Annotated in this window: 103 protein-coding genes and 1 tRNA gene (1 of these 104 running past the window's edge); 33 read left to right on the top strand and 71 right to left on the bottom strand. The window is 63.9% G+C overall.

Annotated elements, in window-relative coordinates; all coding sequences use genetic code 11:
- Nucleotides 1-77: the final stretch of an SDR family NAD(P)-dependent oxidoreductase gene (locus EPO50_RS10320; RefSeq protein WP_296343603.1), read on the top strand. Its footprint begins 655 nt before the window's first position; the window shows 77 of its 732 coding nt (coding positions 656-732); its start codon lies beyond the left edge, outside the window; its stop codon occupies nt 75-77.
- A gap of 135 nt (nt 78-212) precedes the next feature.
- Entirely contained in the window at nt 213-344 is a 132-nt protein-coding gene (locus EPO50_RS10315; protein ID WP_296343602.1) for a hypothetical protein, read from the top strand.
- 34 nt (nt 345-378) lie between these two features.
- On the opposite strand, the gene EPO50_RS10310 is transcribed toward EPO50_RS10315, so the two are convergent.
- From EPO50_RS10310 to EPO50_RS10280, 7 genes are all read right to left on the bottom strand, one after another.
- Nucleotides 379-1,236, bottom strand: coding sequence for a DUF6671 family protein (locus EPO50_RS10310; protein WP_296343600.1), 858 nt, complete (start codon nt 1,234-1,236; stop codon nt 379-381).
- Nucleotides 1,237-1,263: 27 nt separating this feature from the next.
- On the bottom strand, nt 1,264-2,457 hold the full coding sequence (locus EPO50_RS10305; RefSeq protein ID WP_296343598.1) for a M20 aminoacylase family protein: 1,194 nt from the start codon (nt 2,455-2,457) through the stop codon (nt 1,264-1,266).
- Nucleotides 2,458-2,564: 107 nt separating this feature from the next.
- Complete coding sequence (locus EPO50_RS10300; RefSeq protein ID WP_296343596.1) at nt 2,565-3,593, bottom strand: ABC transporter ATP-binding protein; 1,029 nt, start codon at nt 3,591-3,593, stop codon at nt 2,565-2,567.
- Complete coding sequence (locus EPO50_RS10295) at nt 3,586-4,608, bottom strand: ABC transporter ATP-binding protein (RefSeq protein ID WP_296343594.1); 1,023 nt, start codon at nt 4,606-4,608, stop codon at nt 3,586-3,588. Before EPO50_RS10295 ends, EPO50_RS10300 begins: the two co-directional genes overlap by 8 nt.
- A 13-nt stretch (nt 4,609-4,621) precedes the next feature.
- A complete protein-coding gene (locus EPO50_RS10290) occupies nt 4,622-5,557 on the bottom strand; it encodes an ABC transporter permease (RefSeq protein ID WP_296343592.1) in 936 nt (311 codons plus the stop codon).
- 1 nt (nt 5,558) lies between these two features.
- A complete protein-coding gene (locus tag EPO50_RS10285; protein ID WP_296343590.1) occupies nt 5,559-6,548 on the bottom strand; it encodes an ABC transporter permease in 990 nt (329 codons plus the stop codon).
- A 155-nt stretch (nt 6,549-6,703) separates the two neighbouring features.
- A complete protein-coding gene (locus tag EPO50_RS10280; RefSeq protein WP_296343589.1) occupies nt 6,704-8,320 on the bottom strand; it encodes an ABC transporter substrate-binding protein in 1,617 nt (538 codons plus the stop codon).
- A 203-nt stretch (nt 8,321-8,523) separates the two neighbouring features.
- Here EPO50_RS10280 and EPO50_RS10275 point away from each other — a divergent pair, with 203 nt between their 5' ends.
- From EPO50_RS10275 to hemA, 4 genes are all read left to right on the top strand, one after another.
- A complete protein-coding gene (locus tag EPO50_RS10275; protein WP_296343587.1) occupies nt 8,524-9,936 on the top strand; it encodes an aspartate aminotransferase family protein in 1,413 nt (470 codons plus the stop codon).
- Nucleotides 9,937-9,982: 46 nt separating this feature from the next.
- Entirely contained in the window at nt 9,983-10,285 is a 303-nt protein-coding gene (locus tag EPO50_RS10270) for a hypothetical protein (protein ID WP_296343585.1), read from the top strand.
- Nucleotides 10,276-10,599, top strand: coding sequence for a hypothetical protein (locus EPO50_RS10265; RefSeq protein ID WP_296343583.1), 324 nt, complete (start codon nt 10,276-10,278; stop codon nt 10,597-10,599). Before EPO50_RS10270 ends, EPO50_RS10265 begins: the two co-directional genes overlap by 10 nt.
- Before the next feature lie 88 nt (nt 10,600-10,687).
- Nucleotides 10,688-11,911: a 5-aminolevulinate synthase gene (gene hemA, locus EPO50_RS10260; protein ID WP_296343581.1), complete on the top strand. Its 1,224-nt coding sequence runs from the start codon at nt 10,688-10,690 to the stop codon at nt 11,909-11,911.
- Between the two features lie 3 nt (nt 11,912-11,914).
- On the opposite strand, the gene EPO50_RS10255 is transcribed toward hemA, so the two are convergent.
- Nucleotides 11,915-13,156: an MFS transporter gene (locus EPO50_RS10255; RefSeq protein ID WP_296343579.1), complete on the bottom strand. Its 1,242-nt coding sequence runs from the start codon at nt 13,154-13,156 to the stop codon at nt 11,915-11,917.
- A 95-nt stretch (nt 13,157-13,251) separates the two neighbouring features.
- Here EPO50_RS10255 and EPO50_RS10250 point away from each other — a divergent pair, with 95 nt between their 5' ends.
- Nucleotides 13,252-13,635, top strand: coding sequence for a hypothetical protein (locus EPO50_RS10250; protein ID WP_296343577.1), 384 nt, complete (start codon nt 13,252-13,254; stop codon nt 13,633-13,635).
- 26 nt (nt 13,636-13,661) lie between these two features.
- Here EPO50_RS10250 and EPO50_RS10245 read toward each other — a convergent pair whose 3' ends face one another.
- The 7 genes from EPO50_RS10245 to gor form a co-directional block, all read right to left on the bottom strand.
- Complete coding sequence (locus EPO50_RS10245; protein WP_296343575.1) at nt 13,662-16,067, bottom strand: TonB-dependent receptor; 2,406 nt, start codon at nt 16,065-16,067, stop codon at nt 13,662-13,664.
- 95 nt (nt 16,068-16,162) lie between these two features.
- Nucleotides 16,163-17,125 (bottom strand): FecR family protein, encoded by a 963-nt coding sequence (locus tag EPO50_RS10240; RefSeq protein ID WP_296343574.1) that lies wholly within the window; start codon nt 17,123-17,125, stop codon nt 16,163-16,165.
- Nucleotides 17,126-17,193: 68 nt separating this feature from the next.
- Nucleotides 17,194-17,679 (bottom strand): sigma-70 family RNA polymerase sigma factor, encoded by a 486-nt coding sequence (locus EPO50_RS10235; protein ID WP_296344193.1) that lies wholly within the window; start codon nt 17,677-17,679, stop codon nt 17,194-17,196.
- 110 nt (nt 17,680-17,789) lie between these two features.
- Complete coding sequence (locus tag EPO50_RS10230) at nt 17,790-18,419, bottom strand: glutathione S-transferase N-terminal domain-containing protein (protein ID WP_296343572.1); 630 nt, start codon at nt 18,417-18,419, stop codon at nt 17,790-17,792.
- A gap of 16 nt (nt 18,420-18,435) precedes the next feature.
- Nucleotides 18,436-19,587 carry a hypothetical protein gene (locus tag EPO50_RS10225; RefSeq protein WP_296343570.1) on the bottom strand — a complete coding sequence of 384 codons (1,152 nt, stop codon included), beginning with the start codon at nt 19,585-19,587 and terminating at the stop codon, nt 18,436-18,438.
- A 40-nt stretch (nt 19,588-19,627) separates the two neighbouring features.
- Entirely contained in the window at nt 19,628-21,064 is a 1,437-nt protein-coding gene (locus EPO50_RS10220; RefSeq protein WP_296343568.1) for a class II 3-deoxy-7-phosphoheptulonate synthase, read from the bottom strand.
- A 106-nt stretch (nt 21,065-21,170) separates the two neighbouring features.
- The gene (gor, locus tag EPO50_RS10215) at nt 21,171-22,565 is read right to left on the bottom strand and encodes a glutathione-disulfide reductase (protein ID WP_296343566.1); all 1,395 of its coding nucleotides are present in this window, start codon (nt 22,563-22,565) and stop codon (nt 21,171-21,173) included.
- Nucleotides 22,566-22,705: 140 nt separating this feature from the next.
- On the opposite strand from gor, the gene EPO50_RS10210 reads away from it, so the two are divergent.
- Nucleotides 22,706-23,137: an EF-hand domain-containing protein gene (locus EPO50_RS10210; RefSeq protein WP_296343564.1), complete on the top strand. Its 432-nt coding sequence runs from the start codon at nt 22,706-22,708 to the stop codon at nt 23,135-23,137.
- 55 nt (nt 23,138-23,192) lie between these two features.
- Here EPO50_RS10210 and EPO50_RS10205 read toward each other — a convergent pair whose 3' ends face one another.
- Together EPO50_RS10205 and EPO50_RS10200 are read right to left on the bottom strand one after the other, a co-directional pair.
- A complete protein-coding gene (locus EPO50_RS10205; protein WP_296343562.1) occupies nt 23,193-24,413 on the bottom strand; it encodes an ABC transporter substrate-binding protein in 1,221 nt (406 codons plus the stop codon).
- A gap of 186 nt (nt 24,414-24,599) precedes the next feature.
- Nucleotides 24,600-25,817 (bottom strand): ABC transporter substrate-binding protein, encoded by a 1,218-nt coding sequence (locus EPO50_RS10200; protein WP_296344191.1) that lies wholly within the window; start codon nt 25,815-25,817, stop codon nt 24,600-24,602.
- Nucleotides 25,818-25,983: 166 nt separating this feature from the next.
- Here EPO50_RS10200 and EPO50_RS10195 point away from each other — a divergent pair, with 166 nt between their 5' ends.
- On the top strand, nt 25,984-26,691 hold the full coding sequence (locus tag EPO50_RS10195) for a glutathione S-transferase N-terminal domain-containing protein (protein WP_296343560.1): 708 nt from the start codon (nt 25,984-25,986) through the stop codon (nt 26,689-26,691).
- Here the strand turns inward: EPO50_RS10195 and EPO50_RS10190 are convergent.
- The 6 genes from EPO50_RS10190 to EPO50_RS10165 form a co-directional block, all read right to left on the bottom strand.
- Nucleotides 26,688-27,905, bottom strand: a complete 1,218-nt coding sequence (locus EPO50_RS10190) for an ABC transporter substrate-binding protein (protein WP_296343558.1) — start codon at nt 27,903-27,905, stop codon at nt 26,688-26,690. The two genes, EPO50_RS10195 and EPO50_RS10190, sit on opposite strands and share 4 nt — an antisense overlap.
- Before the next feature lie 106 nt (nt 27,906-28,011).
- Entirely contained in the window at nt 28,012-29,232 is a 1,221-nt protein-coding gene (locus tag EPO50_RS10185) for an ABC transporter substrate-binding protein (RefSeq protein WP_296343556.1), read from the bottom strand.
- 136 nt (nt 29,233-29,368) lie between these two features.
- On the bottom strand, nt 29,369-30,373 hold the full coding sequence (locus tag EPO50_RS10180) for a branched-chain amino acid ABC transporter permease (RefSeq protein ID WP_296343554.1): 1,005 nt from the start codon (nt 30,371-30,373) through the stop codon (nt 29,369-29,371).
- Between the two features lie 3 nt (nt 30,374-30,376).
- Nucleotides 30,377-31,282, bottom strand: coding sequence for a branched-chain amino acid ABC transporter permease (locus EPO50_RS10175; RefSeq protein ID WP_296343551.1), 906 nt, complete (start codon nt 31,280-31,282; stop codon nt 30,377-30,379).
- A 10-nt stretch (nt 31,283-31,292) separates the two neighbouring features.
- Nucleotides 31,293-32,006 carry an ABC transporter ATP-binding protein gene (locus tag EPO50_RS10170; RefSeq protein ID WP_296343549.1) on the bottom strand — a complete coding sequence of 238 codons (714 nt, stop codon included), beginning with the start codon at nt 32,004-32,006 and terminating at the stop codon, nt 31,293-31,295.
- Nucleotides 32,007-32,795: an ABC transporter ATP-binding protein gene (locus EPO50_RS10165; protein ID WP_296343547.1), complete on the bottom strand. Its 789-nt coding sequence runs from the start codon at nt 32,793-32,795 to the stop codon at nt 32,007-32,009. It lies immediately after the preceding gene.
- Nucleotides 32,796-33,056: 261 nt separating this feature from the next.
- Here EPO50_RS10165 and EPO50_RS10160 point away from each other — a divergent pair, with 261 nt between their 5' ends.
- Nucleotides 33,057-34,163 (top strand): EF-hand domain-containing protein, encoded by a 1,107-nt coding sequence (locus tag EPO50_RS10160; RefSeq protein WP_296343544.1) that lies wholly within the window; start codon nt 33,057-33,059, stop codon nt 34,161-34,163.
- A gap of 48 nt (nt 34,164-34,211) precedes the next feature.
- Here EPO50_RS10160 and glmS read toward each other — a convergent pair whose 3' ends face one another.
- Nucleotides 34,212-36,035, bottom strand: coding sequence for a glutamine--fructose-6-phosphate transaminase (isomerizing) (glmS, locus tag EPO50_RS10155; RefSeq protein WP_296343542.1), 1,824 nt, complete (start codon nt 36,033-36,035; stop codon nt 34,212-34,214).
- A 26-nt stretch (nt 36,036-36,061) separates the two neighbouring features.
- Complete coding sequence (gene glmU, locus EPO50_RS10150) at nt 36,062-37,420, bottom strand: bifunctional UDP-N-acetylglucosamine diphosphorylase/glucosamine-1-phosphate N-acetyltransferase GlmU (protein ID WP_296343540.1); 1,359 nt, start codon at nt 37,418-37,420, stop codon at nt 36,062-36,064.
- Between the two features lie 60 nt (nt 37,421-37,480).
- Here glmU and EPO50_RS10145 point away from each other — a divergent pair, with 60 nt between their 5' ends.
- On the top strand, nt 37,481-38,188 hold the full coding sequence (locus tag EPO50_RS10145; RefSeq protein ID WP_296343538.1) for an HAD-IA family hydrolase: 708 nt from the start codon (nt 37,481-37,483) through the stop codon (nt 38,186-38,188).
- 36 nt (nt 38,189-38,224) lie between these two features.
- Nucleotides 38,225-38,299: transfer RNA gene (locus EPO50_RS10140), tRNA-Val, on the top strand.
- Nucleotides 38,300-38,566: 267 nt separating this feature from the next.
- Here the strand turns inward: EPO50_RS10140 and EPO50_RS10135 are convergent.
- The 5 genes from EPO50_RS10135 to EPO50_RS10115 all read right to left on the bottom strand — a co-directional run bounded on the left by EPO50_RS10135 (nt 38,567) and on the right by EPO50_RS10115 (nt 42,759).
- Nucleotides 38,567-39,004 carry a hypothetical protein gene (locus EPO50_RS10135; RefSeq protein WP_296343536.1) on the bottom strand — a complete coding sequence of 146 codons (438 nt, stop codon included), beginning with the start codon at nt 39,002-39,004 and terminating at the stop codon, nt 38,567-38,569.
- A gap of 20 nt (nt 39,005-39,024) precedes the next feature.
- The gene (gene ppk2, locus EPO50_RS10130; RefSeq protein ID WP_296343534.1) at nt 39,025-39,822 is read right to left on the bottom strand and encodes a polyphosphate kinase 2; all 798 of its coding nucleotides are present in this window, start codon (nt 39,820-39,822) and stop codon (nt 39,025-39,027) included.
- A 153-nt stretch (nt 39,823-39,975) separates the two neighbouring features.
- Nucleotides 39,976-40,755, bottom strand: coding sequence for a Crp/Fnr family transcriptional regulator (locus tag EPO50_RS10125; RefSeq protein ID WP_296343532.1), 780 nt, complete (start codon nt 40,753-40,755; stop codon nt 39,976-39,978).
- Nucleotides 40,756-40,916: 161 nt separating this feature from the next.
- On the bottom strand, nt 40,917-42,011 hold the full coding sequence (cax, locus tag EPO50_RS10120) for a calcium/proton exchanger (RefSeq protein WP_296343531.1): 1,095 nt from the start codon (nt 42,009-42,011) through the stop codon (nt 40,917-40,919).
- Between the two features lie 106 nt (nt 42,012-42,117).
- On the bottom strand, nt 42,118-42,759 hold the full coding sequence (locus EPO50_RS10115) for a hypothetical protein (protein ID WP_296343529.1): 642 nt from the start codon (nt 42,757-42,759) through the stop codon (nt 42,118-42,120).
- A gap of 169 nt (nt 42,760-42,928) precedes the next feature.
- Between EPO50_RS10115 and EPO50_RS10110 the strand changes: the two genes are divergently transcribed.
- From EPO50_RS10110 to EPO50_RS10065, 10 genes are all read left to right on the top strand, one after another.
- Entirely contained in the window at nt 42,929-43,381 is a 453-nt protein-coding gene (locus EPO50_RS10110; protein WP_296343527.1) for a hypothetical protein, read from the top strand.
- A gap of 20 nt (nt 43,382-43,401) precedes the next feature.
- Nucleotides 43,402-44,517, top strand: coding sequence for an efflux RND transporter periplasmic adaptor subunit (locus EPO50_RS10105; protein ID WP_296343526.1), 1,116 nt, complete (start codon nt 43,402-43,404; stop codon nt 44,515-44,517).
- Between the two features lie 4 nt (nt 44,518-44,521).
- Nucleotides 44,522-47,668: an efflux RND transporter permease subunit gene (locus tag EPO50_RS10100; protein WP_296343524.1), complete on the top strand. Its 3,147-nt coding sequence runs from the start codon at nt 44,522-44,524 to the stop codon at nt 47,666-47,668.
- Between the two features lie 16 nt (nt 47,669-47,684).
- A complete protein-coding gene (locus EPO50_RS10095) occupies nt 47,685-48,011 on the top strand; it encodes a potassium channel family protein (RefSeq protein ID WP_296343523.1) in 327 nt (108 codons plus the stop codon).
- Between the two features lie 154 nt (nt 48,012-48,165).
- Nucleotides 48,166-50,331: a DUF3141 domain-containing protein gene (locus EPO50_RS10090; RefSeq protein ID WP_296343521.1), complete on the top strand. Its 2,166-nt coding sequence runs from the start codon at nt 48,166-48,168 to the stop codon at nt 50,329-50,331.
- Between the two features lies 1 nt (nt 50,332).
- The gene (locus tag EPO50_RS10085; RefSeq protein ID WP_296343519.1) at nt 50,333-51,292 is read left to right on the top strand and encodes a phosphate acetyltransferase; all 960 of its coding nucleotides are present in this window, start codon (nt 50,333-50,335) and stop codon (nt 51,290-51,292) included.
- A gap of 7 nt (nt 51,293-51,299) precedes the next feature.
- On the top strand, nt 51,300-52,079 hold the full coding sequence (gene fabI, locus EPO50_RS10080) for an enoyl-ACP reductase FabI (RefSeq protein ID WP_296343517.1): 780 nt from the start codon (nt 51,300-51,302) through the stop codon (nt 52,077-52,079).
- Nucleotides 51,982-53,265, top strand: a complete 1,284-nt coding sequence (locus EPO50_RS10075) for an acetate/propionate family kinase (RefSeq protein WP_367268038.1) — start codon at nt 51,982-51,984, stop codon at nt 53,263-53,265. The genes fabI and EPO50_RS10075 overlap by 98 nt, the downstream gene beginning before the upstream one ends.
- A 72-nt stretch (nt 53,266-53,337) precedes the next feature.
- Nucleotides 53,338-53,559 (top strand): glycine zipper domain-containing protein, encoded by a 222-nt coding sequence (locus EPO50_RS10070; RefSeq protein ID WP_296343513.1) that lies wholly within the window; start codon nt 53,338-53,340, stop codon nt 53,557-53,559.
- Nucleotides 53,560-53,778: 219 nt separating this feature from the next.
- Nucleotides 53,779-54,831 carry a 2OG-Fe(II) oxygenase gene (locus tag EPO50_RS10065; RefSeq protein WP_296343511.1) on the top strand — a complete coding sequence of 351 codons (1,053 nt, stop codon included), beginning with the start codon at nt 53,779-53,781 and terminating at the stop codon, nt 54,829-54,831.
- Between the two features lie 112 nt (nt 54,832-54,943).
- On the opposite strand, the gene EPO50_RS10060 is transcribed toward EPO50_RS10065, so the two are convergent.
- The 5 genes from EPO50_RS10060 to EPO50_RS10040 all read right to left on the bottom strand — a co-directional run bounded on the left by EPO50_RS10060 (nt 54,944) and on the right by EPO50_RS10040 (nt 60,557).
- Complete coding sequence (locus EPO50_RS10060) at nt 54,944-55,819, bottom strand: TauD/TfdA family dioxygenase (protein WP_296343510.1); 876 nt, start codon at nt 55,817-55,819, stop codon at nt 54,944-54,946.
- A 129-nt stretch (nt 55,820-55,948) separates the two neighbouring features.
- Nucleotides 55,949-56,965: a TauD/TfdA family dioxygenase gene (locus EPO50_RS10055; RefSeq protein ID WP_296343508.1), complete on the bottom strand. Its 1,017-nt coding sequence runs from the start codon at nt 56,963-56,965 to the stop codon at nt 55,949-55,951.
- A complete protein-coding gene (locus EPO50_RS10050) occupies nt 56,962-58,488 on the bottom strand; it encodes a M81 family metallopeptidase (protein ID WP_296343506.1) in 1,527 nt (508 codons plus the stop codon). Before EPO50_RS10050 ends, EPO50_RS10055 begins: the two co-directional genes overlap by 4 nt.
- A gap of 27 nt (nt 58,489-58,515) precedes the next feature.
- Nucleotides 58,516-59,064, bottom strand: coding sequence for a carboxymuconolactone decarboxylase family protein (locus EPO50_RS10045; protein WP_296343504.1), 549 nt, complete (start codon nt 59,062-59,064; stop codon nt 58,516-58,518).
- 101 nt (nt 59,065-59,165) lie between these two features.
- On the bottom strand, nt 59,166-60,557 hold the full coding sequence (locus tag EPO50_RS10040; protein WP_296343501.1) for a M20 family metallopeptidase: 1,392 nt from the start codon (nt 60,555-60,557) through the stop codon (nt 59,166-59,168).
- Nucleotides 60,558-60,612: 55 nt separating this feature from the next.
- On the opposite strand from EPO50_RS10040, the gene EPO50_RS10035 reads away from it, so the two are divergent.
- Nucleotides 60,613-61,758: an iron-containing alcohol dehydrogenase gene (locus EPO50_RS10035; RefSeq protein WP_296343499.1), complete on the top strand. Its 1,146-nt coding sequence runs from the start codon at nt 60,613-60,615 to the stop codon at nt 61,756-61,758.
- A 136-nt stretch (nt 61,759-61,894) separates the two neighbouring features.
- Here EPO50_RS10035 and EPO50_RS10030 read toward each other — a convergent pair whose 3' ends face one another.
- The 5 genes from EPO50_RS10030 to prpF form a co-directional block, all read right to left on the bottom strand.
- Entirely contained in the window at nt 61,895-62,506 is a 612-nt protein-coding gene (locus tag EPO50_RS10030) for a LysE family translocator (RefSeq protein WP_296343497.1), read from the bottom strand.
- 422 nt (nt 62,507-62,928) lie between these two features.
- The gene (gene speB, locus EPO50_RS10025; protein WP_296343495.1) at nt 62,929-63,903 is read right to left on the bottom strand and encodes an agmatinase; all 975 of its coding nucleotides are present in this window, start codon (nt 63,901-63,903) and stop codon (nt 62,929-62,931) included.
- Nucleotides 63,904-63,923: 20 nt separating this feature from the next.
- Nucleotides 63,924-65,258, bottom strand: a complete 1,335-nt coding sequence (locus EPO50_RS10020; RefSeq protein ID WP_296343493.1) for an aminotransferase class III-fold pyridoxal phosphate-dependent enzyme — start codon at nt 65,256-65,258, stop codon at nt 63,924-63,926.
- Between the two features lie 31 nt (nt 65,259-65,289).
- A complete protein-coding gene (locus EPO50_RS10015) occupies nt 65,290-66,432 on the bottom strand; it encodes an FAD-binding oxidoreductase (RefSeq protein WP_296343491.1) in 1,143 nt (380 codons plus the stop codon).
- Between the two features lie 42 nt (nt 66,433-66,474).
- Nucleotides 66,475-67,641 carry a 2-methylaconitate cis-trans isomerase PrpF gene (gene prpF, locus EPO50_RS10010; RefSeq protein WP_296343489.1) on the bottom strand — a complete coding sequence of 389 codons (1,167 nt, stop codon included), beginning with the start codon at nt 67,639-67,641 and terminating at the stop codon, nt 66,475-66,477.
- Between the two features lie 29 nt (nt 67,642-67,670).
- Here prpF and EPO50_RS10005 point away from each other — a divergent pair, with 29 nt between their 5' ends.
- On the top strand, nt 67,671-69,587 hold the full coding sequence (locus EPO50_RS10005; RefSeq protein WP_296343487.1) for a C1 family peptidase: 1,917 nt from the start codon (nt 67,671-67,673) through the stop codon (nt 69,585-69,587).
- Nucleotides 69,588-69,589: 2 nt separating this feature from the next.
- On the opposite strand, the gene EPO50_RS10000 is transcribed toward EPO50_RS10005, so the two are convergent.
- The 4 genes from EPO50_RS10000 to EPO50_RS09985 form a co-directional block, all read right to left on the bottom strand.
- Complete coding sequence (locus tag EPO50_RS10000; RefSeq protein ID WP_296343485.1) at nt 69,590-71,278, bottom strand: putative 2-aminoethylphosphonate ABC transporter permease subunit; 1,689 nt, start codon at nt 71,276-71,278, stop codon at nt 69,590-69,592.
- Nucleotides 71,275-72,342, bottom strand: coding sequence for a putative 2-aminoethylphosphonate ABC transporter ATP-binding protein (locus EPO50_RS09995; protein ID WP_296343484.1), 1,068 nt, complete (start codon nt 72,340-72,342; stop codon nt 71,275-71,277). The genes EPO50_RS10000 and EPO50_RS09995 overlap by 4 nt, the downstream gene beginning before the upstream one ends.
- Nucleotides 72,343-72,352: 10 nt before the next feature.
- Entirely contained in the window at nt 72,353-73,399 is a 1,047-nt protein-coding gene (locus EPO50_RS09990; RefSeq protein WP_296343482.1) for a putative 2-aminoethylphosphonate ABC transporter substrate-binding protein, read from the bottom strand.
- Nucleotides 73,400-73,581: 182 nt separating this feature from the next.
- Complete coding sequence (locus tag EPO50_RS09985; protein WP_296343481.1) at nt 73,582-74,064, bottom strand: MarR family transcriptional regulator; 483 nt, start codon at nt 74,062-74,064, stop codon at nt 73,582-73,584.
- A gap of 50 nt (nt 74,065-74,114) precedes the next feature.
- On the opposite strand from EPO50_RS09985, the gene EPO50_RS09980 reads away from it, so the two are divergent.
- A complete protein-coding gene (locus EPO50_RS09980; RefSeq protein ID WP_296343479.1) occupies nt 74,115-74,573 on the top strand; it encodes an ester cyclase in 459 nt (152 codons plus the stop codon).
- 10 nt (nt 74,574-74,583) lie between these two features.
- Here EPO50_RS09980 and EPO50_RS09975 read toward each other — a convergent pair whose 3' ends face one another.
- Entirely contained in the window at nt 74,584-75,399 is an 816-nt protein-coding gene (locus EPO50_RS09975; protein WP_296343478.1) for an oxaloacetate decarboxylase, read from the bottom strand.
- 33 nt (nt 75,400-75,432) lie between these two features.
- Between EPO50_RS09975 and EPO50_RS09970 the strand changes: the two genes are divergently transcribed.
- Nucleotides 75,433-76,212 (top strand): hydratase, encoded by a 780-nt coding sequence (locus EPO50_RS09970; RefSeq protein ID WP_296343476.1) that lies wholly within the window; start codon nt 75,433-75,435, stop codon nt 76,210-76,212.
- A gap of 18 nt (nt 76,213-76,230) precedes the next feature.
- Here the strand turns inward: EPO50_RS09970 and EPO50_RS09965 are convergent, their stop codons facing one another.
- Genes EPO50_RS09965 through EPO50_RS09955 form a run of 3 tightly spaced genes read right to left on the bottom strand, consistent with a single transcriptional unit; the run spans nt 76,231 to nt 79,991 of the window.
- The gene (locus tag EPO50_RS09965; RefSeq protein WP_296343474.1) at nt 76,231-77,721 is read right to left on the bottom strand and encodes an NAD(P)/FAD-dependent oxidoreductase; all 1,491 of its coding nucleotides are present in this window, start codon (nt 77,719-77,721) and stop codon (nt 76,231-76,233) included.
- A gap of 52 nt (nt 77,722-77,773) precedes the next feature.
- Nucleotides 77,774-78,988 carry an MFS transporter gene (locus EPO50_RS09960; RefSeq protein WP_296343473.1) on the bottom strand — a complete coding sequence of 405 codons (1,215 nt, stop codon included), beginning with the start codon at nt 78,986-78,988 and terminating at the stop codon, nt 77,774-77,776.
- Nucleotides 78,989-78,998: 10 nt separating this feature from the next.
- Nucleotides 78,999-79,991, bottom strand: coding sequence for a tripartite tricarboxylate transporter substrate binding protein (locus EPO50_RS09955; protein ID WP_296343472.1), 993 nt, complete (start codon nt 79,989-79,991; stop codon nt 78,999-79,001).
- Between the two features lie 95 nt (nt 79,992-80,086).
- On the opposite strand from EPO50_RS09955, the gene EPO50_RS09950 reads away from it, so the two are divergent.
- Nucleotides 80,087-80,464: a rhodanese-like domain-containing protein gene (locus EPO50_RS09950; RefSeq protein ID WP_296343471.1), complete on the top strand. Its 378-nt coding sequence runs from the start codon at nt 80,087-80,089 to the stop codon at nt 80,462-80,464.
- 48 nt (nt 80,465-80,512) lie between these two features.
- Here the strand turns inward: EPO50_RS09950 and EPO50_RS09945 are convergent, their stop codons facing one another.
- The 5 genes from EPO50_RS09945 to EPO50_RS09925 form a co-directional block, all read right to left on the bottom strand.
- Entirely contained in the window at nt 80,513-81,337 is an 825-nt protein-coding gene (locus EPO50_RS09945; RefSeq protein ID WP_296343469.1) for an oxaloacetate decarboxylase, read from the bottom strand.
- A 23-nt stretch (nt 81,338-81,360) separates the two neighbouring features.
- A complete protein-coding gene (locus EPO50_RS09940) occupies nt 81,361-81,720 on the bottom strand; it encodes a GFA family protein (protein ID WP_296343467.1) in 360 nt (119 codons plus the stop codon).
- A 100-nt stretch (nt 81,721-81,820) separates the two neighbouring features.
- Nucleotides 81,821-83,275: a phosphonoacetaldehyde dehydrogenase gene (gene phnY / locus EPO50_RS09935; RefSeq protein ID WP_296343466.1), complete on the bottom strand. Its 1,455-nt coding sequence runs from the start codon at nt 83,273-83,275 to the stop codon at nt 81,821-81,823.
- 10 nt (nt 83,276-83,285) lie between these two features.
- The gene (gene phnA / locus EPO50_RS09930) at nt 83,286-84,551 is read right to left on the bottom strand and encodes a phosphonoacetate hydrolase (protein ID WP_296343465.1); all 1,266 of its coding nucleotides are present in this window, start codon (nt 84,549-84,551) and stop codon (nt 83,286-83,288) included.
- Nucleotides 84,552-84,563: 12 nt separating this feature from the next.
- On the bottom strand, nt 84,564-85,715 hold the full coding sequence (locus EPO50_RS09925; protein ID WP_296343463.1) for a 2-aminoethylphosphonate--pyruvate transaminase: 1,152 nt from the start codon (nt 85,713-85,715) through the stop codon (nt 84,564-84,566).
- A gap of 49 nt (nt 85,716-85,764) precedes the next feature.
- Here EPO50_RS09925 and EPO50_RS09920 point away from each other — a divergent pair, with 49 nt between their 5' ends.
- Together EPO50_RS09920 and EPO50_RS09915 are read left to right on the top strand one after the other, a co-directional pair.
- On the top strand, nt 85,765-86,655 hold the full coding sequence (locus tag EPO50_RS09920) for a LysR substrate-binding domain-containing protein (RefSeq protein ID WP_296343461.1): 891 nt from the start codon (nt 85,765-85,767) through the stop codon (nt 86,653-86,655).
- 55 nt (nt 86,656-86,710) lie between these two features.
- Entirely contained in the window at nt 86,711-88,393 is a 1,683-nt protein-coding gene (locus EPO50_RS09915; protein WP_296343460.1) for a Na/Pi cotransporter family protein, read from the top strand.
- On the opposite strand, the gene EPO50_RS09910 is transcribed toward EPO50_RS09915, so the two are convergent.
- From EPO50_RS09910 to EPO50_RS09875, 8 genes are all read right to left on the bottom strand, one after another.
- Nucleotides 88,360-90,813 (bottom strand): FAD-dependent oxidoreductase, encoded by a 2,454-nt coding sequence (locus tag EPO50_RS09910; protein ID WP_296343459.1) that lies wholly within the window; start codon nt 90,811-90,813, stop codon nt 88,360-88,362. The genes EPO50_RS09915 and EPO50_RS09910 overlap by 34 nt on opposite strands.
- Nucleotides 90,813-91,973, bottom strand: a complete 1,161-nt coding sequence (locus EPO50_RS09905; protein WP_296343457.1) for an iron-containing alcohol dehydrogenase — start codon at nt 91,971-91,973, stop codon at nt 90,813-90,815. The genes EPO50_RS09910 and EPO50_RS09905 overlap by 1 nt, the downstream gene beginning before the upstream one ends.
- A complete protein-coding gene (locus EPO50_RS09900; protein ID WP_296343455.1) occupies nt 91,973-93,337 on the bottom strand; it encodes a glutamine synthetase in 1,365 nt (454 codons plus the stop codon). The genes EPO50_RS09905 and EPO50_RS09900 overlap by 1 nt, the downstream gene beginning before the upstream one ends.
- A gap of 46 nt (nt 93,338-93,383) precedes the next feature.
- The gene (locus tag EPO50_RS09895; protein WP_296343453.1) at nt 93,384-94,685 is read right to left on the bottom strand and encodes a TRAP transporter large permease; all 1,302 of its coding nucleotides are present in this window, start codon (nt 94,683-94,685) and stop codon (nt 93,384-93,386) included.
- A gap of 3 nt (nt 94,686-94,688) precedes the next feature.
- A complete protein-coding gene (locus tag EPO50_RS09890) occupies nt 94,689-95,228 on the bottom strand; it encodes a TRAP transporter small permease subunit (protein ID WP_296343452.1) in 540 nt (179 codons plus the stop codon).
- 66 nt (nt 95,229-95,294) lie between these two features.
- Entirely contained in the window at nt 95,295-96,299 is a 1,005-nt protein-coding gene (locus tag EPO50_RS09885; RefSeq protein WP_296343450.1) for a TRAP transporter substrate-binding protein, read from the bottom strand.
- 31 nt (nt 96,300-96,330) lie between these two features.
- Entirely contained in the window at nt 96,331-98,004 is a 1,674-nt protein-coding gene (locus tag EPO50_RS09880) for a hydantoinase B/oxoprolinase family protein (protein ID WP_296343448.1), read from the bottom strand.
- Nucleotides 98,005-98,014: 10 nt separating this feature from the next.
- Complete coding sequence (locus tag EPO50_RS09875) at nt 98,015-100,099, bottom strand: hydantoinase/oxoprolinase family protein (protein WP_296344189.1); 2,085 nt, start codon at nt 100,097-100,099, stop codon at nt 98,015-98,017.
- Nucleotides 100,100-100,187: 88 nt separating this feature from the next.
- On the opposite strand from EPO50_RS09875, the gene EPO50_RS09870 reads away from it, so the two are divergent.
- The 4 genes from EPO50_RS09870 to EPO50_RS09855 are packed head-to-tail and all read left to right on the top strand — an operon-like array spanning nt 100,188 to nt 105,446.
- Nucleotides 100,188-101,372: a cyclic nucleotide-gated ion channel gene (locus tag EPO50_RS09870; RefSeq protein WP_296343446.1), complete on the top strand. Its 1,185-nt coding sequence runs from the start codon at nt 100,188-100,190 to the stop codon at nt 101,370-101,372.
- Complete coding sequence (locus tag EPO50_RS09865) at nt 101,369-103,057, top strand: FAD-dependent oxidoreductase (RefSeq protein WP_296343444.1); 1,689 nt, start codon at nt 101,369-101,371, stop codon at nt 103,055-103,057. The genes EPO50_RS09870 and EPO50_RS09865 overlap by 4 nt, the downstream gene beginning before the upstream one ends.
- 16 nt (nt 103,058-103,073) lie before the next feature.
- Complete coding sequence (locus EPO50_RS09860) at nt 103,074-104,480, top strand: mannose-1-phosphate guanylyltransferase/mannose-6-phosphate isomerase (protein ID WP_296343442.1); 1,407 nt, start codon at nt 103,074-103,076, stop codon at nt 104,478-104,480.
- A gap of 3 nt (nt 104,481-104,483) precedes the next feature.
- Nucleotides 104,484-105,446, top strand: coding sequence for a hypothetical protein (locus EPO50_RS09855; RefSeq protein WP_296343440.1), 963 nt, complete (start codon nt 104,484-104,486; stop codon nt 105,444-105,446).
- A gap of 7 nt (nt 105,447-105,453) precedes the next feature.
- Here EPO50_RS09855 and EPO50_RS09850 read toward each other — a convergent pair whose 3' ends face one another.
- From EPO50_RS09850 to EPO50_RS09805, 10 genes are all read right to left on the bottom strand, one after another.
- Nucleotides 105,454-106,755 carry a glycosyltransferase family 2 protein gene (locus EPO50_RS09850; RefSeq protein WP_296343438.1) on the bottom strand — a complete coding sequence of 434 codons (1,302 nt, stop codon included), beginning with the start codon at nt 106,753-106,755 and terminating at the stop codon, nt 105,454-105,456.
- 7 nt (nt 106,756-106,762) lie between these two features.
- Nucleotides 106,763-108,010 carry a glycosyltransferase family 2 protein gene (locus tag EPO50_RS09845; protein WP_296343436.1) on the bottom strand — a complete coding sequence of 416 codons (1,248 nt, stop codon included), beginning with the start codon at nt 108,008-108,010 and terminating at the stop codon, nt 106,763-106,765.
- A gap of 13 nt (nt 108,011-108,023) precedes the next feature.
- Nucleotides 108,024-108,740, bottom strand: coding sequence for an ABC transporter ATP-binding protein (locus tag EPO50_RS09840; protein ID WP_043283678.1), 717 nt, complete (start codon nt 108,738-108,740; stop codon nt 108,024-108,026).
- 2 nt (nt 108,741-108,742) lie between these two features.
- Entirely contained in the window at nt 108,743-110,020 is a 1,278-nt protein-coding gene (locus EPO50_RS09835) for an ABC transporter permease (RefSeq protein WP_296343432.1), read from the bottom strand.
- The gene (locus EPO50_RS09830; RefSeq protein ID WP_296343430.1) at nt 110,020-111,018 is read right to left on the bottom strand and encodes an efflux RND transporter periplasmic adaptor subunit; all 999 of its coding nucleotides are present in this window, start codon (nt 111,016-111,018) and stop codon (nt 110,020-110,022) included. Before EPO50_RS09830 ends, EPO50_RS09835 begins: the two co-directional genes overlap by 1 nt.
- Nucleotides 111,019-111,058: 40 nt before the next feature.
- The gene (locus EPO50_RS09825) at nt 111,059-112,219 is read right to left on the bottom strand and encodes a polysaccharide biosynthesis/export family protein (RefSeq protein ID WP_296343428.1); all 1,161 of its coding nucleotides are present in this window, start codon (nt 112,217-112,219) and stop codon (nt 111,059-111,061) included.
- An 85-nt stretch (nt 112,220-112,304) separates the two neighbouring features.
- Nucleotides 112,305-112,688, bottom strand: coding sequence for an STAS domain-containing protein (locus EPO50_RS09820; protein ID WP_296343425.1), 384 nt, complete (start codon nt 112,686-112,688; stop codon nt 112,305-112,307).
- Nucleotides 112,685-113,830 carry a glycosyltransferase gene (locus tag EPO50_RS09815; RefSeq protein ID WP_296343422.1) on the bottom strand — a complete coding sequence of 382 codons (1,146 nt, stop codon included), beginning with the start codon at nt 113,828-113,830 and terminating at the stop codon, nt 112,685-112,687. Before EPO50_RS09815 ends, EPO50_RS09820 begins: the two co-directional genes overlap by 4 nt.
- 6 nt (nt 113,831-113,836) lie before the next feature.
- Complete coding sequence (locus EPO50_RS09810; RefSeq protein WP_296343420.1) at nt 113,837-114,649, bottom strand: ABC transporter ATP-binding protein; 813 nt, start codon at nt 114,647-114,649, stop codon at nt 113,837-113,839.
- Nucleotides 114,627-115,343 (bottom strand): ABC transporter permease (locus EPO50_RS09805; protein ID WP_296343418.1); only part of this gene is annotated, 717 nt, incomplete at its 5' end. The genes EPO50_RS09810 and EPO50_RS09805, both read right to left, overlap by 23 nt.

Genomic DNA, 115,343 nt, shown 5'->3' with positions numbered 1-115,343 from the left:
TGTGGCTCGCCTCCCCGGCCTGCAGCTTTTCGACGGGCGCCACCTTCGACATCTCCGGCGGCCGCGCCACGTTCTAAGGTTCTCCGGAAGGGTGCCCAGAAGCTTGCCGCCAAGGTCACGCTTTGGATTCAACTTTTAGGCTGGTTGCACTTGCCCACTGCCATCTCGCAGCGGCAAGCTTGTCCCGTTTCCGTCGCTGGAGGGGACACCCGATGGACAACCATAGCGGATACGACGACCGCACGCCCGACGTGGCAGCTCAGGTCATGCTGATAGCATTCGTTGGCATATGGGGGTACCTGACTTGTTCGGCCATCCTGCAGTTCACAGTGCTGACCCAGTGACAGCGCATTCCGCTGTGATGGAGCAGCGCTAGGGCTATCGGCAGGCCTTGCAGGAAAGCTTTGGCGCGGTCGTGCGCCCGTCCTTGCGGGGTCGCGCCTCGGCGTGACCACAGACGGAGCAGCCGTCGATCTCGAAGTCGATCCAATGAGTCGGTGCGCTGCAGGCCTCGCAGGGCAAGCCGCGGCGCGACTGGATGGAGCCAAAGCCCGGCACCTTGCACTTGGGGCAGAGCCGCTGCAGGCGCTTGGCAAGTTTCCACGATAGTGCCCGCAGCACCTGCATCCGCGTCGGATTGCGATGCGCCCGCATGTCGGCGAGAAGCACCGCAAGACCATCGGTGGAGCGGCGCGCCTCGCGATCCATCGCTGCCAGCACATCGGCTTCTGTCTCGAGGCCCTTGATCGGATGGTCCATGTCGCTGGAGCAGATCACGAACACGCCGTAACGCGGGAAGCCCATCGCTTTCAGGATGCCCGGAACCGCCGGGTCACCTGCCGGGAATCGCTGCAGCCGCCAGTTGGTCCGGTGGGTAGCCAGGGTCTCGACAAGACGAAGCCCGCGTTTGCGATCGACGAAGGCCATGATCTCGACGCCGCACGACGTCAACGGCACGCGCTCGATCGGTCCGTAGCTGCCCTCGCTCGCCAGGGCGCAATCGACATCCATGGTCTTGAAGACCATCTCGGCCTTGATGGCGCAGGTCTCGACCAACGCATCGGGCCGCGGCACCTCACCCGAGAAGGTGCCGAGCTTGTCGGTGTCGAGATCCGGCGCGACCAAAACCTCGGCGTCCAGCACACGTCGGAAAGCAGGCGCAGCGGCCTGCTCCTTGGCGTGAATGGTGGCGAGGCCGACGCGCGCGCCGGCATAAGGGTGAGCTACAACAGACAAAACGCAGAGCCGGTTGGACGCTAGACGCTACTCCGCAGCCTGTGGCAGCGCCTGGCGGCCAAGCTGCTGTTCGACGAGGGTCGCCCAATAGGACGCGCCGATGGGCAGGATCTCGTCGTTGAAGTCGTACCCCGGATTGTGGACCATGCAGCTTCCGACACCGTCGCCGTTGCCGATCCAGATGTAGCAGCCCGGCTTCTTGAGAAGCATCCAGGCAAAATCCTCGCTGCCCATAGCGGGTGTCGGATTGCGGTTCACGTTCTCCAGGCCGACCAGCGCCGACGCCGCGCTCGCGGCGAACTCCGTCTCCTGCTCGCTGTTGACGGTTGCGGGATAGCGACGCTCGTAGCGCCACTTCGTGACCTCGGCACCGAAGCCCGCCGCGACGTTGCGCGCGATCTTCTCGATATGCTTTTCGATCATGTCCTGCACCGGCTTCTTGAAGGTGCGGACCGTGCCTCGCAGCACGCATTCCTGCGGGATGACGTTCCAGGTATCGCCGGCATGGATCTGCGTCGTCGAGACGACGGCGGTATCCATCGGGTCGACATTGCGGGCCACGATCGACTGCAGCGCCGTCACGATGTGCGAGCCGACAACGACCGGGTCGATACCGTGATGCGGCATGGCGCCGTGGGCGCCGACGCCCTTCACCACCACTTCGAAGATGTCGTAGGCCGCCATCATCGGACCGGGGCGTACGGCAAAGCGGCCGACCGGGATACCCGGGATGTTGTGCATGCCGTAGACACCTTCGACCGGGAACTTCTCGAACAGCCCCTCCTCGACCATGACGCGGCCGCCGCCTTCGTTCTCCTCGGCCGGCTGGAAGATGAAGTAGACCGTGCCGTCGAAGTTCTTGGTCTCGGCGAGATACTTGGCAGCGCCCAGCAGCATGACCGTATGGCCGTCGTGGCCGCAGGCGTGCATCTTGCCGGGGATCGTCGACTTGTGGTCGAACTCGTTGGTCTCGTGCACATCGAGCGCATCCATGTCGGCGCGCAGTCCGATCGCCCGCTTTGAATTGCCAGCGCGCAGCACGCCGACCACACCGGTCTTGGCCAGACCGCGATGCACTTCGAGGCCGAACGACTTCAGCTTCTCGGCAACGACGTCGGCCGTCCGCACTTCCTCGAAAGCCGTCTCGGGGTGGCTATGGATATCGTGGCGCCACGCCGTCATGTCCTTGTGGAACGAGGCAATGCGGTTGATGACCGGCATTTACAATCTCCGAAATGAGTTCGCTGGATCGTAAGCGAGCACGGCAGGGGGTCAAGCTTCCTGGGCATGCGCCCGCGCACACCCCGTCGTGCAAGAAGACGGGAACGTCAATAGGTGCGGTCTTCGACCGCCAACCTGCCCTCTTCGATCGCATGGCAGGCAACCGTACCGCCCTCGATCGGCAGCGCCTGAGGCCGCTCGGCCTTGCAGCGCTCGTTGGCGAAGGGACACCGAGGATGGAAGGTGCAGCCCGACGGCGGATTGATGGGACTGGGCACTTCGCCCGCAACCGGGCTGCGCTGGCGGCCCGTCATGTCGAGGTCAGGAATCGTGTCGAGCAGCATCCGTGTGTAGGGATGCTTGGGCCGGCGGAACAGCGTCTCGGTCGGCGCCACCTCGACCAGGCGGCCGAGGTACATCACGCCCACCCGGGTGGAGATGTGATAGACGACCGCAAGATTGTGCGAGATGAAGAGATAGGTGAGCTGCAGGCGTCGCTGCAGGTCGACCATCAGGTTCAGTATCTGCGCCTGCACCGACACGTCGAGCGCCGAGGTGGGCTCGTCACACACCAGGAACTCCGGCTGGCTCGCGAGCGCGCGGGCGATCGAGATGCGCTGGCGCTGGCCGCCCGAGAACTCGTGCGGATACTTGCGTCCGTCGGCTGGCGTCAGGCGCACCTGGCGCAGAAGATCGCCGACCTGCTTCTCCAAGTCGGCGCGGTCCTTGGACAGGCCGAAGGCGCGGATCGGCTCGGCGATAATGTCGAACACCCGCCAGCGTGGATTGAGGCTGGCATAGGGGTCCTGGAAGATCATCTGCATGCGCCGCTTGAGCGATGCCGTCTCCGCCCGGCTGCGCCGCGACGCCATGTCGTTGCCGTCGAATTCGATACGGCCGCCGGTCGGCGGGAAGAGCCCCACCACCAGCCGCGCGACCGTCGACTTGCCGCAGCCCGACTCGCCCACCAGCGAGAAGGTCTCGCCCTTGGCGATCTCGATATCGATACCGTCGACCGCCTGCACGATCTGCTTCGGTTTGCCTTCGATCGCGCGCACCAGCCAGGGCGGCGACACGTCGAAATAGCGTTTCAGCCCCTCGAGCTGGACGAAATGGTTCTGGCTGCCATCAGGCATCGACCATCTCCTTCGAGACGGGTTGGCCAACCCCGCCGGCATCGTGCCGCCAGCAGGCCGCTCGGCTCGATCCAGCCGTCATCAGCTCCGGCCGTTCGATGAGGCAGCGTGCGCCATGAACGGTACAGCGCGGGTTGAAGGCGCAACCTTTGGGAATCTCGGTGAGGCGCGGCATGGCGCCGTCGATCTGTGTCAGCCGCTCGTGGCGCACGCCGAGGCTCGGGATCGAACCCATCAGCCCCTTGGTGTAGGGGTGCTGCGCGTGCTTCACCACGTCGCGCACCGGACCGATTTCGGCAACGCGGCCGGCATACATCACCGCCACGCGATCGGCGGTCTCGGCGATCACGCCCATATCGTGCGTCACCAGCATCACCGCCGTCTGATGCTCGCGGCAGAGGCGCTTCAGGAGCGCGATGATCTGCGCCTGGATGGAAACGTCGAGCGCTGTCGTCGGCTCGTCAGCCACGATCAGCCGCGGGCCCGCGCACAAGGCGAGGGCAATCACCACCCTCTGGCGCATGCCGCCGGAGAACTGGTGCGGATAGTGATCGATACGCATCTCCGCACCCGGAATGCCAACCTCCTTCAGGAGGTCGATCGCACGGGTTCGGGCGGCGGAGTTGGACAGACCGAGATGCGTCTGGATCGTCTCGATGAGCTGACGGCCTACCGAATAGAGCGGATTGAGGCTGGTCAGTGGATCCTGAAAGATGGCGCCGATGCGGGCGCCGCGGATCTTGCGCATCTCCTCGTAGGGCAGATTGTCGATGCGCCGGCCTTCGAGCCTGATCTCGCCGCCGGCGATGCGGCCCGGCGGTTCAAGCAGGCCGATGATGGCGTTGCCGGTCAGCGACTTGCCCGCCCCTGACTCACCCACCACGCCCAGCACTTCACCCGGCGCGATGTCGAACGACACGTCATCGACGGCCAGAAGAGTGCCGCGGCGCGTCGGGAACTCGACGCGGAGATTGCGGACTTCCAGAAGTGGCGGATTGTTCGATGCGGCGGCCATCTCGCGTCCAACCTCAGCGCAGTTTGGGATTGAGGGCGTCGCGCAGCCAGTCGCCCAGGAGGTTGACCGCGAGCACGAGCGCCGCGAGCGTGACGCCGGGGAACACGGTGATCCACCAGTCGCCCGACTGCAGCACCTCGTTGCCAAGCCGGATCAAGGTGCCGAGCGACGGCTCGGTCGAGGGCAGTCCGACGCCCAGGAACGAGAGCGTCGCCTCGGTGATGATGGCGAGGCCGAGATTGATGGTGGCGATGACGAGGACCGGCCCGGTGACGTTGGGCAGCACGTGACGCACCATGATCACCAGCGGCGACAGGCCGATCACCCTCGCTGCCTGCACATATTCCTTGTTCTTCTCGACCAGTACCGAGCCGCGCACGGTGCGGGCGTACTGGACCCAGAAGGAGAGCCCGATGGCGCCGACGATGACGAACAACGCGATCTCGTCGTGGCGCTGCACCGAGATCACGGTGCGCACGACACCGTCGATCAGCAATGCCACCAGAATGGCCGGAAAGGTGAGCTGCACGTCGGCAATGCGCATGATCACCGCATCGACGGCACCACCGAGATAGCCGCTGAGCAGGCCGAGCGTAATGCCGAGGGTCATGGCGACGACCACCGAGGCAATGCCCACGACCAGGGACAACCGCGTGCCGTACATGATCGACGAAAGGATGTCCCTGCCCTGATCGTCCGTGCCGAGCGGAAAGGTCCAGTCGCCATCGGACGAGATCAGTACCGGCGGCTTCAGCCCGTCGCTGAGGCTCAAGGTTGCCGGATCGAAGGGCGTATGGGGCGCCAGAATCGGGGACAGGAAGGCGATAGCAACGATCAGGATGGTGGCGACAGCAGCAGTCACGGTCAGCGGCGAAGACTTGAAGCTCCACCACACATCGCTGTCGGTCATGCGATGCAGCCAGCCGGCCGGTGCCGATGAGTCCGCCATATCAGTGCCCCGCGGCGCGCGCCGTGCCCTGCGCGCGCAGGCGCGGGTCGACGGCGAAGTAGAGAAGATCGACGGTGAGGTTGATCAGCACGAATAGCAGGCCGATCAGCATCAGATAGGCCGCCATTACCGGGATATCGGAGAACTGAACGGACTGGATGAAGAGCTGCCCCACGCCCGGCCACGCGAACACCGTCTCGGTGACAATGGCGAAGGCGATCAGCGCACCGAGCTGCAGGCCCGTCACGGTGATCACCGGCACCAGCGTGTTCTTCAGCGCGTGGCCGAAGTTGACGGCACGATTGGAAAGGCCGCGGGCGCGCGCGAACTTGATGTAGTCGGTGCGCATCACCTCCAGCATCTCCGAGCGCACCAGACGCATCAGCAGGGTGAGCTGGAACAGGCCGAGCGTGATCGACGGCAGGATCAGCGCCTGCAGGCCCTTCACCGTCAGGAAGTTGGTCGTCCACCAGCCGATCTGCACCGTCTCCCCTCGCCCGAACGACGGCAGCCAGTGGAGCCAGACGGCAAAGACCAGAATCAGCAGGATGCCGATCAGGAAGGTGGGTAAGGAGATGCCGATCAGGGATACGGCCTGGAACAACCGGCTCGACCAGTGATTGGGATAGAGGCCGGTATAGACGCCCATCGGGACGCCCACGAGCAGAGCGAAGAGCGCAGCGCAGAAAGAGAGTTCGAGCGTTGCCGGCATTCGCTCGACGATCATGCTACCGACCGGTTCGGAGGTACGGTAGCTCAGGCCGAACTTGCCCTGCGCGGCATTGGCGATGAAGCGCACGAACTGGACGGGCGGCGAATCATTGAGGCCGAGCTTCTCGCGCAGCGCCTCGCGTTCCTGGGCCGGCGTATCCTGACCGACCATCGCGTTGATCGGATCGCCGACGTAACGAAACAGAGAAAAGGCGACCAGCCCGACCGTCAGCAGCACTGCGATCGATTGCAAGAGTCGTCTCAGAATGAAGGCAAGCATACGTTGTCTTTATTATTAGGCGCCAGCGCCCCTGCGTGTGGGATCACCCCTAGCAGGAATAAGGCCAAAAATGAAGGCGCGCCGGGGGTGTATCCCCAGCGCGACTTCATCCATTCGACGAGATTGCGCTACCCGTGACAGGTGCGCGCTCCCTGCTACTTGATGTTCACGTACCGCAGCGGAAAGCTGTTATCCGCGGGCTGCACGAGATCGATGTTCTTGCGCGACGCCCAGACCAGCGCCTGCTGGTGCAGCGGGACGTAGGCGAAGTCGTCGACGTAGATCTTCGTGGCTTCGCGGATCATGGCGTCGCGCTTGGCCTTGTCGGTCTCCACTTCGACGGCATTCGAGAGTTCGTCGAACTTCTTGCTGGAGTAGCCGCCGGCATTATAGAGGCCCTTCTTGGCCTTCACATCCGGCGTCTGGATGATCTGCTCGAAGACGTTGTGCACGTCGTAGGTGGTCGCCGGCGACCAGCCCAGCATGTAGAAGCTGGTGTTGCTCGGCTTGCCGTCCGCCGTGCTGCGCAGGATCTTGGCGAAGTAGAGATTACGCGTCTGGGCGCGCAGGTTCACCTTCACGCCGATCTTCGCCAGCATCGAGACGACCGCCTGGCAGATCTTCTCGTCGTTGACGTAGCGGTCGTTCGGGCAATCCATGCCGACCTCGAAGCCGTTGGGATAGCCGGCATCGGCCAGCATCTTCTTGGCTTCCTCGGGCTTCAGCAGCGCCGGACGCTTGTCGAGCTCCTTGGTGTAGCCGTTGATGCCCGGCGCCACCATCAGGTTGGTCGGGAACGACTGGCCGCGCATCACGGTACGCTTGATCGCGTCGACGTCGATCGAGCGATGGATCGCCTCACGGACCTTCTTGTCCTTGAACGGGTTCTTGCCCTTGACGTTGGACTCGACCAGCTCGTCGCGCTCCTGGTCGAAGCCCAGGAAGACGATGCGGGTTTCCGGCCCTTCGAGGACCTTGATGTTGGCGTCCTTCTTGAGGTTGTCGGTATCGGCCGGCGGCACCTCGTAGGTCATGTCGATATCGCCCGCCTTCAGCGCGGCGATGCGGGTCGCAGCGTTCGGCACCGGCGTGAAGATCACCTCGGTGAGGTTGTGCTCCGGCTTGTCCCACCAGGTGGGATTGGCGACGAGGATCGTCTTCTCACCCGCACGGCGCTCCTTCAGCATGAAGGGGCCGGTGCCCATGGCATTGCGGGTCGCGAAGTTCTCTTCGTTCTTGATCATGTCGGCCGGCTGGACGGCGTTGTTCTTTTCCGCCCAGGCCTTGGACATGATGCTGATCGACGCCCACTTGTCCGCGAGCAACGGATCGGGAACGCTCGTCGTCACTTCGACGCGATGGTCGTTGATCTTCTTGATCTCCTTCATCGAGGAGAAGTTGCCGTTGACGTTCGAGCCCGGCCCGTTGGCGCGGTTGATCGAGAAGATCACGTCGTCGGCGGTGAACGGCGTACCGTCGCTGAACTTCACGCCTTCGCGCAGGTCGAAGAACCAGCTCGTCGGGCTGGTCTGTCCCCACTTGGTGGCGAGCGCCGGCTCGAGCTTCAGTTCCTTGTTACGGCGGACCAGCGGGTCGTAGATGTTCGCCGTGAAGGTCAGCAGGAAGGTTTCCTGCCGGGCATATGGATCCATCGAGCTGACATCGCCCGAGTTGGCCCATTTGAAGGTCTTGGCGTTGGCCATCGGCGCAAACGCCGCACTCGCGCAGACGAGCGCCGTCAGCGCCACTGTATGTCGCAGATTGAAGTACATCGGAACTTACCCCCTCGGTGATCGCCGCCGCCGCATAAGCAAACCTCCCCGGCCGCCATCCCATGCGTGGACGCATATCTCAGTAACGTTGCACCTGCCGTGAGACCGCGTCAATTGCACAAAAAATTTGCATGTCCAGATAGAGTGAACTTAGGCCTCAGCCGGGCTATCGTGGCCGGATTCACAGTACTAGGGGTACGGCCATGAACGACGTTTCTCGCAGCTTCCGCGGCAATTCCAATGCTTCGCGGGATATCGCACATCACCTGCACCCCTACACGAATTTCAAGAAGCACGAGACGACGGGTCCGCTGACCATCGTGCGCGGCCGCGGCGTCTACGTCATGGACGACGACGGCAAGGAGTACATCGAGGGTATGGCCGGCCTCTGGTCGGCAGCGCTGGGCTTCAGCAACGAGCGGCTGGCGACGGTCGCCTACGAGCAGATGAAGCAGCTGCCTTTCTATCACGCCTTCAACCAGCGCAGTCACGAGCCCGCGATCAACCTCGCGGAGAAGCTGAAGTCGATGGCGCCGGTGCCGATGTCGAAGGTGTTCTTCGCCAACTCCGGCTCCGAAGCCAACGACACCGTCGTGAAGATGGTGTGGTACATGAACAACGCGCTCGGCCGTCCGAAGAAGAAGAAGATCGTCGGCCGCCTCAAGGGCTATCACGGCATCACCGTGGCCTCAGGTAGCCTCACCGGCCTGCCGACCAACCACCGTTCCTTCGACCTGCCGATCCAGGGCATCGTGCACACGAGCTGCCCGCACTACTACCGCTTCGCCAAGGACGGTGAGACCGAGGAGCAGTTCGCGACGCGCTGCGCCGAAGAACTCGAGCAGCTCATCATCAAGGAAGGTGGCGCCGACGAGGTCGCGGCGATGATCGCCGAGCCGGTGATGGGCGCCGGTGGCGTGATCGTCCCGCCCAAGGGCTACTACGAGAAGATCCAGGCGGTCTGCAAGAAGTACGACATGCTGTTCATCGCCGACGAGGTGATCTGCGGCTTCGGTCGTACCGGCAACGTCTGGGGCAGCCAGACGATGAACATCAAGCCGGACATCCTGACCTGCGCCAAGGCGCTTTCCGCGTCGTTCCTGCCGATCTCGGCGGTGATGATCAACGAAGCCGTCTACCAGGCGCTGATGAGCGAGAGCGACAAGATCGGCACCTGGGGCCACGGCTTCACCTACTCAGGTCATCCCGTCGCCGCCGCCGTCGCGCTGGAGGCTCAGAAGATCTACGAGGAGACCGACCTGTTCGGCCACGCCAAGCGCCTGAGCCCGGCCTTCCAGAAGCACGTCCAGTCGTTCGCCGACCACCCGCTGGTTGGTGAGGCGATGAGCGTCGGCATGATGGGCGCGATCGAGATCGTCGCCGACAAGAAGACGAAGGCGTCGTTCGAGATCGGCGCTGTCGGTGCTGCTGGCACCAAGGTCTACAATCATGCCGTCGCGCGCGGCCTGTTCATCCGCAACATGGGCGACCGTGTCGCGATCTGCCCGCCGCTGGTGATCAACGAGACCGAGCTCGCCGACCTGTTCGGCCGCCTGCATCAGGCCTTCGATGAGACGCTGGCCGAGCTCAAGTCGGAAGGCCACTTCAAGGGCTGAGATGGCTTCCGGCCCAGATAACGGCGGAGCGACCTCCGGCGGAACGTTGCTCTCCAGCACGGGCCGCCGCATCCGCACTGGTGTTATCTGGGCCCTCGTCTCTTTTGCCATCGCCGTCGTGCCGATCGTCTACGCGACGATCGGCATGGTGGGCGACAGACCCATCGACACTGCGCTGGGATTTGCCGCTCTGTTTTGGGCGGTCGGACTGCTCTTCGCCCTGTGGGCCGCTATTCCAACCATGCGCCAATGGAGCGAGCTAGCCCCAGAGGTACGCTCACTGGGGATTACACCGCTGCTCTTCATCTGTTTGCCACAGGCAGTGGCCTTGCTCGTTCTTTGGCTGTAGCCGAGCCACCATTCGGGACCGCCCGCCGCATCCGCAACCGCGCGATCTGGGCTGTGGCCCTGTTCGCAGCGTCGATCGCGCCGGGCATCATCGGGCTCGGCATCGCCACAGCGACTGAAGACCAGATCAACACCGCCCAGCCGTTGGCTTTGTTGTTCTGGACCGTGGGACTGCTCTTCGCCTTGTGGGCTGCCGTTCCAACCTTGCGCTATTGGGACCGCCTCCGCGACCAGACGCGCTGGCTGGGAATCCTCCCTCTTCTCTCCGTCTCTCTGCTCCTGAGCGCCGCGTTGCTGGTGCCTCTGTTAGTGTAGTTGCTGCGAGCGATTCGCAACTGGAGGCATTGTCCGCGACTAAAATGTGTCTGCTTTAGAAGCGGCAACACGACTAAAATCGGCCTCGATGGATTACGAGGCATTCTTCACCGGCCATCTCGGACGCCTGCGCGACGAAGGACGATATCGTGTCTTCGCCGAGCTGGAGCGGATCGTGGGCGCCTTCCCGCGGGCGCGTCTACATCGCGAAGGCCAGCCGCCACGCGACGTCACCGTCTGGTGCAGCAACGACTATCTCGCCATGGGCCAGCATCCCGCCGTCGTGGAGGCGATGCAGGCCGCGATTGGCGCCCAGGGATCAGGCGCTGGTGGTACGCGCAACATCTCCGGCACCAACACGCTACACGCCGCGCTCGAGCGCGAGCTGGCCGCCCTCCACAACAAGCAGGCGGCCCTCGTTTTCACCTCGGGCTATGTCGCCAACGAGACGACCCTGCAAACGCTCGGCGCCATGCTGCCCGGCTGTGAGCTCTACTCCGACGCCTTCAACCACGCCTCGATGATCGCGGGCATCCGCCACTCGGGCGCCGTGCGCAAGATCTTCCGCCACAACGACGTACGCCACCTCGAGGAGTTGCTGGCCGCGGCCGATCCCGCGACGCCCAAGATCGTGGCTTTCGAGTCGGTCTACTCGATGGATGGCGACATTTCGCCGATCAACGAGATCTGCGACGTCGCCCATCGCTACGGCGCCCTCACCTATCTCGATGAAGTCCATGCCGTGGGCATGTACGGCGACAGCGGCGGCGGTGTCGCCGAACGCGACGGTGCGCTCGACAAGGTCGATATCGTGCAGGCGACGCTCGCCAAAGCCTTTGGCGTCGTGGGTGGTTACATCGCCTCGACCGAGGCCACGGTCGACTTCGTGCGCTCCTGTGGCTCGGGCTTCATCTTTACGACGTCGCTGCCGCCGGCCATCGCCGCGGCGGCGCTCGCCAGCGTGCGCCTCGTGCGCAACCAACCGGAGTTGCGCGTGCGCCACCAGGAACGCGCCGCGACCCTGAAGCGCCGCCTTGCCGCCGCCGGCCTGCCGGTAATGCCCTCGGTCACGCACATCGTGCCGGTGTTCGTGGGCGACGCTGGGCTCTGCAAGCAGGCAAGCGACCTGCTGATGGAGCGCCATGCGATCTACGTGCAGCCGATCAATTACCCGACGGTGCCGCGCGGCACCGAACGGCTGCGCCTCACCCCGACGCCGTTGCACGGTGACGAGGATATGGCACGGCTGGTCGACGCTCTCCAGGATGTCTGGCAGACGCTGGGCCTCGCCTCGAAGGCAGCAGCGGAGTAGCGACTACTCCACCGTCCGCATCGTCCAGAGGCGCGAGCGGACCAGCACGACACCGATCAGCAGGAGCATGGCCACGGCCGGCAGCAGCATCGCCGTCTTCAGGCCCCACATCGAACAGATCGTTCCCGTCAGGAAAGCGCCGATCGGGCCGCCACCGCTCAAGCCTAGCTGGAAAAGCGACATCAGGCGGGCCCGATGCGTCGCCGGCGCCACGATCTGCACCACCGTACGGCTCTGCGTCATGGTGATGCCGGCGCCGATGCCCCAGACGAAGTTCAGCGCCACGAACACCGGGAACGGCGGCAGCGTCGCCATGGCGAACAGCACCCCTGCCCCGACCATCACCGCGACGCCGATCAACCGGCCGCGCAAGGTGAAGCGTCGCGCCAGGCCGACCAGCGCCATGCTGGCCACGATGGTCGCCGCCCAGAAGGCCAAGTTGACATAGGAAAGTTCGAGCGCGCCGCCGTGATAGTTGTCGCGCACGACCAGCGGCAGCACGGCCATGAATGGCCCGACATAGAAGACGCCGACGCCGAAGTTCAGCAGGAGCACCGGCCAGATCTGGTCCGACTTGGCCGCCGCCGATACGCCCTCACCGACACTGCGCCAGAAGCCGGCGTGGGCGCCTGGCGGATGCGGGGGTGGATCAGGCAGCTTCCTCACGGCAAGGCAGCCCACCAACACCATGCCAGCATGCAGCAACAGGAGAGGCACGGCGCCGAAGCGGTCGGCTGACGAGGCGAAGCCGATGCCTAGGAGCTGACCGCCGAACTGGAGCGCCGTGGCCAGCGCCACCGCGCGCGGCAACGCCCCTTTCGTCGCGACCACCGGCAGCAACGCATCGCGTGTCGGGATGGCGAACGCGCCGATCGCGCCAGCGGCAATACCGTAGGCGATCAGCAGCGGATAGCTGAGCGCGCCCTGCCCGCCCGACCACAGCAGCGCCGCCAGCGCCAGCGGAGGTGCTGCATAGAGCATGTGATAGAGCAGCAGCAAGCGACGCGGGTTACCGCGGTCGGCGACCAAGCCACCCAGCGGCAGGAACAGCAGCGAGGGCGCCATGACGGCCGCCTGCGCGACACCGACGGCAAAGGCGTCCATGCGCAGCACCACCGCGACCAGCCACGGGAACAGCACCATCTGGATGCCGAGCGGCACGAACCAGGTGCCGAGGCCGGCGAGGTAGACGGGAAAGGCCGAAGAAGCGTCGGGAGAAGGCGGTGGGCTCTTGGCTTGATCCAAGGCAAATCCATCTATATCTTGTAGGCACTTAGTGCACGTTGCTCATTCATTAGTCAAAGGCACATATTTTCGTGTCGACCTTTAATCGTAACACCTTGGTCAAGGTTCTGGAGATCCTGGACAGCAGCCACGCCGAAGAGGCGCTGGCAGCCGCAAAACTTGCTTCGGCCATGGTGCGCGAGGCGGGTCTCACGTGGGATCAGGTGATCGACACGGCGGTGCTTCCCCGCTCGGCTTCCACACCCGCCCTACCGTCGGAACCGCCGCCGCGTGCCGTCAGCGCCGGCCCCTTCGGCTATCGGCGCGAACGTGATCTCTCGCCCCATGAGCAATTCTTCATGGTGCTGCTGAGCCCACGCACACCGGCCGACATCAAGCGCAAACTCAGGAACTGGGAAGCGCGTGTCCTCGACGGCGAGATCACCCCGCAGGAAAGCCAGGACCTGCAGTTCATGTATCAGAGTTTCGTCGTCGGCTGAGCTGCGGGCTTTATCGCCCCGCGCGATCAGAAGTCGAACGAGGTCGAGAGACGGAAGGTCCGCGGTGCCCCCAGGAGCAAGGAGGTCGCACCGCCCCCACCCGCCCAATAGGTCGTGTCGAGAACGTTGTCGACATTGAAGCGGATGGTGATCGGCTTCGCGGTCGGGCTTCTGAAATTGTCGAAGGTGTAGCGCATCCCCAGGTCGAAGCGCGTCCATTCGGGCAGCATGCGCCGCGGATAGGTCGTGTCGATGTACTGGGCGCCGGTGTAAATGGCGCGGCCGGTCAAGGTCAGCCCGGGCACGAACGGAATATCCACTTCGGTGCCGAGATTGAGTTGGACGCCGGGCGTCAGCGGCGCGATCCAGCCATCCGTGAGGCCACCCTGGGTCTTGGCGAGAACGGCGCTCAGGAACATCGCACCACCGACGATGCGCACGCCCTCCGTCGCTTCGCCGAAGAAGTTGAACTCCAGCCCCTGGTTGCGCTGTTCCCCGGCCAAGACTTGCGAGTTGGTGGCGACGTCCGTGATCACGCTCGGCTGGTTGATCTGGAAGACACTCGCAGTCGTGGTCAGCTTGCCCCAGTCGACCTTCACGCCGGCCTCGAATTGCGTCGACTTGTAGGGTGGGAAGATCGTGCCAGCGTTGGTGAAATTGGCCGGGACGACGATGCCCTGCTGCAGGCCCTGGATGAAATTGCCGTAGATCGAGACGTTCTCCCAGGGCTTGAAGACCAGGGCGACGGCAGGCGTCAGCGCGCTTTGGTCGTAGCTGTTGACCACCGCGCCCGAGGCCGCGACGAAGTTGGTGGCCTGCACGCGCTGCAGGCGCGCGCCGACGGTGAGCTGGATGCGCTTCTCGGCGGCGGTCAGCGTATCGGCGATGGCGAAGCTGCTCTGCTCCAGCGACGACACCTTGTTGGATTGAGGTTGCGCGAGATTGGGTCGCGCGATGACGGTGGGATTGTAGATGTTGGAGGCGAAGGGCGTGCCGTTCACGACACCGAGCCCGTCCTCGCGCCGGAACCCGGTCGCTGACAGCGCGAACTCGTGCCCGATCGGGCCGGTCTCGGCACGTCCCCGCAGCCCGACCTCGCCGGTGAGATACTGCGTGTAGACGCTCTGGTTGTAGGGCGACGAGGTAACGTTGCCGTTGAAGTTGGTGACAGTCAGCCGGGCGCCACCGGATAGGGCCGCGCGCCTGTTGTCGTGTGCACCAAAGGCAGCATAGGCCGTGATGCGCTCGGTCAGGTCGAACTCGCCTCTCACGACACCGAACAGGTCCTTGCGCTCGCTGAAGTTCCAGGGCTCGCCCGGGTTCGAGTTGGCCTTGGGAGCCCAAGGAAGTGGGATGCCTGGCGAGAGGCCGAGATATGGCAGGGCGCCGCTGATGTACTGGTACTGGTAACCAAGATCAGCCGACAGACGCACTCGTTCACCGCGATAGTCGAGGCCGAACAGCGCCAACGCCCGCGTGTCGGCCATCCATTCCACCGGCGTCTGGCCACCGCGATAGACGCCGTTGAAACGCACGCCGAACTGCTTGTCCGAACCGAAGCGGCGGCCAATGTCGGCGTGACCGCTAAACTGGCTGTTCGACGTATAGGCGGCCGTCACCTGGGTAAGGTCGTGGTCTGGTGCACGCTTGGGGACGATGTTGACCGTGCCGCCGATTGCCGTCGCCGGCGGCATGCCGTTCACCATGGCACTGGGACCCTTCAGGATCTCGATGCGTTCCGCCAGCTCCGCCATGACCGAGAAAGTCGGCAACATGCCGTAGAGACCGCCATAGGAGAACGTGTCGGCCGGAACGGTGAAGCCGCGGATGTAGACCGTATCGTCGGCGGCCGTGCCGTCGGCGTAGGTCATCCGCGCCGAAGGATCGTCGATCAGTACGTCTCGAACGGTCTGGGCTTGTTGATCCTGCGCCTTCTTGGCCGTGTAGCTCGTCTGGTTGAACGGCGTATCCATGACATCGCGATTGCCGAGCAAGCCGAGCTGACCACCCGTCGCGACCTGGCCGCCTGCGTAAGGGGGCGGGATGTTATCGATCATCGCCTGCTGCGGCACATGTGCGCCCTGCACTTGCACGGGATCGATCTGCAGGACACCCGAGCCCGCTCCCGGCACCCCCGAAACCGTCACGGCATTTGCCGACGTGAACTGGAAGGTCAATCCCGTGCCGGCAAGGAGCTGCCGCAGCGCCTGCTCCGCCGTCATCGCGCCATTGATGCCACTACTGGTCTTGCCGGCGATCGATGCGGTGTCGACCGCGATCTGTGTACCGGATTGCCGACCGAATGCCGTCAAAGCTTGTCCAAGCGATTGCGCGGTGATGTCGAAATTCGATACGCGATCGGACTGCGCCTTCGCTACCGTTCCATTCAGCAATACCACCGCGATCGCGGCAACGAACAAGCCTTTGAACACGAAAGAATCCCCCGGATAGTCCGTGCCGGCGGGTCACGGTAGTCGCTGAGAAGACGGCCGAGGGAAGTTGGATTTAAGGGACGATCGGCAAAATTTTATCGCGCCGAGACGATCAGCAGGTAGGGCGTGATCTCGACGACAGACGCCTGCTGCGTGTGCGCCACCGCCTGCAATGCCTCGACGGGATGACGCAGATCGAAGACTCCCGTGATGCGACGGTCGCCGAGCGAGCGATCACGAAGCACGATGAGGCCAGGATGATGCCGGTCCAGTTCCGCGACGACCTCGCTTAGTGTCGCGCCATCGACGATCAGGCGGCGCTCACGCCACGAAGCGACGTCTTCCGGCGCGATCTCCGACTTCGCGACCTGCCTACCCTCACCGCTCACCCTGAGCCGCTCGCCACGCGTCAGCGTCGCTGCCAGTCGGGTGCCGCGATCGAGCCGGACCTCGACGGTCCCCGATTGCACGCCGACGGTCACGCTATCGTCCGACGAACGCACGTCGAAGGCCGTACCGGTGACGGTCACGCTCACCTCGCCGGCCGTGACGATGAACGGCCGATCCTTTGCCGGCACGACCTCGAAAAACGCCTGGCCAGCCAGCAGCGCAATCTCTCGCCGTCCTGCATCGTATCGGACGGCAATGGCGCTCTCGGCGTCGAGATAGACGATGCTGCCATCATCCAGAGTCAGCGTGCGCAACTCCGCGACGCCTGTCAGGTGGTCGGCCTGCAGACGAAGCTGCAGTGCGGGAAAGAAGTACAGCGCCAGGCAAGCCGCCAAGGCGATACCGGCCAAGGCCATGGCGCGACGCATGCGCCCGGCGCGCTGTGTAGGAATCGCGGAAATCTCCGCAGGGGCAACCGCAGGAAGGCCAGCCGATACGCGCCAGACGCGCTCGACGCTGCGATAGGCCCGGCGATGGGCTTCGTTTGCGGCAAGCCAAGCGTCGACGCCGGCACGCACGGCCGCATCGCCCGGCGACGCCTGCAGTCGCAGCAGCCAGTCCGCAGCCTCCTCGCGCAACAAGTCTCCGTCGTCCGCTGCTGGGTCCACCGATCTCTCTTTTGCCTCACACGAACAGACGGTTTCCGTCGCCGACTTTTAAGGCTCGCTCAAAAAAATCAATGCTCGGAACGATCGAGCCGATGGGCGGCGTGGACGATCGCCTCTTTTACAAGCTGATGGGCACGCACAACGGAAACGCCGAGATGATTTGCAATCTGCTGCAATGTTTGTCCTTCCAACCTGTACATCCGGAAGGCGGTCTGGGTGCGCTCCGGCAGCTCTGCCAGCGCTTCCTGCAGGAGACGCAATTCGTCACGGAACAACAGCACATGCTCGGCCGACGGAGCCTCGTGCGGCACGGCCTCCAGGGTACTTGGGGCCATGGCGTCAGGTCGCTCGGTCGTAGAGCGGCGCGCCCAGTCGAGCGCCAGATTGCGCACGATGCGGTAGAGGTAGCCTACAGGATGAGTGATTTCCTGACTGGCCGCGCTCAGACGAAGGTAGGCCTCCTGGACGACGTCTTCGGCCCCTGCCCGGTCACGAACGATGCCGTTGGCGTAGTTCACCAGGGCTCTGCGATGCTCCAGGTAGAGCGCAAGCATCTGGTCCGCCGGGGCCACGCCGTCCGTCCACTCCCAATATGCGAATGATTCGCAACCGCGTTATAGGCGGTCATGTTTCCGGCAGCAAGCAACTTCATGGTCGACGGTGTTCAGGCCGCCAACAGGACGCTCTGCTCACGCTCCAGGACGCGCTTCACGGCCGGGCGCGCCAGCATGCGATCCTTCCAGGCCGTGTAGTTCTTGAGTTCACCGATGGGGAGGCCGATGCGCTTGCCCCAGCCGTAGAAGACGAGCGCATAGCCGTCGACCACCGAGAAGTCCTCGCCCAGGATCCAGGTCTTGCCGGCCAGCAGCCCGTCGATCTCCTTGAGGTTGGCGTGGAAATTCTCCCGCCCCACCGCCTTCAGGTGATCGAACACGGCTGTATCGGTGGCGAAACGCTCAGGCCGGCCGATATGCGTGAAGTTCGGATGCACGGCGTTAGAGAACCAGGCCATCAGCGAGATCGCCCGCGCCCGCTGGACGGGGTCCTTCGGCATGAGTTGCGGCGCATACTTGGCCGCGACGTAATCGAGGATCGCTGTGTTCTCGACGATCGCGCCCTGGTCCACCACCAGCGCCGGCACGCGGCCACGCGGGTTCACCTTGAGATATTCCGGGGTCTTCTGCTCGCTCTTCGCGAAGCTCAGCGCCTGCGATTCGTAGGCGGTGCCGCTTTCCTCGAGGCCAATGTGCGACGCCGTCGAGCAGGCGCCCGGCGCATAGTAAAGCTTGAGCATACTGATCTCCCGAAAACTAGAGCGGCTTGGTGCTGCCGTTGGGACGGACGCGATGCAGGAATTCGCGGCCGATCTTCACACGCTTCTCGCCGTTGTACTCGACGATGTCGGCGGTCGCGTAGGTCTCGGTCCAGTTGGACGGCAGGAACGAGCCCGTACCCACGACATTGATCGGCGCCTTGGCTTCGGCCATGACGCGGCACTTGGCCGGCCCGAATCCCGAAGAGGCGACAATCTTCACCGCATTGAAGCCCGCGCGGTCGAGCTCGGCGCGCAGATGGAAAATCGCGGCGGCAGAAACGCCCGTGCCAACGAGGTAACGCAGCTCTTCCTCGCTCCTGTAGCCACGGATCGATTCGGGCGAGAAGCGCTCCAGCACGGCATAGGACGACGCCGGGTCCAGCCCCTCGATATAGCGGCCGCCGGTCGTGTCGAGGCGGAACGAGAGCATTCCCTTGGCCGCCAACTCCGGGAAGCGGCGGCAGACATCCAGCGAGTCCGAAACTTCGCGCGCGAAGTAATCGACCAGCACGGTCATCGGCTCATCCGGGAAGGTTTCGGCGAACATCTCGGCCGCCCGCAGGGTCGAACCGGCATAGCCGATCAGCGCATGCGGCATGGTGCCGAGCCCCTGCTCGCGGCCGAAGAAATGCGCGGTCGCGTGCGTGGCATTACCAATGAAGCCGATGGCGCCAACCTTGCGCTTGGCGCGGGCGGACCCGACTGAAGCGGCATAGGCCATCATCTCGGCCATCTCGCGCCCTGCGCAGTGGCGCGCGTCCATGGCAAGGAAGGCGGCCTTCGGCAGGTCGGCGCACATCGTCCAAGCGTTGTAGGCCGCGACACACGACGGCCCCAGCTTCTGTAGGAAGATCGTCTCGAGATCGACGAGATGAAAGAAGGAGCCGGTGATGTACATCATCGGCTCACCGGCGCCGACCCACTTGCCCTCGTTGTAGCGCAGGTCGAGTTCGACCTTGGTGTTGCGCTCCCGGCCTGTCTCCTCCAGCCACTCCAGCGCCAGCCGCGGTGCAAACACCACCGGCCGGCGCATGAAGATGGCGTAGGTCACGCGGGCGTCGCCGAATCGGCCGATCACTTGCTTCGTGCGATTGAAGTAGTGATCGGTATAGCGCTCGATCTCGCCGTTAGTCGGCTGCGTCGTCATAGACTTCCCCCGGCTCGCCTACGCTGCGTTTCTTCTTTGATCAGACGGCGGGGCGTGCCCTGGCGACCGACAGGCGCTCGGCCTTGAGCTGCTCGGCCAACAGGAACGCGAGCTCCAGTGCCTGACTGGCGTTGAGTCTCGGATCACACTGCGTCTCGTAGCGCTCGTTCAGGTTATCGACCGTGATGTCGGTCGAACCGCCGATGCACTCCGTCACTTCCTGGCCGGTCATCTCGAAGTGCACGCCGCCCGGATGCGTTCCCTCGGCGCGGTGCACGGCGAAGAAGGCCTTCACCTCGTTCAGGATGGCATCGAAATGGCGGGTCTTCCTGCCATTCGAAGCGGTAACCGTATTGCCGTGCATGGGATCGCACGACCACACGACGGTGCGCCCTTCGCGCTTCAACGTGCGCACCAGGGCCGGCAGCTTGTCGCCCACCTTGTCGGCGCCCATACGCGCGATGATGACGATACGGCCGGCCTCGTTGCTCGGGTTCAACGCATCGATCAGACGTAGCAGGTCGTCGGTCGGCATCGTCGGCCCGGCCTTGAAGCCGATCGGATTGCGAACGCCACGCATGAATTCGACATGCGCGCCGTCGGGTTGACGCGTGCGATCGCCGATCCACAGCATATGGGCCGAGCAGTCATACCAGTCGCCCGAAGTCGAATCGACGCGGGTCAGCGCCTCCTCGTACTGCAACAGCAGTGCCTCATGGCTGGTGAAGAAGTCGGTCTCGGCGATCTGCGGCGTCGTCGCCGAGGTGAGGCCGCAGGCAGCCATGAAGTTCAAGGTCTCGTCGAGACGCGCCGCGAGATCGTGGTAGCGCTCCGACGACGGCGAGTTGTGCACGAAGTCGAGATTCCAGCGATTGACCTCGTGCAGGTCGGCATAGCCGCCCTGGGCGAAGGCGCGCAGCAGGTTCAAGGTCGCGGCCGACTGGTTATAGGCCTGCACCATGCGCTCCGGGTCGGGCAGGCGTGCGGCGGCCGTGAACTCGAAGCCGTTGACGTTGTCGCCGCGATAGGACGGCAGCTCGACGTCGCCGATCTTCTCGACATTGGACGAGCGCGGCTTGGCGAACTGGCCGGCCATGCGGCCAACCTTCACGACGGGCACGCCGGCGCCATAGGTCAACACGACGGCCATCTGCAGCAGCACGCGGAACGTGTCGCGGATGTTGTTGGCGGTGAAGTCGACAAAGCTCTCGGCACAGTCCCCGCCCTGCAGCAGGAAGGCCTCACCGTTGGCGACCTTGGCCAGCGCGCCCTTGAGCTTGCGCGCCTCACCGGCAAAGACCAGCGGCGGATAGCGGCGCAGACGCGCCTCGGCATTCGCCAGGACGGCGGCATCGGGATAGACCGGCATCTGCAAGGCCGGCCGGCTGCGCCAGCTGGTCAATGACCAGTCGGCGGCGCTCGAACTGCGGGACTGCGCTTTCGCGGCCACCTTGGACGGGCCCTGAATCGCGGTCATCGACTCCTCCTGAACCCGGCGGCCAGGAACAAAGGGGGCCGCTTCGGGGGTGGTGAACCTATACGCGCTGTGGATAAAAGACCAGATGGGCTAGAGAGCCCAAAAATCACTCTGCGGCCGCTCTCTTGGGGGCCGAATCGGCCCGTGCCGTGCGCATGGTGACAAACTCCTCACCTGCCGTGGGGTGAATGCCGACGGTGGCATCGAACTGGGCTTTGGTAGCCCCGGCCTTCACGGCCACGGCCAGGCCCTGGATGAGTTCGGCAGCGTCGTCGCCGACCATATGGACGCCGACGACCTTGTCGGTGGCCGCCTCGACGATCAGCTTCATGAAGGTCCGCTGGTGCCGGCCGGAGATCGTGTACTTCATCGGCCGGAAGGCGGCCGTGTAGACCCGCAGCTCGCCCAGCTGCAGCTTGGCCTGCTCCTCGGTCAGACCGACGTTCGCGAGTTCGGGCTGGCAGAAGACGGCCGACGGCACGTCGCGATGGTCGGGCTTGCGCGGCTTCTTGCCGAACTCGGTGTCGGCGAAGCAGTGGCCTTCCATGATGGCGACGGGCGTCAGGTTGATGCGGTCGGTGACATCGCCCACGGCCCAGATGTTCTCCGCCGTCGTCTTCGACCATTCGTCGACGGCGATGGCGCCGGCCTTGTCGAGCTGTACGCCGACCTTCTCGAGTCCGATGCCCGACGTGTTGGGCGCGCGGCCGGTCGCGTACATCACGCAGTCGGTTTCGAACATGCCGCCATGGGGCGTATGGATCTCGAAGGGGCCGCTCGTCCCGTCCTTGCCCTTCGCCACGATGCGGCCGATCTCCATCTCGGTGCGGAGCCGAATGCCGCTGTCGCCCAACGCCTCATGCACGAAGGTGCGGCATTCTTCATCGAAGCCACGCAGCACCCGATCGCGCCGCAGCACCAGATCGACCTTGGCACCCAGCCCGTTGAAGATGCCCGCGAATTCCACGGCGATGTAGCCGGCGCCGACGATGGTGATGCGCTTGGGGAATTCCTTGAGATGAAACGCCTCGTTCGAGGTGATGGCGTGCTCACGGCCGGGAATGGGCGGGATCACCGGATGACCGCCGGTGGCAATCAGGATCTTGTCAGCGGTGATGGTCTGGTCGCCGACCTGAATCGTGTGGCGATCCATCAGGCGGCCGCGGCCCATGTGCAGCTTCACGCCAGCGCCGTCGAGCAGGCGCAAGTAGACCGCATTCAGGCGGTCCACTTCCTTGTTCACATTGTCACGCAAGGTCGGCCAGGAATGGGTGGGCGCCGGCACCGTCCAGCCGAAGGCCTCGGCGTCCTCGAACTCGTGCGCGAACTTCGATCCGTAGACCAGGAGCTTCTTCGGCACGCAGCCGCGGATCACGCAGGTGCCGCCGACCCGATAATCCTCGCAGATACCGACGCGTGCGCCGTAGCCTGCCGCAATGCGCGAAGCCCGCACGCCGCCCGAACCGGCACCAATGACGAAGAGATCGTAGTCGTAGGCCATGGGATATCCCCAGAGGAGAACAAAACCTCAACGCGGCCACAATTCGGTCGCGGGCCAGACTATATCGGGGCTCAGAAGGCGCGGTAAGGAGACTTGAGATTGTATTGAATGTCTCCGATACAACCTTAAGGATAGGATATATGCCTAAGCTGACCCTGCTCGCTGCAGCCCTCCTCACCCTGGCCGCCCCTGCCCTCGCCCAGCAGCAGCCACGCAACAACGCCAGCGGCGTCATGCGTTACGACACAAACAAGGATGGCGCCGTCGACCGCGAGGAATGGAAGACGAGCCAGGAGGCACGCTTCAAGCGGCTGGATGCCAATGGCGACGGCAAGCTGAGCCAGGACGAACTCTTTGCCCGCACCCCGGCTGCCGGCAACAGCGTCCTGCCAAGCGATCGCCAGGCCAGCCGCCAGTCGAGCTACTTTCAGCGCCTCGACGCAGACAAGGATGGTGTCGTGACCCTCGTGGAGTTTATGGCCCAGGGCGAGAGCAACTTCGTTCGTTGCGATCTCGACAAGAACGGCCGCATCGACACCGCCGAATGCCGCCAGGCGCTGCAGCGCAAGTAAGCCCCTCCGCTCCTGCGCCCAATCATCGGCAGTCAGGAGCGGAGGGAATACTGGATCAGGTGCTTTCGGCGTGCATGACGTCGCCGAACAGGTGCCAGGTCTCGCCCTGGAAGCGCTGAAGCTGGACGGCCTGGATCGGATAGAAGTCTGTCGGGCTCGTGCTGACGGTGATCCCCGGCAGCAGCAGCGGCACCCGGAGCTTCTGGTGATTGGCGGCCTGACGCATGAGGTTCTCACGTGTCAGGTTGTCGCCGCACTTCTTCAGTGTCTCGTGCATCAGGAACGAGACGGCATAGGCAAAGACGTTCGAAGCGTCGGTCAGGTTGCCCTGTGGGTTGGACTTGGCCATCCATGCCCGCCACGTCTTCATCTCGGCGTTGTCGTCCCACTGCTTGTCGGTGGGGTCCATCGCATAGGCAGCGGTGAGGATGCCCTGGCTATTCTCGAAACCTGCCGGCTTCATGGTCGACGCGACCGAAGCCGACACGTTGTTGAGATACTGCGCCGGCTTCCAGCCGATATCAGCCGCCTTGCGGATTGCCTGCGCCGCAAACTTCGGCGTGGCGATATTGAAGAAGACGTTGGCGCCAGAGTCCTTGAGTTGGATTACCTGGCTGTCGACCGTCGGGTCCGTCACCTCGTAGGTGACATGCTTGGACACCTTGTTGGCATCCTTGCCGAGCCCGTCCTTGAAGCCTTCCCAATAGTCCTTGCCGTAATCGTCGTTCTGCATCAGCACGCCGATCTTCGGATCCTTCACATTCGCCAGAATGTGCTTGGCGTAGATCACACCCTCGGTGTGATAGTCGGGCTGGAAGCCCATCGTCCACGGGAACTCCTTGGGCTTGCCCCACTTCGATGCACCGGTGGCGACGAACAGCATCGGCACCTTTTTCTGGTTCATGTATTTGTGGATCGCCGTGTTGGTCGGCGTGCCGAGCGTATTGAAGGTGCAGAGCACTTTCTCCTGCTCGACCAGTTCGCGGATCATCTCGACGGTCTTTGCGGGATTGTAACCGTCGTCGCGGGTGATGAACTTGACCATGCGGCCGTTGATGCCGCCGGCCTCATTCACGCTCTTCCAGTAGGCTTCGATCGTCTTGCCGATCACGCCGTAGGCCGAGGCCGGTCCGCTATAGGGATTGGTGTGACCGATCTTGATCTCTTTGTCGGTCGCTCCCTCGTCGTACTTCTTTTGGGCAAACGCTACGCCTGACGCGGACAGAATAGCGGCGGTTGATGCTCCGCCGATGAAAGTACGCCTATTGGTCTTCAACGTTGCCTCCTTGGTTAAACGCTTCAACTCCCTGACTTGTTCGTTATGCGGAATATCGTCGCGCTAAACCGGAGGCCTGAAAAGTGAAAATATTGCGAGGCGGAGCGCCCGCAGATACTGCATTGCGGAATAAGTAAGGCCGCCGGCGGCTACCGGCGGCCTTTGCTGCCTTCAACGGGAGGAGCGTCAGCTGCTCTCGGCGTGAAGCACCTCGCCGAACAACTCCCAGCTCTCGCCCTTGAAGCGCGCAAGCTGGATCGCCTGGATCGGATAGTAATCCGTCGGGCTGGTGTTGATGGTGATGCCCGGCAACACCATCGGGATGCGCTGGTTCTTGAAGTTCGCAGCCTGGCGCATGACGTTGGCGCGCGTCAGGTCATCGCCGCACTTCTTCAAGGTCTCCTTCATGAGGGAGCTGACGGCGTAGGCGAAGGCGTAGTTCACATCGCCCTGGTCGGCATTGGGCATGTATTTGGTCATCCACGCGCGCCAGGCCTTGATGTCCTCGTGGTCTGCCCACTGCTTGTCAGTCGGGTCCATGATGTAGGATGAGGACAGGATGCCCTGACTGTTCTCGAAACCCGCCGGCTTCATCACCGAAGCGACCGAGACCGAGACATTGGTGAGATAGTGCGCCGGCTTCCAGCCGATGTTGACCATCGCGCGAATCGACTGGGCCGCGAATTTCGGCGTCGAGATATTCAGAAGAACGTTGGCGCCGGAGTCCTTGAGCTGGATGATCTGCGACTCCACGGTCGGGTCCGTCACCTCATAGGTGACGAGCTTCACACCTTTGACAACGTCCTTGCCCAGCCCTTCCTTGATGCCGTCCCAATAGTCCTTGCCGAAATCGTCGTTCTGCATCAGCACGCCGAACTTGGGATCCTTGACGTTCGCCAGCGCATGCTTGGCATAGATCACGCCTTCGGTGCGGTAGTCGGGCTGGAAGCCCATCGACCAGGGGAAGTCCTTCGGATTGCCCCACTTCGTGGCGCCGGTCGACACGTAGAGATGCGGCACCTTCTTCTGGTTCACGTATTTGTGGATCGCCGTATTGGTCGGCGTGCCGAGCGTATTGAAGAGGCACAGCACCTTCTCCTGCTCGACCAGTTCGCGCGTCACCTCGACCGACTTCGCCGGATTGTAACCGTCGTCGCGTGTGACGAAGCGGACCATGCGGCCGTTGATGCCACCGGCATCGTTGACGGCCTTCCAATAGGCCTCGTGTCCTTTGCCGATCACGCCGTACGCCGAGGCAGGCCCGCTATAGGGGCAGAAATGCCCGATCTTGATTTCCTTGTCGTTCGCGCCGTCGTCGTACTTTTTCTGCGCCGACGCCGATGTTGTTCCGGAAAGCAACGCTGCTGTTGAAACGCCACCAATGAAACCACGCCTACTGGTAATCAACGCTTCCTCCTTCATTTGAAATTTATGAAGGAAGCCTCTGCCCAAAAACGTGGCTTGAAAAGAGCCAACACTTTCACAACCTCTGCAATGCTGCGCCACCACGGCCCGATAGCCTCCGCTTAGGGCGTCGACTAATGAGGGACAGTTTTTCACGGAGTTTCTTATGGCCGATCTGTCCGCTTTTCCGATCGCGACGCGCTGGCCGACTGCGCATCCAGATCGCATCCAGCTCTATTCGCTGCCTACACCCAACGGTGTGAAAGTGTCGATCATGCTGGAGGAACTCGGCTTGGCCTACGAGCCGCACCGAATCGACATCATGAAGAACGAGAACCAGACCCCGGAATTTCTTGCGCTCAATCCCAACGGCAAGATTCCGGCAATCATCGATCCCAATGGGCCGGAAGGCCGGCCGATCGCGCTGTTCGAGTCTGGGGCGATCCTGCTCTACCTCGCCGACAAGACCGGCCGTTTCATCCCGGCGACCCAACATGGGCGATGGGAGACGATCCAGTGGGTCTTTTTTCAGATGGCAGCGATCGGCCCGATGTTCGGACAGGTTGGCTTCTTCAACAAATTCGCCGGCAAGGACTTCGCCGACAAGCGCCCGCTCGAGCGCTATGTCGGCGAGTCGAAGCGACTGCTCGACGTGCTCGAAACGCGGCTCGACGGCCGTGAATGGTTGACAGGCAAGGAGTACGGCATCGCCGATATCGCGACGCTCGGCTGGGTGCGTAACCTCATCACCTTCTACGAGGCGCGCGATCTGGTGGCGTTCGATTCGCTGAAGAAGGTGCCAGCCTGGCTGGATCGCTGCCTCGAAAGGCCAGCGGTCCAGCGCGGTCTCACCATTCCCGCGGCACCTCGCTAACCTTCGGCCGACACGATATCGCCGAACAGATACCAGCTCTCGCCCTTGAAGCGGGCGAGCCGCATCGATTGAACGGGGTAGAAATCGGTCGGGCTCGTGTTCACGGTGATACCAGGCAGCAGCAACGGCACGTGCAGCCTCTGGTGGCTGGCGGCCTGACGCATCAGGTTCTCGCGTGTGAGCTCGTCGCCGCACTTCTTCAGCGTCTCGTGCATCACCGACGTGACCGCATAAGCGAAGACGTAGTTGGCGTCTGCCTGGACGGCACCCGGCATCCACCTGCTCATCCAGGCACGCCACGCCTTCATCTCGGGATCGTCGGCCCACTGCGGGTCAGTCGGGTCCTTGAGGTATTGGGCGGTGATGGTGCCCTGTCCGTTCTCCAATCCAGCAGGCTTCATCACCGTCCCCACCGACGCGGAGACGATGTTGAGATAATGTGCGGGCTTCCAGCCGAGATCGGCTGCCTTGCGGATCGCCTGGGCCGCCGCCTTGGGCGTGGTCACGTTGAAGAAGACATTGGCGCCGGAAGCCGCGAGCTGGATCATCTGGCTGTCGACCGTCGGATCGGCGACTTCGTAGGTCACATGCTTCACGACCTTACCTGCCGCATTGGCGCCGAGGCCCTGCCTGAAGCCTTCCCAGTAGTCTTTGCCGTAGTCGTCGTTCTGCATCAGGACGGCGATGCGCGGTTCCTCGACGTTGGCCAGGATATGACGCGCATAGATCGCGCCTTCGGTGTGGTAGTCGGGCTGAAAGCCCATGGTCCAGGGGAACTCCTTGGGCTTGCCCCACTTCGAGGCGGCCGAGGCGACGTAGAGCTGCGGCACCTTCTTCTGATTGAGATATTTGTGGATCGCCGTGTTGCTCGGCGTTCCGAGCGTGTCAAACAGGCAGAACACCCTCTCCTGCTCGACGAGTTGGCGCACCAGTTCAACGGTCTTGGCCGGCGAATAGCCGTCGTCGAGAGAGATGAATCGGATCTTGCGGCCGTTGATGCCGCCGGCCTCGTTGACGCTCTTCCAATAGGCCTCGATGCACTTGCCGATGATGCCGAGAGAAGAAGCCGGGCCACTATACGGGCCGGTGTGGCCGATCTTGATTTCGGTATCGCTGGCGCCGTCATCGTATTTCTTCTGGCCGGCCACTTCTGCGGCCAGAAGCAATGCGGCGGCCGATACACCCGCGCCGCCCACGAAATCACGCCTACGCATACGCTTGTTCCCCAATGTCAAACGGGGCGCGTGCTTGCCTGTGAAATAGGGCAAAAAAGAGAAGGCCGCCTTGCGGCGGCCTTCCCGGCGTGGATATCGGAAAGTCTCAGGACCCTTCGGCCGACATGACGTCGCCGAACAGATCCCAGCTCTCGCCCTTGAAGCGGGCCAGCTGCACCGACTGGATCGGATAGAAATCCGTCGGGCTGGTGTTGATGGTGATGCCCGGCAGAAGCAGCGGCAGCTTGTACTTCTGGAAGTTGGCCGCCTGGCGCATGACGTTCTCGCGCGTCAACTCGTCACCGCACTTCTTCAGGGTCTCGTGCATCAGGCTGGCGACCGCGAAGCCGAACACGTGATTGGCATCGGCCTTGTTGGCGCCCGGCATCCACTTGTCCATCCAGGCGACCCACGCCTTGAAGTCGTCGGTGTTCTCCCACTGCTTGTCGGTCGGGTCCTTGAGATACTGCGCCGTGATGATGCCCTGGCTGTTTTCCAATCCGGCGGGCTTCATCACCGAGCCGACCGACGCCGACACATTGTTGAGATACTGTACCGGCTTCCAACCGATGTCGGCCGCCTTGCGGATCGCCTGCGCGGCCGCCTTGGGCGTGGCGATATTGAAGAAGACGTTGGCGCCGGAGTCCTTGAGCTGGATGATCTGGCTGTCGACCGTGGGATCGGTAACCTCAAAGGTCACGTGCTTGACGACCTTGCCGCTCTCCTTGCCAAGGCCTTCCTTGAAGCCTTCCCAGTAATCCTTGCCGTAATCGTCGTTCTGCATCAGCACGCCGATCTTCGGATCCTTCACATTCGCCAGGATGTGCTTGGCGTAGACAACGCCCTCGGTGTGGTAGTCGGGCTGGAAGCCCATCGTCCACGGGAACTCCTTGGGCTTGCCCCACTTCGATGCACCGGTCGCCACATAGAGCTGCGGCACCTTCTTTTGGTTCATGTACCTGTGGATGGCAGTGTTGTTGGCCGTGCCCAGCGTATTGAAAAGGCACAGCACCTTCTCCTGCTCGACGAGCTGTCGGGTCAGTTCCACGATCTTCGCCGGATTATAGCCGTCGTCGAGCGTCAGGAACTTGATCTTGCGGCCTTTGACGCCGCCGGCATCATTGACGCTCTTCCAATAGGCTTCGAGCGTCTTGCCGATCTGGCCGTAGGAGGAAGCCGGTCCACTATAGGGACCGGTATGGCCGATCTTGATTTCCGTATCGCTCGCGCCGTCGGAATACTTCTTCTGACTGAACGCGGCAGTCGTACCAGAGAACACTGCCAGCGCGGACGCACCGCCTACAAAACCACGTCTACTCGTCTTCACGTTTGGATCCTCCCTTTTCTTCATAGGTAGGGAAGATGTTCGCCTGAAATATTGGCGAATTAAAGAGGCTTTGCTGACGTGCGACTCTTATGCCGTTCGCCACGCGAACGGAGAAGTTGAACAGCGCGCTTTGATTCTACCGGGCGCCCCTGATCTTGCGCCATGCCATGAAAAGACCGCCGGCAATTCCCATCGGCATCAGGTAAATAATGGCGATCAGCAGAACACCGAACACGGTATAGGCCGAGAGGTCGAACGGCAGGCCGAGGTCGTTCTTCACGAACTGCGACAATGCCTGCGCCGAGTTGTCGACCAGCACGTAGAAAATGCCGCCGATCACTGAGCCGGTCAGCGAGCCGATGCCACCCACGACCAGGCCGATCAGGAACTTGATCGACAGGAAGATGTTGAAGCTGTCGGGCGCGACGAAAGCGATGGCCGAGGCCGAGAGCGCACCGGCGATGCCAGTATAGGCCGCGCTGATGCCGAAGGTGACCGTCTTGTAGAGGGCAGTATCGATACCCATCGTATCGGCCGCCATATACTGGTCGCGGATCGCCATCATGGCGCGGCCGCTCCGGCTGTTCAGCATGTTGGCCGCCGCCCAGAAGAGGATGACCATCACGACCAGGCAGAAGTAGTAGAGCCATTGGTCTTCCGACAGCGGCAAGCCGAACGGCACCTCGGGCTTGTTGAGCACGATGCCCTGCACGCCGCCGGTCAAGCCTTCGAGCCACTTGTATTTCAGGATCTGCGGCACCGCCAAAGCGAGCGCAAAGGTCGCCAACGCGAGGTAGTGGCCCTCAAGCTTTAGCGCCGGCAGGCCGAACAGGTAACCCACGATGAAACAGACGATCGCCGCCGCCGGGATCGTCGCCCAATAGGGCACGCTCAATTGATCCATCAGGACGGCGGCGGTGTAAGCGCCCACTGCGTAGAAGGCGCCGTGGCCCAGCGAAAACTGGCCGTTGAATCCCGTCAGCAGGTTCAGCCCCAACACCGCGATCGAGGCAATGATCATGGTGCTGACCAGGAACAGCCGATAGTCCGAGATCGCGTCGGGAAAGATCGGCTTCAGAAGCGGTACGACGAACGCCAAGACGACGATGCCGAGGACCCACTTTTTCGACGTGCTGGCCATGTCTCAGACTCTCTTCACGACGACGCGGCCAAACAGGCCGGCGGGTTTCACGGTCAGCACGAAGATCACGATGATCAGGGCCACGGTGAGTTTTTCGCCGTTGCCGATGATGTAGATGCCGGTCGCCTTCTCGATCTGGTTACCGGCATAGGCCACCATGTTCTCGAGCACGCCCACAATGAAGCCGCCTGCTACGGCGCCGGCCGGGTTCGAGATGCCGCCGACCAGAGCGCTGGCGAAGGCATAGAGCAGGATACCCGCCATCATGTTGGGATCGAGGTAGACGATGTGCGCCACCATGATGCCCGCGACAGCGCCGATCGAAGATGCGAGTCCCCAGCCCAGCGCCAGCATCCAGTCGACGCGCACGCCGACCAGCCGCGCCATCTGAGGGTTTTGCGCGGCCGCCCGCATCGCCAAGCCGAGCGGCGTGTAGCGGAAGAAGACGAACAGGAGGCCCAGCACGACCAGCGTCACCACCACGACGCCCAACTGATGCGGCCCGATCACGCCGGCGATGCCGAAGCTCGATTTCGGGAATGGCGAGGGAAATTCCTTGATCAGGTAGCTCCAGATGGCACCCGCGACCGAATTGAAGATCGCCAGCAGGCCGATGAACACCACGATGATCGACAGCACCGGCGCGTTATGCAGCGGTCGCAGGATCAATCGCTCGATCACCACGCCCATCACGAAGGAGAGCGCCACGGCCACGATGAAGGCCGCCCAGAAGCTCAAGCCCCAGGTCATGAGCTGCCAGCTCAAGTAGGTCGAGAACATCGCCATCTCGCCTTGGGCGAAATTGATGTGGTCCGTCGACACGTAGATCATCACCAACGCCAGAGCGACGCAGGCATAGATGGCGCCGTTGGCCAGGCCCGAGGCAATCTGCTGGAGGAACTGTTCCATGGTCTGCGCCTCAGTAGCCGAGATAGGACTTACGGACGTTCTCGTCGTTCTTCACGACGGCGGACGGACCGGACATCACGACCCGGCCGGTCTCGAGAACGTAGGCGTGGGTGGCGAGGTCCAGAGCCAGGGCGGCATTCTGCTCGACCAGGAGGATGCTCACCTTCTCCTCTTCGTTGATGCGCTTCAGGATGCGGAAAATCTCCTGCACGATCAGCGGTGCCAAGCCGAATGACGGCTCGTCGAGCAGCATCAACCGGGGCTTCAGCATCAGCGCGCGGGCAATCGCCAGCATCTGCTGCTCGCCGCCCGAAAGCGTGCCGGCCTGCTGCTGGATGCGTTCTTTCAGGCGCGGAAAATAGGTGAAGACGCGATCGAGCTCGTCCCTTACACCCTGCTTGTCGCGTCGCGTGTAGGCGGCAATCCGCAAGTTCTCGTCGACCGTGAGCGTGGTGAAGGTGCCGCGGCCCTCGGGCACATGGGCGATCCGCCGGCGCACGATCTCCTCGGTCGCCATCCCGCGGATATTCTTGCCGTCGAAGCGGACGGTGCCGTCGGTACGCACCATGTTGCAGATGGCGCGGAGCGTCGTGGTCTTCCCGGCTCCGTTCGCCCCCAACAACGTCGTGATGCCACCGGTCGGGATTTCGAACCCGACATCGTAGAGAGACTGGGTCTGGCCGTAGAAAGCCTTCAGCCCGCTGACTTCGAGCAGTGCCGCCATTTACGCAGTCCCCAGATAGGCGCGGATCACTTCGGGATCGCGCTGCACTTCCGCCGGCGTGCCGTCGGCGATCTTCTTGCCAAAGTCGATGGCGACCACCTTGTCCGACACCGACATGACAAGGCTCATGTGATGCTCGACCAGCAGCACGGTGACATGCTGGGTTTCGCGCACCCGCTTGATCTGCCCCTTCAACACCTCGATCTCGTCGTGGTTCAGGCCGGCCGCCGGCTCGTCCAACAGCAACAGCTTGGGGCTGGAGGCCAGCGCACGCGCCAGTTCGACACGCTTGCGGATGGGGAAAGGCAGCGGGCCAGCCATTGCATTCGTGAAGGGCACGAGGTCCATGAACTCGATCAGTTCCATGGCTCGCTTGGTGATGCGATCCTCCTCGCCCTTGACCTTGGGCAGGCGCAGCGCGTTCTCGAAGAACGAGGTGGAGCTGACGGAGTGGCAGCCGACCTTCACGTTGTCGAGAACGGTCATCTTGTCGAAGAGAGCCACGTTCTGGAACGTGCGGCCGATGCCGACATGGGGAATGTCATGACGCGGACGCTTGAGGATCGACTGGCCCTCGAACAGTACGTCGCCACCGTTGGGCGTGTAGAGGCGGCTGAGGCAATTGAAGAGCGTCGTCTTGCCCGCGCCATTGGGGCCGATCAGACCGGCGATCTGGCCGGGAAAGACATCGAAGCTGACGCCATCGAGGGCGATGATTCCCCCGAAGCGGACGGAGACGTCACGGACGCTCAAAAGCGCCGAGCCGCGAGATGAGGACGGTGCTGCCATGATTGTGCCGGTTTCGACAGTCGGCACAAACCGTGCGCCAACACGCCGAAATTACCCTTGCCTCCCAAGTACTTGCGACCCTTCTTCGGAGTCATCTCGATGAATTACGATGGCGTATCCCAATGTGGGACGCAACTCAAATGGCATGACGCCATGCTTTGGGCGTGATTGCGCCGCAGGATACCGTCGCTCTGCGGACATTGACAGCGAACGCATTGCAACCGATACGAAACCTCCCCTCCCAAAGCGGGCCTACCGCCGATGCATCGTCTTTTCCGTCCGTCGCTTTTCCTTCTTACTGCCACCTGCCTCGCCGCTCCCGCTGTCGCTCAGCAGACACCGCCGCAGCCGCAGACGCCGCCCACACAAGGGTGGCCTGCGAACAAGCCGCCGGCTGCCGCGACTCCTCCTGCTGCCACTCCTCCAGCGGCAGGCGCTCCGGCGGCACCACCGGCACAGGCTGCAACGCCGCCTGCGATTCCGCTGCCGCATTGGTTTGTTGAGATCGACGTCAACAAGAAGGGCGAAATCACGCGCGCGGACTTTCTGAAGTACCGCATGAAGTCGTTCGAGCAGCTCGACGGTAACAAGGACAACAAGCTGTCGCTCGAGGAGTTCCTCAAGGTCACCGAACCGCCGCTGACTCCCGATGTACCGAACCTACCGCCCCTCGAGGAGCGTAAGGCGCGGGCACGGGCCGAGTTCCAGAACCTCGACACCAACCGCGACGGCTTCGTCGAGCGTGGTGAGGCCGAAGCACTGGTTCACTCCGAGTTCAACAACTACGACACCGATCGCGACAACAAGGTCACCGAGCCGGAGGTTCGCCTGATCGTGCAGCGCTCGCTGCAGCGTGATGCCCAGGAGCGCCAGCAGGCCGAGGCGCGTCGTCGCCAGGGTCTGATGACGCTGAACGAATTCATCGACATGCAGATGCGCTCGGCCGATCAGCTCGACAAGAACAACGACGGCAAGATCAACCAGGCGGAATATCTGGTGATGGCCGGCCCGGCCGATGGCCCGCAGGCCAAGAACCTGCTGCCCTTCGACCTGCGCAAGCAGATCGCGCTGCGCAAGTTCGCCGAGATCGACACCAACAAGGACGGCCAGCTCGACCGCGTCGAGCTCACGGCCTATGCGCTGAAGCAGTTCCTGGAGATCGACGGCAACAAGGACCGCTTCCTGAGCGAAGACGAGTTCAAGAAGGCACAGGACGCCGAAGCTGCCAAGGTTCGCGCGCTCATCCAGACGCTCCAGCCGGCCCAACCGGCACAGCCGCGTCCGGCGCAGCCGCGCGGCGGTCAGCCCGCTCCGGCCCCCGCTCCCGCGCCAGGCCTGGCGCCGGGTCTGCCGCAAGGCACGCGCTAACACTCCTGATCTACAGTCACCTCCCCTGCTCCGCGGGGGAGGTGAAGATCACTCGACCGTGACGCTCTTGGCGAGATTACGGGGCTGGTCGACGTCGGTGCCCTTGGCGACCGCCGTATAGTAGGCCAGCAACTGCACCGGGACCGTGTAGAGGATCGGCGCCACCACGGGGTCTACCGTAGGCAAAGTCACCGCGACCACAGCCTGATTGCCGAGGCGGCCCACGCCTGCCGCATCGCTCAACAGCACCAGCTTGCCGCCGCGCGCCTTGGCCTGCTCGAAGTTCGACGCGGTTTTGTCGAAGATCGAGTCCGTAGGAGCCACCACGACCACCGGCACCGTCTCGTCGATCAGCGCGATCGGACCATGCTTCATCTCGCCGGCCGCATAACCCTCGGCATGGATGTAGGAGATCTCCTTCAGCTTCAGCGCCCCTTCGAGTGCAATCGGGAAGGACGAGCCGCGGCCGAGATAGAGCACGTCGCGCGCCTCGGCGAGGACCGTCTCCGCGACACGCCGATATTCATCTTCCAGGTTCAGGGCCTGGTTGATATGCGCCGGCAGTTCGATCAGCGCCAATGCCAACCGCGCTTCGGTTTCGGCCGAAAGCGTGCCCCGCGCCCGACCGGCAGCGATCGCGAGGCAGAGCAGCACCGTGAGCTGGGTCGTCGTGGCCTTGGTCGAGGCGACGCTGATCTCGGGTCCGGCAAGCGTCGGCAGCACGAGATGCGATTCCCGGGCAATGGCGCTTTCTGGCACGTTCACCACGGAGAGGATCGTCTGCTTATTTGCTTTGGCATACCGGATGGCGGCCAAGGTATCGACGGTCTCGCCCGACTGCGAGACGGCAATGCAGACGCCGCCCTCGGGCAGCGGCGGCTCGCGATAGCGCAGCTCCGAGGCAACCTCGACCTCGACCGGCAGCCTGGCCAGCCCCTCGAACCAGTATTTGGCGACCATGCAGGCATAATAGGCCGTGCCGCAGGCCGTCATGGTGATGCGGCTCACCTTGGTCCAGTCAAACGGCAGGGCCGGCAGGGTGACGGAGCGCGTGGCTGGATCGAGGTAGGTCTGTAGGGTGTCGCCGATCACCGCCGGCTGTTCGTGGATCTCCTTCAGCATGAAGTGGCGATGGTTGCCCTTGCCGATCATCGCCCCAGAGATGCCGCTCTGGCGGATCTCGCGTTTCACTTCCCAACCGCCCTGATAGACGGTGCATCCGTCGGCGCGCAGCACGACCCAGTCGTCGTCCTCGAGGTAGCTGACCTGGCGCGTGAACGGCGCCAACGCCAGCGCGTCGGTGCCGACATACATCTCGCCGTCGCCATAGCCCACCGCCAGCGAGCTGCCGCGGCGGGCACCCATCAGGATGTCGTGGCGGCCGCTGAACAGGATGGCGAGCGCGAAGGCGCCGCGCAGCCGCTCCATGGCCTTGCCCATCGCCTGCTCCGGCGACATCTGCTTCTCGAGATAGGAGGTGATGAGCTGGGCGACGACTTCGGTATCGGTGTCGCTGTCGAAGTGCCGGCCCTCGGCGACGAGTTCACCCTTCAGCTCCTGGAAGTTCTCGATGATCCCGTTGTGCACCACGGCGACGCGGTCGGTGGCGATGGGATGGGCATTGCGCTCCGACGGCTTGCCGTGCGTGGCCCAGCGCGTGTGACCGATGCCGATCGTGCCGGGCAGTGGCTCCGCCGCCAGCCGGGTCTCGAGGTTCACCAGCTTGCCCTCGGCGCGGCGGCGGTCGATGTGGCCGTTCACCAGCGTGGCGACGCCCGCCGAGTCATAACCGCGATATTCGAGCCGCTTCAGCGCGTCGACGAGCAGAGGCGTGACGGGCGCTTTGCCGATGATGCCGATAATGCCGCACATGGGAGGGGATCCGGGCTGAGGGGTGGCTATTTTTTCTTACCGCGTTTGGCCGCCGCCGCGCGGGCCTTGAGTTTCGCACGAAGTGGCGCCGCTCGCCCCTTCTTTGTCACCTGCCGCGCCCGCCCGAAGGCCAGGGCGCCAGCCGGGACATCCTCGGTCACGACGCTGCCGGCCGTCACGTTGGCTCCTTTGCCGATGTGGACCGGCGCCACCAGGGAGCTGTTGGAACCGACAAAGACATCGTCCGCAACCACCGTGCGCCATTTGCCGAAGCCGTCGTAGTTCACGGCGATGGTGCCTGCTCCGATATTGCTCGCGGCACCAATGTCGGCATCGCCTAGGTAGGCCAAGTGATTGGCCTTGGCGCCGCGGCCCATGCGCGTGGCCTTGAGCTCGACGAAGTTGCCGATATGGACATTCTCGGCGACATCGGAGCCCGGTCGGATCCGTGCGAAGGGACCAATGCTGGCGCCACGCCCTATGCGGACACCCTCGATATCGCAGAAGGCCTTGATTTCGACCTCGGCCGCGATCTCGACGCCCGGTCCGAAGCGGACACTGGGACCGATGGTGACGTCGGCAGCAAACCTGGTGTCGGCCGACAGCCAGACAGTGTCAGGATCAATCATGGTGACGCCTGCCACCATTGCAGCGGCTCGTAGGCGCTGCTGGAGGGCGCGTTCGGCGACCGCCAGCTCGGCACGCGAATTGATGCCCTGGAACTCGGCCTCATCGCCCTCGACCGCGATGGCCTTGTGGCCGGCAGCACGGGCCAGGGCGACGGCGTCAGTGAGGTAGAATTCGCGCTTCACGTTGTTGTTCTTGATACCGCCAAGCAGGCCAGCGATCAGGCGGCCGTCGAGGCACATCACGCCGGAATTGCAGAAATCGACGGTCTTCTCGATCTCGTCGGCATCCTTGCTCTCGACAATCTTCTCCAGGATGCCCCGCTGCACGATCAGCCGGCCATAGGGCGAGGGATCGTGGGCGACGAAGCCCAGCACGCCTACGGCCGCGCGCTCTTTGGCGCAGGTAGTGACCAGGCGCTGCAACGACGCCGCAGTCACCAGCGGCGCGTCGCCGAACACCACCAGGACCGGGCCGGTATGACCACGCAGCGCGCCGAGAGCGGCTTTGGCTGCATGGCCGGTGCCCAGTGGCTTCTTCTGCACGACGGTGGGATATGGCGCGAAGGCCGCCGCCACGTCCTTGGCACCGGGCGCGATGACACCCACGATGCGTGTGGGCTTCAGGGCTGCGGCATTGTCCAGCACGTGCTGAATCATCGGCCGGTTGGCCAGCGGATGCAGGACCTTCGGCAAGCTCGACTTCATGCGCGTGCCGGCCCCGGCTGCCAGCACGACCACGGCGATGGACGATTTCATGTTCCGTCGGATGCCATGAGGCTGGCAGCCGGGCAAGGCGGATGTGCTAGAGGTGTTCGCATGGATACCGACATCGACAAGCTCATCGCCACCCGTTTCGACACCGTTCTCTACGACCTCGACGGCACCCTGATCGACAGCGCCAAGGACATGGAAGTGGCCGTCAGCCACGTGCTGTCCGACCACGGCCTGCCGCCGGTTTCGGACGAGGATGTACGGGTGTTCATGGGCCAGGGCAGCAAGGTCACGATGGGCAAGGCCTTCGCCAAGCACGGCAAGGTGCTGGACGAGTCGGCGCTGAGCGCCGTGACGCGCGAATTCGTGCGCTACTACGAAGCCGACCCGGTCAGTCACACCACGGCCTTCGCGGGCGTCTCCGAGGTCGTGGCCCACTTCGCCCGATTGGGACTGAAGCAGGGTGTCTGCACCAACAAGTTCGAGAAGCCTTCGCGCATGATCCTGGAACATTTGAAGCTGATGCCGCCGATCAGCGATGTGGCAGGCGCCGACAGTTTCCCCGTCCGCAAGCCCGATCCGCGGCACATCCTGATGCTGCTCGAACGCATGGGTTGCGATCCGACACGGGCCGTGATGATCGGCGATTCGATCCACGATGCCGAGGCCGCGCGCGGTGCAGGTCTACCGGCCGTGCTGGTGAGCTGGGGTTATACGACCCGTCCGGCCAGCGAACTCGGCGCCGATGCCGTTATCGACCGCTTCGATGCCCTGCCCGCTACACTGGGTAAACTCGCGACAGTGGCCCGTTGACGATTCGGCCGACAGGCCCTATACGCCCCCCTTCCCGGGCGCTTAGCTCAGCGGGAGAGCACACCCTTCACACGGGTGGGGTCGTAGGTTCAATCCCTACAGCGCCCACCATTTCCTTTGGAAATGGACATTTTCCGGACGCTACTTGCGGCGGGCTTCACAGTGATCATCTGGAGGCTCGGTATGCGTCAGGGTATGAGAAATCAGTCGATCTGAAGGCGGCGGTTCAACCGTCGCTCCAGCGCCAGTGCGCGACCTTTGCTTCAAGGAACCATGTGACGCCTGCATCGCCGTCGTGTTCGACGGCGCTGACCTGCGCGTTTGCAAACAGGTGGCTGTTGAGGTGAGCCGACGCATACGTGGCGATTGTCGTACTTTTCAGCCCCAGCTCAGGAAAATACCGATGTCGCCCGGCATGCCCCCCGGATAGTCGATGACCTCGTAGCGTATGTGATAGCCGCGCGGCTGGAGTTGGCGCTTCCAGAACTCGAAGATTTCCCTCGGGATGCCGGTGAGTGTCGTCTCCCATCCGGCTTCGCCCTGGTTGATGGCGCGGCCATTGTCGGAGCAAACCGTATGAGGAAAGCGGAACACCTGTACCGACATGAGGCCGTTTTCGACCGCGCGGTTGATGATGATCGATGCTTTCTCCATCACCTCGTCGTCGCTGAGGCCGGAAGGTTTGCCGAGCCGTTCCAGCAACTCGGCCTTCTCGCGTTCCTCTGCCTCCAGGCGCTTCATCGCCGCGGATGCCTTGGCACCTTCCGCCAGGGCGATCTTCGCTTGCAGTTCCTTTACGCTCAGCAACGTTGACATGGCACGTGTCTCCTTTGTTCTCAGAAGATCTCCTCGACGAAGCGACGGCCCTGTAGCGTGGCCTGGTCGTCGTATCTCCTTTTCTCCGAGCGCTCCGGCAGCTTCACCTTGGCCTTGTCGATGCGCTTGTATGGGATGCGCCCCAGAATGTGCGAAATCGCGTTCAACCGGCCGCGACGCTTGTCGTCAGTGTGCACGACGTGCCACGGAGCGTCGTCCGTGTCGGTACGCTGCAGCATGAGGTCGCGCGCCTCGGAATAGTCGTACCAGCGTTTGTAGGAACCAAGGTCCATGGGGCTCAGCTTCCATTGCCGCACCGGATCGTCGATCCGGGCCATGAAGCGTTTCTCCTGCTCCTTCTGGCCGACTTCCAGCCAGAGCTTCAGCAATCGGATCCCGCTTCCCTGAATGAAGCGCTCAACAATGGGACAGAGTTCCAGGAACCGCTCGTGCTGCTCCTGCGTGCAGAAGCCCATCACCGGCTCGACGCCAGCCCTGTTGTACCAGCTCCGGTCGAAGATCACGATTTCGCCGCCGGCCGGGAAGTGCTGCATGTAGCGCTGGATGTACATCTGCGTCTTGTCCCGATCCGTAGGCGCCGGCAGGGCGACCACACGGAATACACGGGGACTGACGCGTGCCGTCATCGCCTTGATCAGTCCTCCCTTCCCGGCAGCATCGCGCCCTTCGAGCACGATGATGATGCGCTCACCTGTGAGCTTGACCCAGTCCTGGAGATGGCAGAGTTCGACCTGAAGCTTGCCGAGCTGCTTTTCGTAGACCTTGCGCTTCAGCTTTTCCTTGGCCGGCTTGTCCATCGCTGCCCCTCCGATCCGGAAAGCTTATGCACGCGGGGGAGATCGGCCGCGTTCGGTGCTCCGGTCAGTATGCAAGGGCCAGTATGGTTTGTGGCCACGTTTGAGCCTTGATCAAAGTCAAGCGGGACGCCGTTTGGGGGGGGTGTCCTCGCTCTAGCCAACGGCACTCGATCGCGGCTCGCCGCTCACCTTGCCGATCTCACGCAGCATTGCATCGTCGAGGACGATCACCTCATCGCTTTCGATAAGGCCGATGACTGAACGCTTCTTGAGCTTACCGATAGACCGACTGACGGTCTCGACGGTGAGGCCGAGATAGTCGGCGATCTCGCTTCGATTCATGTGCAATAGCAGAGGCCCTCGTTCCGGGTTCACCTGCCGGTGGAGAGAGGCCATCTCCGCAAAAAAATGCGCAACCCGCTCGGTCGAGCGGAGCTTTCCGACGACCAGCATCGCCTCGCCCAGTTGTGACAGCGCGCTCGACAGGGCGCCAGAGAGGGCCGCTGCCAGGTCGGGATTGTCAGCTGCCACGGCATCGAACCTGCGTCGATCGAAGGAGCAGGCCTCGATATCCGTCAGCGCCTGGCCCTCGAAAGCATACCGGCCCGCATCGTCCAGATAGCCAACGCAATCACCGGCCGTCCTCAATGCCACGATCTGTCGACGGCCATCGTCCAAGGTGCGGGAAACTGCGACAAGCCCTTTTCTAATCTTGAAAAAGGTAGAGGCTGGATCGCCCGCGCGGAAAAGTATCTCGTGCCGTTTCCAATGTCGTGTTGTGCCCAATGCCAGGAGCTGCCGTAGTCGCGGCTCGTCCAATGGCTTGCATAAATTTAGCGACCTGCCCGGACAGCGGTCGCAGGGCAGTGGTGTAGAAGATGCCAGTCCGACAAACGCTACGCCCCGAGGCTGGCGGGGGGTCGCTGGAAGCATAAGGCCAATACCCTACGCCTGCCTTCCGCCAGTCGTCACTTACAAACCTGACATGAGCGGCATGGGTCCCCCAGACTTGCCCGTCAAAAGCAACAACCGGGCCAATGCCAAGCGAGCCAACGCCGCCTTCTGCAGCAGCCGCATTCACGGGGGGAACCTCTTCAGGCCGGGATCGCAAATACGGTGACCGCCATGATCACGTACATGGCGAGAAGCTGGACACCGGTGAACCAGGTCGATTTGCCACCGACAATCAGGATCGAGGCGACGAAGGTCGCGGCCATCACCAGGAAAACTTCAACACCGGCGAAGGCGAGGCTGAGTGGCTCGGGTGCAATCCACAGGCTCACCAGCACCAGCAGCGGCGCCACGAACAGTGCGATCTGCGTACTGCTGCCAATCGCGATGCTGACGGCTATCTCCATGCGGTTGCGCATCGCCATCAACACGGCGGTGCTGTGCTCAGCGGCATTACCGACAACGGCCACGACGACGATACCGACGAACAGGCTCGACAGGCCGAGCGCATGCGAGGCCTGTTCGACCGTCTCAACCAAAACCTCGCTCATCCAGACAATCAGGATTGTAACGGCGGCCATCACTCCAACCGCCAGCGAGGTCGACCAGGGAATACCGTGATGTTCAACCTCACCGGCCCCCTCCTCGCCATGGAACAGGTGCGCATGGGTACGGAGGGTGAAGACGATACTGCAGATATAGACCACGAGGAGGATCGCAGACACGACCACACTGAAGGTGATCGAGCGGCTCGCGAGTTCACCAGCATTGGTGACGGCGAAAATCGAGGGCACGAGAATGGCCATTGCTGCGAGCGCCATCATGCCGATCTGCGTGCGTGCGCCGATAGTGGCGAAGCTCTGGACCTTGTGGCGCAGTCCGCCGGCCAGAAAGGCCGCGCCCAGCACCAGGAGCAGATTGCCGATGATCGATCCAGTCAGCGACGCCTTGACGACGTCGAGCATGCCGGCGCGGAGCGCTACGAGGGCGATAATCAGCTCAGCAGCGTTTCCGAGCGTGGCGTTAAGGAAGCCCCCAATACCCTCGCCGGTGCGCGCCGCCAGCTTCTCGGTGGCAACGCCCAGCAGGCCGGCGAGAGGTACGATGGCAAGGCAGGCCAGCGCGAAGACCAGCAGCGGCGAGTCGGGACGCGCGTGATGAGCCCAGGCGGCCACCGGCACCGCGAACAGCAACCATGCAAGAGGTGCCTCGGCCAACACGCTACGCAGCGTCTTCATCGGGCTTCCTCCTTCGGCGACAGAACCGCTCGATTGGACAGCGTCCTGCCCGGCGCACGCCAGAGGTACGAGTTGTCCCTCTGGCGTCGATATCCGGTCGAGTAGCCTAGCGGATGATTGTTACCTTGATCGCTGTCTGCTGGCTGAACACCGTGGTGATCTGGTCACCAGGCTTCAGCGTTGCGAGCGCGGCCCTGCCAGCATCGGTCACGATCTGCGGCATCTGAATGACCTCGCCGCTGTTGGGTGCAGGCTTGTCAGGCTCGCCACCCGAGGCGTTGATCAGGAAAACGACGCTGCCCGCCGTGTCGACCTTGGTGCACATGCCCGACATCTGCCACAGCCGGATCCGCTGCTGCGCACCGGGAATACCCTCGAGCCGTGCTCCCTGCTTCAGCATCGCCTCCGCGCGCGCGGTCACTGCCGGGGTCGTCTTGGCGATCAGGAAGTCGAGATAGTCGTACCATTGCACATCGACTGTCTGGCCGACCCGAAGCGACGCGAAGTTCGTGACGAGGTCCGCCGCCTTCATCTTCACACGACCGAGATCCTCCCAGATGATCGTGAAGCTGCGCGCTTCCGGATGCATGCTGTGGATCGTGCCGCGCTTGAAGTTCTGGTAGCGGTTCGGCACGACGAGATCTTCGCCCTGCGCCAATGCGGGCCTGGCGAGTGTGGACAGGGTGGACGCCCCGAGTGCGGCCCCGCCCAGCAACTTCAGCATCGATCGACGATTACTGTACGACATGACTTCTCCCCCGATACCCCCAGCCGGCGCGGCCGGGTCAACTTTTGTATCGACCGACCGCCAGCAGGGCCTTGAGTAAAATCAAGCATCGCATTTCCAGCCGCGGATAGACTGTGGCTGTGGGGCTTCTGCGCCAGTTCGGCGCGGGCTCTGTCCCGCAGGAGGCCCGATGCGTAGTCTGGTCCTGGCGATGCTGTTGATGATCGCCCATGCGGCGCCCGCGCTGTCTTGGTGGCAGTATGCCCAGTGGGGCATGAGCTCCTCGCAAATTGCTTCCGCCAGTGCCGGCCGAGCGACACCCTGCCGCCCCGATGTGCCTGTTTGTGCCCGCCCGCCCGGCGGTGTGACACCTACGCTGTTCGTCGATGGCATCACGATGGTCGGCGTGCCCGCCTCGGCATCTTTTTCCTTCGACGGCAATGATCAGCTTGTCCAGACCGTCGTCCTCTTTCCGACCTCCGACCTCGCGCTCGTGAGCAGCCTTCTCGATGGCATTCACGGCGCCGCCGTCGAAGGTTCATCACCCAGGACATGGCGCGATTCACGAAGAGGAACGACACTTACGGCAACGCCGGCTGGTCCAGGCGCAATGCTGCTGTATCGGCCGACCGTAGCCCGATGACGAGGACGGAGAGGCTGCACATGAAGGCCCTGGTTCCGACGCTTCTTGCGCTCGTCTGTGGAGGCTTTGTGGTCTGCTGTAGCGCGTTCGCTCAGCAACCGGCCTCCGTGCCGCTGGCTGTTCTCGTGCAACCCGCCGAAGCTCGACCACTGGCCGCGCAACGCGAGTTCATCGGCCGCGCGCAGGCTCTCGACAAGGTCGACCTTCGGGCGCGCGTGCAGGGCTTCCTCGGGGCCCGAAAATTCAAGGACGGTGATCTCGTCAAGCAAGGCGAGTTGCTGTTTGTGATCGAGCCCGAGCCCTATCAGGCAACCGTCGAGCAACGCGAGGGTCAGAAGGCTGCCGCGGAGGGTGCGGTTGCCAATGCCGATGTCCAGTTCAGGCGCGCGCAGGAACTCGCTCGGACCAATGTCGGCACGCAGCAGACGCTCGATCAACGAACCGCGGAGCTTATAGCCGCCAAAGGCGCGCTTACCGAGGCTGATGCAGCACTCAAGGACGCGAAGATCAAACTTTCCTACACTGACGTGCGCTCACCGATCGCCGGCAGAATTGGGCGCGCCAACGTGCCGCCGGGTAACGTCGTGGGGCCGGAGTCCGGCGTACTTGCGACGGTCGTCGCCGAGCAGCCGATGCTGGTGCTCTTCTCCGTGACCCAGCGCGAGCTGCTGGAAGCACGGCGCGGTGGCTCGTCGGGAGAGGCGATGAAAGCCAAGGTTCGGCTCGCAGACGACACTCTTCATCCCGAAGAAGGCACGCTCGACTTCATCGACGTGCAGGTTGACCCCCGGACGGACGGCCAGACTCTTCGGGCCAGCTTCCCCAATACCGATGGCCGGCTGACAGATGGTCAGACTGTCCGAGTCATCCTCGAGGAGAAGCAGGCTGCCAATGTTGTGATGGTGCCGCAATCGGTCGTCGCGTCCGACCAGTCCGGTTATTACCTCTTCGTCGTCGGTCCCGACAACAAGGCAGAGCAGCGACGTATAAAGCTGGGGCCCGAACGGGAGGGGGCGATCGTCGTTGAAGAGGGCCTCAAGGCCGGTGAGAAGGTCATCGTCCAGGGCCAGCAGAGGGTTCGCCCGGGCATGGTGGTCGCGCCGGAGCTGGCTCCGGCCGCCGAGCAGTCGCGCTAGTCCGATGGCCCTCTCCTCGATCTTCATCCGCCGACCGCGATTTGCGTTCGTCATTTCGGCGGTGATCACCATTGCCGGCCTGATCGCCGTGTCGGCTCTGCCGGTTGCACAGTTTCCCGATATCGTGCCGCCCCAGGTGCGGGTCACGACGACCTACCCGGGCGCCTCGGCTGCCGTCGTCGAGGCGACTGTCGCACAGGTGATCGAAGCCGAAGTGAACGGCGTCGAGCGCATGATCTACATGAAGTCGGTGTCGGGAGGTGACGGCAGCTACACGCTGACAGTCAGCTTCGCGGTCGGGTCCGATCCGGACCTCAACACCGTGAACGTGAACAATCGCGTCAACCAGGCCTCTGCCCGCCTCCCACAGGAAGTGAAGCGTAACGGCGTGACGGTGAAGAAGCAGTCATCGGCCCTGCTCCAGCTCGTGGCGGTACACTCGCCCAAGGGCAGCCGAGACGGCCAGTTCCTGTCGAACTACGCCACGATCGAGATGCTGGACATGCTGCGCCGAGTGCCCGGTGTCGGCGACGCGACACTCTTCGGCCCCCTCGACTATGCGATGCGCGCCTGGATTTCACTGGATCGCATGGCCAGCCTCGAAGTTGCGACCGACGACGTCGTGAAGGCGATTCAATCCCAGAACATCCAGGCGGCAGTGGGGCGCGTCGGGGCCGCTCCGCTGGCCGGTCCCGTGGAGCTCGAACTCAACATCACGACCAAGGGCCGACTGTCGACGGTCAAGGAGTACGAGGACATTGTTGTCCGCACCAACTCGCAGGGCACCGTCGTCCGGCTGAAAGACGTGGCGCGGGTCGAACTCGGCGCCAAGTCGAGTGATTCGGTGGGGCGCTACAATGGCAAGCCGGCCGCCGGCATCCAGATCTATCTGCTCCCCGGCGCAAACGCGCTGGCGACCGCCAAGGGGGTTCGCGAGGCGCTGAAGGAGCTCGATCCCCTGCTGCCGAGCGATGTCGCTTACGACGTCATGTACGACACGACGGTCTTCGTCGAAGCCACGATCGAGAGCGTGATCCACACACTTATCGAAGCCTTCATTCTCGTTGGCATTGTCGTCTTCGTGTTCCTCGGCAACTTGCGCGCGACGATCATTCCCATCATCGCGGTTCCGGTCGCCCTCATCGGAACCTTCGCTGTGATGCTCGCACTGGGCTTCTCCGCCAACACGGTCTCCCTGCTCGCACTGGTGCTGGCGATCGGCATCGTGGTCGACGATGCCATCGTGGTGGTCGAGGCCGTGGAACACATACTGGAGACCGAGCCCGACCTCACGCCCGCCGAAGCGACCGAGAAGGCGATGGGGCAGGTAACGGGGCCCATTATCGCCATCACGTTGGTGCTCCTCTCGGTATTCATCCCGACGGCCTTCATCCCGGGCATCACAGGCCAGCTCTACCAGCAGTTTGCCGTAGCGGTTTCCGCCTCCATGGTGATCTCGGCCATCAACGCGCTGTCATTGTCACCGGCGCTCTGCTCGCTCGTGCTCCGCCACCGGAAGAAATCAAAGGGTTTGATTGCCCGACTGCACGGCGGGATTGATGCCAGCCGGAATGGCTATGTCCGGTTGGTCACGCCGCTTGCACGGCGTTCACTGATTGCAGGTTTGCTGGCGTTGGCCTTCATCGCCGGCACTGGCGGCCTCGCACGCATCGTCCCGTCCGGATTCCTCCCGAACGAGGATCAGGGCGCGTTCATGGGGGAGATCCAGCTGCCCGACGCTGCATCGACGAGTCGGACCCTCGCCGTGGTCGAGCAAGTCGAAGGGATCGTGCGCGCAAAGCCATGGCTGCAGAACCTTTTCACGGTGAGTGGTTACAGCATGCTCGACGGTCTGAGCCTGCCCAACCGCGCCTTCTTCGTGGCGGCGATGAAGCCGTTCGACGAGCGCAAGGGTCCAGACATGTCCGTCTTCGCGGCCCTCGCGCAGCTCAACCAGGATTTCCGCCGAATTGCCGCTGCGACGATCATCCCGTTCAACCTGCCTCCCATCATCGGGCTGAGCACATCGGCTGGCTTCGAGTTCCAGCTCGTGAGCCGCACCGGCGCCTCGCCGACCGACATGGCGGCGACTGCGCGCGGCCTCGTGACCGCGGCGCAAAGCGTACCTGAACTTGCGGGTGTCTATACGACCTATGGTGCCGCGAGCCCCCAGATCTATCTCGACCTGGACCGGGAACGGACACAGGTGTTGGGCATCGACATCGCCCAGGTGTTCGACGCGCTGCAAACCGCGATGGGCGGCTACTACGCCAACGATTTCAACCTGTTCGGTCGAACCTGGCAGGTCAAGGTCCAGGCCGAGGCGAGCGATCGCCGCATCGCCCGCGATGTCTATCGCGTACGCATCCGCAATGCCTCGGGCGAACTCATTCCGTTGCGCGCCGTCGCGGAGATCCGCGTTGTAACGGCGCCGTCACAGATCATCCGCTACAATAATCTGCGCTCGGTAACCATCAATGGCGGTCCAGCGCCGGGTTACTCCTCTGGTCAGGCGATGGCTGCCATGGAAGCCCTGGCGAAGACGACGCTTCCGGCCGGCTATGGCTTCCAATGGACGGGCACCGCCTTTCAGGAGAAAGCGGCGTCAGGCCAGACCGGTTTCATTCTGGCGCTCGCCCTCCTGTTTGCTTACCTGTTCCTTGTTGCCCTCTACGAAAGCACCACCATTCCTGTGGCCGCGCTCCTGTCGGTCTCGGCCGGGCTGCTGGGTGCCATGGCGGCGCTCTGGGTGAGTGGGCTCGACAACAATCTTTTCGCCCAGATAGGCATCGTCGTGCTGATTGCGTTGGCGGCCAAGAACGCAATCCTGATCATCGAGTTCGCCATGGCCGAACGCGACAAGGGGGTCGATACCGTGACCGCAGCAACGACAGCGGCAGGATTGCGCTTCCGAGCCGTGATGATGACTTCCTTCGCCTTCATCGTTGGTCTCGTTCCGTTGGTGATCGCGACCGGCGCAGGCGCGGCAACACAGCGAGCGGTTGGCACGGCCGTTTTCGGAGGCATGCTGGCAGCGAGCTTCCTCGGCATCTTCATCATTCCGGGCCTCTATGTCCTGTTCCAGAAAACCCGGGAAACATTGAAGGATGTGCCAAGCCTGTTGAGGTCTCTGCGCCGCAAACCGGGATGACGGAGAGCTGGCACACATGGCCGATCGACCAGCGAATGCCCTGCGCCGAGCTTACTGGCGATCCTTCGTCGAGGGCGTCGGGATCTGCTGGCCCGTGCTGTCCGGATTGCTGATTTTGCAGGCAGCACTCGGTTCAATCATAGGACTCATCGAGGGCTGGGGCATCGGCCAGGGAGTCTACTTCGCGTTCATCACCGGACTGACGGTCGGCTACGGCGACCTCGTCCCCACCGGAATTCTCACGCGTTGTCTCACGGTGTTGATTGGCTTTTGCGGGATCGCGCTAACTGGCATGGTTGCTGCTCTCGCCGTGAAGTCCTTCCAGGCGGTCGCTCGCCACTAGCGCCCATTCCAGCAGGCAACCCGCGTTGGATGTGCAAATCACCTGCGGCGATCGGTTGAGGTTTGAGCAAGATCAAGACGGCCCGAGGCCAGATGGACTACCCTCTCGGCCTTCGGCAACCGCTCAGGCGGCCACGAACGTAGGAGCGTGACGCATGGTCGACACCCCCAAACTCAACTTCCTTCAGGAGTACTGGCTCGACGCATGGCAACGGTCGATCCTGACGCTCGATGCGCTGCGCCAGCGTGGCAACACCTACTTGGAGCAAAGCGCCAAGAACGCGCCGAACGTGCTGAGCTTCCCCTACGAACTGGTGCGTGACGGCCGTAGCCTCCCCCGTCCCGTCAACTACATGCTGGTGCACATTCTGCCCGCCGAAGGCACGGTTATAGATCAAGCCAAGGCGCCGTTCGTCGTCGTCGACCCACGCGCTGGGCACGGACCGGGAATCGGCGGCATGAAAAGCGATAGTGAAATTGGTGTGGCGATGGCCGCGGGCCATCCTTGCTACTTCGTCGGATTCCTGCCGGAACCGATGCCGGGTCAGACAATCGAGGACGTGTGCATAGCCGAAGCCACCTTCCTCGAGGATGTCGCGCGCTTGCATCCCGAGGCCGATAGCAAGCCGGTGATCATCGGCAATTGCCAGGCTGGCTGGCAACTCATGATGACGGCAGCGATACGGCCTGAGCTCTTCGGCCCGATCATGCTCGCGGGCTCGCCATTGTCCTATTGGGCCGGTGTGCGCGGTCGCAATCCAATGCGCTATCTCGGTGGCACACTGGGCGGTACCTGGCTAACGGCATTATCGGGCGACCTCGGCAACGGAATCTTCGATGGCGCCAACCTGGTTGCCAACTTCGAATCCCTGAACCCCGCGAACACCTACTGGGAAAAGCCCTACAACCTCTACTCAAAGGTCGATACCGAGGCGTCGCGCTTCCTCGACTTCGAGACCTGGTGGGGCAATCCTGTGCTGCTCAATGCCGGGGAAATGCAGTGGATCGCCGATAACCTCTTCGTCGGCAACAAGCTCACCGCGGGCGAGATTCACACTTCTGACGGTGTGCGCGTCGATCTACGCAATATCCGCTCGCCGATCATCGTGCTGTGCTCATGGGGCGACAACATCACACCGCCACAACAGGCGCTGGGCTGGATTACCGACCTGTATGCGCATGAGGACGAGATCGTCGCGAACGGCCAGACCATCGTCTACACGCTGCATCAGACCATCGGCCATCTCGGCATCTTCGTTTCCGGCAAGGTCGCCACAAAAGAACATGCCGAGTTCGCCTCTTGCATCGAGATGATCGACCTATTGCCACCCGGCCTCTACGAGGCGGTCATCACCGAAGTCGGCGAAAACATCGCCAATCCCGAGTTGATCCACGGCAAGTACCTCTTCCGGCTAGAGGCCCGCACCCTCGATGCGATCAGGGCACTCGGCGCCAATAGCGAGGAGGACAACCAACGCTTCGCGACCGTCGCGCGCCTCTCCGAAGCCAGTCACGGACTTTACCGAGTGCTCGGCCAGCCCGTCGTCAAATCGATGTCGAGCAGTCAGACTGCTGACCTCATGCGGCAGCTCCATCCCAACCGTGTGCGGTTCGCCGCCTTTTCCGATCGCAATCCCGCGATGCAGCCCGTGAAGGCGCTGGCCGAATCGGTCCGCGCCGACCGCAAACCGGTGTCGGAGAACAATCCGCTTCTCACCATGGAAAAGATGGCTTCGAGCTGGATCACAATGTACTGGGAGAATTACCGACTCGCCCGCGACGCCATGACCGAGGCAGCGTTTCTGGCGAGTTACGGGTCTCCGATACTGCAGGCCATGGTCGGCTTGAATGCGTCTCCGGCGCCTACGCAGCGGCGCATAGAGCGTGATCTTGCTCTCGAAGCAATTGACGCAACCCGGCGCGCGGAGCTCGAGAAGCGCTTCGAGGTCGGCGGGCTCGCCGAAGCCGTGATCCGCTCGATCATGCACGTCCGCCTGCCGGAGCGCTCAGTCGACGAGCGCGGCTTCAGCGTGCTGCAGGCCGTCCGGCGACTGCAGCCGGTCAATCGCCGCCGCACCATGGCAGAGGTTAAGGCGATGTTCCGCGAGCAATACATGCTCTTGCGGCTTGATGAGGAGCGCGCGGTGCGTGCCATTGCCCGCCTTCTGCCTGACGACGGGCAGCTTCGATCCGACGGTTGGAAGATCGTGAGCGACGTGCTTGGCGCCAGCGGCGATCTGTCCGCCGAAGGACATCGCCGATTGCGGCGGATAGAGGGATTGTTCCGCCTGCCCCATGGTCAGACACCAAAGGTCGCCTAGCATGCTCAATTCAGAGGCTGCACCGAAACTTCACGAGAAATACAATCGCCTGATCGCTGTCGCCTCCAAGCATCCGTCGATGGCCACGGCGGTCGCTCACCCTTGTGACGAGGTCTCTCTGGAAAGCGCGGTCGAGGCGGCGCGCCTCGGATTGTTGCGACCGATCCTGGTCGGGCCGTTGGCACGCATGCGCGACGCAGCCGCTCGCGCTGGCCTGGAGATCGGCGGTTTCGAGCTGGTCGAATCGCAACATAGCCACGATTCAGCCGCCAAGGCGGTCGAGCTGGTTAGAGCCGGGCGCGCTGAAGGGCTCATGAAGGGTAGCCTCCACACGGACGAGCTGATGGGCGCCGTGGTGGCACGCGAGACAGGCATCCGTACGGCCCGGCGCATCAGCCACTGCTTCGTGATGGACGTACCCAATCACAGCCAGGCGCTGATCATTTCCGATGCTGCCGTCAACATCGCGCCGACACTGGAGGAAAAGGTCGACATCGTGCAAAACGCAATCGACCTTGCTCATGCCCTCGCGACTGAAGAGGTGCGGGTCGCGATCCTGAGTGCCATGGAGATCGTAAATCCGCGCGTCGCATCCACCATCGAGGCGGCTGCACTGTGCAAGATGGCCGACCGGGGCCAGATCACTGGCGCCATGCTCGATGGCCCGCTGGCGTTGGACAATGCCATCAGTCCAGAGGCTGCCGCCATCAAGCACATCGTCTCGCCCGTCGCCGGAAAGGCAAATGTCCTCATCGTGCCAGACCTCGAAGCCGGCAACATGCTGGCCAAGAGTCTGTCGTTCCTCGCCGGAGCCGATGCCGCCGGCATTGTGCTGGGTGCGCGCGTACCCATCATCCTGACCAGCCGTGCCGATTCGTTACTGACGCGCCTTGCCTCATGTGCGGTCGCCGTGTTGGTGGCCGCCGCCCGTCGCGCGAGCCCGGCTGCCGCCATTGCATGAGGACACCATGAACGATGCCATTCGACCGGTTCTCACCGGACACAAAGCGCTGGTCGTCGGTATCGCCAATGACCAATCGATCGCCTACGGCTGCGCCAAGGCCTTTCGCGAAGCGGGCGCCGAGCTGGCGGTAACATGGCTGAACGACAAGGCCCGGACCTATGTCGAGCCCCTCGCCCAGGAGCTGAATGCCCCCATTACCGGCGCCCTCGATGTCGCCACGCCCGGGCAGCTCGAGGCAGTGTTCGATCAGGTGCGGGCACGCTGGGGCAAGCTCGACATCCTGGTGCACTCGATCGCCTTCGCTCCGCTCGACGATCTGCGCGGCGGGTTGCTGGACTGCTCGGCCGAGGGTTTCACCAGGGCGATGGATGTTTCCTGCCATTCCTTCATCCGCATGGCGCGGCTCGCCGCACCGTTGATGGCTGACGGTGGGACCATGTTTGCCATGAGTTATCTGGGCGCCAATCGCGTGGTGCCGAACTACAACGTCATGGGGCCGGTCAAGGCGGCTCTGGAGGCTTCCTGCCGTTACCTCGCCTACGAGCTCGGGCCACAACGCATCCGCGTGCACGCCATATCCCCCGGCCCTCTCAAAACCCGCGCCGCCTCTGGCCTGAAGGACTTCGAGCTCATGCTGAACGAGGCCGCCCATAGAGCGCCCCTCGGGGAGTTGGTCGACATCATGGATGTGGGCTGGGCTTGCGCCTACCTCGCCACTCCCTTCGCCCATCGCATCACCGGCGGCACCGTCTATGTCGACGGCGGCACGCATATCATCGCCTGAGGATCTGATGACGTCGGGTTGCATAACCGTACTCAATGCCGGCTCCTCCAGCATCAAGTTCGGCCTCTATGAAGAAGGAACCGGCGGAAATCTGCTTTTCCGCGGACAGATCGAACGGATCGGTTCGGCAGCACATCTCAAAGCCACCAATTCCGAGGGCAGGTCGGTCGCCGAACGAAGCTGGCCCAAGGGTGAGCTCGACCATCACGGCGCAACGCTCGAGATCGTGCGACTTGCACGCGAGCTGCTCGCCGGCCGACCAGTGTTGGCAGTCGGCCATCGCGTCGTACATGGAGGAACGGATTTCTCCAGTCCGGTTCGTATCAATTCCGATGTGCTTGCGAAGCTTGCCAAGCTGGTGCCATTGGCCCCGCTGCATCAGCCGCACAACCTCGCGCCGATCGAGGCGATTGCCAAGGCTGCGCCGCAAATTCCCCAAGTCGCCTGCTTCGATACGGCGTTTCACCGGACGCAGCCGGCACTGGCCCAGGAATTTGCGTTGCCGCGAGACCTGACGGCAGCCGGCGTCAGACGATACGGCTTTCACGGCCTGTCGTACGATTATGTCATCTCGCGATTGCAGGAGATTCAGCCGGCGTTGGCGCGGTCGCGCCTGATCGTCGCCCATCTCGGCAATGGCGCGAGCCTATGCGCAGTACATGAAGGCCGTAGCGTCGCCAGTACCATGGGCTTTACAGCCGTCGACGGTCTCATGATGGGCACGCGAACAGGTGCCCTCGATCCGGGCGTGCTGCTGTACCTCATGCAGGAACGCGGCATGGATGCCCAGGCCATAGAGGATTTGTTGTACCGAAAATCCGGCCTGCTCGGCGTCTCGGGCCTGTCATCGGACATGCGCACGTTGCGCCAGTCGGAGACGCCCTCGGCAAAGGCCGCCATCGCGCTCTTCGTCTATCGCATCGTACGTGAAATCGGATCGCTGACGGCCGCGTTGGGCGGCCTCGACGGCCTCGTCTTTACAGCCGGCATCGGCGAGAACGACGCTGCGACAAGATCGGAAGTCGCAGCCGGCTGCGCCTGGCTGGGACTTGCCCTGAATGAAGAAAGCAACGGGCTGGGCGCTGGGCAGATCAGCAGTGACCAGTCTCGGATAGCTGCATGGGTAGTCCCGACGGATGAGGAAAGAGTGATCGCCCGCTATACGAGCGCCTCGCTTTCCAGCTGAGAAATGCAAGAACCACATGCACCCGAGCAATCCAGACTGCTAGGCTAGGACATGCATTACGGGGAGCAGACCATGCGCGCACTGGTACTCTTGCTAGTCATTGGCAGCCTGGCGGGATGTGAGAAGCTGGACAACTTGTCGACCAGCCAGAAGGGCGCGCTGACCGGCGCGGCCCTCGGCACCGGCATCGGCATGGTGGCTGGCGGCTCGTTTGGCGCAGTTGTCGGCGCAGGCCTCATTGGCGGGGCCGCCGGTTACATCACCGGCAGCTATCTCGAGGACAAGAAGCAATGAGCTAGGGCTATCGCTTCGGCATGCTGCAAAGGGCGACCTATCGCTTGTCATCCTGCTGGCTCTTGCCAGTCCTACGGCGACTGGCAGCGAGCAACCCGGACAACCCTTCATACGGGTGGATCGTAGGTTCAATCCCTACAGTGCCCACTATGAGTTCATGGGACTTCGAGGTATTAGCTTCGGGTCCCTAGCCCCTTCCTGCAGTCTGTCGACCCATCCATGACCAACGTCTTGTCGCTGCGCGTCGGAGACCGTCTTCCCGATTTCGTGCTGCCGGGCCTCGACGGCAAGCTGCGCAAATTCATCTGGTCGTTCACCGGCGACCCGGTCGTGCTGCTCGCTGTTGCCGATCTCAAGCTGATCGATGTGGAGCCCTTCGCTTTGCTGCGCAGTGCCTGCACAGCAGCGTCTACACGGCTGGTCGTGGTCGCCGCCAACGAGCCTGCGGGTGCAACCTCATTGTGGAAGAAGCTCGGCGCCGAACCCGAGAATCCCCTCCTCCTGCTCGACCAAAAGGCGCAATTCCTGCCCGCCTTGCTCGCGCAGGGCGGTGCGGTTTCCTTCGGTCAGGGGATGGGGTTGCGCCAACGCGCGATCGTGCTCGACCCCAACCAGCGCGTCGCCAGCACCTTAGACACACGCGTGCTTGCCGCCACCACCGAGACCATCGGCGACCTTGCCGAGTCGGTGCGCGCCAATGCGGGCTCGGGCCTGCTGATCAATACCGCCCTGGCGCCGGTGCTGATCCTGCCCCGCGTCTTCGAACCGGATTTTTGCACGCAGCTCATTCGCCTATGGGGCAAGGGCGACCATAAGGACAGCGGCGTCTCCAGCCGCTACGGCAACGTCAACGTGGAGGAGCTGAAGCGCACCGAAGACTACATGATCGTCGAGCCGATGATGCAGAAGGCCGTGTCGGACCGGTTGGCCTATCGCGTCGGTCCCGAGCTCACCAAGGTCTTCGCCTTCGACCGGCAGTTCACCTTCGACGCCCACGTCGTGCTTTCCTACAGCGCCGAGGGCGAGCATTTCTTCGGCGCCCATCGCGACAATGGCGCGCCGACCACAGCCGATCGCGCCTTCGCCGTGTCGTTGAACCTCAATGACGATTTCGAGGGTGGTGAGCTGGTGTTCCCCGAGTACGCCGGCGTGCGCGTCAGCCCGCCGGCCGGTGCCGCTGCTGTCTTTTCCTGCTCGCTCCTGCACAAGGTCGGTCCGGTGACGCGGGGCCGGCGCTATGTGCTGACGACCTTCTTCCGCCAGAAGCGCTAAGGAAAAGGTCGATAGAAGGACTCGCCGCCTGTTCGTCGCCAGCGCGCTCGTCAACCTGTGTCGAGCGCACCGGGAGCGCCCTGCTCAGTGGCGCTCCGCACGAGGTGGAAGCTTAAGCTGAAGCCGGCAGCGGCAGGTCGAGCGTCGTAGTGCGCCGAAGCTCGCGGCGATGGGTCTTGTCGTCGAACGGCCGCGCGCGATGCATGGTGCATCGATTATCCCAGATCACGAAATCATGCGGCCGCCAGACGTGGCGATAGACGAACTGCGACTGCGTGGCGTGGTCGATCAGGTCACGCAGAAGCAGCCGGCCCTCCGGCACTGGCCAGTCGATGATATGAGCGGCGTGCGAGGCTAGGTAGAGTGCGCGGCGGCCGGAGCCCGGGATGGTGCGCACCAGCGGATGGACGGCCCCCTTCAGTTTGCCCTGCTCGTCCTCGTCGAAGTCGAAGCCGAGGACGTGGCGCGAATAGACGATGGAATGAAAAACGCGCAGCTCTTCAATAGAGGCGCGGGTTTCCTCGTCGAGTGCATCGTAGGCGGCACGCATGTCGGCGAACTCCGTATCGGCGCGCACTGGCGGCACCACCCGAGCCGACAGCATAGAGTAGCGGCCCGGCGGATCGACGAACGACGCATCGGTATGCCACAGGCGGTTCGCGACCGAAGAGGCGCGCATGCGGTTGTTCGCGTCTCGGATCTTGCCGTCCTTATCGACATTAGAGACGTCGGCCAGCGCTTCGTTGCCGAACCGGTTTTTGCCAATGGCTGAGGAGGAAGTACGGGCGTGCAGCGTGCCATCGAAACGTTGGGCGAAGTCGAGCTGCTCTTCGTTGGTGAAATTCTGATCGCGAAATACCAGCACGGCGTACCTGTCCATACCGGCGCGGATCGCCTCCAGCGATTCGCGATCATGGATCCGGCGCAGGTCGATCGCGCCAACTTCGCCGGCGAATATGGACGTCAGCGGCGTGATGGAGACGGTCATGACGGGCTCCTTCCTGGAGGCCGAGTGGATCATCCTGGTCGATAGGCTTGCCGCCCCAACCCGGCCGCGATCCCTTCGCCTATCGAATAACGATCTCGCGCTACTATCTACTACTTGCTCGAAACACCCCTAAGTCGCCGGAATCCAGCTCTTCGCTTCGCCGGCGTAGTGGGCGCCGGGATTGCCGTGGACGGTCGTGCGCCACATCAGACGCCCCTCTTTCTCGCCATCGAACCAGGTCGCGGCATGGATGAGGCAGCGATTGTCCCAGATCAGAACATCGCCCTGCGTCCATGCGTGGGCATAGCAAAAGCGTCGCTCAGTCAGGTGCGCCATGATCTCGTCGAGCAGGGCCGCCCCCGCACCCTGCGGGCCGGGCTCCATGCCGACGAAGGGCCCCTCGAACCAGTCCATCTGGCCCCATTCGCAAAGATAGAGCGCACGCTCGCCGGTCACCGGATGCGTACGCACCACCGGCTGGGGCTGCGAGCGCTCGTGAGGCGCGAAAGCGCGCGGCGGCCGACCAGCGAGCGCCGCCTCTCGTCCGCGACCACTGCCGGGCTGGGCATGCAGGCCCTGGAGCCCGTCGACCTTTGCCTTGAGATGAGAGGGCAGCGCCTCGTAGGCCAGGATGCCGTTGGCGAACAGCGTCTGACCGGTGTCCCGTGTCGCCGGCGTCACGGCATAGAACAGCGAGATGTCGGGCGGCGGGCGGCGATAGCTCTGGTCGGTGTGCCAACCCATACGGTGCGGATACTGCACCGGGATCAGCCCGTCGGCCGCCAGCGGCGGCTCCGGCCGCTTGGGTGGCGCCTTGCTGACCGGCGGCATGTTCGACACCAGCAGGATCTCCGGCACCGATACATGCACCGACTTAAGGTCGGTCAGAGTGTGGCGATAGTCCTCGACCTCCGGCCCGAACAATCGGCTGAAGCGGATGAGCAGATTGGGATCGTCGGCGATATCGTTGAGGCTCTGCACCAACAGCAGCCCCTTGGCCTCGGCCAGCGCCGACGCCAACTCGTCGGGCGCCGCTTCAGCTGCTGCGACGACGGTCGCGGCCGTCTGCCCGCCGTCGCGCAACCGCACCGTGCCGCCGAACGCCGCGCCCGGCAGCGGACCCGTTGTCTCGAACCTGGGACTCATGCACGCGCTCCTGCTCCTGCATAAGGATCGTTCACCCCGTCCAACGGCCAGATCGGCCGGCGCAGCTTGGTGAACTTCAGCCGCGTGATGTCGGGTGAGCAGATGCCGCCCGAATCGACCAGGATCACCTCGCGCGCAATCGGCGCATAGGCGGCGCGGAAATGCTGCACGCTCTTCACCACCACCACGCTCTTGGTACACGGGTCGATGCCCTGGCTCAGGAACACCTGCAGGTCGATCGTCTGGATGCGGTTGGAGATCGTCACCACATCTATGCCGCCGACGCGCAGCACCGCCGTGGGGCCCATCGAGGTGCCGACACCGGCATTCATCGGGCCGTCGTTCTTGAACTCACCGTCCGAGAGCATCTTGACGATGGCCTTGGCCTTGACCGGTCCACCCATCGACGGATCGGTGTGGCCGCCCAGCACGACGTCAATCTCCGCGCCGACGCCCGCCTTGATGGCCTGCTGCACCGTGCCCGGATCGAAGATCGTGCCGAAGGCGACGTTCTCGACCTTGGCGTCGATCAGTGCCTGCAGCACCGGCGTCGTGTCGTTGTAGCCGCCACCGCCCGGATTGTCGGTGCCGTCGGCCACGACCAGCGGCCCCTCTTTGCCCACACCGGCGCGTGCCGCCGCAATGGCATCGGAGATCGGCCGATAATCAGACGAGCTTTCGTCGCGCCGCTTCCAGATCTCGTCGAGGATGGCGGCCGCCACTGCCTTGGCCCGCGCCTCGGCGGCAGGCTCATGGCTCACCGCGATCGACGGGCCCGTATAGGGAATGTCGGCCCAGGTGAAGCCGGCCTGGATGCTGACGACATTGATGCCCGGCTCCTTCTCGAAGGCATCGGCCTTGGCCAGCAGGTCGCGCATCAGGCCAGGCTGCGTCGTGCGGCCATGGTCCGCGCCTTCCAGCATGGCCGGCTGCACCAGCAGGCAACGCGGCTGCTTCTTGCCCTCCAGCGCTTCCTGCACCAGCGCTGCCGCCTGCACCGCGCGCTCATAGCCATCGATATGCGGATAGGTGCGATAGCTCACCAGCGCGTTGGCATTCTTGGCCATCTTCACCGTGGCATTGGCGTGCAGGTCGAGCGTGGCGACCAGCGGCACATCGGGACCAACCACGCCGCGCAGCGCTTCAAGCAGCGCGCCTTCGGCATCGTCCTCGGTCTCCGTCACCATGGCACCGTGCAGCGAGAGGCACACCGCGTCGAGCTTGCCCACTGCTTTCGCCTTCTTCGCCGCGCCCACGATCATGTCGCGGATATGCTCCCAGGTCTCCTTGGTGAGCTTGCCCGATGGCGTCGCGTTGGCGGCACCAGCCCACACTGGTTCCCAGCCGTACTTCTTGGCGGCATCGATATAGCCGCCTACCTCGTTCTTGGTGCCCGTGAAGCGCGGCACCATCGCGTCGCCTTCGATCAGCCAACGCTTGCGGTAATCCTCGAGCGTGGTCGGCAGTTTGCTGAAGGTGTTGGTCTCGTGCATGAACTGCGCGACCAGAACGCGATACGCCATCTCTCGAACTCTCCTATTCCATCCGTATCAGAGCTTTGCCGTTTTCAGCCATTCGGCTTGGCCTTCCTCGCCATCGACACCCATCGATTCGAGGAAGCGGCAGACCATCATGTAATAGCCGATGGTGAGCGTGAGCTCGACCACGGCGCCCGGCGTCAGGAAGGCTTGCACCGCCTTAAGCGCCTTGTCCGAGGCCCGGACGTTACGCACCACATCGTCGGTGTAGCGCAACACGGCCTTCTCGTTGTCGGTGAAGGCCGCTGCCTCGATGGTAGCCTCGCGCAGAGCCGCGATCTTGTCCTCTGTCACGCCGACGTCGCGGCCGATGCGTTCGTGCTGGAACACTTCGTAGGCCGTGCGCGAAAGTCGCCCCACACGAATGATCGCCAGCTCGCGCAGGACCGGATCGAGTTCACAGCGATGCAACAGCGCATTGCCCATGCGCAGAAAACCCTTCGCGCCCTGCTCCGAGTTCGCCAGCATGCGGTAAATGTTCAGCATTGGGTCGAGCTTGCCCAGGAACTCGGCATGCTTGCCGGTGGCGTTCTCGACTTCGTAGTACGGAATACGCGGCATTTGTTCTCCCCATCACGCAGGCGGTGATCATAGCTGTGGTTGGCCGGGCATGCGTCGTCAATACGCAGCGCCCGGGGCGTTGTTGGAGCAATCTTCCAGCCTCACACGCGCCCCGCGGCGCCGAGATCCCAGAACAGTCCCGTCATCAGGCGCAATCCATCGCGCGCCACCGGCGCCAGCAAGTGCTCGTTGGGGGCGTGCTGTGAGCAGGCCGCATAGGAGTGAGGCACCCAGACGGTCGGCATGCCGAGAATGTCGGTGAACACCTCGTTGGGTAGTGAACCGCCGAGATTGGGCAGCATGTTGGGCTTCTGGCCTGCCGTCTTCTCGATCGAGGACGCGGCAAACTTGGCCCAGGGATTCTCAGGGTCCAATCGCGTTGCGTTCATGATGACGTCACGCGCCGGCTCGACTTCGATTTGGCCGAAGCCGTGCTTTTCGAGATGCCGACGCAGGGCAGGAACGATGTCGTGCGGATCTGTGCCGACGACGAAGCGGAGCTGGCAATAAGCGATCGCGCTGGGAGGGATCGCATTCACCGGCCGGTCGGGATTGCCGGTCTTGAAGGCCAGCACTTCGAAGCTGTTCCAGCCAAACACCCGCTCGACCGGCGTCAGCGATTTCTCGCCCCATTCCGGATTGATCTCCGGCGCGCCCTCGCCTGCATCGACATGCGCGTCGGCCAGCGCGGCCCGCACCGAGTTGGTGAGAGTCTTGGGCCGCCATTCCGGCACTTTGATTTGGCCGCGCTCGTCGGTAATGGTGGCCAGCGCATGGGCCAGGATGATACCCGGATTGGCGAGAAGCCCGCCCCAGTTGCCCGAGTGATGCCCGCCCTCGCGCAGGTTGAGCTTGAGATTGAAGTTCATGGTGCCGCGCGTGCCACCGAACACGGTCGGCCGGCGGTGGTCGAGCCGGGGGCCGTCCGAGCCAATCAGCGCATCGGCCTTGAGGGCGGCCTTGTTGGCCTTGCAGAAATCCGCGAGGCCCGGCGAGCCAGTCTCCTCCCCCGTCTCGATCAGGATCGTGGAGTTGAAGCCCAGCGAGCCGCGCTCCTGCAGCACGCAGGCAAGCGCCGCGATATTGATCGTGTGCTGGCCCTTGTTGTCGGCGGTGCCGCGTCCGTAGAGTCGGTCGCCTTCCACGACGATCTTCCATGGCGACAGGCCCGAGCGCCATTGCTCCTCCTGGCCGCGGATCACGTCGCCATGGCCATAGGTCAGCACTGTCGGCTTGGCGGGATCCTCGACCCGGCGGGCAATCAGGAACGGGCCATATTCTGCACGCGGATTGGGCAGGACCGTGCAGTCGTAGCCGAGCTTCTGCAGCGAATCGGTCATCTCGCCGGAGACATATTCCTGCAGCGCCGGCATGGAGTCGGTCTCCTGGCTGGTCGTCGGGATCGCCACCCGCCGCTGCAACTCCTCGAGGAATCCGCCTTCGTCGAAGTATTTCTCTGCGCGGCCGATGGCGCCATCCCGTGTCCCGGTCATGCTTTCCCTCGAGGTGTTTCGCGGCCACGATAGCACCCCTGCGCGGGAGGAGAGAATGCCGTCATCCGGTCGTGTCGTATTCAGTCGCTTGGACGAAGTCGTGTTCGGCAGGCCTGCCGCCGAGGCGGTATCCGAACTGGTCTCGCGCCACGGTGCGCAACGCGTATTCCTCATGGCGAGCGGGACGCTCGATCGCGAGACCGACGAGGTCGAGAAGCTGCGCCGGGCACTCGGCAACAAATGCGTCGGCACCTTCGCCCGCATGCCGGCCCACTCACCGCGTTCGGCCGTGATCGCCGCCGCCGAACAGGCCCGCGAGACCCGCACAGACCTGATCGTCACCTTGGGTGGCGGCTCGATCACAGACGGCGCCAAGGCGGTGCAGCTCTGCCTCGCCAACGACATCCGCACGCCCGAAGCAATGGATCAGATACGCGCCGGCACGGACTTCAAGCCGCCGACCGTGCGCCAGATCTCCGTGCCGACGACACTGTCGGCAGGCGAGTTCACCTACATCTCCGGTGTCACAGACGAACGCACGAAGGTGAAGGAGCTGTTCCGCCATCCCGGCCTCATTCCGATGGCCGTCGTGCTCGATCCCGAAGTGACGCGGCACACGCCGATGTGGCTGTTCCTTTCCACCGGCATCCGCGCGCTCGACCACTGCGTCGAGGGCATCTGCTCCCTGGAAGGCAATGCCTATGGCGATGCCTCGGCCTTGCATGGTCTGTCACTGCTCGCCCGCGGCCTGCCGCGCGTGAAAGCCGATCCCACGGACCAGCAGGCACGGCTGGACTGCCAGACCGGCGCCTGGCTTTCGACAGGCCCGCTGGCCGCCGGCACACCGATGGGCGCCAGCCACGGCATCGGCTACGTGCTGGGCGCCGTGTTCGACATCCCGCACGGCCATACGTCCTGCATCATGCTGCCATCGGTGATGCGTTGGAACCGGTCGGCCAATGCCGAGAAGCAGGCGATGGTTGCCGCTGCCATGGGCCATCCCGGTAAGGAAGCTGCCGACGTACTCGATGCTTTCATCCGCGGACTCGAGATGCCGCGCAGCCTCTCCGAGGTGAAGATCGGCCGCGAAAGCTTCGACCGCATCGCCAAGCAGGCGATGGGCACCCCTTGGGTCCCCCGCAACCCGCGGCCGATCCCGACGCCGGCCGAAGTGAAGGAGATACTGGAGTTGGCGGCATAATCCGGGATCCTGGATCGAGCGAATAGGCAATCTACACATCTCCTTCTCTTCCCGCCGAAGCACCTCGGCGCAGGCACTTCCCCAGCCGAAGGCGGGGCAGAGAAGACAAACGCGATGTGTGGATCGCCTCGCCGCTTCAGCGGGTCGCCACGATAACCGCCGTGCCGGCGACGGCGACGGCACTGCCGCGATTCATGCGGCGGAGGGCGCGGGGTGAAGTGAAAAAGCAGCGTGCCCGGGCCGCCGCGATCGTATAGGCGGAAAACACGACGGAGACGATCACGACAACTATGGCGCCCAGCTCAGCGACTCCGAGCAGCGTCAAGGCATCGAGCCGTACCATCGTCGGCAAGAGGGCCAGGAAGAACGCCATCGCCTTCGGGTTGCCGAGATTTATCGCAAGCCCGGCAAGAAACAATCGCCCTCGTCCTTCCAAAGGGACATCTGCCGCTTTCATGGGGCGGACATCAGTCGTCCAGAACTTCCAAGCCAGGTAGAGGAGATAGGCGGCACCGGCATACTTGATGGCGAGGAAAAGCGTGGCGAAAGCCGATGCGATCGCCGCGAGACCAGCAGCGGCGACAGTGACCCATATGAGCGAGCCGGTGGCGCATCCGGCGATGAAGGCTGGCGCACCGCGTGTCCCACGCGCCAACACTCGCGCAACCAAAGCAGTGATCGCAGGGCCTGGGAGAATGACGACCGCGAAGTAGGCAGCGGCAAAGACAAGCAGGTTTGTGAAATCCATGGATCAGCGACCTTTCATGCATGACGACGGACTGGTTCGGAGCATGCAGGCGCTTTGGCGCGTCGCCATTTAACGATAGCCGCACTGATACGCCGCCTCCAAAGTGCGGAGAACGACGGCCAACAGTGGCAAATGTCGACAGATGTAGCGTCAGTCCAGCACAACTCACGACCCTCCGCTCACCGACGCGGGAAGCTATCGGTGCGGGTTGTCGCGTTGATTGACGTGAACGCTTACGGCCGCCAGCGAGTGAGCAGCAAGCGAAGTGTGCTCAGGTCGAGCTCAAGATGCAAGCGGCCTCTGGCGCCTTCGACGATGGCCAGCCTGCCGGAGCGAGCCGATTGTGGAGAGCCTGGAACGGCAGCTTAACTTTTCCTGTCCCCTCGCGTGGAGTACCCCCGCGCACGATGACAGGATAGAGGTCAGATCCTCCCCTTGCGCTTCGCCACCGACTCGGCGAGCAGGCAGAGGATTTCCCACATCATGGTGACACCGACCAAGGCGGTGTTGCCGCTCATGTCGAAGGGCGGCGAAACCTCGACGACATCGCCGCCGACGAGGTCGAGCCCCCGCAAGCCGCGCAGCATGCGCTGTGCTTCGTGCGGGGTGTAGCCGCCGATCTCCGGCGTGCCGGTGCCGGGTGCGTAGGCGGGATCGAGGCCGTCGACGTCAAAGCTGACATAGGTCGGGCCAGTGCCCACGACTCGCCGCGCTTCGGCTATCACCTTCTCGACACCGAGATCGAAATACTCCTCGATGGTGATCACGCGCATGCCCTGATCGACGGCCCATTGATTGTCGTCGCGCTTGTACATCGAGCCGCGGATACCGATCTGCACCACCCGCTTGGGATCGAGCAGCCCCTCTTCCACGGCGCGGCGAAACGGCGTGCCGTGCGTGTACTTGTAGCCACCGAAGTAGGTGTCCCAAGTGTCGCTATGGGCGTCGAAATGCACCATGCCGAGCGACGGGCTACCCTTCGCAATGCCGCGCATGATCGGCAGCGTGATCAGGTGATCGCCGCCTGCCGACAGCGGCACGACGCCGGCGGCATGGATCTTCGCGTAGTGCTTTTCGATCCGCTCCAGCGAATCGTCGACGCTGGCGGGATTGACCGGCGCATCGCCCAGATCGCCGCACTTCGCCAGTTCGTAAGGCGCCACACCGGTCACGTGATGAATGCGCCGCATCATCGTGGAGAGGTCGCGCATCTGCCGCGGCCCGTGGCGGGCGCCGGGACGATTGGTCGTCCCGCCATCCCAAGGCACGCCCACCATGCCGATCTCGACCTCGGCCGGATCGCGGAACAGCGGCAGGCGCATGAAAGTGGCGACGTCGCCGAAGCGCGGCACCACCGTACCGGCGACCGGCTGGGGGAAGTTACTGGTGTCGTTCATGCCACCTATTTAGGTGCTCCTTACGGCTGCAAAAGAGCCTTGCGGGCCGAGACGAACTCTTCGACTGCCGCCACGAAACGGTCACCTTCGGCGTCGCCGATCATGACGTTCAGGGCGACGAAGCCGCGGCGTGCAATCCAGATACCGGCCGTGCTCATGTCGAAGAAGAACAGCTCCTTGGCATCCTGGCTGCCGGCCGCGATATCGGCCGCCGACTTGATCGGCCGTGCCGTGGCATGCGCCGTCATCATCGAGCCGATGCCGGAGAACTGGAACGCCACCTTGTTCTTGGCGCAGATGGCATTCAGGCGCTCACGGATACGCTCGCCACGGTCGTTCAGCTCCTTGGCCGCCGCCGGCGTATAGACCTCGCCATAGCCCGCGACACCGGCCGCCATGGTGAGCGCATTGTTGTTGAACGTGCCGGCGTGCGGCAGCGAGTCGGCCTTGGTCGGGTCGAACAGCTCCATGATCTCGCGCTTGCCCCCAAACGCGCCGAACGACATGCCGCCGCCAATATACTTGCCGAGCGTCGTCATGTCGGGAATGACGCCGTAGAGGCCCTGCAAGCCGCCCGGCGACAGACGCGAGGTCATGACCTCGTCGAAGATCATGGTGATGCCGCGGGAAGCCGTCTCCTCGCGCACCATCTTCAGGAAAGCGACATCGCCCGGCAGGCAGCCGTGGCTGCCCTGCATGGGCTCGAGCAGGACGGCGAACAGTTCCTCGCCATGCTTGGCGATCAGCGCCTTGGTACCCTCGATGTCGTTATAGGGCGCCACGATGTACTCGTAAGGCACGTTCACCGGGCTGCCGCCACTCACGAAGTAGAGCACGCCCCCGTGATAGCCTCCATGGAACACCATGACCTTGGCGGCCTTGGCGCGGCCCTTGCGCTGGGCAAAGACCTTGGCGCCCGCGAGCGCCATCACATTGCCTTCTGTACCGGAGTTGGTGAAGCGCACCAGATCGATCGACGGCATGCGATCTGCGATCAGCTTGGCGAGCTTACCCTCGTTGGCGTTGCGGCCGCCGTAGTTCCAGCCGTGGTTCAGCGCGCGATCGATGGCGGCGCGGATCACCGGATGGGAGTGGCCGTAGATGCCGGCGGTGTATTCGCCCAGCACATCGATGTATTCGTGGCCGTCGGCATCCCACAGCCGGCAGCCTTCGCCGCGCACGACGGTGAGCGGGAACGGCGAGTTATGCAGCGTGGTACGGGTGTTGCCGCCCGGCATCGCCTCGCAGGCTTCCTGGTGGCGAGTGAAGCTCTTGGGGTTGCGATCGATGTAGGCCTGCTTCGCTTCGGCGAGCGCGGACTGCAGATCTGAATTCACCAACGCTTGATCGGGCACGGCACTCTCTCCTCACTTGAGGCAGAGAGTATCACACTACGTTCAGCTCCCGGATAGGCCGGCCTGCGGATATGCGTTCATAACCGAAAGGACTGAGGTCCAGCGTGCGATAGCTGCCATGCACAATCAGCTCGGCAACGGCGCGGCCGACTGCGGGCGATTGCTGGATGCCGTGACCCGAAAAGCCCGTGGCGAAGATCAGGCTCTCGATTTCCGGATGACGGCCGACGATTCCGTTCTGATCGAAGGTGTTGTACTCGTAGTAGCCCGCCCAGGCGTTCACGACCTTGGCCGCCTCGAAGGCCGGCACGCGGGCCGCGAGCGTCGGCCAGACGATCTCGTCCCATTCCTGGTGCTGGACTTCGAGCGGCGCTCCGGGCGGATCATTGCCCGCCACCGGCGTCGTGCCGCCGATGTAGAAACGTCCCTCCGGCCGAAACCAGGTGCCCGAGGGGTCGATAGTGAGCGGCGTTATCCCGGGCGGTTCACGTACATCGAAGACGAAAACCGAGCGCCGGCGTGGCTCTACCGGCAATGCGAGGCCGGCCCGTGCCCCCACCTCGCCCGACCAGGGACCTGCTGCCAGCACGATCGTCCTGGCCTCCAGCCGGCCGCCGTTGCGCAACGTCACGCTACTGCCCGAGAACCCGACAACCTCGTCGGCGACATACACCACGCCCAACTCGCGGGCCTTGCGACGAAACCCCTGCATCAGAGCGGGACCGTCGAACCAGCCCTCATTGGCCGTGCCGTGCGAGGCGAGCGTCACCCCGTCCGTCGAGATCCACGGGAAGCGCCCGACCAGCGCCGACGGGTCCAGCAGCTCGACCGCACAATCCTCGCCCCTCTGGATCGCATGGTTCGCCCGCAGCACGGGCTCGCCGGCGGGGCTGGCCAGGAAGAGATAGCCCGGCTCCCGCAACCCCAGTTCGACGCCCAGCAGCTCGCCGGCACGGCGCAGGAAGCCGATGCCGTAGCGCGACAGATGAATATTGAGCGGCGTCGAGAACTGCTGGCGGATCGAGCTTGCCGACAGCGCCGAGGACGCCCGCGCGTAGGTCGGGTCGCGTTCGATCACGGTCACTTTCCCCGTGAACGCCGGATCGGACTTGAGATGATAGGCGACGGATGATCCCATCACGCCGCCGCCGACGACAATCACATCACTCTTCATCGTGCAATCAATTGCACGGCCCACCGGGGGAATACCAGCGGCTCACTCGGCAGGCACCCTCACCCAACCTTCCATCAGGCGTCGGGCCGACCGGCTCATCATCACCTTGGCAACTTTCCATTGGCCGGCTTCCTCGCGCGCTTCGGCGCCGACGCTGAGCGCTCCTGAAGGATGGCCGAAGTGCACGCGGCCGTCGGCGCCCGCAGGCGCCACGCGCGAGACGATCGTGCCGGGGATCGCGGCGGCGGCCGCAATGGCGACCGCTCCGGTGCCAGTCATGGCATGGTGCAGCACTCCCATTGAGAAGATGCGCGCCAGGAGGTCGATCGAATCTGCCTCGATACGCTTGCCGTCCGACGCCACATAGGATGCCGGCTTGGCCACGAAGGCGAGCTTGGGCGTATGTGGCCGCTTCGCTGTCGCCTCCTCGGGCGTAGCGACCAGCCCCATGGCAACGGCGCCCAGGGCGCGCGCGGCTTCCACTCGCTGCAACAGGGCCTTGTCGCCGTTGACGTCACCCTGCAGCTCCGTGCCCGTCAGGCCGAGCCGAGCCGCGTCGACGAAGATCGTCGGATTGCCGGCGTTGATCAGCGTCGCTTCGAGCTTGCCGACACCCGGAACGTCGAGCACGTCGATACGCCTCCCCGACGGGAACATGGCGCCGCCCGCCTCGTTCCCGCCCTCTTCGTCGGCGGCCGGATCGAGGAACTCGACCTTCACCTCCGCCGCCGGAAAGGCCACGCCGTCGAGTTCGAAACCGCCCAGCTCCTGCACCTCGGCGCCCTGCATCGGCACATGGTTGACGATCACCTTGCCGATGTTCACCTGCCAGATACGCACCGTGGCCATACCGTCGGCCGGGCCTTCGACCAGTCCGGCACTCAGCGCAAACGCGCCGACGGCGGTGCTGAGGTTCCCGCAGTTGCCCGACCAGTCGATGACGGGCGCATCGATCGCCACCTGCCCGAAGCGATAATCGACGTCGCAGCCGGCACGATCCGACTTCGACAGGATCACGACCTTGCTGGTGCTGGACGTGGCCCCGCCCATACCATCGGTATGCTTGCCGTACCGATCCGGGCTGCCGATGATCCGCAGCAGCAGCCGGTCGCGCATCGCGGGATCGGACGGCAGATCGTGGGCGAGGAAGAACACGCCCTTGCTGGTGCCGCCACGCATGTAAACGGCGGGAATACGAAGCTGCTTCATCCTACGGATACTAGCGCGTTTGGTGTAGATTGACGCCGCGAATAACTCATCGCGCACTCCACTCAATGTTGTCTAAGGGGGAGGATCACATGTCTGACAACGTCAGGAGCATCAAGCCGCGCCGCAAGACCAAGCTCAAGACGCCGATCAGGGGCCGCGTCTACGACGTGCTCCGCGATGTTCCGGATATCCGAGACAGGATCTACGAGCCGACTCTCAATCCTCTCCCATCGCATATGACACCGCCCAGGGCGCTGCACATCCTTGATCAAGGCCCCGATGGTGCTTGCACGGGCTTCGCACTCGCCGCCGTCATCAATCTGCAGATGCGCGAACGATTGCCTAAGCAGCGCCGCATCATCAGCCCGCATATGCTCTACACCATGGCCAGGCGCCACGATGAATGGCCAGGCGACAAGTACGAAGGATCGAGCCTGCGCGGCGCCCTGCGCGGTTTCTATAACAACGGCGCCTGCGAGACCAAGCTGTGGCCTTCGATGGAAGAGCGCGAACTCACGGTCGAGGCTGCCAAGAACGCCAGAAGCACGACACTTGGCGCCTATTACCGGTTACGGCCCAACCTCTCCGATTATCACGCTGCCATTTCGGAGACGGGGGCCATCTATACCTCTGCCGCCGTCCACACCGGCTGGGACAAACCGGAGAAAGGATGGCGTATCGCGCCGCAGACGGGCGCACAGCTCCATGCCTTCGCCATTGTGGGCTATGACGACGAAGGATTCTGGATTCAGAACTCCTGGGGCCCGGGCTGGGGCAAGAAAGGGCTGGCGCACTGGGCATACAAGGACTGGGCCTCCAATATTGAGGATGCTTGGGTGTTGCAGCTTGCCGTGCCAGCTCCTTATGCATTCGGGCTCGGCATCAAACGCGATCGTGCCTCGAGTGCCTCGGCTCTCTCCGGTGGGAAACGCGCCGCTCCGGCGCGTCAGGACATCGCCGGCCACTTCGTCCACGTCGAAAACGGCCACTTCTCCTCAACCGAGCCCTATTTCAGCACTGCCAAGGATGTCGAGGAAACGGCTGCGGTGCTGGGGCAGTCCAAGAAATACGAAGGTCTCGTGTTCTATGCCCACGGCGGATTGAACGCGCCGTCCGATGCGGCCATACGCGCCGCCGCGATGACCGAAGTGTTCATGGCGAACAGCCTCTATCCCTACAGCGTGTTCTACGACACCGGTCTGCTGGCAACCTTGCGGGACATCATCAGCGGCCGCGGCGCTGCCGTGACCCAGCGCACCGGAGGCTTCCTCGATCTGACAGACGATCTCATCGAAAAGGCCATCGGCGGTATCGGAACAAAGCTATGGCGCGAAATGAAGGCCGATGCGTCGCTGCCCTTCGCACCTGGCTTCGCTGGCGAGGCGGCGCTCCGCCTGTTCGCCCAACAGTTGGCAGACAACCCGCTTCCCATTCACCTGGTGGGCCACTCCACCGGTGCCATCCTGATCGGCCACTTGCTCGATGCGTTGGATCGGATCTTACCCACCGGATTCACAATCGGGTCCTGCTCGCTGATGGCTCCAGCCTGTTCGATCAACTTCTATCGCGAGAAGTACAAACCACGGCTCGATACCGACACGTCGCTGCCGGTCAAAATCGGCAAAATGACCCTTTACTGTCTCGACGATGAAGCTGAGCAAAAAGACACTGTAACGCCCTTCTATAACAAGTCTCTCCTTTATCTCGTCTCCAATGCTTTCGAGGAGAAGCGTCCGATGGAGCTGCTAGGCATGAAGGCCTTTCTCGACAAAACGAACATCGGGAATGAGGTGAAGATCTGGTACGCCCAAGAGAAGGGGACACCGACGAAAAGCACGACGCATGGCGGCTTTGACAATGACCCCGGCACGATGAACGACATCCTGCGATCCATCCTTGGCAAGAAGGTCGTGCGACCGTTCTCGCAGCAGGATCTCGACTATTAGCGTTAGCGTCGACGCCAGGCCTGCAGACGGTCGAGAAGGAATCGGTCGGCGAGAAGATGAACGATCTTGACCGCGGCCGACGTCAGCACGATCACCACACAGAGCGCGGCGGCGGCAGCGGTTGTCCCGGCCTCCTCGATGTTCACGGCGGCCACCGAAGCGAGCTTGGTGTCGGGCGAATAGAGGAAGATCACCGAGGAGACCGTCGTCATCGCATTCACGAAGAGGTAGATCGCGATGTCGAGGATCGACGGCAGGCAGATCGGCGCCGTGACCCTGCTAAAGGTGCGCCAGATCGGGACCTTAAGAGACGCGGAGACAGACTCGAACTCGGGGTCGATCTGTTTGAGGGCCGTCGTCGCCGTCAGGTGCCCCACCGTGTAGAAATGCGCCACCGTATTCACCACCAGGATACCCATGGTGGCATAGAGGAAGCCCAGCGGATTGCCGGGCGCGTTGAAGAAGAAGATGTAGCCCAGGCCGAGGACCAGCCCGGGCACGGCCATCGGCAGGAAGGCCAGCAACTGCACGACGCCGCGCACGACATGGAAGCCGCGCGTCTTCTCGGTAAGCCAGGCGCCGGTGAACATCAGCGCCGTGCCAAACAGGGCGGCGCCCACGGCCATCTCCACCGAGTTCCAGTAGGAATCCCAGCCATTGGCGTCGAACTTGGCGAAGTCGTAGTTGTCGAGCGTCAGGCTGAGATTGTACGGCCAATATTTGATCAGCGAGCCCCAGATCGCCATCCCGAGGATCGCCAGGATGCCGATCGACACCAGGGTACAGATAAGCGTGAAGACGAAGTCCCGCCCTGGCTTGGGCTTGGGCACCAATGGCACCGCCCGCGCCGTGAGCAGCGCCACCTGCTTTCGCTGCACCAGCCGATCGACTACGAAAGCGAGCGCCGCCGGCGCCAGCAGCACCATGCCGACCACGGCGCCCATCGAGAAGTTCTGCTGGCCGATCACCTGTTTGTAGACGTCGGTCGCCAGCACGTTGAAGTTGCCGCCAATCACCTTGGCGATGCCGAAGTCGGTGATCACCAAGGTGAAGACGACCAGCGCGGCGCTGATCAGGCCGTACTTTGCGCCCGGCAGGGTCACGGTGAAGAAGACGCGGAGTTTGCTGGCGCCCAGCGCATCGGCCGCCTCGTAGAGGCGTGCATCCGCGGTGGCGAGCGCCGTCACCAGGATCAGGGTCGCATGCGGGAAGCAGTAGAAGACCTGCGCGATCACGATGCCGTCGAAGCCGTAGATCGAGCCGCCACCCAGGAGCGCCTTGAAGAAGCCCTGCGTGCCGAAGAGGTAGATCAGGGCCAGGCCGGGCAGCAGCGACGGGGCAAAGATCGGGATCAGCGCAATGCCCTGGAACAGCCAGCGCATGGGCAGCACTGTGCGCGTCAAGGCGTAGGCGTAGAGGAAGGCGAGCGGCACGACGATCACGGTGCTGACCGCCGCCACATGCAGGCTGTTCAGTGCCGAATTGAAAAGCGCCGGTGTCGAGAAATAGGAAACATAGTTCGCAAGTCCGACGAACTTGCCGTCACGATCCTCGAATCCCTTGGCCAGCAGGGCCCAGAGCGGCAGGCCGACGATCACCAGCAGGAGCGCGGCCAGCAGCACCACGCCGCCACGCATGATGAGGTCGTCGCGCGAGAGACCGACCTTTGTCGACGGCACCGCGAGGCTCACGCGGCGAAGACCCTGAGACGGTCCGGCGGCAGGGCGACGTCGAGCTGGGTGCCGCGCTCGACGCCCAGATCGCGGATCAGATTGCTCGAAAAGTCGGCCGTCATCGCCACGTCGGTCGTGGCACGGGCTTTAAGCGTGGCGCGGCAGAACGCGCCGACGAAATCGAGCTCAGTCACCTCGACCGTCAGGCGGTTGGCAGTGCCTTGAGGCAGGTCACGCACCCGCACATCCTCGGGCCGGATGCAGAGATTGACCTTTTGCCCGAGAGTCAGCCCGTCCTGACCCGGACAGGCCAGATCGACGCCGGCCACCTGCACCTTGTCGGGCGCCATTAGGGTGCCCTGCAGGAAGTTCATCGAGCCCACGAAATCGGCAACAAAGGCCGAGGCCGGGCGGCGGTAGATTTCCTGCGGCGTGCCGACCTGTTCGATGGCGCCGTGGTTCATAACCACGATGCGGTCGGCCATGGTGAGCGCCTCTTCCTGGTCGTGCGTCACCATGATGGTGGTCACCCCGAGCCGGCGCTGCAGTGCCTTGATCTCATGGCGCAGCCGCAGCCGTACGCGGGCATCGAGCGCCGACAGCGGCTCGTCGAGCAGCAATAGCCCCGGCGAGGTCGCCAGTGCCCGCGCCAGCGCCACGCGCTGCTGCTGGCCACCCGAGAGCTGGGCGGGATATTTCGGACCGGCATCGGGCAGCCCGACCATCGCCAGCAGCTCGACGACGCGGGCCGCTATCGCGGCCCTCTTCTCGCGACGGCTGACCAGCCCGTAGCCGACATTGTCGGCCACCGTCAGGTTGGGAAAGAGCGCGTAGGACTGGAAGACAATGCCGAAGTCGCGCTTCGCCGGCGGCAGCGCCGACACGTCCCGCCCCTTCTGGCGGATCGTGCCGGAACTCTGCGGATCGAGCCCGGCGATGGCGCGCAGCAAGGTGGTCTTGCCGCAGCCGGAGGGCCCCAGGAAGCAGACGAACTCGCCCTCGGCGATATCGAGCGTGATATCGCCGAGGGCAGTGAAGTCGCCGTAGCGCTTGGAAAGGCTACGAACCTCGAGGTAGGTCACGCGGTGCGGATCACTTCTTCGGCGCCGACTTGCCGTCGTAGCGCTTGGTCCATTCCGCCAGGATGCGCTCGCGGTTCTTGGCCATCCATTCCATGTCGTTCTTGATCATCCCCGGCTCGGCATTGACCGGATAGTTGACCGGTGCTGCCTTCACGTCCGGCAGGGCAACCACCGCGTAGGTCTTGGCATAGAGCTCATTGGCCTTCTTGGTCACGGCCCAGTCGGCGAGCTTCTTAGCGGCATCGAGGTTCTTCGTACCCTTGACGATCGCCGTTGCCTCCAGCTCCCAACCCAGGCCCTCCTTCGGCACGATGAGGTCGATCGGGGCGCCCTTGGTCTTCTCCGAGGCGCCACGCATGTCGAGGCCGATGCCGATCAGGCGCTCGCCCTTGGCCGCCTGCACGCAGGGCGCCGAACCGGAGTGGATGTACTGCGCGATGTTCTGGTGCAGCGCGTCCATATACTTCCAGCCTGCCTCCTCGCCCATGATCTGCAGCCAGGCCGCGATGGTGAGATAGCCGGTGCCCGACGAAGCCGGGTTCGGCATCACGATGGAATCCTTGTACTCGGGCTTGGTGAGATCGGCCCAGCTCGCCGGCACGGGCTTGTTGCCCTTCTTGCCTTCGGCGGTGTTGAAGCAGACCAGCGAGAGATAGGCATCCATGCCCACCCAGGTGTCGGGCGTCTTGCCGCTGCGGAACATCGGCTTCAGCGCCTCGACGCCCTTCGGCGCATAGGGCTCGATCATTCCCATGGTGGCGAACAGCGCCGTGCTCGACGCGGCAAGGCCCCAGATTACATCGGCACGGGGATTGTCCTTCTCGGCGATCAGCTTGGCGGTGACGACGCCCGTGGAGTCGCGCACCCAGGCGATCTCGATGCCGGGATTGTCGGCCTCGAAAGCCTTCTTGAAGGGATCGAGCTGGTCGTTCTCCAGCGCGGTGTAGACGGTGAGCTTGGTCTTCTGAGCGAAGGCCGGTGCGGCCGCCAGGCCGACCATGGCAACTGCGGCAGCGCCTGCCAGCGCGGCACGCCTGATGATGTTGTTCCCGATCATTCCATCCCCCATGTTTGTCCCCTGTCTCAAACCCTGCCCTTGTTGCGCTACAGGGCAATCATGAACTTTCCGTTACGGCGACGATAGAGCAGCATCGCCGGATATGGGAAAGATCAGTTCACGGTTTCTATCCGTCCAGTATATATTTCAGATGAAACCTATCTGTCCTGCCGATAGGTCACTCAGCGATCCGCCACCAGTTTTGCGCCGACCGCAGCCAGCCACCGACGCACCACCTTCTCCTCCTCGCGCCCGACCAGTCCCGCAATCCGCTCCTCGACCTCTTGGACACGGGCCTTGCAGCGCTTCAGCAGCACCTCGCCCTCGTCCGTCACCTGCAGGCGCAGGATACGGCCGTGCGCGGGATCGGCCGACTTCTCGACCGCGCCCGCCTTCACGAGGTTGCCCACGATCAGGTTGATGGTCTGCGGCGTGAGAAACGTGAGCCGTGCAAGGTCCGCGCCAGAGAGGCCGGGATAGGCCGAAACCATCGTCAGCACGACGAACTGCGGTGACGTCACTTCGAGTTCGGCCAGCGCCTTGTCCATCGCGGCCCGAACCGCGACGTGGGCTTGGCGCACGAGATAGCCGAGATAACCATCCGGTCCGCGCTTGCCCTCTCCCGGACGAGGAATGGGCGCGATCGCCCTAGTCTTGCGACTCATATCAGCCCTCTTATATATTATCAGCACTCGAATATAACAGGAGAGTCGCCTTGAACCCCCAACTCGCCGACCTCGTGCGCCGTCATCTCTTGGCCGAGAACGCCCAGGACCTGCCAGGCACACTCGCCACATTGCATCCCGAATGCCGTTTCGAAGATCTCGCGACCGGTCAGGTCTGGGATGGCCACGATGGTGCGGCGGCGCACTATCGCCAATGGTGGACCACCTTCGACGTCGAGGTAAAGCGCGGGCCCACGCAGACCTCCGCCTGGACCGATGGCGACGGCTATATCGGCGAGGCAACCTGGCACGGCAAACATGTCGGCCCCTTCCTCGGCATCGCGCCGACCGGCCGGCCGATCGTGCAGCCTTTCGTCGTGGTCCTCGCCTTCAAGGACGGCCTGATGCTGAGTGAGCGCTTCCACTACGATCTCGGCTCACTGCTGCGCCAGATCGGCGACGAAACAATCCCAGCGTTGGGTGGATTGCGATACCGACAGGCCGCCTAGCAACACCCGGCTACTTGCAGAACACCTTCTTGAGGTCGCTGGTCGGCATGGTGTCGCGCATCCAGAGGAAGCTGCCACCCTTCATGTCGCGCGCGCCCTTCATGAAGGCGGCCAGCGCCAGCCGCGAGAGCGCACCGCCGACGCTGATGCGCTTCACGCCGACCGCGGCGATCTGATCTGCCGTGAGATCGGGATCGCCCGCACTCATCACGACGTTCAACGGCTTGCCGATCTCGGACACCACAGTGCGCATGGTCGCGAGGTCACGCAGGCCGGGCGCATAGAGCACATCGGCGCCCGCCGCCTCGAACGCCTTCAGCCGACGGATCGTATCGTCGAGATCCCTGACGCCGCGGATCAGGTTGTCGGCCCGCGCCGTGAAGGTGAACGGTACGCCGAGCGAGCGCACCATCTCGACACTCGCCTGCACGCGCTCGACAGCATGATTGAAATCGTAGATGCGCTCGCCGCTCCAATCCTCGATCGAGCCACCGACGATGCCCACGTGCACGGCGTCACGCAGAATGGTCGCCGCTTCCTTCGGATCGTCGGCATAGCCGTTCTCGAGATCGGCATTGACCGGCAGATCGGTGGCCTCAGCGATCACGCGGCAGTTCTCGAGCAGCTCGGCGCGGCTCACGGCATTGTCGCCATCGACCCGGCCCAACGCATTGGACATGCCGAGGCTCGTCGTCGCCAGCGCCTCGAAGCCCAGCGATTGCAGCAGCTTCGCTGTACCGGCATCCCACGGGTTGGGCAGCAGCAACAGTCCCGGCTGTTCGTGCAGCCTGCGAAACTCCTGGCCCTTTTCCGCCTGCGTGCGCATCGCCCCTCCTCCACTTTCTGCTAAGGAACACCGATGGACATCCAAGCGCAACGGGAAGTCGCCCGCCTCCTCGCCTCTCTTCGCCGCGATGGTCGCCAACAGAGCGGCCTCGCTACCGGGCTTGTGCCGCCAGACAAAGCGACCGCCTACAAGATTGCGGGCCTTGTCGCCGAGGAGCTCGGCTGGCCGGTGCGTGGCTGGAAGATCGCCGCCATGAAAGAAGAGATGCAGAAGGCGCTGCGCACTGACTCGCCGATCTACGGCCGCGTCTATTTCATCAAGCCGACGCCCCTCACCGTGGAGCGCGCCAAGCTCGCGAGCCCGATCCCCGAAGTCGAATATCAGGCAAAGCTTGGCATCGACCTGCCGCCGCGCGAGAAGCCTTACTCGGTCGAGGAGGTCACCGAGGCCGTCGTCTCGCTACATCCCGGCCTAGAGTTGGCAGAGTGCCGCTTCATCCACGACGCGGCCTTCCCGCCCTTGCCGGCGATCCTGGCCGACGGTGCGGGCTCCGGCACCATCATCTACGGACCGCCGATCGAGGACTGGCGCAAGCGCGACATCGCGGGCCAGGAGGCGACGCTCGCCTCCAATGGTAAGCTCCGCCGCAAGGGCACGGCGGCGGCCGCGCTCGACCATCCGATGGTGCCGCTCACCTGGCTCGCCAACGAACTCTCACGCACCGGCGTGGGGATGAAGGCCGGCGAGATGGTGAGCACCGGCACGCTGACCGGCATGCTCGCACCCAAGGCCGGGGAAACCTATATCGCCGACTTCGGCCCCTTCGGTTCGGTCGAGGTTGCCTTCACCTAACAAAGCGCACCCTGCTCGTCAGCGCGTGAACGCCATCGCCTTGTCGCGCACCGAGCCGTAGCGCAGGCTCACCAGATCCAGCGCGTAGTTCTGGTAGAGCTTCCAGGGGCGCTTGGAGCCCTGCTTGGGCTGATGCGCCAGAGCGCGCTGGATATAGCCCGAGGAGAAGTTAACCCACGGTTCCTCGGTCAAGGTCGGATCATTGTTGCGCGGCGTGCACTGCTTGAAGCCCTTGCGATCCATATGGTTCAGCAGGCGGCAGACATACTCGCAGACGAGATCGGCCTTCAGCGTCCACGACGCGTTGGTGTAGCCGAACACCGAGGCGAGGTTCGGTATGTCGCTGTACATCATGCCCTTGTAGATCATCGTCTCCGACGGCTTCACCGGCTTGCCATCGACGACGAGGCTCGCGCCGCCGAGCGGCTGCAGCACCAGCCCGGTCGCCGTCACGACGATATCGGCGTCCAGTTGCTCGCCAGACTTCAGCTTGATGCCCGTCTCGGTAAAGGTCTCGATCTGGTCGGTGACGACCGAGACGCGCTTCTTGCGAATGGCGCGGAACAGGTCGGCATCGGGCACGAGGCATAGACGCTGATCCCACGGGTTGTAGCGTGGGGTGAAATGCTTGCCGACGTCAAAGTCCGGCCCCAGCATCTGGCGCACGCCACCCAGGATCAGGCCCTTCACCTTCTCCGGCTTGCGCTTGCACATCTGGTAGAAATACATGCCGAGCAGGACGTTCTTCCAGCGCGTCATCATGTAAGCGAGCTTGAGCGGCAGCTTGCGCTTGAGCTTGTTGGCGATCGGGTCTTCGGCCGGCCGCGCCACCACATAGGTCGGCGAACGCTGCAACATGGTGACGTGCGCGGCCGTTTCGGCCATCGCCGGCACCACCGTAACCGCCGTGGCGCCACTGCCGATCACCACGACCTTCTTGCCGGCATAGTCGAGATCCTGCGGCCAGTGCTGCGGATGGATCATCTGGCCCTTGAAGCGATCGGCACCCGCAAACTCCGGCAGGTACCCCGCCTCGTAGCGATAGTAACCACTGCACATCCACAGGAAGCCGCAGGAGATGAAGACGCGTTCCTTATCCGGGCCGCGTTCCAGTTCGACTGTCCACTTCGAGTCGGGCGTGGACCACGAAGCGCCGACGACGCGATGCTGGTATTTGATCTTCCGGTCGATGCCGTGGTCGGTTGCGACCTCGCGGATGTAGGACAGGATCGACGGCCCGTCGGCGATGGCCTTGGCGTCCTTCCACGGCCGGAAACGATAGCCCAGCGTGTACATGTCGGAGTCGGAACGGACGCCGGGATAACGGAAGAGATCCCAGGTCCCGCCACTGGCCTCTCGCGCTTCGACGATGGCGTAGCTCTTGCCCGGGCATTCTTTCTGCAAGTGCCAGGCGGCGCCAATGCCGGAGAGGCCCGCGCCGACGATCAGCACATCGAAATGTTCAGATGCCGTGCGGTCAGCCGGCATCAGGGCGGCGATTGTATCCATGCCAACTTCATCGCGGAAAGCACGGGGCGTGGCAACTCCACCCTCCGCAGATCTAGCGGCTCCGCCGCCTGCCCCAGTGGCGGCCAACGAACAACGTCAGGCAGCTCATTGTCGTGATGATCGAGGCCATCACCAACCCTGGCCCGTAGCCACCGAAACCATCGCGCAGAAAGCCCAGCAGGGCCGGCCCAAAGGCCGAGACGAGCTGGATCACGGTCGCGGCCGCACCATAGGTCGCGCCGAAAGCGGCGGCGCCGAACTCACGGCGCACGACAACCGGGCCCAGGGTCGTCACGTGGCCGATGCCGTAGCCGTAGACCAGGCTCGCCGCGACGAGAACCGGCGCTGTCGGCCAGAGCGCGATGGCAAGTAGGGCCAGGGTCTGGACAGCCATGACGAGGCAGGCCAGCCGCCGGACATCGACCCTGTCGACGATGCGCGCCAGCACGAGCCGGCCAACGAAGGCCGTCACACCGGTCGCACTCACCAGCAAGCCCGCCCCTGCCGTGCCCAGCATAGGTTCGGCCAAGGCAACGTGATGGGTGATGAAGCCGATCTGCACCGTCAGGGCGAGCGCAAAGCCCGCCGCGGCGCTCCACAGCAGGATACGGGGCCGGCCAAGAGCGGCGACGGGTGTTGTGGCGGCGGACTGTACCGCACCCACGGCCCGCGCTTCGCCGTCACGGCCCACGCCGAGATCGGCCGGGCCACGAAAGCGCAGCACGCGCCAGATCAGCGGCAACAGCAACGCCGCGGCAACGAGGCCCGTAGCGATCAATCCTTGTCCCAGACCGAGCCGTGCCAGAGCAAACAACAGCAACGGCACACCGAGGATCGCCCCCAGACTGGCGCCCATGATGGCGAGCGTCATGGAACGCCCCTGATGGCGCTCGAACCAGGGCGCCACGGTCGCTGTGAGGCCGGTGGTGGACAGCGTCGACCAGCCGATGCCGACCAGCGCGAAGCAGGGATAGAGCTGCCACGGCGCGCTCACCTGCCCGATCAGCGCAACACCCAGCGTCATGGAAACGGCGCCGATCGACAACACCGGCCGCGGCCCCCAGCGATCGATGCTGCGGCCGACGAGACGCTGGATGCTGGCGCTTACGAGGAAGAAGAGCGTGATGGCCGACGCCACTTCGGCCACCGGCCAGCCATGCGCGGCGGTGACGGCCTGCAGATAGACGCTGGCGCCGAACAGGCCCAACGCCCAGGCGAAGGCCGCGATGACAAAGCAGGCCGCAACGACCCGCCAACCATGGAACACGAGGTACTACTCAGCTTGGCTTGATATTGCCCTTTTGGATGACGTCGCCCCACCGCTTCATCTCCGAGGTCAGCTTGGCCTGCACTTCGGGCTGCGTGCTGCCAACGGGGACAATGCCGAGCTTCAGCATGCGCTCACGGAACTCGGGATCCTTGACCACCTCGTTTCCGGAAGCATTGAGCCTGGCGACGATCTCGGGGGCTATGCCCTTCGGGGCGAATAAGGTGTAGTTGGTGGCCGATTCAGAACCCGGCACGCCCGCCTCCGCCATGGTCGGCGCATCCGGCAGCAGCGGCGAACGGTTCTTCGACGTAACCGCAAGGCAGCGCACCTTACCCGAGGCGATGTGCGGCAGGTGGGCCAGCACATTGTCGATCGAGACCTGCACGCGGCCTTCATAGAGGTCGGCCTGGAACTGTGTCGTGCCCTTGTAAGGCACGTGAGTCATTTCCGCGCCCGTGATCTGCTTCAGCATCTCGTAGTTGAGATGGATCAGACCGCCGAAGCCTGACGAGGCATAGGAGAGCTGGCCGGGCTTGGATTTGGCGAGCGCGATCAGCTCCTGCACGTTCTTCACCGGCAGGCTCGGCGTCACCAGCACGGCGATCGTGCCGTTGGCGATCTCGAGGATCGGCACGAAGTCCTTCGCCATGTCGAAGGTGAGGCCCTGATGGAAGAATGGCGCGATCGAATAGTCGACCAAGCTACCCACCATCAGAGTGTAGCCATCGTTCGGTGAACGGGCGAGCGCCGCGCCACCCAGCACGCCACCAGCGCCCGGTTGGTTGTCGACCACGATGGCCTGCCCGATCTTGGGACCGACCTTGTCTGAAAAGGCGCGGGTGACCGTATCCACGCCACCGCCCGGTGGGTAGGGCGCGATCATCCGGATCTGCTTGGCAGGCCAGGCCGGCGCTGCGCCCTGCGCCCGGGCGAGCGACGGTGCGACCAGCACCGCAGCCGCGGAAGCCGCCATCAGATGGCGGCGGGACAAAGACGACATGGTCGTTTCCTCGGAGCTTTCAATTGGGTCACACTGTACACGCGGGACTGGAATTCCCACCAGCTCCCACGACAACGATCACCAGGAGGATATCCATGGCAACGAGCGTCAAGCAGTTGATGGAGGCGGCGAATGCCGCGGTGCCCAAGATCACGCCGGCCGAGGCCAAGGACATGATCGCCAAGGGCAATACCCTGGTGGTCGATGTGCGCGATACGGCCGAGGTCGAGAAGAGCGGCAAGGTTGCCGGCGCAGTAAACGTCTCGCGCGGCATGCTCGAGTTTCGCGCCGACCCCGACTCACCCTATCACGACAAGAGCTTCGACAAGGGCAAGACCGTGATCGTCTATTGCGCCTCGGGTGGCCGCTCAGCGTTGAGCGGCAAGGTGCTGAAGGATTTCGGATTCAACGAAGTCTACAACCTCGGCGCCTTCAAGGACTGGGCCGAAGGCGGTGGCGCGGTCGAGAAATGACCTCGGCCGCGATCCGCTTCATCTCCTCTTCGCCGAGCGTCGAGACGCCTACTCCTTCATGAAGGCGTTCAGGTCCGGTGTCGGGATCGAATGATCAAGATAGGTGAAGGTGCCCTTGTCCTTCACTTCCTTCGCCGCATCGACGAGCCCCGTCATGGCGGCGCGGTAGAGTGACGTGGCGAGGCTGATGCGCTTCACACCAGCGGCCTCGAGCTCGGCCTTGCTGAAGGATTTGCCCTTGATGCCGACCATGAAGTTGAACGGCTTCTTGAGCGCGCTGCAAACCTTCTTCACCGCCGCGAGGTCGGGTAGACCCGGCGCGAACAGCACGTCCGCCCCTGCGGCCTCGTAGGCCTGCAGTCGCTTGATGACATCATTCAGATCGGCTTGCCCACGCAGGAAGCCTTCGGCCCGGGCCGTCAGCACGAACGGCACGGGCAGCGAGCGCGCCGCCTCGACGGCCGCCTTGATGCGCGTCGCCGCTGTCTCGATATCGTAAAGCGGCTTGTCCTTGTCGCCGGTCGCATCCTCGATGGAACCACCGACCAGGCCGACACCTGACGCCTGGCGGATCGTCTCGGCCGCATCTGACGGCGTATCGCCAAAGCCCTTCTCGAGATCGGCAGCAACCGGCAGGTCGGTCGCGTTCACGATCAGACGCGCGTTGGCCAGCGCTTCTTCGCGCGTCACCTTGCCATCGCGCTTGCCGAGCACACCCGCCTTGGCGCCACTCGACGTAGCCAGCGCCTCGAAGCCGAGACCGGCCAGCACGCGTGCGGAGCCCGCATCCCATGGATTGGGAATGATGAAAGCGCCGGGCGCCTCGTGCAGTGCGCGGAACTTCCTGGCCTTGTCTGCCTGACTGACACTCATGATGTTTTCCCCTACTCGCAACGCTAAAGGCTTCGCCCGTCGAACGGGCGGGCCGAGAGTTTGTCCACGTCCATCCCGTCGATGCAACGGAGATTGATGGCGACCGTCGGTGTCCCGTCGGGCATCGCGCCTTCGGCAAAGGTCTCGATCCCGCAACTCCGGCAATGGCGATGATGCAGACGCTTTTTACCGAACTGGTAATCGACGAGGGCGTCCTCGCCGGACTTCAGCGTGAGCTTGCTTTTGGGGGCGAAGGCCAGCACGGCGCCGAGCCGGCTGCAGATCGAACAGTTGCACTTGATCGCCCCAGAGACGTCGAGCTCGACGTCATAGGTCACGGCGCCACAGTGGCAGCTTCCTGAATAGGATTTCGTCTCGGGCACGGCTTCCTCCTCCAGAACATTGTTCTCTATATGTTCTTTCTGGAGGAGAAAATCCAGAGGCTTCTACCAAGAGCGCGAGGCACCCCTACTTGGTCTGTCCCTAGCCCGGCCAGGGCAAGGACCAAGTCTTCACGTTGGTGAAGCTCTTCATCGCCTCCAGGACACCTTCCTTGTAGCCAAGGCCGGAGTCCTTGATGCCACCGAACGGTGACATTTCGATGCGATAGCCCGGCACTTCCCAGATATTGACGGTGCCGACCTGCAGCTCGTCGACGAAGCGGGTGATGTAGTCCAGCCGGTCTGTGCAGACGCCCGAGGAGAGGCCGTAGGCCGTGCCGTTGGAGACGCGGATGGCGTCGGCGATGTCCTTGACGCGGATGATCGGAATCGCAGGCCCGAACGTCTCCTCGCGCACCAGCTCGGCCTGTGGATCGACATGATCGACCACGGTGGGCGGGAACAGCGCGCCGCGGCGATCATTGCCATGCAGCAGCTTGGCGCCGTGCTTGGCCACCGCTTCGCTGACCCTGTTCTGGAACAGCGTGGCCGCGCGCTCGTGAATGACTGTGCCGACGTCGGTCTCCGGATCGAGCGGATCGCCGGCCTTGAGTTTCTTCGCCTTGGCCAGCACCCGCTCGACGAAGGCATCGGCCACCTTGTCCACGACCAGGATGCGCTTCACGGCCGTGCAGCGTTGGCCCGAGTTCTTGGTGGCGCCGGCGACGGCGAGTTCCGCGGCCTTGTCGAGGTCGGCATCCTCCATGACGATAAGCGGATCGTTACCGCCCAACTCCAGCACAATGCGCTTGTAGCCGGCCTTCTCGGCGATGTACTTGCCGACCCGGACCGAGCCCGTGAAGGTGACGAGATCGGCGCGCGGATCGACGATCATGGCGTCACCGATGTCGGACGGATTGCCGGTGATGACCGACAGCATTTCGGGCGGCAGGCCCGCCTCGTAAAGCGTGTCGGCGAGGAACAGCGCCGTGAGCGGCGTCAGCTCCGTCGGCTTCAGCACCACGCAATTGTTGGTCGCGAAGGCCGGCGCCAGTTTGTGCGCCACCATGTTCAGCGGATGGTTGAAGGGCGTGATCGCCGAGATGGCGTTGAGCGGCTGGCGCAAGGTGAAGATCTTGCGCGACTTGCCGTGCGGGGTGAGATCGCAGGAGAAGGTCTGGCCGTCGTCGAGCATGCAAAGCTGGCCTGCAAACGTAAAGACGTCGTAGGCGCGGCCGACCTCGTAGAGCGAGTCCTTGAGGCAGAGGCCCGACTCCAGGGTGATGAGCCGTGACAGCTCCCCCTTGCGCGCGACCAGCAGGTCGGCGGTTTTGAGCAGGATCTGCTGGCGCTGATAGCGCGTCAGCTTAGGCTTGTAGTCGTGCGCGATCTGGAAGGCCTCGGCCACCAGCTCCGGCGTGGCGCGCGGCACCGTGCCGACGAGGCGATTGTCCCAGGGGAAGCGCACTTCCAGCCTCGCGCCAGTCTCGACCTTGCGGCCTGCAATGCGCAGATGCTCGTGCCGGACATCGGCGCCGGCGCGGGTGATCGTGTCCATGGATGCTCTCTCAGGCGACGAGGTTGAGGGCGAGATCGAAGGCGTCGAAGTTGCGCCAGCGCTTTGAGGCAGCCGCGCCGTCGGCCAGTTTGCGATTGCAGATCACCGGCACGCGCTGTTCCGAAATGCCGCCATGGCTGCGCAACGGTTCGGTGAGCCCCGAAAGATCGTGGCGCGCGGCCGACGTTCCCAGCACCTTGTGCTTGGTCGAGACCACGATCAGGTCGCCGAGACGGTCTGCCGGCAACTCGAAGCGGGCAGCCGCCTCTTCCTTGGTGAGCGCGGTCTCGATACCCGGCATCGCCTTGAGCTTCGCGGCAGCTTCAGCGGCCGTCGTGCCCTGCGGCAGATAGACGACGGCGAAGGAACCCAATGCGCCGTGATGCACGACATAGGGATCGGTGATCGGCAGGATCACGCGTGCCTTGTCCTTGCCGAGCCAACCGTCGAACACGTCCTGCAGGTAGATCACGTCGGGCTGGCCATCGCTGCCGAACTTGGCGTTCATGCCGTGGTCGGCGGTGACCACGATGGTGCAGCCCATCGCGTCGAGCTTGGCCAGGTAGCCGTCCATCATGGCGTAGAAGGCATTGGCGACCGGGGTGCCGGGCGCGTGCTTGTGCTGGATGTAGTCGGTCGTCGAGAGATACATGATCTCCGGCCGATCGCGTTCCATGATCTTCACGCCCGCCGCGAACACGAACTCCGAGAGGCCGGCGCTGTAGACATCGGGCACGCCCATGCCGACCAGCTCGTTCACCTTGTCGATGCCGTTCTCGGCCAGGGTGGCCTTGTCCGACTTCTCCGAGGAGAAGGCGCAGGCCTTGCCCGCGCCCAGCTCCAGGCCCTTGCCCAGCAGACCGCGCAGCTTGTCCTTGGCCGTGACGACGGCGATGCGGCAGCCGGCGCGCTGGAAAGCCGGAAACAGCGTCTCGACGCGCAGGAACTTGGGATCGTTCATCATCACTTCCTTGCCCGTCTCGGGATCGAGGAAGTAGTTGCCGCAAATGCCGTGCACTTCCGGCGGCCGGCCGGTGACGATCGAGAGGTTGTTCGGATTGGTGAAGGACGGCACCACGCAGTCGCCCGCGAGGTTGGCGCCATTTTTGAGTACCTTGGCGAACCAGGGCGCCTGCCCCGCCTCGACGGCGCACTCGATATAGCCCGGCTCCGACCCATCGACGCAGACTATGACGACGGGCTCCTTCGGGAGACGATAGCGGCGGCCGTTGACGGCGATCTCGCCACCGGTGGTGTTCAGACTATCAGGCGCCATCTTGTTAACTCCCTACTCGGCCGCCAGTGCCGGGCCGCCGTTGGTAACGCGCATCTCGTCGAGCACTTCGCGTACGGCCGCGAGAGCGCCCTTCATGTGCTCAGGATACAGCCGGCCAATGCAGCCCATGCGGAAGGAATCCGCCACCGTGAGCTTGCCCGGATAGATCACATAGCCGCGGTCCTTCAGCCCGTCATAGAAGCGCTGGAAGACGAACTTGGGATCGGTCGGCATGTGGAAGGTGATGATGATCGGCGCCTGCAGCCGGTCGCTGAGAAGCGTGCGGAAGCCCATGGCGCGCATGCCGTCGATCAGCACCTTGGCATTGTCGCGATAACGCTTGCCGCGGCCCGCCACGCCGCCTTCGGCCGCGTGCTCCTCGATCGCCTTGCCCAGCGCCACGATGACGTGGATTGGCGGTGTGAAGCGATACTGACCGGTCTTGGCGAAACCCTCAGCCTGGTCGAACAGGTCGAGCACCAGGGTCGTCGCATTGCCCTTGCACTCGGCCAGCGCCTCCTTGCGGCAGATGACGAAGCCCAGACCAGGCACGCCTTCGAGGCACTTGTTCGACGAGGCCGCCAGCGCATCGTAAGGCACCTGGCGCGCGTCGATCTCGAGGGCCCCAAACGCCGACATGGAATCAACGAGCAGGCGGCGGCCCTGCCTGGCGACAAGCGCTCCAATTTCAACGATGGGGTTGAGAATGCCCGAGGTCGTCTCGCAATGGACTGCGAAGACGTGGGTGATCGCCTTGTCGGCCACCAGCATCGCTTCGAGCTTGGCGAGATCGGGCGGCGTATCCTCGGGCGTCTCGTAGGTCGCGACGCCGCGACCCGCGATCTCGGCGATCTTCTTGGCACGCTGGCCATAGGCGCCATTGATGACGACCAGGAGCTTGCCCGTCTTCGGTACGAACGACGTGATCATCGCCTCGACGGCGAAGGTCCCCGATCCCTGTACCGGCACGGTGACATGGGTGTCCTGCGCTCCGGCCAGTTCGACGATCTTCTCCAGCACCATCTTATTGATGGCGATGAAGCCCTGATCGCGTGAGCCCCAGTCGTGGACCATGGCCTGCTTCACACTGGCCGAGGTGGTAAGCGGACCGGGCGTCAGCAGCAGCGGATCGCCGGTTTCGGAAGAGGCTTTCGGGGTCGTCATGAGCTCAATGATCGGCTCGCTCTTTCTATCCGTCCAGTATATATTCCATATGCTACCTATCGGTTTCTTCTATATGACACCCACCCAGCTTCGCGCCTTCCATCTCGTCGCCGAGGCCGGCTCCTTCTCGGCTGCCGCCCGCGCCTCCGGCCTCAGCCAGCCCAACCTGTCGGGCCAAGTGACCGCGCTCGAAAAGGGTTATGGCGTGCGCCTGTTCGACCGAAAGAGCCGCAACGTGACGCCAACCGAGACCGGCCGCCAACTGCACGGCATCACGACGCGCCTCTTCGCCGTACAGGACGAAGCCCAGGCGTTGCTGGCCGGCGAGCAGGCGCTGGTGCGTGGGCATTTGCGCATCGCCGCGGACTCCGCCCACCACGTCGTGCCGATCATGGGCGCGCTGCGCAAACGGGCCGGCGGGCTCACCTTTGCGCTCTCCATCGATAATTCCGCCGGTGTGCTGGAGCGCCTGCTGCGCCACGAGGCCGATGTCGCGGTGATGGCCAAGAGCATCTCCGATCCGCGGCTCCATACAGTGCGCCTGCGCACGGACCGTGTGGTGCTTTTCGTACCGGCGCGCCATCCGCTCTCCCGACGTGGCCGCACGCCCCTTGCCGCTCTCGCCGGGGAGGAACTGGTCCTGCGCGAGCGCGGCTCGATTACACGCGAAGTGCTTGAACAGGCGATGGCTGCCGCCGATATCAGGCCGGCGTCCATCGTCGAGGTTCAGACACGCGAAGGCGTGCGTGAGGCCGTGGCCGCCGGCTTCGGCATCGGTGCAGTCTTCGCGAGCGAACTTGGCGAAGACCGCCGCTTTCGCCGCATCGTCATCGCCGATCGTGATCTTGCCGTGGCCGAATATGCAGTGTGCCTTCAGGAACGCCGCCGTGTCGCGCTGGTCCGGGCCTTCATGGACGAAGCGAGCAAGCTCGCCTCGTAACAAATAAGTCAAAAAACTTTAACATCGAGAGAGCGAGGCGTAGGGTTCGGCGATCATGCAAGGTGTCGACACAGTTCTGAATGTGCTGGGCAGCGTCTGCCTGCTGCTCTGGGGCGTCCGCATGGTCCGCACGGGGCTCACGCGCGCGTTCGGCGCCACTCTGCGCCGCGCGATCAGCGCCTGCGCCCGTAACCGGTTCACCGCCTTTGCCGGCGGCGTCGGCCTCACCGGCATCCTGCAGTCGAGCACGGCGACGGCGCTGCTGCTGGCCTCGTTTGCCAGCCGTGGACTCATCCCGCTGTCGATCGCACTCGCCGTCATGCTGGGCGCCAATGTCGGCACCACCCTCACCGCCCAGGTCCTGTCGTTCAACCTAGGCTGGGTGTCGCCGTTCATGATCGCCGTCGGCGTCATCGCCTTCCTGTCGAACAGCTCGGACAAGGCCCGCCATCTCGGCCGCGTCGCGATCGGTCTCGGCCTGATGTTGCTGTCACTGCATCTGCTGGAAGCGGCCGCCGCGCCGCTGCGTGCTTCGCCAGCCTTCGTCGCCGTGCTCTCGGGCCTGCAGGACGAGTATGTGCTGGCGGTCGTCTTCGCCGCCGCAGCGACCTGGTTCGTGCATTCCAGTCTGTCGTCGGTGCTGCTGGTCATGTCGTTTGCCAGCAGCGGCATCATCGAACCCAAGCTCGGCCTCGCCCTGATCATCGGCGCCAATATCGGCGGCGCGATTGCGCCCTATTTCGACCAGTCGACGACCGATGTCGACGCACGCCGCGTGCCTCTCGGCAATCTGATCACGCGTGTCGTGATCGGGGCCGGATTGCTGTGCTTCCTCGGGCCGATTCACCATTGGCTGGCATTCATCGATCCCGCCCCGGCGCGGCTGCTAGTGAATTTCCACACCGCCTTCAGCCTGGTGGCGGCCATCGTCTTCCTGCCGCTGAATGACCCGCTGGCCGCGCTCTGCCGGCGGCTGGTGCCCTCCCGGCCTCAGGCCGACGATCCCGGCCGGCCGCGCCATCTCGACCCCAACGTGCTCGACACGCCCGCCGAAGCGCTGGCCTGCGCCATGCGCGAAACACTCAATCTCGGCGACAAGGTTGCCGACATGCTGCGCCAGACCATGGACGCCCTGGAAAACAACGACGCCCGGGCGGTGAAGGCGATCGAGGCCGCCGACGACGCCGTCGATCACCTCTACGAAGCCATCAAGCTCTACCTCGTCCAGACCTCACGCAATGAACTTGGTGAGGAGGACGGCCGTCGCTACGTCGAGATCCTGACCTTCACCACGAACCTCGAGCATGTCGGCGACATCATCGACAAGAACCTGATGGAACTCGCCACCAAGAAGATCAAGAACCGCTATTCCTTCTCCGCCGAAGGCACCGCGGAGCTGCGCGCTTTCCATGCCCGGGTTCTTGAAAACCTGCGACTGGCCCTGAACGTCTTCACGACCCGCGACATCACATTGGCCCGCCGCCTGGTGGCCGAGAAGACATCCATGCGTGAAGCGGAGATGCATGCCGGCGACAGCCACTTCGCACGCTTGCGCGAAGGCCGGCCGGAATCCATCGAGACCAGCTCGATCCACATGGATGTGATCCGCGACCTGAAGCGCATCAACGGCCATCTGACGACGGTGGCCTATCCCATCCTCGAGGCGGCCGGCGAACTGGCCGAAACCCGCCTCAAACCCTCCGATCAGACTTTGATGCGAGCTCCGGCGGGGTCGTAGGGCGGCCGCAACGAGACCTTGGCTTTGAGCCGCGTGCCGGCAAGGTCGATCTCGAACCGGCCGGCCTCCAGCCACGCGGCGTCGATTGCCGAACCGTCCGTGCGCTTCACGTAGCCCAGCCCGAGCGCAGCGCCGATCGTGTGGCCATAGGCGGCCGAGGTAAGATCGCCCACCGGCGCTCCATCACGCAGAAGGGCCTCGCCACCCCAGAGCAGCGGCTCGCCATCCTCGAGCACCACCGACACCAGCCGCCGCGTCAGCGGCTTGCCTTTCGCCTCGACCAGCGCCTTCTGGCCGATGAAGCCGCCGGGCTTGTCGAGCTTCACGGCCCAGCCGAGACCCGCCTGGAACGGCGTGTCGTCCGGCGTCAGCTCGCGCCCCCAGGCGCGATAGCCCTTCTCCAGGCGCAGGCCTTCGACTGCGTAATAGCCGGCATCGCGCAGACCGAACTCGGCACCTGCCTCATGCAGGGTCTCGAACACCGTCGCGGCAAACTCGACCGGCACATAAAGTTCCCAACCCAGCTCGCCCATGTAGGTGCGACGCGCCGCCAGCACCGTGGCGTAGCCGACGCCGATCTCGCGGATCGCCGCGAAGGGGAAGCCCTCGTTGGAGAAATCGGCCCGGCTCACCTTCTGCAGGAGCGCGCGGCTCTTCGGCCCCATCACCGACAGCACCGTCCAGGCGGATGTCACATCCGTCAGCACGACATGCGCGTCGGCCGACAGGTTGCGTCCCAGCCAATCCATGTCGCGCGTCGGCTGGGCCGAGCCGGTGATGATCAGGAATTTGTCGCGCGCCAGTCGCGCCACGGTGAAGTCGCTCTCGAAAGTGCCCCGCGCGTTCAGCGCGCCCGTGTAGGCAGTGTGCCCCACCGGCAAGGCGACATCGTTGGCGCAAAGCTGTTGCAGGGCTGCCTCGGCATCGCGTCCTTGCACCAGGATCTTGCCGAACGAGGTCTCGTCGACCACCGTCACGCCCTCGCGTGTTGCGCGATGCTCGGCCGCAACCGCATCGAACCAGGCACCGCGGGCCCAGCCGTATTGCATGTCCGGCGTCTTGCCGATACCTGCGAACCAGTTGGGCCGCTCCCAGCCCATCTTGTTGCCAAACCACGCGCCACGCGCCTTCAGCCGATCGTAGAGCGGCGAACGGCGGAACGGCCGGCCACTCTCCTGCTCGCGCTGCGGCCAGGACATCTTGTAATGCAGGCCCAAGGTCTCGCTGACCCGCTCGCGCAGCCACGCATCGTTGCCATGGAAGTTCGCGAAGCGGCGGATGTCGACCGGCCACAGGTCCATCGTCGGTTCGCCGGCCACGATCCATTCGGCAAGCGCCATGCCGGCGCCGCCGGAACTCGCGATGCCCATCGAATTGAAGCCCGCCCCGACGAAGAAGCCACGGACCTGCGGCGCCTCGCCCAGGATGTAGTTGAGGTCCGGCGTAAAGCTCTCCGGCCCGTTCATGAAGGTCTTGATGCCGGTCTTCTCCAGCGCCGGGACGCGGATCAGTGCATTGTCCATCAGGATCTGGAACTGGTCCCAGTCGTCCGGCAGCATGCCGAACTCGAAATCGTCGGGAATGATATCCTTGTTCCAGGGCTTGGCTTCGGGCTCGAAGCCGCCCATCAGGAGACCGCCGACCTCTTCCTTGAAGTAGATGTAGCCGTCGGGATCGCGCATCACCGGCAGGTCGCGCGGCACGCCCTCCATCTTCTCGGTGACGATGTACATGTGCTCACAGGAATAGAGCGGCACGGTGACACCGACCTTGCGGCCGAGCTGGCGCGCCCACTGGCCCGCACAGTTGACCACGATCTCGGCCGTGATTGGCCCCTCGGTCGTCTGCACACCGGTGACGCGGCCGTCCTTCGTGTCGACGTCCGTGACCCGCACCTTCTCGAAGATGCGTACACCGCCGTTGCGCGCACCCTTGGCCAGCGCCTGGGTGATGTCGGCCGGGTTGGCCTTCCCGTCGCCCGGCAGCCACACGGCGCCGACGAGGTCGTCGGTGCGCATGATCGGGTATTTCTCCCCAGCCTGCTTGGGCGTCAGCGGCTCGCAGGTGACACCCTGGGCATTGGCCATCGCAGCGGAACGCCGCAACAGCACCATGCGCTCCTCGGTGCGCGCGACGGAGAGCGAGCCGCACTGCTTCCAGCCGGTGGCGAGCCCCGTTTCAGCTTCGAGCTTCGAGTAAAGCTCGGTGCTGTAGCGGATGAGGCGGGTCAGGTTCTGGTAGCTGCGCAACTGGCCGACGAGCCCCGCCGCATGCCAGGTCGTACCGCCGCTCAGCCGCCCCTGCTCCAGCAGTACCACGTCCTTCCACCCGAGCTTGGCGAGGTGGTAGGCCGTCGAGCAGCCCATGATGCCGCCGCCGACGATGACGACCCGAGCCTGGGTCGGAAAGGTGGCAGCCATCAGAGCCGACCCGCCACGGCAGCTTCGTACATCTTGCGCATTTCCGGAACACCCGCCTTGATCGGATTGCCGCCCGCCGTCGGATCTTCCGCGGCCATGGCAGAGAACTTGTCGAGATGCTCGACCTTCACGCCAAGCTCTGCGAGCGTGTGAGGAATGCCGATCTCGCGGCGGAGATCGAGGGTCCATTGCATGAAGCCGTCGAAGGTCGGCGTGCGCAGATTGAGCCAGCGCGCGAGCCGTACGACCTTCTCCTCGATCGCCGTGCGATTGAACTTCACCACGTAGGGCATGGCCACAGCGTTGGTGAGGCCGTGATGCGTGTCGAGCACGGCCCCCACGGGATGCGACAGCGAATGGATGGCGCCCAATCCCTTCTGGAAGGCCGTCGAACCCATCTGCGAGGCCGCCAGCATGTGGCCGCGGGCCTCGATGTCGCGACCGTCCTTCACCGCACGCGCCAGATTCTCTTTCACCAGCCGCATGCCTTCGACGGCAATGCCTTCCGCATAAGGGTGATAGCCCGGTGCGCAATAGGCCTCGAAGCAATGGATGAAGGCATCCATGCCCGTGCCGGCCGTGAGCTTGGCCGGCAGGCCGACCGTTAGTTCGGGATCGGCGATGACGATCTGCGGCATCATCTTGGGATGGAAGATCACCTTCTTGGTGTGCGTCTGCTCGTTGGTGATCACCGACGCGCGGCCGGTCTCCGAGCCGGTGCCGGCCGTCGTCGGGACGGCGATAGAGGGATAGATCCCGGCCGGATTGGCGCGTGTCCACCAATCGCCGACATCCTCGAAATCCCACAGCGGCCGTGTCTGGCCTGCCATGAAGGCAATCGCCTTGGCTGCATCGATACCCGAGCCACCGCCCCAGGCGATCACGCCGTCATGCTTGCCAGCGCGCAGCACCCGGATGCCGGCCTCGACATTGGCGGCTACGGGATTCGGCTTCACGTCGCTGAACAGCGCCACTTCGAGGCCGGCCTTGCGCAGGCCCGTCATGGCGTCACCGATCATCGGCAGCTTGGCGAGACCGGGATCGGTTACCAGGAGCGGGCGGCGCAGTCCCACGGCCTTGCAGGCGTCGGCAAGCTCGCGGATGCGGCCCGCGCCAAAGCGGATCGAGGTCGGATAGTTCCAGTTGCCGACGAGAGACATCAGATGATTTCCATATAGCGGTCGAGTTCCCATTCCGTGATGGCCTTACGGAACTCCCGCTCCTCCCACTCACGTGTTGCAGAATAATGATCCACGAAGGCGTCGCCGAACAGATCGCGCGCCGCCTTCGACGCCTTCAGTCGGCCCGCTGCCTCCATCAAGGTGCGTGGAAGCTGCGCCTTGGCCGAGTGCTTCTTCTCGTAGGAGTTGCCTTGGATCGGCTCGCCGGGATCGACCTTGTTCTCGATGCCCCACAGGCCCGCGCCCACAGCCGCTGCCAGCGCGAGATACGGGTTTGCGTCCGCCGCGGCGACGCGATATTCGACGCGCGTCGACTTGGCCGAGCCCGGAATGACGCGCAGCGAGGTCGTACGGTTCTCCACGCCCCAGCTCGACACGGTCGGCGCCCAGAAGCCCGGGATCAGGCGGCGGTAGGAGTTCACGTTGGACGCCACCATGCCCAGCAACTCGGGCATCAGCGCCGCCTGCCCTCCCACGAAATGGCGCATGGTCGGGCTCATGCGATACGGCGCCTTCTCGTCGAAGAACACCGGCTTGCCGCCCTTCCATAGCGACATGTGCACGTGGCCACCGCAGCCCGGCCAATCCTTCGACCATTTGGCCATGAAGGTGGCGAGCCAACCGCGCTTCTGCGCCAGCACCTTGGTGAAGAGCTTGAAGAGCGCAGCCTTGTCGGTCGCGGCCAGGGCATCGTCGACCCGCAGTGCCGCTTCCAGCACGCCGGCGCCGGTCTCCGTGTGCAGGCCCTCGATGCCCATGTCCATCGCCTCGCACATCGCGAGGAGGTCCTTGTACCAGTCGCTCAGCACGGAGTTGCGCAACACCGAATAGCCAAAGAAACCCGGCGAGATCGGCTTCAGGTTCCTGTAGCCCTTCTCGCGGATCGACTCGGGCGTCTCGGCGAAGACGAAGAACTCGTACTCGAAGCCCACCTTGACCTCGAAGCCGAGCTTGGCCGCTCGCGCCAGCACACGCCGCAGCACCCCTCGCGGACAGATTTCCTCGGCCCGGTCCACGAACTCGCAGAGGAACATGAGATTGCCCGGCTCGGTCGCGATCTCGCGGCACGTGTCGGGCAGGATGCGCACCATGGCGTCGGGATAGGCCGTGTGCCAACCGGTGTAAGTGACGTTGTCGTAGAGCTGATCGTTGATGTCCCAGCCCAGCACGACGTCACAAAAGCCGAAGCCGCCGTCGAGCGCCGAGTTGAACTTGTCGACGTGCAGGTACTTGCCGCGCAGAACCCCGTCGATGTCGTGGACGCCCACCTTGACGTGGGTCAGTCCGCGTTGCTTGACGATCTTCCGCGCATCGGCGGCTGTCTTGACCTGGCGCGGTTCCATTCATCCCCCGAAGACTTCCAGATTCGGGAGTTTGGCAGAGGCCGATCTACCTCGACAGGATGAAATCGACCGGCCAGGTCACGAAGCTGGGGAAGATGGTCAGCAGCGCCGTGAAGCCCATCATGATCAGGAAGAATGGGATGACCTTCCAGGCGACGTAGGTCTGCGAATCACCCGTGATGTTCTGGATGACGAACAGATTGAAAGCGACCGGCGGACTGATCTGCGCCATCTCGATGGTGAGGATCAGGAAGATGCCGAACCACAGCTTGTCGAAACCCGCCGCCAGGACGACCGGCAGCACGATCGGCAGGGTCAGCACGATCATCGAGAAGCCTTCCAGCACCGTGCCGAGCAGGATGTAGAAGAGCATCAGGAACATGATCAGCACGAAGGGCGACAGGTTCCACGAGGTGATCTCCGCCGAGACGAACTGCGGCACGCGCAGATTGGCCAGGACCGTGCCCACCACGAAGGCGCCGAGCACGATCATGCCGATCATGCAGGTGGTCTGAACCGAACCCAGCAGGGCGTCGCGCAGCCCCTGCCAGCTCAAGGAGCGCTGGAAGGCAGCCACCGCCAGAGCGCCCAGCACGCCGATGGCCGAGGCCTCGGACGGGCTGGCGATGCCGGCATACATGGTGCCGAGCACCGTCAGGATCAGGAAGGCGACGGGCCCCAGCTCGATCAGGCTGCGGAAGCGATCTGACCAGGTCCAGTTGGTGTGGTCGTCGCCCGGCACCAGCTTGGGATTGAGGAGAGCCCGCAGGCCCATATAGCCCATGAAGCAGCCGGCCAGCGCAAAGCCCGGCAGGAAACCCGCCGTGAACAACCGCAGCAGCGATTCCTCGGCAAGCACGGCATAGATGATCATCGGGATCGACGGTGGGATCAGGAAGCCGAGCGTCCCCGCTCCCGCCAGGCTGCCGACCGCCAGCCCTCTGTCGTAGCCGCGGTTCAAAAGCTCAGTGAGGGTGATGCGTCCCACCACCTGCGTCGTCGCTGCCGACGAGCCCGAGATGGCGGCAAACATCGAGCAGCCGATCACCGTCGTGTGGAACAGCCGGCCCGGCAGGAAGCTCATCCAGGGCGCGATGCCCGAGAACAGCGACTGCGACAGCCGGGTGCGGAACAGCAGCTCGCCCATCAGGATGAACAGCGGCAGCGAGACGATGTCCGACGAGGTGAGAACGTTGAACGTCCAGGCACCGATCAGCTTGTGCGTCGGCCGGTTCGTGAACATCTCCAGGAGGCCGACGCCCACCGCCAGAAGCGCGGGACCGATCCAGATGCCGAGGCAGAGGGTTGCGGTCATCAGAACCAGCAACCAGGTCAGGATGGCACTCATGCGTTATTCGATGTCCTGACCAATACGGAGACGGGAATCATCGCCCGGCTCGCCGCGCAACAGGCGGCCGAGCCGTGCAATCGTTTGCAGCGTGAAGAGGAGCGACCCCAGCGCCAGGGGGAACTGGGTGATCCAGCGCAGGACCTCGCTCTTTTCCGGCGAGCGCGACTCGCGGACGTAAGACAGCCAGGTGAGTTCACCCAGCGCCCAGGTGAGATAGGCGGCAATCAGCACGCCGCAGATCGTGGCGAAGATGTCCAGCATCCGCGCCAAGGGCTTCGGCAGGTTCTCCAGCAGCACATTGACCCGGATCTGCGCACCGGCGCGTAGCGCATAGGCTGCGCCCATCAGGAAGGCCGCGCCCATGAGGTAGGCGCTGAATTCCCAGGCGAAGTAGAGGCTGACATTGAAAAAATTGCGCGACAGAACCTCTGCCACGATCAGGCCGAGGATCGAGACGATGCACAGCGCCGATGCCCAGGCCCCCCACATCGACAGCCCATCGATCACGTCGAGGACGCGACCCGCCGGATCCGCCTTCATCCACTCTCCCCCTTGAGATTTGCCGGGAGCACGCCGTCCAGCCGACGCGCTCCCAGCGAAGATCCGCTACGAGCGGCCCAGTTCTTTCTTGTACTTGGCGATGATGTCGGCCGAGACCGGGCCGGCGCGATCGATGAAGGCCTTCTCGAGCGAGACGGTCCGCTTGCGCATATCGGCCAACATGGCCGGCGGCACTTCGATCATGGTCATGCCGCCCTCGATCATCCGCTTGGCGCTGGCCTGGTCGGCATCAATCGAGACCTGCCAGAACTCCGGCTGCAGCTTCGCCGCGAGATCGGTGATCGCCTTCTGATTGGCGGGCGAGATCTTCTTCCAGGTGTCGTTGTTGATGGTGACGATCTGGCTGCTCCAGACGTGATTGGTCTTGTAGAAGACCTTCAGGAACTCCCAGAACTTGCCGTCGACACCCGACACCGAGGAAGTGCTGACGCCCACGACTGCGCCCGACGCCAGCGCGGGCACCGTCTCGCCCCAGGGGATCTGCACCGCCGACATGCCGAGCAGGTTGATCATGTCGCCGGCCTGGCGATCGGGCACGCGGATCTTGAGGCCCTTCAGCCCGTCGACCGTGTCCGTCTTGACGTTGCAGTGGATGTACTGCGTGGGCCACGGCACGGTGTAGAGGATCGTCTGGTTGAACTTGGTGGCGATCTTGTCGAACTCGGGCCGCGCATACTTCTGCAGCACCTTCAACTCGTCGGCATTGCTGACCAGGAAGGGCACGCCCTCGATGCCCAGCAACGGCGCATCGCCGACCTGCTGGATGTTCAGAATATCGGCCATCGGCACCAGCCCGTCGCGCACGGCGTTGAGCTGTTCCGGCCCCTTGTAGCCCAGCGATCCACCGGAATGGACGGTGATCACCACGCCGCCGTTGGTCGCCTTGCCGACTTCCTCAGCGAACTTCTTGGCGTTCTTGGTATGGTAGTTGCCATCCGGCCAGACCGTTGCCAGGTCGAGCTTCATGGCCGACTGCGCCTTCACGATCGCCGGCGCGAACATTGCCGCGCCAGCTCCCACCTTCAGAGCGGTTCTACGTCCCAGTTTCATCGAAGTCTTCCTTCCCTCTTTCCCCGTTTCGCTATTCTGCCGCACGTGGCGGCTTATATGCGTAGAGCTTGTTGGCCGCCTCTTCGGAGATCAAGCCATCGGCAAGATCATTGGCGACTTGGACACGATCACGTTCTGTTGGCGCGCCGATGCCAGCGCCACCCGGCGTCATGATCACGAGGCGATCGCCCGGCGGGATGAGTTGGAAGCCCTTGCCCTTGAGCTTGCCGCCGGCCTTCAGCGCCACGAAGCCCGCTTCGCCATCGGCACCACCGTCACGGCCGCGCGGCGGATGATCGATGCGGTCGAAAGCGGCCAGCAGGTCGAAGGGCTCCGCGATGCCGCTTTCGATTTCCATGATCTGGCCCAGCCCGCCGCGCGTGCGGCCGGCACCGCCGGAATCGGGACGGAACTCCTTGCGCCAGAAAATGAGCGGCGTCTGCGTCTCGGCGATCTCGACGGGCGTACCACGCACGCCGCTGGGATAGGCCGTGGCGGAGAGCCCGTCCTTGTCCGGACGCGCGCCCGTTCCACCGTTGGAGGTGATGGCCATGCCGAAGCCGTAGTTACCGCCTTCGCCACCCTTCACGCGGCCGCGCACGTTGATGTTCCACAAGCAGGAGGTGCCCTCGGCGGGTACACGCTCCGGCACGGCCTGACGCAGGCAGCCAAAGGTCACGTCGGGCAGCATCTGGCCGATGACATGGCGCGAGGCGACGGCGCTGGGCTTGGGCGCATTCAGGATGGAGCCCTCGGGAGCCGACACGGTGAGCGGTTCGAGCGAACCCGCATTGTTCGGAATGTGCGTGGAGACCACGCAGCCCAGACCAAACACCGTGTAGGCCGTCGTATAGGCATGGGGCACGTTGATGCCACGCCGCGACACACCCGACGTACCGGTGTAGTCGACATGGATGCCCGTGTCGGACACGGTGAGCGAGGCCGTGAGCGTCACCGGCTCGTCGTAACCATCGACCGTCATGGTGTTGTGCCAGGTGCCTTTGGGCAGTTTGGCGATCTCCGCCAGCACGGCCTCGCGCGAGCGCGCGATGATGTGATCGCCGAGTTGGTCCAGCGAGTCGATGCCGAACTCGTCCAGCATCTCGACCAGACGGCGCGCGCCGACATCATTGCAGCCGGCCAATGAGTAGACGTCGCCCTCGGTATCGACCGGCTGGCGCGTGTTGGCACGGATGATCGCCATCAACGTCTCGTTCGCCTTGCCCTGGTCGAAGAGCTTCAGCATCGGGATGTAGAGGCCTTCCATAAAGACGTCGGTCGCGTCGGGGCCGAAGCCGATGCCGCCGATGTCCATGAGATGGCTGGTGCAGGAGAACAGCGCCACCAGCTTGCCGTTGTGAAAGCATGGCGTGGTGATGACGAAGTCGTTCAGGTGGCCCGTGCCCATCCAGGGATCGTTGGTGATATAGGCATCACCCGGCTTCATGGTCTCGATCGGGAAGTAGCGCAGGAAATGCTTCACCGACTCGGCCATCGAGTTCACATGGCCCGGCGTGCCGGTGACGGCCTGGGCAAGCATCCGCCCCTGCAGATCGAAGACGCCGGCGGAGAGATCACCGCATTCGCGCACGATCGGGCTGAAAGCGGTGCGCATGAGAGTCTGCGCCTGCTCTTCGACCACCGCGATCAGGCGGTTCCACATGATCTGCAGGTCGATCAGGCCGACGCTGTTGGATTGGCTCATCGGTGGTTCCTCACGCGTCCTTGCGATCCATGACGATACAGCCGGACGCATCGATATGCGCGGCAAAACTCGCGGAAATAAAGGTCGAGGTCTCGTCCTCGGCGACGATCGCCGGCCCCGGGAATACGCTCCCCGGCGGCAGGCTCTCGCGGCGGTACACCGGCACCTCGGCCGATTTGCCGCTGCGGCCGTCGAACACTGGCCGTCGGCCTACGGGCTTGGGTACAGGCGCCGTCCCCGCCTTGCCCTGCACTTCCGGCCGCTTGGCCTCGGTCGAAACCTGCACCGACCAGCTCAGGACCTCGATGGCAGCGTTGGGAATGTGCCGTTCGAACAGGACGGCATAGTCCTTCTCATAGGCCTCGCGCAGCGCCTGCGTATCCGCCTCGGTGAGCGGCCGCTGCGGCAGGGTCACCATGATCTCATGGCCCTGTCCCACATAGCGCATGAACGCGACACGACGTTCGAACATCGGCAGGCCCCGCGCACCCGGTGCCACGAGAGCTGTTGCCTCGGCGCTCATCTCGCTCAGGAGTTCGGTTGCCGCGGCAGCCTCGAACGTGTCGAGGCGCATGTAGCGGCTGCGTACCAGCTCGTAGGACACAGGGGCGGCCAGGAAGCCCACCGCCGAACCGACACCGGCATTGGGCGGCACAATCACACGTTGGACACCGATCTTTTCGGCGACCCGTGCGGCATGCAGCGGCGCACCACCACCAAACGCTACTAAGGCATACTGGTTGACGACCGCACCACGCTCGGCCGCATGCACACGCGCGGCGCTCGCCATGTTTTCCGACACCATCTCATAGATGGCATAGGCGCCCATCTCGGTCGAAAGCCCGATGCCTTCGGCCACGTCGCGCTCCAGTGCCCCGCGGGCCGCCTCGATATCGAGCGCAATCGAGCCACCCGCGAAATGCGCAGGATCGATCGTACCCAGCACGACGTTGGCGTCGGTGACGGCGGGATGCCGACCACCGCGACCATAGCAAGCCGGTCCCGGTTCCGCGCCCGCGCTCTCCGGCCCCACAGTGACCCGCTTCAATGCATCGAGTCGCGCAATCGAGCCGCCGCCTGCACCGATCTCGACCATCTCGATGACCGGGATGCGCACCGGCAGGCCCGAGCCCTTGAGAAAGCGCGCGGCACGGTCGACCTCGAACAGCCGCGCCGTGTGCGGCTGGTAGTCGTCGATCAGGCAAATCTTGGCCGTGGTGCCACCCATGTCGTAGCTCAGCGCCCGCTTCTCGCCAGCGCGGGCCGCGACCTGTGCAGCAAAGATTGCGCCACCGGCCGGGCCTGATTCGACCAGACGTACCGGGAAACGTCGCGCCGTCTCGATGGCGGTGAGACCGCCGCCGGACGTCACGAGATAGATTGTGCCCTTGAATTTTTCAGTGACGAAGGCCGCCTGCATACGCGCAAGATAGGAATCCATCAGCGGCTGCACATAGGCATTGGCGACAGCCGTCGACGTGCGCTCGTACTCGCGCACCTCGGGGCAGACTTCACTGGAGAGCGTCACCCAGAGATCGGGCAACTCCGCCTTCAGGACGTCACGCACTCGCCGCTCGTGGGCAGGGTTGACGTAGGAGTGCATGAAAGCGACGGCAACGCTTTCGATGCCTTCGGCCCTGAGCTGCTTGGCGAGTTCGCGGACAGCGGCCTCGTCGAGCGGCAGCCGAACCTTGCCATGCACGTCCATGCGCTCCGGGACCGTGAAGCGCAGCGCACGGGGCACCAGGGGCCTGGGCTTTTCGATGGTGAGATCGTACTGGTCGTAGCGACTTTCGTTGGCGATATCGAGGACATCGCGGAAGCCTTCCGTCGCGACAAGTGCCGTGCGTGCGCCGCGCCGTTCGATGACGGCGTTGGTCGCGAGTGTCGTGCCGTGCACGAACACGGCGATGTCGCCGAAACCCTTGCCGGCATCGCCCAGGATCAGGCGGACGCCTTGGAGCACCGCCTCCTCAGGCCGCTGGGGTGTCGTCAGCAGCTTGCGTGTGAGCCGCCGGGTCCCCTCTTCCAACACCACATCCGTGAAAGTGCCGCCGATATCGACGGCGATTCGCAAATCGTTAGCCACCTTGATCAGATACCTCTTACCGCGACGCGGGCGCGACCGTAGACCGGGCCTCCTTTCGTTGCAATTGGCAGGCCAAGCCGCCTATGGTCGCTCTGTGACGGCCGCGTCAAAGAAACTCCGATGGCAGGTTTTCTCGGTCCTGCGCCCTTCCGAGCCCAGCCCCGCTGCGCGGCGCTGGCGGACCTTCCATCTGACCGTCCTGGCTGTCGGCCTGCTGGCGGTAATTCTGCTCTCGATCGACGAATTCGCGTCGGGACACCGCGTCTATCTGCGCGGGGCGATCTGGATCGTCACGATAATCTTCCTGGTGGAGTACCTGGCCCGCCTCTGGGTTGCCCCTGAGATACCCGCTTACGTCGACAAGTCACCCACCAGGGCGCGGCTGCATTGGATTGTTTCTCTTCCCGGTCTGATCGGCCTGCTGGCGATCATGCCGGTCGTCATGATGACGGGCGGGTACAGCATCAGTGGCGCAGATACGGCTTCGGTCTTCTGCATCCTCTGGATCTTGAAGCTAGGCCTGCATGCGCCGGCCTTCGGCACCCTTGCGCGCGTGATCTCGAACGAGCGTGCGCCGATCGCGAGCGTCCTGATCGTCTTCGCCATCCTGCTGATGGCCGCCGCCACCGCCGCGCACATGTTCGAGCGGGTGAAGCAACCTGAAGCTTTCGGCAACCTGCCCAATGCCATGTGGTGGGCCGTCGTCACGCTGACCACCACGGGCTACGGCGACGTCGTACCACTCACCGCTGGCGGTCGCATGATCGGCTCGCTGCTCATGATCAGCGGCATCGCGGTGCTCGCGTTGATGACCGGCGTGCTCGCGACTGGCTTTGCCCAGGAGGAACGGCGGCGCGAGTACCTGCGTGTCTGGGACCAGGTTTCGCGGGTGCCGATCTTCGCATCGCTCGGCGTCGTCACCTTGTCGGAGATCGTGGGCAAGCTGCGCACGCGCTACTACCCGGCCCACGTGACGGTGCTGCGCCGAGGCGATCCCGGCGACTCGATGTTCTTCATCTCAAACGGCGAGGTCGAGGTGCGACTGCCGACCGGCGGCTCCGTGCGGTTGGACGACGGTGCGTTCTTCGGCGAAATGGCGCTGCTCAATCGCCAGCCACGCGCCGCCTCCGTCGCGACGACGCGGCCGACGACCCTGTTGGTCCTCTACGCCAGCGACTTCTACGAGATCGCCTCGCACATCCCGGCGCTGGCCGAAGCGGTGGAAAACGAGGCCAAACGGCGGCGCGAGGAGAATCTCGGCCGCGAAGGCAAACGATGATCGAAACTGACCTCCTCGTCGTTGGCTCGGGCGCTGCCGGCTTTTCGGCGGCACTCACCGCCTCACATGCAGGCCTGAGCGTGCTGATGGTCGAGAAAGAACCTCAGTTCGGCGGCACCACGGCCTACTCTGCCGGCGTAATCTGGATCCCTAGCAACCGGCACGGCCGCGCGTTGGGCATCGCCGACTCGAAAGAAGAAGCTCTTACCTACCTCCAGCAGGAAGCAGGCAACCGGCTCAATCTCGAACTCGCCAACGCCTTCCTCGACAACTGCAATCCGGCCGTCGAGTTCATCGAGAAGAACACCTATGTCCGCTACGAGGCAGTGCCGATCTGGGCGGATTACCATCCGACCAAGGCGGGCGCCGCGCAGGGCGGCCGATCGCTGCTCCCTCTCCCATTCGATGGACGCCGTCTCGGTAAGCGCTTCGCCGAGCTGCGCGCGCCATTGCGCACCATGATGGCGTTCGGCGGCATGATGCTCGGCCGCAACGACCTGCCGCATGTCTTCCGCATGACGCGCTCCGCCCGCTCGGCGCTTCATGTGGCGGGCATGACGGCGCGCTATGCCGTCGATCGCCTCAACCACGAGCGCGGCACACGCCTCACCAACGGCAATGCCCTGATCGCAGGATTGGCACTTTCCGCCCAGGAGCGTGGCATCGATCTCTGGCTTGAGAGTCCGGTGATCGAGTTGATGCAGCGCGACGGCGCCGTTATCGGTGCGATCGTGCAGCGCAACGGCCAGCGGCAGGAGATCCGTGCACGCCATGGTGTCGTGCTGGCCTGCGGCGGCTTCCCGGCCGACGACGATCTGAAGCGCCGTTACTACGGCCATGTGCGCGAAGGGCATGCGCACCGCTCGGCGCCACCGCCGGGCAATCGAGGTGATGGCATTCGGCTCGGCCAGTCGGCAGGCGGCACGATGGCAGAGGATGTGGCATATGCCGCGGCCTGGGTACCGGTCTCACTGGTGCCGCAACCTAATGGATCGACCCTGCCCTTTCCGCACTTCTACGAACGCGGCAAACCCGGCTACATCGCTGTCGATGCGACAGGCCGACGGTTCACCAACGAGTCCGCCTCCTATCATGACTTCGTACCGGCCATGGTCGAAGCCTGCCGTGGTCGCGCCGAAACGAGCTGCTGGCTGATCTGTGACCATCGCGCGATCAGGCGCTACGGCATGGGCGCCATCGGCCCGGCGCCTCTGCCGCTCGGGCCGCACCTCCGTAATAGCTATCTGCTGAGTGCGGGAAGCTGGAAGGAACTGGCAGGTAAGCTCGGAGTCTCCGCAGACGCCCTGCAAGACACCGTCGAGCAATTCAATACGCACGCTGCACGCGGAACGGATCCCGAATTCGGCAAGGGCACTGACGCGTATCACCGCTTCAACGGCGATCCGACCCACGGGCCCAATCCCTGTCTCGCACCGCTCGTGCAAGCGCCGTTCTACGCCATGAAAATGATCCCCGGCGATATCGGCACTTTCCTGGGGTTGAGGGTCGACGGCCATGCCCGCGTACTCGACGGCACGGGAGCCCCTATTCGCGGCCTGTATGCCGCAGGTAACGACATGACCAGTGTCATGGGCGGCACCTATCCGGGTGCGGGCATCACCATTGGCCCGGCCCTCACCTTCGGTTATATCGCGGCCCAACATGCGGCCTCGGCCGCCCGTTAAAACGAAAGCAGTCGCCATGGCTCAGATCACGCCCGTCATCCTGGTCGGAGGCTCCGGCAAGCGCCTGTGGCCGCTGTCGCGCGAGAGCATGCCCAAGCAGTTCGTGCCGTTGCTGGGCAAGCAATCGACCTTCCAGCAGACTCTGGTACGCGTCGCCGATCGCGGCCTGTTCAGTCGGCCAGTCATCGCGACCAACGATGCCTATCGTTTCATGGCCGAGAAGCAGGCCAGCGAGGTCGGCATCGAGATCGACATCCTGGTCGAGCCGTCGCGCCGCGATTCCGGCCCGGCCATGGCTGCCGCCGCCGTCTACACCCGCAACCTCGGTGCCAAGGCCGTGCTGGCGTTGGCCTCGGACCATCTGGTGATCGGCGCGGAAGAGTTTCTGGGGGGCTGCCGCGATGGCCTCAACGCCGTGCAGCAGGGCGGCATCGTGACCTTTGGCATTCCGCCGACGGAACCCAAGACCGACTACGGCTACATCCGGCCGGGCAGCGAGCGCATCGGCCCAGTGCAGAAGGTCGCCGCCTTCGTCGAAAAGCCCAATGCCCAGACGGCACTGCGCTACATCGCCGAGGGCCTTCTGTGGAATAGCGGCAACTTCCTCTTCCCCCCCGAACTGATGCTCTCGGAAATGGTGCGCTTCGAGCCTGCCATGGCCGCCGCGGCCGAAGAGGCCGTTGCCAAAGCCAGAAAGACCGGTTCGACGGTGTTCCTCGACGCCGAGGCCTTCGCCAAGGCGCCGGCTAAGTCGATCGACTATGCCGTGATGGAACGCACCGACAAGTGCTGGGTGGTGCCGGCCAAGTTCCGCTGGTCTGATCTCGGCACCTGGGACGCGCTGCTCGATGTCGGCGAGTCCGATAGCGCCGGCAACGTCACCGAAGGTCCGGTCGAGATCGACCATGTGCGCAACTCCTACATCCGCTCCGATGGGCCGCTGACGGCGGTGATCGGCGTCGAGGATGTCGTGGTCGTGGCGATGAACGACGCCGTGCTGGTTGGCCATCGCGACAACCTCCCGCGCCTGAAGGACGTGGTGCAGCGTATGTCGGACGGCAACCACCGCGCCGCCACCGAGCATGCGGTGATCCACCGCCCGTGGGGCAGCTACCAGGACATCGACCGCGGCGAGCGCTTCCGCGCCAAGCGGCTTACGGTCAATCCCGGTGCCAAGCTCAGCCTGCAGAGCCATAACCGCCGCGCCGAGCATTGGGTGGTCGTGAAGGGTGTCGCCGAGGTGACGCTCGACGGCCAGATCACGACGCTGCACGAGAACGAATCGACCTACATCCCGATCGGCGGCATCCACCGCCTCGCCAATCCCGGCCCCGACCTGCTGGAAGTGGTCGAGGTTCAGACCGGCGACTATGTCGAGGAAGACGATATCGTCCGCTACGAAGACATCTACGCGCGCGTCTGACGGATGCTGTTCGGCGCTCATCACGAGTGGGGCAAGCTGCGCGAGGTCGTCATCGGGATTTCGCCCGCCGAGGATTTCGTCGTTTTCCATGAGCCTTCGCAGCGCTGGTTGACGCCCGACGGGGCCGACTTCAGCCGCGCCTATGTCGGCAAGCGCCTGATCGACGTCGATCCGGAGAGGGCAAAGCTCATCGAGCGTCAGGCCGATGCGTTGGCCGAGTTGGTGGCGCACCAAGGCGTCACCGTCCATCGTCCCGAGCAACTGAAGGGCGAAGAACGCGTCTTCATGGCGCCCAACGGTGAAGGCGCCCAGCTTTTCCCGCGCGACGGTATGATCGTCGTCGGCCATCACGTCATCGACGCGTCGTTGCGGCTGAAGTGCCGGCAGCGCGAGCGCTATGGTCTGCGGCCAATCATTCAGCAGGTCGTCCAGCAACGCGGCGCCCGTTGGTCCAGCGTGCCGCTGGGCTCGCCCGGCTGCGTCGACGGACCGTTCCTCGAGGGCGGTGATACGCTGCTCAATGGCTACGAAATCTATGTTGGCATCTCGGGCTGCGCCTCCGATCTGGCCGGCGCCGACTGGCTGCAAGCGCTGCTGGGCGACCGGTACCGCGTGATCCCCGTGGCTCTGCGCTCCAATGTGCTGCACCTCGATTGCGCGATGGCGTTGGTCAAGCCGGGCCTGCTGATCTACTGCCCGCAAAAGCTGATCGACGGCCTGCCCATGTCGTTGCGCGACTGGGACAAGATCGAGGTCTCCGTCGAAGAAGCGACGCTACTCGCCACCAACTGCCTGGTCCTCGAAGAAGGGCATGCCATCGTCGATGCTGAAAATGCTCGCGTCATCGACGAACTGAAACGGCGCAAGGTCGAGGTCATTCCCCAGCCCTTCGACGGTCCCATCGCGACGGGTGGTGGCCTGCGCTGCGCACATCATCCGCTGCTGCGCGAAAGCATCCTCGCCTGATTCTGGTTCAGGTACCGCGCTTGGGCGTGCGGTCGAAGACGACGGGCTTGGGCTTGCTGAATAGCTTCTTGACGTGGACGCCGAGCGAGCGGATCACCGTCGCGGCCTGACCGCCGACGAAACGCAGAAGGACAATCGCGAACTCGCCCGGCGGGATTTCGCCGCCGCGAATGAAGTTGTGGCCGGCGCGCAGGAAGGTCGTGGCGCAGAACAGCACCCAGGCGAAGGTGATGATGAACAGCGTCAGCAGCAGCGGGATCAGCGACGGCGCCAGCAGGGCCGCCAGCAGACCGGCGGCAACGCCAACCAGCAGCACCGGCTGATTGAGCGACATACAGAGGTGCAGGAGCGCCGCGCCCTTGGCCGCAGGTGTGATGGTGCGGCTCTTCAGGATCTCGGGAAACATGCGCCAGGAGACATGGCGGAAGCCGTCCTGCCACCGCTGCTGCTGACGCAGCCAGGTTTTGGTGTCGGCCGGCAATTCGCCCGGCACACCGACGCTGGTCAGGAACAGCGCCCGCCAGCCCTTCACCCAGCCGCGGTAGGTGAGATCGAGATCCTCAGTGACGGTATCGCCCTTCCAGCCGCCGCCGGCCTCGATCGCCGCGCGTTGCCAGATCCCACAGGTGCCGTTGAAGGGCAGCGGATGGCCGGCCCAGCATCGCGTCGCCTGCTCGATGCCGAGATGGGCGTCGAGCGTCACCATCTGCATCTCGGTGAGGGCGTTCTCGTGCGGATTGAGGAAGTCGAAGCGGGCCTGCACGAAAGCCGTCTTGGGCTCGGCAAAGAAGGGCCGCATGCAGACACGCAGAAAATCGGGCGGCGGGATGTAATCGACGTCGAAGATCGCGAAGTAGTCGTAGGGCGTCTTCTGCATCGCCTCATGCAAGGCCCCGCCCTTGTAGCCGCTACGATCGGTGCGCTGCAGCGCCACCACATCGAAGCCCTTGGCGCGCAACTCGGACGCCACGGCGCGCACCATCTCGGCGGTCTCGTCGGTGCTGTCGTCGAGAAGCTGGATGTGCAGCTTGTCGCGTGGCCAGTCGAGGTCAGCGGCCGACTCAGCACCGCGGCGCACGACGGCTCCTTCGTTGAACGACGGGATCTGCACCACGACATGCGGCAGCTCCGCATCCGGCGGCAATGGCGTGGCGAGCAGCGTCTCCTCGCGGCGCAACCCTGCTTCCTTCAGCCGGTGATGCAGCACCACCATGTAGAGCAAGCTGCCGATGAAGGACGCGAGCAGCACGCAGCACACTGCGAAGATCGCGGCGAGCAGGAGGGCCAGGGTCGCCAAGAGTACTGACATAACTCGCTCAGGTGCCCGTCTTCGGCGTACGTTTGAACTCGGTCTTCTTGCCAAAACCCGCACCGACGATCGACGCGGTATTGACGAAGGCAAGGTACACGATCAGCGCCGGCACGCTCGCCGCCGTGACCAGGTAGCGCACCAGATCACCTCGCTGCAGGCGACGATAGGCCCCCCAGGTCATGCCGAACAGCACGACAAGCATGCCGATCAGCCATAGCCAGAGGCCAAAACGGAACAGCCCCAGCAGCTTGCCGTGGCCCAGGATCGAGATGACCAGACCGACGATACCGACGGCCAGCAACGGAAAGATGAGCTGCTGGCCGAGTGCCACCGTGGTCGTGAACTTGGCTTCCGTTGACCAATCGGCGGCATTCCAGATCGGCACCAGGAGCTTGCGCGCGACCTGGACGAAGCCCTTGGACCAGCGGCTTTGCTGGGTGCCGAACTCGTCGACCTTCTGCGGCAGCTCGCCGACGACATGCGGCTCCATGAGGAAAACGCCGGTCCAGCCCTTGAGGTAGGTCCGCAGCACGAGGTCGAGATCCTCCGACAGCGTGTCGTGCGACCAGCCGCCCGCCTCCTCGACGGCCGCACGGCGCCAGATGCCACCCGTGCCATTGAACTGGAAGGGCACACCACGCCGTGCACGCACATCCTGCTCTACCGCGAAGTGCGCATCCTGCATGAGCCGCTGGGCGCGGGTCAGCCAGTTGCTGTCGCCATTGCCCCATTCGATGCGGGTCTGCACGAAGGCCGCCCGCGGATTGGCCAGCATCGCGGCCATCGTGCGCCCGAGCCAATCGGGTGGCGGCACGAAGTCGGCGTCGAACACCGCAACATAAGGCGCGTCGTTGAGTTCCAGACCGGCGGCCAGGGCACCCGCCTTGAAGCCGCTGCGATCGTTACGACGGATATGATGGGCGTCGATACCGTCCCGGCGCAGACGAGCCACGGCATGGACGGCGATATCCGAAGTGAGATCGTTGCTGTCGTCGAGGAGCTGTATGGTGAGCCTGTCGCGCGGCCAGACGAGCGCCCCGGCGGTGGCAACGGCACGATCGACAACCAATGGTTCGTTGTAGACCGGGATCTGGATCAGGACACGCGGCAGGTCGTCGGGCAACGAGGCTTCAGCCCCCTGCTCCTGGGGCAACTCCCTCAGCCAGTAGATGAGGTAGAGGAAGTAGCCCGCGATTGCGAACTGCGCGAGGAGACAGAGAAGAACGATCAGGTCGACAAAGAAGAGCAGCATTCCTTGCTGCCCGTCAGTGGTAATGGATCGGCACTTCGAAGCACCGCCCATCCTCGATGTGGAGGCGACGCGAAGCGACGTCGAAGATCCGCTCATCGTGCGTCGACAGCACCACGGCGCACTTGGCACGCATAGCGAGATCCTTGAGTTGATCGACCACGACGCGGCCGGACACGCGATCCAGTGCCGAAGTCGGCTCGTCCGCGATGATGAGGTCCGGCAATCCGATCATGACGCGGGCGATGGCGACACGCTGCTGCTGGCCGCCAGAGAGCTCATCAGGCCAGGCTTCGGCCTTGTCGGCGAGCCCCAGCAACCCGAGCAGGTGGCGCGCGCGCCTTTCATCCCAGTTCGGATCGGCCAGCGGCGTGGTCGAGACGCCGGCAATCACGTTCTGCAGCGCCGTCAACGAGGACAGGAGATTGCGCTTCTGGAACAGGAACCGCACACGGTTGCGCAACGTGTCCAGCTCAGCTCCGCCGAGGCCCACGATGTCGGTACCCAAGAGGCGCAGCTTGCCCTCGGACGGCTTGCGCATCGTGCCGAGGATGGTGAGCAAAGTCGTCTTGCCCGAGCCGGACGGCCCCGTGACGATCAGCAGCTCGCCCTCGCGGACCTGCATGTTGATGTCGAACAGCACATCGACCCGCTGCGGCCCCTCGCCGTAGTGGTGGTGAACATCGACCGCCTCGACGACTGGCGGCCCGAAACCGTGGGTGTCCGTCGTCATGGTCACTCGAACAGCATGATGGGATCGACCTTCCACAGGCGGCGGATGGCGAAGAGACTGGAAACCACGGTCATGATCACGCAGGCGACCAGCGCCACGACCATCTCGCGCAGCCCCATCGTCATGCCGAGATGCATCGCCGCCTCGGTCGCGCCGTAGACGAAGCGCCCGAGCGTGAAGGCCACCAGGAAAGCCGGCGTGATGATGGCCGCGCCGATCTGGCCGATCATGAACAGGAAGAACCACCAGTCGTAACCCAGGCTCTTCAGGATCGCGTATTCGGGCAGGTAGAAGCGAATGATCTGATACTGGGCGTAGTAGATGAACACCATGCCGATCATCACGCCCATGACGAAACCGAGATCGGTGATGTAGCCGACCGGTGTCTCGCGTGACCAATAGGTGCGTTCGCGCTTCTCAAAATCGCGGATGGTGATGACTTCGCCACGGCCGGCGAGCGCCTTGTTGATATCCTCCCTCACGACGTCAGGGTCGGCGCCCTTCACGAGCTTGATACCGATGAAGGCCGGCCGGTCGGACCACCAGGCGCCGAAGACCTCGGCCATCGTATCCTCGGACATGAGAATCGCGCCGTCGTTCAGCACGTTGGGGCCGAGAGCGAAGTTTCCGACCACGAAAAGCTGGCGCAGGAGACCGCGATTGTCCGGCGGTCCCAGCACCTGGAACTCCGGCTTACCGGGCCCGACCGACTCGGCCAGATTGCCGAAATAGGGCCGCGAGTCGCGATCGTAGAGCATGCGCCGGGCTTCGCGCAGCCGGTAGAGGTTCTCCCGCAGGCCAGGCACATCGATGGCTGGCCGCTCGACGTCGATGGCATACCAGGCGATGCGGCGCGGCGTCGCCATGCCGGCATGGGTCATCGACATGACGCCGAACCAGAACGGCATGGTCGTGGCGACCGACGAATTGGCCGAGACGACATCCGTCATGGCGGCCGGTACTTCACCGTGAAGCTGCAACGACTTGAAGCCATAAGGGACCAGCACGAGGTCCCCCACCACCGAGCGATGAAGGCGGATCGCCGAATCGTAGACTGCGCGTTCGATGCCGAGCTGGGCGAAGATCACCAACAGACTCGCCGTCACGCCGGCGAGCGACAGAAGCGTGCTGGTCCGCTGGCGCTTGAGCTGCTGGGCGCCGAGCGGCATTGCCGTCGCGGTCCGGGCGGCGGCCTTCAGGCGGGCCAGCGAGAACTGCGGCCACCACTGGAACCATTGCCGTCGCCGCGACGACGGAACGGCAGGCAGCGTAACGGCCATTAGAGGAAGGTGACGCGTGTCTCGCGTCCCAGCACCTGCGGCATGCTGGAGGGGTCATCGAGCTGAATTTCGACCTGTACGACACGCGCGTCGGTCGAGGAGCCACCATCCGGCTCGATACGCTGCATACGCTTCACGGTCGGCGCCACGCGCGAGATCGTGCCCTTGTAGACCGTCGGGCTGCCACGGAACGTGACCTCCACCTTGCCGCCCGGCGAGATCCGCCCGATCTGCAGTTCGTCGACATCGGCCAGCACGCGGAGCTGCGAGAGGTCCACGATCTTGGCGATGCCATTGGTGGAGACCCGCTCGCCTTGCCGCGTGTAGATCTGGATCACGACGCCGTCGAGCGGCGAGCGGACCAGCGCCTGTTCGCGGGTATTGCGGGCGTTGGAGAGCTTCGTCTCGGTGATGGAGATCTCGGTGTCGATCTGGGCCAGGTCGCTCTGCAGCGTTTCCTTCTGCACGCGCAGCTTCGCCTGCTCACGCTCGAGGCTCTGCTGGGAGATGGACAGCTCAAGCTGCTTCTGGTCCGGCGGCTTGCCGGAGCGCTGCATCTCGAGGTTCTTGAGCTTCAGCTCCTCGGCCGTGGACTTCACGACGACTTCCTGCATCGCGATCTCGGCCGTGCGGAAGCCACTGACCATGGCTTCACGCTGCTGCTTGGTCTTGGCCAGTTCGGCCTCGGTCGTCCGGACCGCGATATCAGCCTTGGGGTAGTTCGAGAGGACGGCGATGATCTCGTCCTTCTTGACCTTCTGGCCATCGGCGATCTTGAGCTCGATCAGAACGCCGCCACCCTGCGGGTCGCCGGCGATGATCGCCGTTCCCGACGGAGCATCGGTGTATCCGCGCGAGATCAGCGGCGGCGCCTGCCGGGCCCCGTCCTGAGCGCTGATGGTCTGCCGACTGGGCGTTACCCATAGGAGAATGGCGCCGACGACGAGCAATGCCGCCAGTCCTGCCGCACCCCATGTGAATTTTTTTGCCTGCGCCATACGGAATTATACCAAAAATCGGCTGAGATTGCGCCCCGGATCAGAACGACGTCGATGGGATAACCGTGCCCCTCGTGATGCCCACGATCGAGAACGTGCGATAGATCGAAGTCAGGATCTTGTCGTACTCGTAGAGTGGGGCGTTCGTGACGTAGATGACATCTCGCGCCTGGATCGGGAACTGCTGCGCAATGAAAATAGAGACTGGCTGGTAGAGGTCCAGTCGAAAAACGCGGGCCCGGGCTGTGGGATCTCTCTGCAAATCCCCCATTCTGAACACATAAACGCCCGTTTTGTTTGCTCGCTGGTCGGCCAGACCGCCGACCGTGCCCAGCGCTTCGAGCAGGCTGGTGTTCTGTTTCGAGAGCTCGACGTTGCCCGACTTCATGACGGCGCCCAGCACGGTGTAGACGCGCGAATTGGGGCGCACGACGATCTCGTCGTTCTTCTGGAGCGCTATGTCGCGGCCGGCCAGCAGGTCGGAATACTGCGTCTGGAGGATCACCTGCCCCTGCCGGCGCACCACGACTTCGACTTGATTGGAAGGGCTGGTGGCAAAACCAGGCTGAGAACTGCCGCCGACGGGGCCGCCCGCCCGGCTGATTGCCTCGGCAAGGGTTCGCACGCCATCGAGCATCGAGATGCGACCCGGCTGCTTGACGTCGCCCGAAACCATCACCGTATGAGTGCGGTCGGCCACGAATTCGACGATCACCTGCGGATCCTGGGCCTTGCCGGAGGCCGTGACCTGCTGGCTGATCTTCTTCTCGATCTGGCTCAGATCCATGCCCGCGACATGGACGGTGCCGACGAAGGGCACGCTGATCGTGCCGTCGTCCGTCACCCGCTGGACACCGAAATCGGCGCCGGGTCGCTGGATGGTCGGGAAGATGCTGCCTTCGTAGGGCTCGAAAATGCGCACCTTGAGCACATCGCCCGGCGCCACGGAAATGCGGCCGCCAGAGGAAACGTTGCTCACTGACGAAGGTACGTCAAAGGGAGCCAAATGATTGTAGCTGGCGATCGTGGTCGGCGTGAGGTCGATCACATCGAACGGCAGGGCTTCCGTGCTGGTGGCAGCGGCTCCCCCCATCCACGGCCCGTCACCGGGGATCGCCGTGCAACCTGCAACACCGATGCCCAAGCCGAGGACAATGGCGATAGGGCGCGCAGTCGCGCGCAACCAACTCCAAACTGTCAAATCCCTGTCTCCGTCCGGAACGGTCGCCGCGTTGATCGCCAGCGCCGCGTCCCATCGCATGGTCCTGCCTCAGCAGGGGCAGTAATTAACCCGTGGCGCCACGCCGGTGCAAGCGCTCCGCGGGACTGCCCACAGACCCGCGATTCAACCGGTTGGCAGCATCTGCGGTGTTCTCGGCAACATCGAACAGCTCCGAGAAGCCGCTGACGAGCAGACAATCGGCCGCCGGCCCCGAGAAGCGACACAGCACGACTCGGGCTCCTACTTCTGCCGCGCGATGGAGCACGGTCGCAAGAGTTCGCACCCCCGCTGCGCTCATGTAGGTAACGTCGCTGCCGTCGACGATGATGCGTGCATTCGGCCGGACCTCAGCCAGCAACAGCGTTTCCACCGAGGCTGCAGTCACCGAATCAACGCGCGCCGGCAGCATGACCGTCGATATCGACTTTCCAGTATTCACATCTCTCATAGGGATGTCCTTGAAGCGCTTTTTCCACGGCTGCGCCACTCGCCGCCAAGATCGGTGCCGCGCCAGGGGATGCGGCGTCCACCGATCGCACACACTGCCAACGCTGGCGCCAAGACCTCACGAACCAAAGCTGCTCCCGCAGCCGACCAGCCGAACGAAAGGCGACGCCCGGCCATGAACCACTTTTCCCCAGCAAGCCAGACCAGCAGATGGGCAAGCAAAGCGACCACGACCAGGCCTGGCGTGACGCCGCTTGCCAGTAATGCCGCAGCCCCTACCGCGCCGGTGACCGTGCAGCCAATCGCGGGCTCCCAGAGCACCAGAGGCCATACCGGCAGGCGCAGACGGGTGCGTGCCCAGCGGACCTGGCGGCGCCAGACGGCCGACCACGGCCGCGCGCCCAGCGGCAGACGCGGCATGACTTCGCCAAGTTGGGTGGACAGCCCCAGCTCACGCACCGAGCGCACGACGGAATAGTCGTCGGCGATCCAACGGTTGAACCCGCGCCAGTTACCGATGCGCTGGAGCGTGTCGTTCGTCAGCAGCGTGACGCCACCCGAGGCGACGGCGATCCCGAGTCGGTCGGCAGCCAGCAGGAAGCGCGCTTGATGGCCATCGATGTAAGCGCGCTCGATTTCCGCGGCGAGAGTTTGGGGGTCCTCAGCGGCCTTCAGCGCCAACACGAGGCCGACCTTGGTCGAGAGTGGCGCGGCAGCACGGCAGAGTTCGTCAGGGCTGACCAGGATGCCGGCATCGCAAAGCGCGACCACGTCGCGACGGGCGGCTTCGAGTCCTTTGCGGACATTGTTCATCTTGGGATTGAAGGTGTCGCCGCTGCCCACCAGGATCGGCGCCTCGGGCCAGATTGCCTTGGTCGGCAATACCGCATCGTCGTCTGCGGTTGCGACGCAGATCAAAACTTCGACACCAGCCTGGGCGAGCCGCTGGAGCGATTGCACATAGGCCTCGGAGGCATCCCCTGCTCCCGCCATCGGTGCCACGACAGTGAAATCGGCCGCCGTGTGATGCGCCGCGGCCGTTGTCCGCCTAGGGGCCCGTGCGAGAGCGGCACTCGCCCAATGCACGGCCGTTCCGATCGACCACCAGCCCAATCCGAGCCACGCCAGGGCGCCCGGCTCCATGGCGCATTACTCGCCTGCCGCCACGGGCTTGGCTTCGGCCCTACCCGCCGTGAAGCGGTTGACGTCGTCCTTCTCGACCAGCAATGCGCGGTGATAGTTGCGGATCACGTCGTTGGGGTCGCCCTGCTCGCGGATGCGCCCCTCCTCGATCCAGATTGCCCGCGTGCACAGGCGGCGCACTTCCGCCATCGAATGCGAGACGAAAAGCAGCGTGCCGGTCTTGCGAAAGTTGTCGATCCAGTCGAGGCACTTGCGCTGGAAGGCGGCATCGCCGACCGACAGCGCCTCGTCGACGACCAGGATCTCGGCCTCGACGTGCGCGCAGATCGAGAAGGCAAGGCGCGTACGCATGCCCATCGAGTAGTGCTTCACCGGCTGGTCCATGTAGTCGCCGATCCCGGCGAACTCGGCGATCGAGTCGAACTTGCGCAGCACTTCCGAACGCTTCAGGCCGAGCACGGCGCCGCCGATCAGGACGTTCTCGCGTCCCGACAGCTCCATGTCGAAGGTCGAGCCCAGCGCCAGCACCGGCGCGATCCGGCCATTGACCCGCAGCTCGCCGTGACTGGGCAGCGTCATGCCGCAGACCACCTGCAGCAGGGTGGACTTGCCGCAGCCGTTGCGGCCGAGGATGCCGATGCTCTCGCCCTTCTTCACCTCGAGGCTGATGTCGCGCAGCACCCAGAACGGCTTGAAGTAGGCTTTCCACCAGCCGAACAGGACCTGTTTCAGCCAGTCGTTGCGATGGGCATAGAGCTGGAAGGCCTTGCCGAGGTTTTTCGCCTCGACGACGACCTCAGAGGACGTCGACGATGACATTCCGATACCTGTCGAAGAACCAGTAGCCGAAATAGAAGCTGAACAGCGAAATAAACAATGTCCAGCCGTAGAGGATCATGTTGGGCAATCTGCCCCCCAGCACCAAGTCGCGCAGAATTTCGACAAAGCAAACCAGCGCATTGCCATACATCCAAAAATCGTAGGGCGCCGGCACCATCGACGGCAGATAGAAAATCGGCGTCGCAAACATGAAAAGAGGCACGATCGTGATCATCAGATAGCCGGCATCGCGCGTGAATGCTCCGAGAGCCGCCAGGAACCATGACATGCCGATCAAGAACGCGATGAACGGGATGAAAATGAACGGCAGCAACAGCACCGTCACGGGCAGCTCGCCAATCACCGCCAATTGGAACAGCAGCATCACCCCCAAGGAGATCAGCGTATAGGCCGTGGCGCGCAGCGTCGAGATCACCGCCAGCATGTCGCTGGGAAAGATCGTCTGCTTGATGAAATGGGTGTACTCGTGCAGCAGCATCGGTGCACGAAATGCCATCTCTGAGAAGAAATTGAAGATGATGAGGCCGCCGAAGATGAATAGGGCGTAACCGGCCTGGCTCTTGGCCAGATTTTCGGGCAGCGGCAGAGTCAGGGCCGTGCTGAACACCAAGGAATAGACGGCGATCATCAGCAGGGGGGCAATGATCGCCCAGATCCATCCGGCGATCGACCC

The organism is Reyranella sp. (genome assembly GCF_004297405.1).
In the GTDB taxonomy this organism is placed as follows: domain Bacteria; phylum Pseudomonadota; class Alphaproteobacteria; order Reyranellales; family Reyranellaceae; genus Reyranella.
This window is presented reverse-complemented; position numbering and strand designations above follow the sequence as displayed.

Bases quoted from the DNA above. Each gene is read 5' to 3' on its own strand.
- ppk2 (WP_296343534.1), bottom strand. From the start codon at position 39,822: ATGGACAAGCCGGCCAAGGAAAAGCTGAAGCGCAAGGTCTACGAAAAG.
- EPO50_RS09905 (WP_296343457.1), bottom strand. From the start codon at position 91,973: ATGTCTCTCGTCGGCAACTGGAACTATCCGACCTCGATCCGCTTTGGC.
- speB (WP_296343495.1), bottom strand. From the start codon at position 63,903: ATGAACGACACCAGTAACTTCCCCCAGCCGGTCGCCGGTACGGTGGTG.
- EPO50_RS10285 (WP_296343590.1), bottom strand. From the start codon at position 6,548: ATGCTTGCCTTCATTCTGAGACGACTCTTGCAATCGATCGCAGTGCTG.
- gor (WP_296343566.1), bottom strand. From the start codon at position 22,565: ATGGCCTACGACTACGATCTCTTCGTCATTGGTGCCGGTTCGGGCGGC.
- EPO50_RS09890 (WP_296343452.1), bottom strand. From the start codon at position 95,228: ATGAAGGCGGATCCGGCGGGTCGCGTCCTCGACGTGATCGATGGGCTG.
- EPO50_RS10035 (WP_296343499.1), top strand. From the start codon at position 60,613: ATGCCGTCATCCGGTCGTGTCGTATTCAGTCGCTTGGACGAAGTCGTG.
- EPO50_RS10060 (WP_296343510.1), bottom strand. From the start codon at position 55,819: ATGACCGTCTCCATCACGCCGCTGACGTCCATATTCGCCGGCGAAGTT.
- EPO50_RS10100 (WP_296343524.1), top strand. From the start codon at position 44,522: ATGGCCCTCTCCTCGATCTTCATCCGCCGACCGCGATTTGCGTTCGTC.
- EPO50_RS09920 (WP_296343461.1), top strand. From the start codon at position 85,765: ATGCTACCTATCGGTTTCTTCTATATGACACCCACCCAGCTTCGCGCC.
- EPO50_RS10115 (WP_296343529.1), bottom strand. From the start codon at position 42,759: ATGTCGTACAGTAATCGTCGATCGATGCTGAAGTTGCTGGGCGGGGCC.
- EPO50_RS09845 (WP_296343436.1), bottom strand. From the start codon at position 108,010: ATGCTGCTCTTCTTTGTCGACCTGATCGTTCTTCTCTGTCTCCTCGCG.
- EPO50_RS09990 (WP_296343482.1), bottom strand. From the start codon at position 73,399: ATGATCGGGAACAACATCATCAGGCGTGCCGCGCTGGCAGGCGCTGCC.
- EPO50_RS09970 (WP_296343476.1), top strand. From the start codon at position 75,433: ATGGACATCCAAGCGCAACGGGAAGTCGCCCGCCTCCTCGCCTCTCTT.
- hemA (WP_296343581.1), top strand. From the start codon at position 10,688: ATGGATTACGAGGCATTCTTCACCGGCCATCTCGGACGCCTGCGCGAC.
- EPO50_RS10195 (WP_296343560.1), top strand. From the start codon at position 25,984: ATGGCCGATCTGTCCGCTTTTCCGATCGCGACGCGCTGGCCGACTGCG.
- EPO50_RS10230 (WP_296343572.1), bottom strand. From the start codon at position 18,419: ATGCTCAAGCTTTACTATGCGCCGGGCGCCTGCTCGACGGCGTCGCAC.
- EPO50_RS09895 (WP_296343453.1), bottom strand. From the start codon at position 94,685: ATGAGTGCCATCCTGACCTGGTTGCTGGTTCTGATGACCGCAACCCTC.
- EPO50_RS10220 (WP_296343568.1), bottom strand. From the start codon at position 21,064: ATGACCGCGATTCAGGGCCCGTCCAAGGTGGCCGCGAAAGCGCAGTCC.
- EPO50_RS10190 (WP_296343558.1), bottom strand. From the start codon at position 27,905: ATGCGTAGGCGTGATTTCGTGGGCGGCGCGGGTGTATCGGCCGCCGCA.
- phnA (WP_296343465.1), bottom strand. From the start codon at position 84,551: ATGGCGCCTGATAGTCTGAACACCACCGGTGGCGAGATCGCCGTCAAC.
- EPO50_RS09850 (WP_296343438.1), bottom strand. From the start codon at position 106,755: ATGTCAGTACTCTTGGCGACCCTGGCCCTCCTGCTCGCCGCGATCTTC.
- EPO50_RS10290 (WP_296343592.1), bottom strand. From the start codon at position 5,557: ATGGCGGACTCATCGGCACCGGCCGGCTGGCTGCATCGCATGACCGAC.
- EPO50_RS10050 (WP_296343506.1), bottom strand. From the start codon at position 58,488: ATGGCGTATCGCGTTCTGGTCGCGCAGTTCATGCACGAGACCAACACC.
- EPO50_RS10175 (WP_296343551.1), bottom strand. From the start codon at position 31,282: ATGGAACAGTTCCTCCAGCAGATTGCCTCGGGCCTGGCCAACGGCGCC.
- EPO50_RS10235 (WP_296344193.1), bottom strand. From the start codon at position 17,679: ATGCTTGCGCTCTACCTGGAGCATCGCAGAGCCCTGGTGAACTACGCC.
- EPO50_RS10180 (WP_296343554.1), bottom strand. From the start codon at position 30,373: ATGGCCAGCACGTCGAAAAAGTGGGTCCTCGGCATCGTCGTCTTGGCG.
- EPO50_RS10315 (WP_296343602.1), top strand. From the start codon at position 213: ATGGACAACCATAGCGGATACGACGACCGCACGCCCGACGTGGCAGCT.
- EPO50_RS09820 (WP_296343425.1), bottom strand. From the start codon at position 112,688: ATGAGAGATGTGAATACTGGAAAGTCGATATCGACGGTCATGCTGCCG.
- glmS (WP_296343542.1), bottom strand. From the start codon at position 36,035: ATGTGCGGCATTATCGGCATCATCGGCAAAGCGCCCGTCACGCCTCTG.
- EPO50_RS10275 (WP_296343587.1), top strand. From the start codon at position 8,524: ATGAACGACGTTTCTCGCAGCTTCCGCGGCAATTCCAATGCTTCGCGG.
- EPO50_RS09925 (WP_296343463.1), bottom strand. From the start codon at position 85,715: ATGACGACCCCGAAAGCCTCTTCCGAAACCGGCGATCCGCTGCTGCTG.
- EPO50_RS10070 (WP_296343513.1), top strand. From the start codon at position 53,338: ATGCGCGCACTGGTACTCTTGCTAGTCATTGGCAGCCTGGCGGGATGT.
- EPO50_RS09885 (WP_296343450.1), bottom strand. From the start codon at position 96,299: ATGAAACTGGGACGTAGAACCGCTCTGAAGGTGGGAGCTGGCGCGGCA.
- EPO50_RS10305 (WP_296343598.1), bottom strand. From the start codon at position 2,457: ATGCCGGTCATCAACCGCATTGCCTCGTTCCACAAGGACATGACGGCG.
- EPO50_RS10105 (WP_296343526.1), top strand. From the start codon at position 43,402: ATGAAGGCCCTGGTTCCGACGCTTCTTGCGCTCGTCTGTGGAGGCTTT.
- EPO50_RS10030 (WP_296343497.1), bottom strand. From the start codon at position 62,506: ATGGATTTCACAAACCTGCTTGTCTTTGCCGCTGCCTACTTCGCGGTC.
- EPO50_RS10095 (WP_296343523.1), top strand. From the start codon at position 47,685: ATGGCCGATCGACCAGCGAATGCCCTGCGCCGAGCTTACTGGCGATCC.
- cax (WP_296343531.1), bottom strand. From the start codon at position 42,011: ATGAAGACGCTGCGTAGCGTGTTGGCCGAGGCACCTCTTGCATGGTTG.
- EPO50_RS09945 (WP_296343469.1), bottom strand. From the start codon at position 81,337: ATGAGTGTCAGTCAGGCAGACAAGGCCAGGAAGTTCCGCGCACTGCAC.
- EPO50_RS10295 (WP_296343594.1), bottom strand. From the start codon at position 4,608: ATGGCCGCCGCATCGAACAATCCGCCACTTCTGGAAGTCCGCAATCTC.
- EPO50_RS09865 (WP_296343444.1), top strand. From the start codon at position 101,369: ATGATCGAAACTGACCTCCTCGTCGTTGGCTCGGGCGCTGCCGGCTTT.
- EPO50_RS10110 (WP_296343527.1), top strand. From the start codon at position 42,929: ATGCGTAGTCTGGTCCTGGCGATGCTGTTGATGATCGCCCATGCGGCG.
- prpF (WP_296343489.1), bottom strand. From the start codon at position 67,641: ATGAAGCAGCTTCGTATTCCCGCCGTTTACATGCGTGGCGGCACCAGC.
- EPO50_RS10055 (WP_296343508.1), bottom strand. From the start codon at position 56,965: ATGAGTCCCAGGTTCGAGACAACGGGTCCGCTGCCGGGCGCGGCGTTC.
- EPO50_RS09985 (WP_296343481.1), bottom strand. From the start codon at position 74,064: ATGAGTCGCAAGACTAGGGCGATCGCGCCCATTCCTCGTCCGGGAGAG.
- EPO50_RS10075 (WP_367268038.1), top strand. From the start codon at position 51,982: ATGTGGGCTGGGCTTGCGCCTACCTCGCCACTCCCTTCGCCCATCGCA.
- EPO50_RS09835 (WP_296343432.1), bottom strand. From the start codon at position 110,020: ATGGCCGTTACGCTGCCTGCCGTTCCGTCGTCGCGGCGACGGCAATGG.
- EPO50_RS10170 (WP_296343549.1), bottom strand. From the start codon at position 32,006: ATGGCGGCACTGCTCGAAGTCAGCGGGCTGAAGGCTTTCTACGGCCAG.
- EPO50_RS09975 (WP_296343478.1), bottom strand. From the start codon at position 75,399: ATGCGCACGCAGGCGGAAAAGGGCCAGGAGTTTCGCAGGCTGCACGAA.
- EPO50_RS10045 (WP_296343504.1), bottom strand. From the start codon at position 59,064: ATGCCGCGTATTCCGTACTACGAAGTCGAGAACGCCACCGGCAAGCAT.
- EPO50_RS09830 (WP_296343430.1), bottom strand. From the start codon at position 111,018: ATGGCGCAGGCAAAAAAATTCACATGGGGTGCGGCAGGACTGGCGGCA.
- EPO50_RS09880 (WP_296343448.1), bottom strand. From the start codon at position 98,004: ATGAGCCAATCCAACAGCGTCGGCCTGATCGACCTGCAGATCATGTGG.
- EPO50_RS09810 (WP_296343420.1), bottom strand. From the start codon at position 114,649: ATGTCATCGTCGACGTCCTCTGAGGTCGTCGTCGAGGCGAAAAACCTC.
- EPO50_RS09950 (WP_296343471.1), top strand. From the start codon at position 80,087: ATGGCAACGAGCGTCAAGCAGTTGATGGAGGCGGCGAATGCCGCGGTG.
- fabI (WP_296343517.1), top strand. From the start codon at position 51,300: ATGAACGATGCCATTCGACCGGTTCTCACCGGACACAAAGCGCTGGTC.
- EPO50_RS09965 (WP_296343474.1), bottom strand. From the start codon at position 77,721: ATGGATACAATCGCCGCCCTGATGCCGGCTGACCGCACGGCATCTGAA.
- EPO50_RS10065 (WP_296343511.1), top strand. From the start codon at position 53,779: ATGACCAACGTCTTGTCGCTGCGCGTCGGAGACCGTCTTCCCGATTTC.
- EPO50_RS09900 (WP_296343455.1), bottom strand. From the start codon at position 93,337: ATGGAACCGCGCCAGGTCAAGACAGCCGCCGATGCGCGGAAGATCGTC.
- EPO50_RS09840 (WP_043283678.1), bottom strand. From the start codon at position 108,740: ATGACGACGGACACCCACGGTTTCGGGCCGCCAGTCGTCGAGGCGGTC.
- EPO50_RS10145 (WP_296343538.1), top strand. From the start codon at position 37,481: ATGGATACCGACATCGACAAGCTCATCGCCACCCGTTTCGACACCGTT.
- EPO50_RS10015 (WP_296343491.1), bottom strand. From the start codon at position 66,432: ATGAAGAGTGATGTGATTGTCGTCGGCGGCGGCGTGATGGGATCATCC.
- EPO50_RS09955 (WP_296343472.1), bottom strand. From the start codon at position 79,991: ATGTCGTCTTTGTCCCGCCGCCATCTGATGGCGGCTTCCGCGGCTGCG.
- EPO50_RS10085 (WP_296343519.1), top strand. From the start codon at position 50,333: ATGCTCAATTCAGAGGCTGCACCGAAACTTCACGAGAAATACAATCGC.
- EPO50_RS10225 (WP_296343570.1), bottom strand. From the start codon at position 19,587: ATGACGACGCAGCCGACTAACGGCGAGATCGAGCGCTATACCGATCAC.
- EPO50_RS10300 (WP_296343596.1), bottom strand. From the start codon at position 3,593: ATGCCTGATGGCAGCCAGAACCATTTCGTCCAGCTCGAGGGGCTGAAA.
- phnY (WP_296343466.1), bottom strand. From the start codon at position 83,275: ATGGACACGATCACCCGCGCCGGCGCCGATGTCCGGCACGAGCATCTG.
- glmU (WP_296343540.1), bottom strand. From the start codon at position 37,420: ATGAAATCGTCCATCGCCGTGGTCGTGCTGGCAGCCGGGGCCGGCACG.
- EPO50_RS10040 (WP_296343501.1), bottom strand. From the start codon at position 60,557: ATGACCGGGACACGGGATGGCGCCATCGGCCGCGCAGAGAAATACTTC.
- EPO50_RS09815 (WP_296343422.1), bottom strand. From the start codon at position 113,830: ATGGAGCCGGGCGCCCTGGCGTGGCTCGGATTGGGCTGGTGGTCGATC.
- EPO50_RS10125 (WP_296343532.1), bottom strand. From the start codon at position 40,755: ATGCTTCCAGCGACCCCCCGCCAGCCTCGGGGCGTAGCGTTTGTCGGA.
- EPO50_RS10090 (WP_296343521.1), top strand. From the start codon at position 48,166: ATGGTCGACACCCCCAAACTCAACTTCCTTCAGGAGTACTGGCTCGAC.
- EPO50_RS09860 (WP_296343442.1), top strand. From the start codon at position 103,074: ATGGCTCAGATCACGCCCGTCATCCTGGTCGGAGGCTCCGGCAAGCGC.
- EPO50_RS10210 (WP_296343564.1), top strand. From the start codon at position 22,706: ATGCCTAAGCTGACCCTGCTCGCTGCAGCCCTCCTCACCCTGGCCGCC.
- EPO50_RS09915 (WP_296343460.1), top strand. From the start codon at position 86,711: ATGCAAGGTGTCGACACAGTTCTGAATGTGCTGGGCAGCGTCTGCCTG.
- EPO50_RS09855 (WP_296343440.1), top strand. From the start codon at position 104,484: ATGCTGTTCGGCGCTCATCACGAGTGGGGCAAGCTGCGCGAGGTCGTC.
- EPO50_RS10280 (WP_296343589.1), bottom strand. From the start codon at position 8,320: ATGTACTTCAATCTGCGACATACAGTGGCGCTGACGGCGCTCGTCTGC.
- EPO50_RS10165 (WP_296343547.1), bottom strand. From the start codon at position 32,795: ATGGCAGCACCGTCCTCATCTCGCGGCTCGGCGCTTTTGAGCGTCCGT.
- EPO50_RS10160 (WP_296343544.1), top strand. From the start codon at position 33,057: ATGCATCGTCTTTTCCGTCCGTCGCTTTTCCTTCTTACTGCCACCTGC.
- EPO50_RS09910 (WP_296343459.1), bottom strand. From the start codon at position 90,813: ATGGCTGCCACCTTTCCGACCCAGGCTCGGGTCGTCATCGTCGGCGGC.
- EPO50_RS10135 (WP_296343536.1), bottom strand. From the start codon at position 39,004: ATGTCAACGTTGCTGAGCGTAAAGGAACTGCAAGCGAAGATCGCCCTG.